Origin of the sequence: Synechococcus sp. M16.1 (assembly GCF_014279895.1) — a bacterium.
In the GTDB taxonomy this organism is placed as follows: Bacteria; Cyanobacteriota; Cyanobacteriia; order PCC-6307; family Cyanobiaceae; genus Parasynechococcus.
Genome location: NZ_CP047954.1, coordinates 492,449 through 599,478 on the forward strand (window position 1 = coordinate 492,449; position 107,030 = coordinate 599,478).

At 62.0% G+C, this 107,030-nt stretch carries 128 protein-coding genes and 3 tRNA genes (2 of these 131 running past the window's edge); 62 read left to right on the plus strand and 69 right to left on the minus strand.

The features are described from left to right. The 11 genes from serS to sppA form a co-directional block, all read right to left on the minus strand. Positions 1 to 541, minus strand: partial view of a serine--tRNA ligase gene (gene serS, locus SynM161_RS02680; protein ID WP_186541907.1) — the start only. The gene continues 737 nt to the left of window position 1, outside the view; only the first 541 of its 1,278 coding nucleotides appear in the window; it begins with the start codon at positions 539 to 541; its stop codon lies beyond the left edge, outside the window. Positions 542 to 583: 42 nt separating this feature from the next. Next, entirely contained in the window at positions 584 to 745 is a 162-nt protein-coding gene (locus SynM161_RS02685; RefSeq protein ID WP_006852120.1) for a hypothetical protein, read from the minus strand. Positions 746 to 823: 78 nt separating this feature from the next. Continuing rightward, complete coding sequence (locus SynM161_RS02690) at positions 824 to 2,314, minus strand: AAA family ATPase (protein ID WP_186541908.1); 1,491 nt, start codon at positions 2,312 to 2,314, stop codon at positions 824 to 826. After that, on the minus strand, positions 2,311 to 2,847 hold the full coding sequence (locus tag SynM161_RS02695) for a DUF177 domain-containing protein (protein ID WP_115010347.1): 537 nt from the start codon (positions 2,845 to 2,847) through the stop codon (positions 2,311 to 2,313). Before SynM161_RS02695 ends, SynM161_RS02690 begins: the two co-directional genes overlap by 4 nt. Beyond that, positions 2,844 to 3,974: a membrane protein insertase YidC gene (gene yidC, locus SynM161_RS02700; protein ID WP_186541909.1), complete on the minus strand. Its 1,131-nt coding sequence runs from the start codon at positions 3,972 to 3,974 to the stop codon at positions 2,844 to 2,846. The genes SynM161_RS02695 and yidC overlap by 4 nt, the downstream gene beginning before the upstream one ends. Positions 3,975 to 4,030: 56 nt before the next feature. Continuing rightward, positions 4,031 to 4,438, minus strand: coding sequence for a PH domain-containing protein (locus SynM161_RS02705; RefSeq protein ID WP_186541910.1), 408 nt, complete (start codon positions 4,436 to 4,438; stop codon positions 4,031 to 4,033). Next, entirely contained in the window at positions 4,435 to 4,821 is a 387-nt protein-coding gene (locus tag SynM161_RS02710) for a ribonuclease P protein component (protein WP_011363583.1), read from the minus strand. The genes SynM161_RS02705 and SynM161_RS02710 overlap by 4 nt, the downstream gene beginning before the upstream one ends. 61 nt (positions 4,822 to 4,882) lie before the next feature. Beyond that, positions 4,883 to 5,020 (minus strand): 50S ribosomal protein L34, encoded by a 138-nt coding sequence (gene rpmH / locus SynM161_RS02715; protein WP_011363584.1) that lies wholly within the window; start codon positions 5,018 to 5,020, stop codon positions 4,883 to 4,885. Positions 5,021 to 5,066: 46 nt separating this feature from the next. Continuing rightward, entirely contained in the window at positions 5,067 to 5,642 is a 576-nt protein-coding gene (locus SynM161_RS02720) for a DUF2808 domain-containing protein (protein WP_186541911.1), read from the minus strand. Positions 5,643 to 5,717: 75 nt separating this feature from the next. Then, complete coding sequence (gene aroH / locus SynM161_RS02725) at positions 5,718 to 6,101, minus strand: chorismate mutase (protein WP_186541912.1); 384 nt, start codon at positions 6,099 to 6,101, stop codon at positions 5,718 to 5,720. After that, positions 6,098 to 6,910, minus strand: coding sequence for a signal peptide peptidase SppA (sppA, locus tag SynM161_RS02730; RefSeq protein ID WP_186542416.1), 813 nt, complete (start codon positions 6,908 to 6,910; stop codon positions 6,098 to 6,100). The genes aroH and sppA overlap by 4 nt, the downstream gene beginning before the upstream one ends. Positions 6,911 to 6,963: 53 nt before the next feature. On the opposite strand from sppA, the gene SynM161_RS02735 reads away from it, so the two are divergent. Genes SynM161_RS02735 through SynM161_RS02745 form a run of 3 tightly spaced genes read left to right on the plus strand, consistent with a single transcriptional unit; the run spans position 6,964 to position 10,815 of the window. After that, complete coding sequence (locus SynM161_RS02735; protein WP_186541913.1) at positions 6,964 to 7,905, plus strand: DMT family transporter; 942 nt, start codon at positions 6,964 to 6,966, stop codon at positions 7,903 to 7,905. Further along, the gene (locus tag SynM161_RS02740; protein WP_186541914.1) at positions 7,902 to 9,011 is read left to right on the plus strand and encodes a glycosyltransferase; all 1,110 of its coding nucleotides are present in this window, start codon (positions 7,902 to 7,904) and stop codon (positions 9,009 to 9,011) included. Before SynM161_RS02735 ends, SynM161_RS02740 begins: the two co-directional genes overlap by 4 nt. Further along, complete coding sequence (locus SynM161_RS02745; RefSeq protein ID WP_186541915.1) at positions 8,986 to 10,815, plus strand: glycosyltransferase family 39 protein; 1,830 nt, start codon at positions 8,986 to 8,988, stop codon at positions 10,813 to 10,815. The genes SynM161_RS02740 and SynM161_RS02745 overlap by 26 nt, the downstream gene beginning before the upstream one ends. A gap of 11 nt (positions 10,816 to 10,826) precedes the next feature. Here SynM161_RS02745 and SynM161_RS02750 read toward each other — a convergent pair whose 3' ends face one another. Further along, positions 10,827 to 11,348, minus strand: a complete 522-nt coding sequence (locus SynM161_RS02750) for a DciA family protein (RefSeq protein WP_186541916.1) — start codon at positions 11,346 to 11,348, stop codon at positions 10,827 to 10,829. A 64-nt stretch (positions 11,349 to 11,412) separates the two neighbouring features. On the opposite strand from SynM161_RS02750, the gene SynM161_RS02755 reads away from it, so the two are divergent. The 5 genes from SynM161_RS02755 (at position 11,413) to SynM161_RS02775 (ending at position 15,443) form a co-directional block, all read left to right on the plus strand. Further along, positions 11,413 to 12,186 (plus strand): PspA/IM30 family protein, encoded by a 774-nt coding sequence (locus SynM161_RS02755; RefSeq protein WP_186514802.1) that lies wholly within the window; start codon positions 11,413 to 11,415, stop codon positions 12,184 to 12,186. A 56-nt stretch (positions 12,187 to 12,242) separates the two neighbouring features. Next, on the plus strand, positions 12,243 to 12,569 hold the full coding sequence (gene trxA, locus SynM161_RS02760) for a thioredoxin (protein ID WP_170950537.1): 327 nt from the start codon (positions 12,243 to 12,245) through the stop codon (positions 12,567 to 12,569). Beyond that, the gene (locus SynM161_RS02765; RefSeq protein WP_186541917.1) at positions 12,556 to 13,746 is read left to right on the plus strand and encodes an aminotransferase class I/II-fold pyridoxal phosphate-dependent enzyme; all 1,191 of its coding nucleotides are present in this window, start codon (positions 12,556 to 12,558) and stop codon (positions 13,744 to 13,746) included. Before trxA ends, SynM161_RS02765 begins: the two co-directional genes overlap by 14 nt. A 7-nt stretch (positions 13,747 to 13,753) precedes the next feature. After that, on the plus strand, positions 13,754 to 14,521 hold the full coding sequence (locus tag SynM161_RS02770) for a biotin--[acetyl-CoA-carboxylase] ligase (protein WP_186542421.1): 768 nt from the start codon (positions 13,754 to 13,756) through the stop codon (positions 14,519 to 14,521). Between the two features lie 73 nt (positions 14,522 to 14,594). Further along, positions 14,595 to 15,443: a M23 family metallopeptidase gene (locus SynM161_RS02775; RefSeq protein ID WP_186542423.1), complete on the plus strand. Its 849-nt coding sequence runs from the start codon at positions 14,595 to 14,597 to the stop codon at positions 15,441 to 15,443. 30 nt (positions 15,444 to 15,473) lie between these two features. On the opposite strand, the gene SynM161_RS02780 is transcribed toward SynM161_RS02775, so the two are convergent. From SynM161_RS02780 to SynM161_RS02790, 3 genes are read right to left on the minus strand one after another with little or no spacing between them, the layout of a single operon-like run. Beyond that, positions 15,474 to 15,680, minus strand: a complete 207-nt coding sequence (locus SynM161_RS02780) for a response regulator (protein WP_255441882.1) — start codon at positions 15,678 to 15,680, stop codon at positions 15,474 to 15,476. A gap of 19 nt (positions 15,681 to 15,699) precedes the next feature. Further along, positions 15,700 to 16,398, minus strand: coding sequence for an ABC transporter ATP-binding protein (locus SynM161_RS02785; protein ID WP_186541918.1), 699 nt, complete (start codon positions 16,396 to 16,398; stop codon positions 15,700 to 15,702). Beyond that, a complete protein-coding gene (locus SynM161_RS02790; protein WP_186542426.1) occupies positions 16,391 to 17,962 on the minus strand; it encodes an NAD(P)H-quinone oxidoreductase subunit N in 1,572 nt (523 codons plus the stop codon). Before SynM161_RS02790 ends, SynM161_RS02785 begins: the two co-directional genes overlap by 8 nt. Positions 17,963 to 18,073: 111 nt before the next feature. Here SynM161_RS02790 and topA point away from each other — a divergent pair, with 111 nt between their 5' ends. From topA to SynM161_RS02815, 5 genes are read left to right on the plus strand one after another with little or no spacing between them, the layout of a single operon-like run. Next, positions 18,074 to 20,773, plus strand: coding sequence for a type I DNA topoisomerase (gene topA, locus SynM161_RS02795; RefSeq protein ID WP_186541919.1), 2,700 nt, complete (start codon positions 18,074 to 18,076; stop codon positions 20,771 to 20,773). Beyond that, entirely contained in the window at positions 20,773 to 21,201 is a 429-nt protein-coding gene (locus SynM161_RS02800) for a hypothetical protein (RefSeq protein WP_186541920.1), read from the plus strand. The genes topA and SynM161_RS02800 overlap by 1 nt, the downstream gene beginning before the upstream one ends. Continuing rightward, positions 21,198 to 21,851 carry a DUF2232 domain-containing protein gene (locus SynM161_RS02805; RefSeq protein ID WP_186497192.1) on the plus strand — a complete coding sequence of 218 codons (654 nt, stop codon included), beginning with the start codon at positions 21,198 to 21,200 and terminating at the stop codon, positions 21,849 to 21,851. Before SynM161_RS02800 ends, SynM161_RS02805 begins: the two co-directional genes overlap by 4 nt. Next, on the plus strand, positions 21,823 to 23,022 hold the full coding sequence (locus SynM161_RS02810) for a nicotinate-nucleotide--dimethylbenzimidazole phosphoribosyltransferase (RefSeq protein WP_186541921.1): 1,200 nt from the start codon (positions 21,823 to 21,825) through the stop codon (positions 23,020 to 23,022). Before SynM161_RS02805 ends, SynM161_RS02810 begins: the two co-directional genes overlap by 29 nt. Further along, a complete protein-coding gene (locus SynM161_RS02815; protein ID WP_186541922.1) occupies positions 23,019 to 24,032 on the plus strand; it encodes an ABC transporter substrate-binding protein in 1,014 nt (337 codons plus the stop codon). The genes SynM161_RS02810 and SynM161_RS02815 overlap by 4 nt, the downstream gene beginning before the upstream one ends. Here SynM161_RS02815 and SynM161_RS02820 read toward each other — a convergent pair. Then, positions 24,006 to 25,127, minus strand: coding sequence for an aldo/keto reductase (locus SynM161_RS02820; protein WP_186541923.1), 1,122 nt, complete (start codon positions 25,125 to 25,127; stop codon positions 24,006 to 24,008). The two genes, SynM161_RS02815 and SynM161_RS02820, sit on opposite strands and share 27 nt — an antisense overlap. Next, entirely contained in the window at positions 25,124 to 25,672 is a 549-nt protein-coding gene (locus tag SynM161_RS02825) for a bifunctional nuclease family protein (RefSeq protein ID WP_114988245.1), read from the minus strand. The genes SynM161_RS02820 and SynM161_RS02825 overlap by 4 nt, the downstream gene beginning before the upstream one ends. Positions 25,673 to 25,721: 49 nt before the next feature. Here SynM161_RS02825 and SynM161_RS02830 point away from each other — a divergent pair, with 49 nt between their 5' ends. After that, positions 25,722 to 26,390 carry a riboflavin synthase gene (locus tag SynM161_RS02830; RefSeq protein WP_186542429.1) on the plus strand — a complete coding sequence of 223 codons (669 nt, stop codon included), beginning with the start codon at positions 25,722 to 25,724 and terminating at the stop codon, positions 26,388 to 26,390. Here the strand turns inward: SynM161_RS02830 and SynM161_RS02835 are convergent. From SynM161_RS02835 to SynM161_RS02850, 4 genes are read right to left on the minus strand one after another with little or no spacing between them, the layout of a single operon-like run. Beyond that, entirely contained in the window at positions 26,375 to 26,746 is a 372-nt protein-coding gene (locus SynM161_RS02835) for an AbrB-like transcriptional regulator (protein WP_011363609.1), read from the minus strand. The two genes, SynM161_RS02830 and SynM161_RS02835, sit on opposite strands and share 16 nt — an antisense overlap. 54 nt (positions 26,747 to 26,800) lie before the next feature. Beyond that, entirely contained in the window at positions 26,801 to 27,400 is a 600-nt protein-coding gene (locus tag SynM161_RS02840) for a cytochrome c oxidase subunit 3 (protein ID WP_186541924.1), read from the minus strand. Further along, on the minus strand, positions 27,397 to 29,064 hold the full coding sequence (ctaD, locus tag SynM161_RS02845) for a cytochrome c oxidase subunit I (RefSeq protein ID WP_186541925.1): 1,668 nt from the start codon (positions 29,062 to 29,064) through the stop codon (positions 27,397 to 27,399). The genes SynM161_RS02840 and ctaD overlap by 4 nt, the downstream gene beginning before the upstream one ends. Before the next feature lies 1 nt (position 29,065). After that, positions 29,066 to 29,896 carry a cytochrome c oxidase subunit II gene (locus tag SynM161_RS02850; RefSeq protein ID WP_115132175.1) on the minus strand — a complete coding sequence of 277 codons (831 nt, stop codon included), beginning with the start codon at positions 29,894 to 29,896 and terminating at the stop codon, positions 29,066 to 29,068. Between the two features lie 200 nt (positions 29,897 to 30,096). Here SynM161_RS02850 and SynM161_RS02855 point away from each other — a divergent pair, with 200 nt between their 5' ends. From SynM161_RS02855 to SynM161_RS02880, 6 genes are read left to right on the plus strand one after another with little or no spacing between them, the layout of a single operon-like run. After that, on the plus strand, positions 30,097 to 31,023 hold the full coding sequence (locus SynM161_RS02855; RefSeq protein ID WP_370593103.1) for a heme A synthase: 927 nt from the start codon (positions 30,097 to 30,099) through the stop codon (positions 31,021 to 31,023). Beyond that, entirely contained in the window at positions 31,016 to 31,999 is a 984-nt protein-coding gene (locus SynM161_RS02860) for a heme o synthase (protein ID WP_186509146.1), read from the plus strand. The genes SynM161_RS02855 and SynM161_RS02860 overlap by 8 nt, the downstream gene beginning before the upstream one ends. A gap of 50 nt (positions 32,000 to 32,049) precedes the next feature. After that, a complete protein-coding gene (locus SynM161_RS02865) occupies positions 32,050 to 33,063 on the plus strand; it encodes an ATP-binding cassette domain-containing protein (RefSeq protein WP_186541926.1) in 1,014 nt (337 codons plus the stop codon). Positions 33,064 to 33,072: 9 nt separating this feature from the next. Continuing rightward, positions 33,073 to 33,927, plus strand: coding sequence for an ABC transporter permease (locus SynM161_RS02870; protein ID WP_186541927.1), 855 nt, complete (start codon positions 33,073 to 33,075; stop codon positions 33,925 to 33,927). Between the two features lie 4 nt (positions 33,928 to 33,931). Further along, positions 33,932 to 34,501, plus strand: a complete 570-nt coding sequence (locus tag SynM161_RS02875; RefSeq protein ID WP_186541928.1) for a hypothetical protein — start codon at positions 33,932 to 33,934, stop codon at positions 34,499 to 34,501. Between the two features lie 5 nt (positions 34,502 to 34,506). Beyond that, entirely contained in the window at positions 34,507 to 35,196 is a 690-nt protein-coding gene (locus SynM161_RS02880; RefSeq protein WP_186541929.1) for an N-acetylmannosamine-6-phosphate 2-epimerase, read from the plus strand. On the opposite strand, the gene groL is transcribed toward SynM161_RS02880, so the two are convergent. Next, positions 35,197 to 36,876 (minus strand): chaperonin GroEL, encoded by a 1,680-nt coding sequence (gene groL, locus SynM161_RS02885; RefSeq protein WP_186497211.1) that lies wholly within the window; start codon positions 36,874 to 36,876, stop codon positions 35,197 to 35,199. Between the two features lie 131 nt (positions 36,877 to 37,007). Here groL and SynM161_RS02890 point away from each other — a divergent pair, with 131 nt between their 5' ends. Further along, on the plus strand, positions 37,008 to 37,184 hold the full coding sequence (locus SynM161_RS02890) for a hypothetical protein (protein WP_114988256.1): 177 nt from the start codon (positions 37,008 to 37,010) through the stop codon (positions 37,182 to 37,184). Positions 37,185 to 37,193: 9 nt separating this feature from the next. On the opposite strand, the gene fabG is transcribed toward SynM161_RS02890, so the two are convergent. The 3 genes from fabG to SynM161_RS02905 are packed head-to-tail and all read right to left on the minus strand — an operon-like array spanning position 37,194 to position 39,894. Further along, positions 37,194 to 37,946 carry a 3-oxoacyl-[acyl-carrier-protein] reductase gene (gene fabG / locus SynM161_RS02895; protein WP_186541930.1) on the minus strand — a complete coding sequence of 251 codons (753 nt, stop codon included), beginning with the start codon at positions 37,944 to 37,946 and terminating at the stop codon, positions 37,194 to 37,196. Positions 37,947 to 37,993: 47 nt separating this feature from the next. Beyond that, on the minus strand, positions 37,994 to 39,049 hold the full coding sequence (locus SynM161_RS02900; RefSeq protein ID WP_115132167.1) for a TrkA family potassium uptake protein: 1,056 nt from the start codon (positions 39,047 to 39,049) through the stop codon (positions 37,994 to 37,996). Between the two features lie 11 nt (positions 39,050 to 39,060). Next, positions 39,061 to 39,894, minus strand: a complete 834-nt coding sequence (locus tag SynM161_RS02905) for a glycosyltransferase family 9 protein (RefSeq protein ID WP_186541931.1) — start codon at positions 39,892 to 39,894, stop codon at positions 39,061 to 39,063. Between the two features lie 72 nt (positions 39,895 to 39,966). Here SynM161_RS02905 and ispD point away from each other — a divergent pair, with 72 nt between their 5' ends. Next, entirely contained in the window at positions 39,967 to 40,647 is a 681-nt protein-coding gene (gene ispD, locus SynM161_RS02910; RefSeq protein WP_186542433.1) for a 2-C-methyl-D-erythritol 4-phosphate cytidylyltransferase, read from the plus strand. Here the strand turns inward: ispD and SynM161_RS02915 are convergent. Beyond that, entirely contained in the window at positions 40,631 to 41,515 is an 885-nt protein-coding gene (locus SynM161_RS02915) for an LD-carboxypeptidase (RefSeq protein WP_186541932.1), read from the minus strand. The two genes, ispD and SynM161_RS02915, sit on opposite strands and share 17 nt — an antisense overlap. Then, on the minus strand, positions 41,515 to 42,408 hold the full coding sequence (locus tag SynM161_RS02920; RefSeq protein WP_255441883.1) for a 4-hydroxybenzoate polyprenyltransferase: 894 nt from the start codon (positions 42,406 to 42,408) through the stop codon (positions 41,515 to 41,517). Before SynM161_RS02920 ends, SynM161_RS02915 begins: the two co-directional genes overlap by 1 nt. Positions 42,409 to 42,495: 87 nt before the next feature. Here SynM161_RS02920 and SynM161_RS02925 point away from each other — a divergent pair, with 87 nt between their 5' ends. After that, positions 42,496 to 44,133, plus strand: coding sequence for a Ppx/GppA phosphatase family protein (locus SynM161_RS02925; RefSeq protein ID WP_186542435.1), 1,638 nt, complete (start codon positions 42,496 to 42,498; stop codon positions 44,131 to 44,133). Here SynM161_RS02925 and SynM161_RS02930 read toward each other — a convergent pair. The 6 genes from SynM161_RS02930 to petC form a co-directional block, all read right to left on the minus strand. Beyond that, the gene (locus SynM161_RS02930) at positions 44,117 to 44,893 is read right to left on the minus strand and encodes a RodZ family helix-turn-helix domain-containing protein (protein WP_186541934.1); all 777 of its coding nucleotides are present in this window, start codon (positions 44,891 to 44,893) and stop codon (positions 44,117 to 44,119) included. The two genes, SynM161_RS02925 and SynM161_RS02930, sit on opposite strands and share 17 nt — an antisense overlap. A gap of 90 nt (positions 44,894 to 44,983) precedes the next feature. Further along, positions 44,984 to 45,055: transfer RNA gene (locus SynM161_RS02935), tRNA-Val, on the minus strand. Positions 45,056 to 45,080: 25 nt separating this feature from the next. Continuing rightward, the gene (gene cobM / locus SynM161_RS02940; protein WP_186541935.1) at positions 45,081 to 45,842 is read right to left on the minus strand and encodes a precorrin-4 C(11)-methyltransferase; all 762 of its coding nucleotides are present in this window, start codon (positions 45,840 to 45,842) and stop codon (positions 45,081 to 45,083) included. Continuing rightward, complete coding sequence (gene lgt / locus SynM161_RS02945) at positions 45,839 to 46,717, minus strand: prolipoprotein diacylglyceryl transferase (protein WP_255441884.1); 879 nt, start codon at positions 46,715 to 46,717, stop codon at positions 45,839 to 45,841. The genes cobM and lgt overlap by 4 nt, the downstream gene beginning before the upstream one ends. Before the next feature lie 5 nt (positions 46,718 to 46,722). Continuing rightward, positions 46,723 to 47,658: a cytochrome f gene (petA, locus tag SynM161_RS02950; protein ID WP_186541936.1), complete on the minus strand. Its 936-nt coding sequence runs from the start codon at positions 47,656 to 47,658 to the stop codon at positions 46,723 to 46,725. A 39-nt stretch (positions 47,659 to 47,697) separates the two neighbouring features. After that, positions 47,698 to 48,234: a cytochrome b6-f complex iron-sulfur subunit gene (petC, locus tag SynM161_RS02955; RefSeq protein ID WP_006850760.1), complete on the minus strand. Its 537-nt coding sequence runs from the start codon at positions 48,232 to 48,234 to the stop codon at positions 47,698 to 47,700. Positions 48,235 to 48,281: 47 nt separating this feature from the next. Here petC and SynM161_RS02960 point away from each other — a divergent pair, with 47 nt between their 5' ends. After that, positions 48,282 to 48,698: a DUF3067 family protein gene (locus SynM161_RS02960; RefSeq protein WP_115081687.1), complete on the plus strand. Its 417-nt coding sequence runs from the start codon at positions 48,282 to 48,284 to the stop codon at positions 48,696 to 48,698. Here the strand turns inward: SynM161_RS02960 and tatC are convergent. Both tatC and SynM161_RS02970 read right to left on the minus strand, forming a co-directional pair. After that, positions 48,679 to 49,383, minus strand: a complete 705-nt coding sequence (tatC, locus tag SynM161_RS02965) for a twin-arginine translocase subunit TatC (protein WP_170950543.1) — start codon at positions 49,381 to 49,383, stop codon at positions 48,679 to 48,681. The genes SynM161_RS02960 and tatC overlap by 20 nt on opposite strands. A 125-nt stretch (positions 49,384 to 49,508) precedes the next feature. Then, positions 49,509 to 51,236: an NFACT family protein gene (locus SynM161_RS02970; RefSeq protein ID WP_255441887.1), complete on the minus strand. Its 1,728-nt coding sequence runs from the start codon at positions 51,234 to 51,236 to the stop codon at positions 49,509 to 49,511. A gap of 38 nt (positions 51,237 to 51,274) precedes the next feature. On the opposite strand from SynM161_RS02970, the gene gmk reads away from it, so the two are divergent. After that, entirely contained in the window at positions 51,275 to 51,832 is a 558-nt protein-coding gene (gene gmk / locus SynM161_RS02975; RefSeq protein ID WP_186541937.1) for a guanylate kinase, read from the plus strand. A 113-nt stretch (positions 51,833 to 51,945) separates the two neighbouring features. On the opposite strand, the gene psaJ is transcribed toward gmk, so the two are convergent. Both psaJ and SynM161_RS02985 read right to left on the minus strand, forming a co-directional pair. Next, entirely contained in the window at positions 51,946 to 52,062 is a 117-nt protein-coding gene (psaJ, locus tag SynM161_RS02980; protein ID WP_006850741.1) for a photosystem I reaction center subunit IX, read from the minus strand. A gap of 32 nt (positions 52,063 to 52,094) precedes the next feature. After that, positions 52,095 to 52,571, minus strand: a complete 477-nt coding sequence (locus tag SynM161_RS02985) for a Photosystem I reaction center subunit III (RefSeq protein WP_114988265.1) — start codon at positions 52,569 to 52,571, stop codon at positions 52,095 to 52,097. A gap of 77 nt (positions 52,572 to 52,648) precedes the next feature. Here SynM161_RS02985 and tsaD point away from each other — a divergent pair, with 77 nt between their 5' ends. The 6 genes from tsaD to SynM161_RS03015 all read left to right on the plus strand — a co-directional run bounded on the left by tsaD (position 52,649) and on the right by SynM161_RS03015 (position 57,374). Beyond that, positions 52,649 to 53,722, plus strand: coding sequence for a tRNA (adenosine(37)-N6)-threonylcarbamoyltransferase complex transferase subunit TsaD (tsaD, locus tag SynM161_RS02990; protein ID WP_186541938.1), 1,074 nt, complete (start codon positions 52,649 to 52,651; stop codon positions 53,720 to 53,722). Positions 53,723 to 53,764: 42 nt separating this feature from the next. Further along, complete coding sequence (locus SynM161_RS02995; RefSeq protein ID WP_115010387.1) at positions 53,765 to 53,941, plus strand: chlorophyll a/b-binding protein; 177 nt, start codon at positions 53,765 to 53,767, stop codon at positions 53,939 to 53,941. Positions 53,942 to 54,190: 249 nt separating this feature from the next. Further along, positions 54,191 to 55,303, plus strand: coding sequence for a non-hydrolyzing UDP-N-acetylglucosamine 2-epimerase (gene wecB, locus SynM161_RS03000; protein ID WP_186541939.1), 1,113 nt, complete (start codon positions 54,191 to 54,193; stop codon positions 55,301 to 55,303). Then, positions 55,272 to 55,874 carry a DUF1643 domain-containing protein gene (locus tag SynM161_RS03005; RefSeq protein WP_186541940.1) on the plus strand — a complete coding sequence of 201 codons (603 nt, stop codon included), beginning with the start codon at positions 55,272 to 55,274 and terminating at the stop codon, positions 55,872 to 55,874. The genes wecB and SynM161_RS03005 overlap by 32 nt, the downstream gene beginning before the upstream one ends. After that, positions 55,874 to 56,119 (plus strand): hypothetical protein, encoded by a 246-nt coding sequence (locus tag SynM161_RS03010; RefSeq protein ID WP_115010390.1) that lies wholly within the window; start codon positions 55,874 to 55,876, stop codon positions 56,117 to 56,119. The genes SynM161_RS03005 and SynM161_RS03010 overlap by 1 nt, the downstream gene beginning before the upstream one ends. Further along, positions 56,109 to 57,374, plus strand: a complete 1,266-nt coding sequence (locus SynM161_RS03015; RefSeq protein WP_115132152.1) for a sodium:proton antiporter — start codon at positions 56,109 to 56,111, stop codon at positions 57,372 to 57,374. The genes SynM161_RS03010 and SynM161_RS03015 overlap by 11 nt, the downstream gene beginning before the upstream one ends. Here the strand turns inward: SynM161_RS03015 and gltX are convergent. From gltX to SynM161_RS03045, 6 genes are all read right to left on the minus strand, one after another. Next, positions 57,318 to 58,754, minus strand: a complete 1,437-nt coding sequence (gltX, locus tag SynM161_RS03020) for a glutamate--tRNA ligase (protein ID WP_186541941.1) — start codon at positions 58,752 to 58,754, stop codon at positions 57,318 to 57,320. The genes SynM161_RS03015 and gltX overlap by 57 nt on opposite strands. 18 nt (positions 58,755 to 58,772) lie before the next feature. After that, positions 58,773 to 58,846 (minus strand) — tRNA-Asp (locus SynM161_RS03025). 217 nt (positions 58,847 to 59,063) lie between these two features. Beyond that, on the minus strand, positions 59,064 to 59,252 hold the full coding sequence (locus tag SynM161_RS03030) for a hyperconserved protein Hcp (RefSeq protein WP_006043540.1): 189 nt from the start codon (positions 59,250 to 59,252) through the stop codon (positions 59,064 to 59,066). A 37-nt stretch (positions 59,253 to 59,289) separates the two neighbouring features. After that, positions 59,290 to 59,362 (minus strand) — tRNA-Trp (locus SynM161_RS03035). Positions 59,363 to 59,422: 60 nt separating this feature from the next. Next, on the minus strand, positions 59,423 to 59,896 hold the full coding sequence (gene rplS, locus SynM161_RS03040) for a 50S ribosomal protein L19 (protein WP_186541942.1): 474 nt from the start codon (positions 59,894 to 59,896) through the stop codon (positions 59,423 to 59,425). Positions 59,897 to 59,921: 25 nt separating this feature from the next. Continuing rightward, entirely contained in the window at positions 59,922 to 60,209 is a 288-nt protein-coding gene (locus tag SynM161_RS03045; RefSeq protein WP_186542440.1) for a PepSY domain-containing protein, read from the minus strand. Positions 60,210 to 60,262: 53 nt separating this feature from the next. Between SynM161_RS03045 and map the strand changes: the two genes are divergently transcribed. Continuing rightward, entirely contained in the window at positions 60,263 to 61,108 is an 846-nt protein-coding gene (gene map / locus SynM161_RS03050; protein ID WP_006851506.1) for a type I methionyl aminopeptidase, read from the plus strand. On the opposite strand, the gene SynM161_RS03055 is transcribed toward map, so the two are convergent. Further along, complete coding sequence (locus SynM161_RS03055) at positions 61,089 to 61,826, minus strand: SDR family oxidoreductase (RefSeq protein ID WP_186541943.1); 738 nt, start codon at positions 61,824 to 61,826, stop codon at positions 61,089 to 61,091. The two genes, map and SynM161_RS03055, sit on opposite strands and share 20 nt — an antisense overlap. Before the next feature lie 36 nt (positions 61,827 to 61,862). Here SynM161_RS03055 and ebsA point away from each other — a divergent pair, with 36 nt between their 5' ends. From ebsA to SynM161_RS03070, 3 genes are read left to right on the plus strand one after another with little or no spacing between them, the layout of a single operon-like run. Then, the gene (gene ebsA / locus SynM161_RS03060) at positions 61,863 to 62,231 is read left to right on the plus strand and encodes a type IV pilus biogenesis protein EbsA (protein WP_186541944.1); all 369 of its coding nucleotides are present in this window, start codon (positions 61,863 to 61,865) and stop codon (positions 62,229 to 62,231) included. A gap of 26 nt (positions 62,232 to 62,257) precedes the next feature. Next, entirely contained in the window at positions 62,258 to 63,355 is a 1,098-nt protein-coding gene (locus tag SynM161_RS03065; RefSeq protein WP_114988302.1) for a phosphotransacetylase family protein, read from the plus strand. A gap of 16 nt (positions 63,356 to 63,371) precedes the next feature. Then, positions 63,372 to 63,908: a hypothetical protein gene (locus SynM161_RS03070; RefSeq protein ID WP_006851763.1), complete on the plus strand. Its 537-nt coding sequence runs from the start codon at positions 63,372 to 63,374 to the stop codon at positions 63,906 to 63,908. On the opposite strand, the gene SynM161_RS03075 is transcribed toward SynM161_RS03070, so the two are convergent. Next, complete coding sequence (locus SynM161_RS03075; protein ID WP_186541945.1) at positions 63,909 to 64,325, minus strand: MAPEG family protein; 417 nt, start codon at positions 64,323 to 64,325, stop codon at positions 63,909 to 63,911. It abuts the gene before it with no gap. Positions 64,326 to 64,424: 99 nt separating this feature from the next. Here SynM161_RS03075 and SynM161_RS03080 point away from each other — a divergent pair, with 99 nt between their 5' ends. Then, complete coding sequence (locus tag SynM161_RS03080; protein ID WP_006850457.1) at positions 64,425 to 64,922, plus strand: YajQ family cyclic di-GMP-binding protein; 498 nt, start codon at positions 64,425 to 64,427, stop codon at positions 64,920 to 64,922. A 108-nt stretch (positions 64,923 to 65,030) separates the two neighbouring features. Here SynM161_RS03080 and SynM161_RS03085 read toward each other — a convergent pair whose 3' ends face one another. Further along, on the minus strand, positions 65,031 to 65,285 hold the full coding sequence (locus tag SynM161_RS03085) for a hypothetical protein (RefSeq protein WP_115132144.1): 255 nt from the start codon (positions 65,283 to 65,285) through the stop codon (positions 65,031 to 65,033). Between the two features lie 35 nt (positions 65,286 to 65,320). Between SynM161_RS03085 and SynM161_RS03090 the strand changes: the two genes are divergently transcribed. Beyond that, complete coding sequence (locus SynM161_RS03090) at positions 65,321 to 65,713, plus strand: phosphoribosyltransferase (protein WP_115010404.1); 393 nt, start codon at positions 65,321 to 65,323, stop codon at positions 65,711 to 65,713. Continuing rightward, positions 65,713 to 66,183, plus strand: a complete 471-nt coding sequence (locus SynM161_RS03095; RefSeq protein ID WP_115132143.1) for a nucleoside 2-deoxyribosyltransferase — start codon at positions 65,713 to 65,715, stop codon at positions 66,181 to 66,183. The genes SynM161_RS03090 and SynM161_RS03095 overlap by 1 nt, the downstream gene beginning before the upstream one ends. Before the next feature lie 72 nt (positions 66,184 to 66,255). Here SynM161_RS03095 and SynM161_RS03100 read toward each other — a convergent pair whose 3' ends face one another. The 3 genes from SynM161_RS03100 to hemL are packed head-to-tail and all read right to left on the minus strand — an operon-like array spanning position 66,256 to position 68,423. After that, a complete protein-coding gene (locus SynM161_RS03100) occupies positions 66,256 to 66,675 on the minus strand; it encodes a cytidine deaminase (RefSeq protein WP_115010406.1) in 420 nt (139 codons plus the stop codon). Continuing rightward, positions 66,650 to 67,063, minus strand: coding sequence for a hypothetical protein (locus tag SynM161_RS03105; protein ID WP_186541946.1), 414 nt, complete (start codon positions 67,061 to 67,063; stop codon positions 66,650 to 66,652). Before SynM161_RS03105 ends, SynM161_RS03100 begins: the two co-directional genes overlap by 26 nt. Positions 67,064 to 67,121: 58 nt before the next feature. Further along, positions 67,122 to 68,423 carry a glutamate-1-semialdehyde 2,1-aminomutase gene (gene hemL, locus SynM161_RS03110; protein WP_071823045.1) on the minus strand — a complete coding sequence of 434 codons (1,302 nt, stop codon included), beginning with the start codon at positions 68,421 to 68,423 and terminating at the stop codon, positions 67,122 to 67,124. 136 nt (positions 68,424 to 68,559) lie between these two features. Here hemL and SynM161_RS03115 point away from each other — a divergent pair, with 136 nt between their 5' ends. Next, positions 68,560 to 70,011 (plus strand): FAD-linked oxidase C-terminal domain-containing protein, encoded by a 1,452-nt coding sequence (locus SynM161_RS03115; RefSeq protein ID WP_186541947.1) that lies wholly within the window; start codon positions 68,560 to 68,562, stop codon positions 70,009 to 70,011. Positions 70,012 to 70,017: 6 nt separating this feature from the next. On the opposite strand, the gene xth is transcribed toward SynM161_RS03115, so the two are convergent. After that, positions 70,018 to 70,881, minus strand: coding sequence for an exodeoxyribonuclease III (gene xth, locus SynM161_RS03120; protein WP_255441891.1), 864 nt, complete (start codon positions 70,879 to 70,881; stop codon positions 70,018 to 70,020). A 22-nt stretch (positions 70,882 to 70,903) separates the two neighbouring features. Between xth and SynM161_RS03125 the strand changes: the two genes are divergently transcribed. Beyond that, complete coding sequence (locus SynM161_RS03125; RefSeq protein WP_244275896.1) at positions 70,904 to 71,188, plus strand: hypothetical protein; 285 nt, start codon at positions 70,904 to 70,906, stop codon at positions 71,186 to 71,188. Here the strand turns inward: SynM161_RS03125 and SynM161_RS03130 are convergent. Next, positions 71,154 to 71,966: a hypothetical protein gene (locus SynM161_RS03130; RefSeq protein ID WP_255441892.1), complete on the minus strand. Its 813-nt coding sequence runs from the start codon at positions 71,964 to 71,966 to the stop codon at positions 71,154 to 71,156. The two genes, SynM161_RS03125 and SynM161_RS03130, sit on opposite strands and share 35 nt — an antisense overlap. A gap of 93 nt (positions 71,967 to 72,059) precedes the next feature. On the opposite strand from SynM161_RS03130, the gene SynM161_RS03135 reads away from it, so the two are divergent. Genes SynM161_RS03135 through SynM161_RS03155 form a run of 5 tightly spaced genes read left to right on the plus strand, consistent with a single transcriptional unit; the run spans position 72,060 to position 76,452 of the window. Next, the gene (locus SynM161_RS03135) at positions 72,060 to 72,680 is read left to right on the plus strand and encodes a hypothetical protein (RefSeq protein ID WP_186541948.1); all 621 of its coding nucleotides are present in this window, start codon (positions 72,060 to 72,062) and stop codon (positions 72,678 to 72,680) included. After that, complete coding sequence (locus SynM161_RS03140) at positions 72,680 to 73,327, plus strand: hypothetical protein (protein ID WP_115132139.1); 648 nt, start codon at positions 72,680 to 72,682, stop codon at positions 73,325 to 73,327. The genes SynM161_RS03135 and SynM161_RS03140 overlap by 1 nt, the downstream gene beginning before the upstream one ends. After that, entirely contained in the window at positions 73,324 to 74,532 is a 1,209-nt protein-coding gene (larC, locus tag SynM161_RS03145) for a nickel pincer cofactor biosynthesis protein LarC (protein WP_186541949.1), read from the plus strand. The genes SynM161_RS03140 and larC overlap by 4 nt, the downstream gene beginning before the upstream one ends. After that, positions 74,532 to 75,446 carry a lysylphosphatidylglycerol synthase domain-containing protein gene (locus SynM161_RS03150; RefSeq protein ID WP_186541950.1) on the plus strand — a complete coding sequence of 305 codons (915 nt, stop codon included), beginning with the start codon at positions 74,532 to 74,534 and terminating at the stop codon, positions 75,444 to 75,446. The genes larC and SynM161_RS03150 overlap by 1 nt, the downstream gene beginning before the upstream one ends. A gap of 13 nt (positions 75,447 to 75,459) precedes the next feature. Further along, positions 75,460 to 76,452 (plus strand): metallophosphoesterase, encoded by a 993-nt coding sequence (locus SynM161_RS03155; protein WP_370593104.1) that lies wholly within the window; start codon positions 75,460 to 75,462, stop codon positions 76,450 to 76,452. Here the strand turns inward: SynM161_RS03155 and SynM161_RS03160 are convergent. Next, a complete protein-coding gene (locus SynM161_RS03160; RefSeq protein ID WP_255441894.1) occupies positions 76,429 to 78,000 on the minus strand; it encodes an iron ABC transporter permease in 1,572 nt (523 codons plus the stop codon). The genes SynM161_RS03155 and SynM161_RS03160 overlap by 24 nt on opposite strands. Positions 78,001 to 78,186: 186 nt before the next feature. Here SynM161_RS03160 and SynM161_RS03165 point away from each other — a divergent pair, with 186 nt between their 5' ends. Further along, complete coding sequence (locus SynM161_RS03165) at positions 78,187 to 79,257, plus strand: ABC transporter ATP-binding protein (RefSeq protein WP_186542448.1); 1,071 nt, start codon at positions 78,187 to 78,189, stop codon at positions 79,255 to 79,257. 47 nt (positions 79,258 to 79,304) lie between these two features. Here SynM161_RS03165 and SynM161_RS03170 read toward each other — a convergent pair whose 3' ends face one another. The 4 genes from SynM161_RS03170 to SynM161_RS03185 are packed head-to-tail and all read right to left on the minus strand — an operon-like array spanning position 79,305 to position 81,644. Next, positions 79,305 to 79,487 carry a hypothetical protein gene (locus tag SynM161_RS03170; RefSeq protein ID WP_186541951.1) on the minus strand — a complete coding sequence of 61 codons (183 nt, stop codon included), beginning with the start codon at positions 79,485 to 79,487 and terminating at the stop codon, positions 79,305 to 79,307. Positions 79,488 to 79,504: 17 nt separating this feature from the next. Beyond that, entirely contained in the window at positions 79,505 to 80,620 is a 1,116-nt protein-coding gene (locus SynM161_RS03175; RefSeq protein WP_186541952.1) for a GTP-binding protein, read from the minus strand. 19 nt (positions 80,621 to 80,639) lie between these two features. Then, entirely contained in the window at positions 80,640 to 80,930 is a 291-nt protein-coding gene (locus SynM161_RS03180) for a 4a-hydroxytetrahydrobiopterin dehydratase (protein ID WP_115161708.1), read from the minus strand. Between the two features lie 42 nt (positions 80,931 to 80,972). Beyond that, positions 80,973 to 81,644, minus strand: a complete 672-nt coding sequence (locus tag SynM161_RS03185; RefSeq protein WP_370593105.1) for a secondary thiamine-phosphate synthase enzyme YjbQ — start codon at positions 81,642 to 81,644, stop codon at positions 80,973 to 80,975. Between SynM161_RS03185 and SynM161_RS03190 the strand changes: the two genes are divergently transcribed. The 4 genes from SynM161_RS03190 to SynM161_RS03205 all read left to right on the plus strand — a co-directional run bounded on the left by SynM161_RS03190 (position 81,643) and on the right by SynM161_RS03205 (position 85,161). Further along, positions 81,643 to 82,050: a thiol-disulfide oxidoreductase DCC family protein gene (locus tag SynM161_RS03190; protein WP_114987985.1), complete on the plus strand. Its 408-nt coding sequence runs from the start codon at positions 81,643 to 81,645 to the stop codon at positions 82,048 to 82,050. The genes SynM161_RS03185 and SynM161_RS03190 overlap by 2 nt on opposite strands. A 198-nt stretch (positions 82,051 to 82,248) precedes the next feature. Next, on the plus strand, positions 82,249 to 83,757 hold the full coding sequence (locus SynM161_RS03195; protein ID WP_186541953.1) for a carboxypeptidase M32: 1,509 nt from the start codon (positions 82,249 to 82,251) through the stop codon (positions 83,755 to 83,757). A 62-nt stretch (positions 83,758 to 83,819) separates the two neighbouring features. Further along, complete coding sequence (locus tag SynM161_RS03200; protein WP_114987983.1) at positions 83,820 to 84,407, plus strand: inorganic diphosphatase; 588 nt, start codon at positions 83,820 to 83,822, stop codon at positions 84,405 to 84,407. A 289-nt stretch (positions 84,408 to 84,696) separates the two neighbouring features. Continuing rightward, entirely contained in the window at positions 84,697 to 85,161 is a 465-nt protein-coding gene (locus SynM161_RS03205; protein WP_370593106.1) for a L,D-transpeptidase, read from the plus strand. On the opposite strand, the gene hemC is transcribed toward SynM161_RS03205, so the two are convergent. After that, positions 85,162 to 86,115, minus strand: coding sequence for a hydroxymethylbilane synthase (gene hemC, locus SynM161_RS03210; RefSeq protein ID WP_186541955.1), 954 nt, complete (start codon positions 86,113 to 86,115; stop codon positions 85,162 to 85,164). It lies immediately after the preceding gene. Between the two features lie 137 nt (positions 86,116 to 86,252). On the opposite strand from hemC, the gene SynM161_RS03215 reads away from it, so the two are divergent. Further along, a complete protein-coding gene (locus SynM161_RS03215; protein ID WP_186541956.1) occupies positions 86,253 to 86,720 on the plus strand; it encodes a hypothetical protein in 468 nt (155 codons plus the stop codon). A 192-nt stretch (positions 86,721 to 86,912) separates the two neighbouring features. Here the strand turns inward: SynM161_RS03215 and rpoD are convergent, their stop codons facing one another. Then, positions 86,913 to 88,304, minus strand: coding sequence for an RNA polymerase sigma factor RpoD (gene rpoD, locus SynM161_RS03220; RefSeq protein ID WP_186541957.1), 1,392 nt, complete (start codon positions 88,302 to 88,304; stop codon positions 86,913 to 86,915). Between the two features lie 305 nt (positions 88,305 to 88,609). On the opposite strand from rpoD, the gene priA reads away from it, so the two are divergent. Continuing rightward, positions 88,610 to 90,859: a primosomal protein N' gene (gene priA / locus SynM161_RS03225; protein ID WP_186541958.1), complete on the plus strand. Its 2,250-nt coding sequence runs from the start codon at positions 88,610 to 88,612 to the stop codon at positions 90,857 to 90,859. Here the strand turns inward: priA and SynM161_RS03230 are convergent, their stop codons facing one another. Genes SynM161_RS03230 through SynM161_RS03240 form a run of 3 tightly spaced genes read right to left on the minus strand, consistent with a single transcriptional unit; the run spans position 90,860 to position 93,348 of the window. Further along, positions 90,860 to 91,918 carry a DUF3153 domain-containing protein gene (locus SynM161_RS03230; protein ID WP_186541959.1) on the minus strand — a complete coding sequence of 353 codons (1,059 nt, stop codon included), beginning with the start codon at positions 91,916 to 91,918 and terminating at the stop codon, positions 90,860 to 90,862. A 2-nt stretch (positions 91,919 to 91,920) separates the two neighbouring features. Beyond that, positions 91,921 to 92,802: an acetylglutamate kinase gene (gene argB, locus SynM161_RS03235; protein ID WP_114987976.1), complete on the minus strand. Its 882-nt coding sequence runs from the start codon at positions 92,800 to 92,802 to the stop codon at positions 91,921 to 91,923. A gap of 3 nt (positions 92,803 to 92,805) precedes the next feature. Then, positions 92,806 to 93,348 (minus strand): DUF2854 domain-containing protein, encoded by a 543-nt coding sequence (locus SynM161_RS03240; RefSeq protein WP_115080768.1) that lies wholly within the window; start codon positions 93,346 to 93,348, stop codon positions 92,806 to 92,808. Between the two features lie 69 nt (positions 93,349 to 93,417). Here SynM161_RS03240 and SynM161_RS03245 point away from each other — a divergent pair, with 69 nt between their 5' ends. Continuing rightward, positions 93,418 to 93,606 (plus strand): hypothetical protein, encoded by a 189-nt coding sequence (locus SynM161_RS03245; RefSeq protein ID WP_186541960.1) that lies wholly within the window; start codon positions 93,418 to 93,420, stop codon positions 93,604 to 93,606. A gap of 29 nt (positions 93,607 to 93,635) precedes the next feature. On the opposite strand, the gene SynM161_RS03250 is transcribed toward SynM161_RS03245, so the two are convergent. Continuing rightward, the gene (locus SynM161_RS03250) at positions 93,636 to 94,094 is read right to left on the minus strand and encodes a single-stranded DNA-binding protein (RefSeq protein WP_025362150.1); all 459 of its coding nucleotides are present in this window, start codon (positions 94,092 to 94,094) and stop codon (positions 93,636 to 93,638) included. Between the two features lie 29 nt (positions 94,095 to 94,123). Between SynM161_RS03250 and SynM161_RS03255 the strand changes: the two genes are divergently transcribed. Then, on the plus strand, positions 94,124 to 94,915 hold the full coding sequence (locus SynM161_RS03255; protein WP_186542452.1) for a precorrin-6A/cobalt-precorrin-6A reductase: 792 nt from the start codon (positions 94,124 to 94,126) through the stop codon (positions 94,913 to 94,915). After that, positions 94,908 to 95,252, plus strand: coding sequence for a divalent-cation tolerance protein CutA (gene cutA / locus SynM161_RS03260; protein ID WP_115009490.1), 345 nt, complete (start codon positions 94,908 to 94,910; stop codon positions 95,250 to 95,252). The genes SynM161_RS03255 and cutA overlap by 8 nt, the downstream gene beginning before the upstream one ends. On the opposite strand, the gene SynM161_RS03265 is transcribed toward cutA, so the two are convergent. From SynM161_RS03265 to SynM161_RS03280, 4 genes are all read right to left on the minus strand, one after another. Further along, the gene (locus SynM161_RS03265) at positions 95,221 to 96,234 is read right to left on the minus strand and encodes an adenosine kinase (RefSeq protein ID WP_186541961.1); all 1,014 of its coding nucleotides are present in this window, start codon (positions 96,232 to 96,234) and stop codon (positions 95,221 to 95,223) included. The two genes, cutA and SynM161_RS03265, sit on opposite strands and share 32 nt — an antisense overlap. A 41-nt stretch (positions 96,235 to 96,275) precedes the next feature. Continuing rightward, on the minus strand, positions 96,276 to 97,595 hold the full coding sequence (locus SynM161_RS03270; RefSeq protein WP_170950485.1) for an adenylosuccinate synthase: 1,320 nt from the start codon (positions 97,593 to 97,595) through the stop codon (positions 96,276 to 96,278). A gap of 85 nt (positions 97,596 to 97,680) precedes the next feature. Then, positions 97,681 to 98,106, minus strand: coding sequence for a photosystem II protein Psb27 (gene psb27, locus SynM161_RS03275; protein ID WP_011363694.1), 426 nt, complete (start codon positions 98,104 to 98,106; stop codon positions 97,681 to 97,683). A 24-nt stretch (positions 98,107 to 98,130) separates the two neighbouring features. Next, complete coding sequence (locus tag SynM161_RS03280; RefSeq protein WP_186541962.1) at positions 98,131 to 99,912, minus strand: proline--tRNA ligase; 1,782 nt, start codon at positions 99,910 to 99,912, stop codon at positions 98,131 to 98,133. Between the two features lie 207 nt (positions 99,913 to 100,119). Between SynM161_RS03280 and SynM161_RS03285 the strand changes: the two genes are divergently transcribed. The 5 genes from SynM161_RS03285 (at position 100,120) to SynM161_RS03305 (ending at position 102,119) form a co-directional block, all read left to right on the plus strand. Beyond that, entirely contained in the window at positions 100,120 to 100,524 is a 405-nt protein-coding gene (locus SynM161_RS03285) for a resolvase (protein ID WP_255441899.1), read from the plus strand. Between the two features lie 88 nt (positions 100,525 to 100,612). Next, positions 100,613 to 100,873, plus strand: coding sequence for a hypothetical protein (locus SynM161_RS03290; RefSeq protein ID WP_170950943.1), 261 nt, complete (start codon positions 100,613 to 100,615; stop codon positions 100,871 to 100,873). Beyond that, a complete protein-coding gene (locus SynM161_RS03295; protein WP_115132120.1) occupies positions 100,815 to 101,324 on the plus strand; it encodes an inorganic diphosphatase in 510 nt (169 codons plus the stop codon). Before SynM161_RS03290 ends, SynM161_RS03295 begins: the two co-directional genes overlap by 59 nt. Positions 101,325 to 101,393: 69 nt before the next feature. Further along, positions 101,394 to 101,753, plus strand: a complete 360-nt coding sequence (locus SynM161_RS03300; RefSeq protein WP_114987966.1) for a 2Fe-2S iron-sulfur cluster-binding protein — start codon at positions 101,394 to 101,396, stop codon at positions 101,751 to 101,753. A 3-nt stretch (positions 101,754 to 101,756) separates the two neighbouring features. After that, on the plus strand, positions 101,757 to 102,119 hold the full coding sequence (locus SynM161_RS03305) for an arsenate reductase family protein (RefSeq protein WP_186541964.1): 363 nt from the start codon (positions 101,757 to 101,759) through the stop codon (positions 102,117 to 102,119). Here SynM161_RS03305 and SynM161_RS03310 read toward each other — a convergent pair. Further along, positions 102,082 to 103,587 carry a hypothetical protein gene (locus SynM161_RS03310; protein WP_186541965.1) on the minus strand — a complete coding sequence of 502 codons (1,506 nt, stop codon included), beginning with the start codon at positions 103,585 to 103,587 and terminating at the stop codon, positions 102,082 to 102,084. The genes SynM161_RS03305 and SynM161_RS03310 overlap by 38 nt on opposite strands. Before the next feature lie 78 nt (positions 103,588 to 103,665). On the opposite strand from SynM161_RS03310, the gene lepB reads away from it, so the two are divergent. After that, complete coding sequence (gene lepB / locus SynM161_RS03315) at positions 103,666 to 104,331, plus strand: signal peptidase I (protein WP_186542462.1); 666 nt, start codon at positions 103,666 to 103,668, stop codon at positions 104,329 to 104,331. Here the strand turns inward: lepB and SynM161_RS03320 are convergent. Both SynM161_RS03320 and SynM161_RS03325 read right to left on the minus strand, forming a co-directional pair. Next, positions 104,321 to 105,586 (minus strand): dihydroorotase, encoded by a 1,266-nt coding sequence (locus SynM161_RS03320; RefSeq protein WP_186541966.1) that lies wholly within the window; start codon positions 105,584 to 105,586, stop codon positions 104,321 to 104,323. The genes lepB and SynM161_RS03320 overlap by 11 nt on opposite strands. A gap of 4 nt (positions 105,587 to 105,590) precedes the next feature. Then, entirely contained in the window at positions 105,591 to 106,919 is a 1,329-nt protein-coding gene (locus SynM161_RS03325) for a histidine phosphatase family protein (RefSeq protein ID WP_186541967.1), read from the minus strand. A gap of 76 nt (positions 106,920 to 106,995) precedes the next feature. On the opposite strand from SynM161_RS03325, the gene SynM161_RS03330 reads away from it, so the two are divergent. Then, positions 106,996 to 107,030 carry the beginning of a CPBP family intramembrane glutamic endopeptidase gene (locus SynM161_RS03330; protein WP_186541968.1) on the plus strand. It continues 1,228 nt past the right edge of the window, so only the first 35 of its 1,263 coding nucleotides appear in the window; the start codon lies at positions 106,996 to 106,998; the stop codon falls past the right edge of the window.

Genomic DNA, 107,030 nt, shown 5'->3' on the forward strand with positions numbered 1-107,030 from the left:
TCAGGCCACGCTCCAGGCGTGCCCCCTGGCCCATCAACGTGACAAAACGGCTCTGCGCAATGCGGACGGAGCGTTCGGTGTCGAACAGCTGTAACCGCTCAGCGATCTGCCAGTGCTCGTCGAGGCTGTCATCAACCCGGGGGGTACCCCAGCGGCGCACTTCAACGTTGTCGTCTTCGCTGCGCCCATCAGGACAGGCCTCTGAGGGGAGGTTGGGGAACCCCAGCAGCTGCTGCTTGAGCTCACTGGAGAGCTGCTTTTCTTCTTCCTCCAGCACCGCCACCTTCTGCTTGATGGCATTGCCCTGTTGGCGGAGTTCGGCGACCTCGTCGCCTTTGGGATCAGCGCCCGACTTGATGCGTTGGCCGACTTCCTTTCCGATCCGGTTTCCTTCCGCCCGCAGGTTGCTGCGTTGTTGCTCCAGATCGCGCTGCTTCTGAGCAATCAACTGCAGTTTGGTGAGATCAACAGCCTTACCTCGACGCCCCAGTTGCTGGGCGATCGTTTCGGGGTTGTCACGCACAAGGCGCTGATCGAGCACGGTTTCAGGGGCGTCAGCGCCGGCAGCCTATGGCAGTCCGTTTCAGAGCACCTGGCCGACCATCACCGCCGCGATGCCCGAGAACAGGGTGATGCCAAGGGCGGTGAGGGGGCTTTGCCCCTGGGCGACGGCCATGGTCGTGATCACACCGGCACCAAGGCAGGCCACGCAGAGCTGAGTGGCGATGTCGTTGCGGCTCTCCACGTTGGTCCTGCTGTTGTTGGGACCGTAGAAAGCGCGCCGGCCAGCGCCTTCCTCAAGGCGGGCGTTCGTTACGCCGCGTCAGGCTTCGTTACCTGCAGCAACAGAGGCGGGGCGGGCACGGCCGCCGTCAGCCCACAGTTTCAGCCGCTCGAGTTGTTCGCTGGCGGTGCGGGAGAGGGGGATGAGCTGGGAGGCCGCTCCAATCAGATCAGGCTCCGTCAACTCACGGTTGTCGGCAAAGGCCAGGTGCATCGCTTCGATCACGGTCTGCTCCAGCTCGGCACCTGAGAAGCCCTCACTGCGGCTTACCACCGTCTCCAGGGGAAGCTTCAGCCCCGGTCGTCTCCGTTCCAGATGCAGCTCAAGAATGCTGCGGCGCTCAGCGCTGCTGGGCAGATCGAGCATGAAGATCTCATCGAAACGTCCCTTTCGCAGCAGCTCCGGTGGCAGCTTCTCAACGCCGTTGGCGGTGGCCACCACGAACACCGGTGACTGTTTCTCCGCCATCCAGGTGAGCACGTTGGCCAGAACCCGCTGGGTTGTGCCGCCGTCACTGCGGCCATCCCCGCCGAAGCCCTTGTCGATCTCATCGATCCAGAGCACGCAGGGTGCCATGGCTTCAGCCCGTTGAATCATCTCGCGAGTGCGTGCCTCGCTGGCCCCCACCAGACCCGCGAACAGCCGCCCCACATCCAGCCGCAACAGGGGCATCGACCAACTGCAGGCGATGGCCTTGGCCGTGAGGGATTTGCCGGTGCCTTGAGGGCCCACGAGCAGGACGCCACGGGGCAGAGGCAGTCCGAAACGCCGTGCATCTTCCGAGAAGGCCCGGTGCCGCTGGTTCAGCCAGGTCTTGAGACCATCGAGGCCACCGATGGCTTCGGTTCCCGCATCGCTGCGACAGAACTCCAGTACCTCACTGCGGGCAATCGTTTGACGTTTTTCGTCCAGAACGTCCTGCAGATCCTCAGATCCCAACTGGCCGCGGCGGGCCAGGGCCCGGGCAGCCACCTGGCGAACACGCATCTCGCTGAGCCCGCTGCAGGCCTGAGCCAATTCATCCAGGACAGGAGCTGGCAGGGGGGTGCCGCTGCTGGTGCCGATGCTGCTGATCAGCCGGCGCAGGTCGTCGCTGTCGGGAAGGGGGAGATCGAGAAGCGTGAGGCTTTCTTCCAGATCGCCGGGGGGTGTCCATTGCCCGCAGCACAACACCAGGGTGTGCGGGGTGCTGCGCAGGGATGCTTCGAGATTGCGCAGCATCCGGGCAACGCCCGGGTCATCGCAGAAACGATGAAAATCCTTGGCGAGCAGAAGGGTTGGGCTGCCAGCATCCCGTTGCTGAAGCCACTGCAGCATGGCCATCGGTTGACGGCTCCCCTGGCCATCGGAATTCACCGGCCCGCTGATGCCATCGATGAAATTCCAGCAGACCAGCTGGCGTGCAAGCCGCTGAGCAGCCTCTCCCAGCAGGCTCTCCACCCGGGCTTCCTCATTGCTCCGCACCCAGATCAGGGGTGTGCGCGCCCGTACCAGAAGGTCGATCTGATGTCCCCAGGTGGCACTGCTCATGGCTGATCGATCTGCTGCTGAAGCTGCTGCAGGGCCTGCCAGCGGGGATCCACAGCCTTTGTCTTGGTGTCTGGGATCACGGGCTGCTGCTGGAGGCCTGGTGGGCCTGGGCAGTGGTCACCGCAATGATTGACAACCGGCAACAGCAGGTTGAGCTGTTCGAAGGCCCATTGCTGGGGGTCAAATTGACCGCGTGGATCGAGAACATCCACCAGCCCTTCCATCTCGGCCACCTCTCCGGAAAGCTCCAGCTCGTCGGCCGTCGGTTGCTCGTCTCCCAGCCAGATCAGCTCGGAAGGCGTGCAGCTGAGCTTCTGATTGAACTGATTCAGGCAGCGATCGCAGCAGAGCGTGACGATCGTGTTGAGTCTCCCCTCAACCGCCAAGACGTTGCCGCGGTGCTCTGCGGAAACATGGCCTCGCACTGGTGTGAGTGAGGGGAGCTCATCGAGCTCACCCTCAACCTCCCAGACTTTCGCGGTGCCGAGGGCCCGGAGCTCCTGGAGGGGAACAGGCTCCAGTGCCTCGATCACTTGCCCTTCGGTTCAAAGGGCAGGCGTGAGCCGCCTGAGGTGGCAGAGACCGTCACTGTTTTCTGGGCCAATTGCTGATCCAGAATTTTCTGCAGGTTGTCGGGCAGTGCCTCTTTGGTGAGGATGAAGGTCTGCAGGCCTTGGAAGATGTTGGCGATCAGCATGTAGAGCAGAACGCCGGCGGGGAGTGGGAAGAACAAGAACATCCCCGTGATCATCACCGGAGTGATTTTGTTGGCCGTGGCCTGCTGAGGGTTGGCAGGCATGCCCATGCCCGAAAGCAGTTGGGAGATGAACAGGGTGATGCCGAAGCCGGCAACGAGAATGGCGATGTCCCAGTTGATGGCACCGTCGGCATAGAAGCCAACCTGGCCCAGGGCTTTGATGAACAGGAAGCCGCTACGGGCTGCCAGGCCCGGAATCTTCGCTTCAACGGTGGCGTCACCGGAGGCGAGGGCCGTGATCGTGCCGTCCTCACTGACGCTGACGATGTCATCACCTTTGGTCACTGCCCAGGTGGGGGAGAAGCGTCCAGGGTTCTCAACATCCGTGAGCACGTCGCTGAAGGCGCGGCCGTCCTTCGTATGAAGGTTCACGGTGGCGCTGTCGCCAACGCCGATCTTGGTGCCCCGCGGCAGGCTGGCGATCACCGGCACGTGGTCGGTTTCGCCGATGAAGATGGAATGGCTGGCGCTGTTGAAGGGTTTGGGTTCAACGGCAGCGATCTGGTCGGCCGGCAACACCTTCATGTTCAAGGTGTAAGGGACATCGGCGAACGGTGATCCCCGCAGGGTTGCAAACAGTGCAAACAGGATCGGCATCTGCACCAGCAGCGGCAGGCATCCCGCCAGGGGGCTGCCGAATTCCTTCATCACATTGCCCAGCTCCTCCTGCTGTTTCTGAGGATTGTTGGCATACCGGCTTTTGATCTCAGCCTGACGTTTCTGAATCACCGGTTGGGCGATGCGCATGCGCCGAGCGCTGCGAATCGATCCTGCGCTCAGGGGGTAGAGCGCGATCCGTATCACGAGGGTGAGGGCGACGATGGCCAGGCCATAGCTCGGAACCAACCCATAGAAGAAGTCCAGGATTGGAATCAGCAGGTTGTCGGAGATGTATCCGATCACGTTGAAGAAACGGGGGGGCGGGACGTTGTGAGGCCAGTGTGCATGAACAGCTGCACTCAGGCGGCGAAACCTTCAGTGGTTTTCTCTTGGGCTTTGGCCGCACGGCTGCTGATGCGTTCGAGGATGTAGGCCTCAACTTCCCGGAATCGGGGCATCGAGCGCAGTTCGAGCCTGGCGCCGTCCTTGAGCACCAACACCATGTCTCCCCAGGCACCGAAGCCCCGGGGCACGGTGCGCACTTCGCTGATCTGTGAATACACAACCTGGGTTTTGTCTTTGCCCATCCAGCCCCCCGTCACCGAGATGCGGCGACTGGTGATGTGGAAGCGCAGCCAAAGGGCCCGAACAACGGCTCCGATGGTGAAGGGAAGGCCGATCAGGGTGAAGCCAAGCAGGATGTTGAAGATCAGATCCCCGCGGGCTGGTCCACCGTCGTAGTGGACATCTTCCTGAATGCTGGTCATGGATCCAGTCCGGCGCTTCTGAGAAGACTGTCGCATTCTTCGAGCAACTGTGTGGGTTCGGCTTCCGCGGCTTCCGGGCGAAGGCTGATCAGCAACCACCGGCCCGCCAGATCGTTTCGTTGTTCAAAACGTCGACGCAGGTGGTCATGCAGAAGCCGCCTGAGCCGGTTCCGCTTGACGGAACGCTTGCTCACTTTGTTGCTGATCACAAGGGCGCAGCGGCAGGTTCTTTCCTGGATGCCCCGCAACTCCCGGCGAAGCAAGTTGGAATCACCTGCAGCGACGCGCAGAACCATCAAGGTTCCGTGTTGGCGCTTGGAGGACCGGTGCAAACGGTTGAAGCATCGATGCCCGCGCAATCGCATGGAGGCGGGAAGGACCATCAACCAATTCTGTTTGGGGATGCCGAGGCTGGGGTGAATTCTCTGAATTCACCCCACACCATCAAGCGGCGAGGCGGGCGCGGCCGCGCTTGCGGCGCGTGCGGATCACACGACGGCCGGTGTGGGAGCGCATCCGTACACGGAAACCCGAGACGCGCTTCCTCTTGCGGTTTGTTCCCCCGAGGGTGCGCTTGGTCATGGACGTCTCCTGGCTACCGGCCGATCTGAATCTGGGATTTTATCAGTCAGTCCACATCGATCAGCCAGCTGCCGCGGTAGCCGGACATCGGCACATCGCCGGGGGCCTGCACCAGGGCGTTGAACTGATACATGCGCTCCCCCTGGGGGTTGAACAGCTTGATGTGAAGCGAGTAGTCCCCGTCTGAAGGCAGCGGCGTGTCGGGGAAGACCACGATTTCTGTTTGGTCTTTGTTGACCTCAATCACCGCCGGGATCTCTTCGAGACACTTGCTGCGGCTCATCATGCTGCCAACGCTGGTGCGGCAAATGCGCATGCGGTGGGGCTTGAGCTTGGAGTCGAAGTAGTCCGGAACGGTGACGGTGAGTTTGAGAATCGCGGTCTTGCGGTCCTTTTTGCGCAGGGTGAGGTACCACTCCGAGCGGTCGTTTTCGATGCTGGAGGTTTGGTAGTAGTACAGCTTCCGGTAGTCCCGGTCGTTGTCCCAGCGGAATTCCATCAGCCCCGGTGTGCCCTGGGCGTGGGCGATCTGCTCGGGAGTTCCGGTGAGTGCTGAGCCCATCAACAGAGCTGCAGCAGTGCCGGCTCCAGCAAGCAAGCGTCTGATGGGGGAACGGGCCATGGGAAGAATCTTGATGATGGGATTCTCCTGAGTCCAACCAGTGGGCGGTGATCTCAGGGGTCGGAGGCTGATCTGTCAGTTGTGACCAGATCTGTCTGGACGGAGCCGCTGCGCGTCGCCCTGATAAGGATGCACGGGTTGCTGGTCCTGCGGGATCCAGGCGTGGGCCAGAACACGGATGCAGCGGGGGAGGTCGCCTTGAACCGCCATTTGCTGGCAATCCAGCAAAGCCACCGTGTCCCAGCCGGGCCGCCGCCTGGCAATGGCCGCCGGGAAACAGGCGTCGAGATCGGCTGTGACCGAGAAGGTCACCGACACCAGCTGATCGGGGGTCAGACCATTGCGATCGACAAGGGCGTCCATCAGGGCGCTGACTGCCGCATGGATGGCCTCCGTGCTGTTCTCCGTGCAGGTGGTGGCCCCGCGCAGGCCTCTCAGAACAAGGGGTGAGCTGGTCATGGGCGGTACAGCCAAAGCACTTGACCGCTCCCCATCAATTCAATCGAGAGTCGCTGCTGCAGTTGATGCAGGAGCTGGGACCCAGGCAGTAAGCCACTGAGCTTGCGGCGTTGCTTGCCCAGGGTGACGGGGCGAATGTCGTCCGCGTCGAGATCGGCCAGTTGCGCCGCGAGGCGACGGGCATGGTCTTCGTCGCCGAGTTCATCCACCAAGCCCAGCGCCTGTGCCTGTTCTCCGCTGAACACCCGTCCATCGGCGAAGCGCTTCACCGTTTCCAGCTCAAGGTTTCGTCCCTGCGCCACAACACCAACGAACTGGCCATAGCTGCTGTCGATCAGCTCCTGAAGCAATGCACGTTCGGCATCGCTCAGCGGACGATCCGGGGAAAGGATGTCCTTGAACGGGCCGCTCTTCACCGTGTCGAAGCGAATCCCGATCTTTTCGAACACCCGCGAGAGGTCGTTGCCCCGCAGGATCACCCCGATGGAACCGGTGATCGTGCCGGGATTGGCGACGATTTTCTCCGCAGCCACACCGATGTAGACGCCGCCGGAGGCGGAGATGTTGCCGAAGCTGGCCACCACACGACAGCCCTGTTCCCGGAGCCGCAGCAGGGCTGCATAAATCTCCTGGCTGTCTCCAACCGTGCCGCCGGGGCTGTCAATGCGCAGCAGCAGTGCTGGAAATTCCCTTTGCTTCACCTCCCGCAGCGCTTTGAGCACCCGCTTCCGCGTGGCACCGGTGATGGGGCCATCAACAACGATGCGCGCCATCCGTCGTCGGGATTTTCGCCGCCAGGGCCAGATCATGTTGCGCATCTGCATCGCTCCAGATCTTAAAAAGAGCACCCCAGCGCCCATCCATGCCGTCGTTGCGACTCTGGTTTCTGATGGTGTTGCCCTTCGCGCTCTGGGGAACGGCGATGACCGCCATGGCGCCATTGCTCGCCAGCGCAGGGCCTTGGCTGGTTGCTGGCTTGCGCCTTGTGCCCGCCGGTTTGGCTCTTCTGCTCTGGGGCCAGTGCACCGGCCGAGGCCTGGCGATCGATTCCCGTGATCGGCCTTGGTTCCTCCTGTTCACCCTGGTGGATGCCACCTTGTTTCAAGGCCTGTTGGCGCGGGGGTTGGAGGGCACAGGCGCGGGTCTCGGTTCCGTCCTGATTGATTGCCAACCTCTGTTGGTGGCCCTGATGGCACGCGCGTTGTTCATGGAGTCGATCAATCCCATCGGCTGGATGGGGCTGGCCATCGGTTTGGCTGGAATCGTCTGCATCGGCCTACCGGCTGAGCTGTTGGGACATTGGTGGTTGTTGGCTGACCCGCCGGTGGTGCAGCAGTTGTTTCAGCCCGGTGAGGGCTGGATGTTGCTGGCGGCCGTCGCCATGGCAGCTGGGACGGTGTTGATTCGCTTTGCCTCACGCCACAGTGATCCGGTCAGCGTTACGGCCTGGCACATGGTGCTGGGGGGACTTCCCTTGCTCGGGGTTCATGCCCTGCAGCGCACGGATGCCGGCTTGGTCTGGACGGCAACGGACTGGGCGCGCATGGGGTACGCAAGTTTGCTCGGAAGCGCCCTGGCCTACGGATTGTTCTTCTGGTTCGCCAATCAGCGCGATCTCACCAGTTTCAGCAGCCTTGGATTTCTCACCCCTGTGTTTGCCTTGGCCACCGGTGGTTGGTTGCTTGGAGAGCGCCTTGATCTGCTCCAGTGGATCGGTGTTGTGATGGTGCTCGTGTCGGTGATCTTTGTGAGTCAACGTCGCCGGTTCTGGGAGCCGCTGTCGCTTGCGGACCCCTCCTCATGACGGAGTCGCCGCTTCACCTCGTCATCGTCAACACGCCCATCGGGGCCCTCGGTAGTGGCGAGGGTGGAGGTGTGGAGCTCACCCTCCGATCCTTGGTGCAGGGGTTGGTGCGGCGTGGCCACAGGGTCACGGTTGTGGCCGCCAAGGGCTCCACGCTCCCCGTCGACTGCAGAGGAGTTGAGTTGCTGGAGGTGGAGGGTGTGAACCAGCCCAGCTGGCAGCACGCCGCCGAGCATGCGCCGGTAGAAATTCCCCGTAATGGGCTTCTGCCGGCTCTCTGGGAGGCCGCGCTCGATGTGGGTCAGTCCGCCGACGCCGTGATCAACGGTGGCTACGACTGGCTGCCGCTGTGGCTGACGCAACGGGTCAGCGCCAGGCTCTTTCATCTCGTGAGCATGGGGGATGTGGCTGCGGTGATGCGCGATGTGATCGAAGCCGTCGCCGCCTGGGATTCCCGTCGCCTTGCTTTTCACACCCACCGCCAGGCCGCTGATTTCCGGCTGCCTTCTCCGCCCAGTGTTGTGGGCAACGGATTTGATCTCAGCAACTACACCTTCCAAGGGCAGACCAATGGCCCCCTTGGTTGGGCAGGCCGCATCGCTCCGGAAAAGGGGCTGGAGGATGCTGCTGCTGCCGCTGCCGCCCTGGGTGAACAGCTTCTGGTTTGGGGGCTGCGTGAAGACGACGCCTATGCCCGGCAGGTGGAGTCGAGTGTTCCTAAGGGCACGATCGACTGGCGTGGATTTCGATCGACCCGGGAGCTGCAGCAGGAGATGGGCCACTGCCGCGCTCTGATCAACACACCGAAATGGAATGAGGCCTACGGCAATGTTGTGGTTGAAGCCCTGGCCTGTGGTGTTCCGGTCGTCGCCTATGACCGTGGAGGACCGGGGGAGCTGATCTGTTCCGGTCGCACTGGCTGGTTGGTGCCGCCCGACGATGTTGCTGCCATCACGGAGGCTCTTCGGCGTGTCGACAGCATTGAGCGCTCCCTCTGCCGCAGCTGGGCTGAAGAGCACGCCTCTTGTGAGGTCTTCAGTCAGCGTGTTGAAGCTTGGGTTCGAACAGGACTGACGGCGGATGTCAGCATCAACCGCAGGAGCTGAAGGTCCCTTGTCGGTCAATGTTTCAGGACGCCAGCGACGCCAGGTTCTGGCACTTGTGCTGACCCTGGGACTCGTTATCACCTTTTGGCGGTTGGGATCCACCGGTGTGGTGGATGAAACTCCGCCGTTGTTTGCCGCAGCCGGACGGGCCATGGCTGACACCGGCGATTGGCTGACGCCTCGTGTGAACGGCTTGCCCCGTTACGACAAACCGCCCCTGGTGTACTGGCTGATGGGGTTTGGCTATGCCTGGCCCGGACGCGAGGTTTGGGATCCTCTCGGCAGTTGGGCGGCACGGCTTCCTTCCGCCCTGGCCACGCTCGGACTGATGCTTGGCCTCGCCGATACGGTGCTGCGCTGGCCGTTCTCCGGCGATGCCCGTCCGCGTTTGACGGCACTGATCGCACCGCTGGCCTTTGCCTTCTCGCCGCTGGTGCTCGTCTGGAGCCGCACCGCAGTGAGTGATGCCCTGTTGTGTGGCCTGTTGGGTCTCAGCCTGTTGTTGCAGTGGAGGCGTTTTGCCGCCCCCCAAGAGGTGGCCTGGTGGCCAGCCTGGGTGATTCTCGGATTCGCAGTGCTGGCCAAGGGGCCTGTTGCTGTGGTGCTGTCTGGTCTCGCTCTGCTGATGTTCGGCGCGTTGCGACGCGATCTTGTTCAACCCTGGCAGCGGCTGCGCCCGCTGCCAGGGTTGCTGCTCACCGCTCTGATCAGCCTTCCCTGGTATGCCCTGGAGTTGCTGGTGGAAGGACAGCCCTTCTGGGACAGCTTTTTCGGCTACCACAACCTTCAACGCTTCACCTCCGTGGTGAACGATCACCTGCAGCCCTGGTGGTTTTTCGGCCCGGTGATGCTCGTGGCTGCCCTGCCCTTCACGCCCTACCTGCTGATTGGCCTGGCACGGGTGCCCCGATCTCGAATCGCTCCGGAGCATTCGTTGCATCAATTCGCAGCGTGCTGGCTGTTGGCGGTGCTGCTGCTGTTCACCACCGCAGCCACCAAGCTCCCCAGTTATTGGTTGCCCGCCACCCCCGCGGCGGCCCTGTTGGTGGCCCAGGCCACGGTGGGCTCTTCGCGCTGGCAACGGATGGCCTGGGCAACTTGCCTGGCCTTGATCGCCGTCCTGGCTGCTGGGTTCTGGCGGGGATCGCTCTGGGTTCCCTTGATCGAGGATCCGGAGATGCCGACGCTGTCGGTGGATTTGCTTGCCAGCGGTTTGTTGAAGTGGGCTGCGGTCTGGTTCAGCGCTGCAGCCGTGCTTGGAGCCGGTCTGTTGCTTCAGCGTCGTGCTGCTGCTCAAGCCTTGCTGGCCATGCAGGGCTGTCTGCTCGGATTTCATCTCACGGCTCTGGTTCCTATCGCCGAACTCGCCGATCGTCTGCGTCAGCAGCCCGTGCGTGACGCGGCCTCACTGATGTTGTCGCAGCAGCGCCGTGGAGAGCCCATGGTCATGGTTGGCGCCATGAAGCCTTCGCTGCACTTCTACACAGGCCAGGTGATCCTTTACGAAGGCCAATCCGATGGGGCGTTGGTCAACATTGCGGATCGCCTGGCCCATGAACAGCGACGCGGCTGGAGTGGATATCCCCTCGGGAGCCCCGGTGCCTCCAGAACCGTACTGGTGCTGATCGATCGCGGAACGGCAGAACGGGATCATTGGAGGAACCTGCAGCCTGAGCTGCTGGGACAGATCGGGATCTACGACGTTTGGCGTCTGGACCGCACTCGCCTTGAGCAACGGGCACAAACCCTGATGGCCGATGGCGTCGATGCCGACTGGGAGGAGCCGCGCCCGGAGCGGTATTGAGTTGTGGAGCCTTAGGAGGGCGACAAGGTCTGGCGATGGCAAAAACCGCAGTGCCCCCAGAGCTTGACTTCTCCGTTGGGTGCTGGTCGGCCGCAGTCCGGGCATGTCCCCATGCCGTGCACATCGGTGCGGCTCGGATGCTGGGCCCAAATGCTGGCTTCGCTCTCCAGCACTGGGGATTGGAGGGAGTGGTGTTGCTGAATGCGCAGATCACGCACCGCGTGGCCGGCTTGGTGCAGGGCGCTGATCAGTTGAGGCTTGTTGTAAAGGAGAGCCTGGCGCCATTGAGGATGGCTGGCTCCCACGGTCAGCACCCCGCGTTGCAGCGATAGGGGGCGGCAGTGCGGTGCTAGTTGCGCTCCCGCAACTCTCGGCCAGTCCTGCCAGAGCGCTGCCAGATGGTCGTCCTTGCGCCACTCCCTCTGAAGTGCGCCAAGACAGGTTTTCAAGGGTTCTGCCGGTGCTGGCGCAGCTGACTGCAGCAGCTCCAGGCCCGGAAGGCGACGCCGTTGGGATTCAGGTGCAACCGCCATGGGTTGATCCTAGGCAGAACTGCTGCAGGAACCTCGCTAATCTCAGCGCGTCTGAGGCCAAGTCATGGGTTTCTTTGATCGGCTGAGCAGGCTGGTTCGTGCCAACGCCAACGCTGCCGTCAGCAGCATGGAGGACCCGGCCAAGATCCTTGATCAATCCGTCGCTGACATGCAGGCGGATCTGGTCAAGTTGCGTCAGGCGGTTGCCCTGGCGATCGCGAGTCAGAAGCGACTGACCAGCCAGGCTGAGCAGGCTGCAGCTCAATCCAAGACCTGGTATGAGCGTGCTGAGCTGGCGTTGAAGAAGGGTGAGGAATCCCTGGCTCGGGAAGCATTGACCCGCCGCAAGACGTTCCAGGAGACAGCAACCTCGCTGACGGCCCAGGTCCAGGCCCAGGACGGCCAGGTGGAATCGCTCAAGAAGAGTCTGGTTGCCCTCGAAGGAAAGATCGCTGAAGCCAAGACCAAGAAGGACATGCTCAAGGCCAGGGCCCAGGCGGCCAAGGCCCAGCAGCAGTTGCAAAGTGCCGTTGGCAGCATCGGCACTGATTCCGCCATGGCGGCCTTCGAGCGGATGGAGGAAAAGGTGGAGGCCCTGGAGGCCACCGGCCAGGCTGCGGCTGAGCTGGCTGGATCTGATCTGGAGAGTCAGTTCGCGGCTTTGGAAAGCGGTGGCGGTGTTGATGATGATCTCGAGGCGTTGCGCGCTCAGCTGAAGGGAGGCCCGGAAGCCGTTGCTCTTCCCGCATCTGAGACCTCCGAGGCCGTGAAGCCCGTGCAGGTGGAAGAGGTGGATGCTGAACTCGAAGACTTGAAACGATCCATCGACAAGCTCTGATCAACCCAGGAAAGTCGTCCGGCTTTCCATAGGATCAGTTCAGTCATTTGAGTGCCTTGGCTGGAGCTGTTGCCGATTTCACCGACGCTGGTTTTGAACGTGAAGTTCTCAAGGCTTCCGGCACGGTCCTCGTCGATTTCTGGGCTGCCTGGTGCGGCCCCTGCCGACTGATCGCACCGTTGATGGATTGGGTGGCGAGCGACTACGGCGATCGCGTCAGCGTCGGCAAGCTCGAGGTGGATTCCAATCCTCAGACCCGTGACGCTTACCAGGTTCAGGGCATCCCCACACTCATCCTCTTCCGCAACGGTGAAGTGGTGGCGCGGCATGAAGGTGCCATCGCCAAACCGCAGCTGCAGTCCTTCCTGGATGCCAACCTCTAAGCGGCTTGCCTCACTGGGCAGCGCTGTTTTTGCCCGTGTTGATGCCGCCAAACAGGCTTATCGGCTCGAGGCGTCTTCTTCGGTCCGTCCGGATCTGGTGGATCTCTCCATCGGATCCTCTGATCTTCGGCCTCCCACGGCGTTGTTGGACTCCATGGCCTCAGCGGTCATGGAGTCCAGCAGCAGCTCCTATTGCCTTCAAGCCGGACTGAGGCCTTTTCATGCCGCCGTCGCGGACTGGTGTCGGTATCGCTTCGACGTTGCCGTGGATCCTGATCATGAGGTCCAGTTGTTGGTGGGATCCCAGGAAGGAACCGCCCATCTGCCACTGGCGGTGCTGGATCCCGGTGACGCCGCCTTGCATCTGGACCCCTGTTATCCGTCCCATACCGGTGGATTGCACCTGGCGGGAGCCCGGACCACGGCCCTTTCTCTTTCCCCTGAAAACGACTGGCGGCCGGACCTGACGACCATCAGCCCCCAGCTCTGGGATCAACTGAAGCTGTTCGTTTTGGGGTATCCCCACAACCCTTCAGCCCGGGTGGGGGATCAGGAGGATCTCAATCGCATCACGGCGATCGCAGCTCGGCATGACGTGGTGATCGCTCACGACAATCCCTATGTGGATCTCGCCCTGGATGGAGAGCCTCCCTCGCTGTTGCAGGCTTCGAACTGGCGGGAGTGCGGCATTGAATTCTTCTCCCTTTCGAAGGGCTGGTGCCTTGGGGGATTCCGACTTGGTTTTGCCGTTGGGGCTGCACCGCTGATTGCCGCCCTGCGTCGCGTCAAGGCCGTCATCGATTTCAACCAGAGCCTGGCTCTGCAGCAGGGTGCGATTCAGGCCTTGCAACGCTTCCCCGATTGGCCGCGGCAACTGCATCCGACTTATCGCGAACGACGGGATCGTGTGGTCGAGACCCTCAGGGCACGCGGTTGGTCGGTTCCCTGTCCAGAGATGGCGATGTACCTCTGGTTCCCCTTGCCTGATGCGGCCCATCGTCGGGGCTGGAGTGATGAAGATGCCGCGAGGGAACTGCTTCAGCGCAGTGGTGTCGCTTTGACCCCTGGGTCTGGGTTTGGTGGCGGCGGTCGCCAGTGGCTGCGCATGGCGCTTGTGCGGCCATTGAATGAGTTGGTGGACGCTGCATCGCGTCTCGCGGATGCGATGGATGACTGATCAACGCATGCCGCAACATCGATTCCCACACTTCGGTGGTGGCCGGTTGATGGCGACGTATCGTCGCCTCGCTGGTGCCTCAGCACGCCACTGGTTCATCCGTCATGTGCCTGTGTGCAGCAGCACGGAGGAGCTGCTGGGGGCCTGGTTGCGCGATCAGCCTTCATTGATGGGACCTCGTGCCGTCATTGCCACCCACCAGCGCCGGGGAGTTGGCCAATGGGGGCGTGCCTGGGTTTCTCCGCCAGGTGGTGTCTGGATCAGTGCTGCTTTGCCTTGGCGGAGCCAAGGGTCCGGTCAGGCCGGCTTGCTTGGCTTGGCGCTGGCCCTTTCGGTGGTGCACCGGCTTGAGCAGCAGGGCCTTTCGGTTCAGATCAAATGGCCCAACGACCTGTTCGTGAACGGCCGCAAATTGGCGGGCCTTCTGCCAGGGGTGGTGCAGCGGGGCTCCCAGCTGCGTTTGCTACGCATCGGCCTGGGCCTAAATGTGCGGAATGCAGTTCCTGGCCATGCCATTGCCCTGAGAAGGCTTGAAGGGCAACAGGCTGCGGATCCGATCCGATGGACGGCGGAGGTTTTGCTGGCCTTCGATCATTGTCACGACGAAGGAGGCGATGGGGCCTGGTGCCTCGATGGCGTTGAGGCCAGGCTCTGGTCTGATCAGCTCGTCCATCCTCAAGACGGTCAGATCTGGCGGATTGCTGGCCTTGAACGCGATGGAGGGCTGCGGTTGCGTCAGGGTTCAAGGACTGAAACCTGGCGCCGCTGGCCTTGAGTTGGTGTCCCATCCATAGGATTCCTCGGCACAGCCGTCTTGTCCGTTGCTGGCTTGGTTCGCGCTGATCTGGATGTTGGTTCCAGCCGCGGCTGCGCAGGGTTTTGATCAGTCGCTCGATGGTCTGGTTCGCCAACGGGTGATCACGTCCCAGGAGCGCAAGCTGCTTCGGGGCGGTGGCGCGGCGGTTCCCATCGAACGAAGCCGTTTTGAGGAGGCCTGTCGCACTGGTGCTCTGTCCCGGCAGGACTGTGCTTCCGGGGTGGCCAGGCGTCCGCCGGGGGCACCGGCCTCAGCACGGGTTCGCTTGATCCCCTCCCGCCAACCGTTGCGTGTTCCTGTGTCAGCGCTTCTCGCCCCCGATGGCGGCACCTTTCGGCTGGAATCCGTCTTTGCGGTCACGCCCCGTCCGCTGCCAACTCCTGGCAATGGGGACAGTCAACTGCTCTTCCCGGTGGCTGGAGACGCTTTTAAAAGCAGTGGGTTTGGTTGGCGTCTGCATCCGATCCTGGGGAGCTGGCTGATGCATGCCGGGCGGGACTTTGCGGCACCGGAGGGCACACCGGTGGTGGCTGCTCTTTCGGGGCAGGTCTTAAGCAGTGGTCTTGTAGGTGGGTATGGCGTCGCCATCGAACTGGAACACGCCGAGCCATTGCGCCGCACGCTCTATGGCCATCTCTCGGAGATCTACGTGCGACCCGGTCAACCGGTGCGCCAGGGAGAGGTGATTGGCCGCGTCGGCAGCACAGGTCTCAGCACAGGGCCGCACCTGCATTTCGAGTTGCGCACACCATCGCGGGCCGGTTGGCAGGCCGTTGATCCAGGGGATCTGGATCTTTCCGCCGTGATGCGTGCCAATAACGATCCTGTTTCGCTCCTGTTCGGCCAGGTGTTGCGCAGCCTTGAACGTGATCAGCCCTAGCCCAGAGCGACGCCGAGCGAAACAGAGACGTCAGTTCGTCTGTTCCCTGCCTGGAAGCATCAAGTCCAGCAGAAGCAGATCGAAACGATCGGAGCCGGCTTCGTCGAGAAAGTCTTCTGCGGTCCCGAAGCAGATGCAGGCGTGCCCCTCATCGGTGATTTCAGCACTGATCAGCTGCTGAATGCGCGGATCATCTTCCACGACTGCAACACGAAGAGCCTTGGGGGTCTCCTCCATTAGCGCAGGGGCATTGCACTCATTGTGGGCATCCAGTGAGCGCCCGACCATCCTGGAATCGAGCAATGCGTTGTGCTCGGGCCGCCACATCGTCCTCATGGGTCACCATCACCAGGGTGATGCCCTGTTGGTGGAGTTCATCAAACAGTTCCAGCACCTCGGCGGTGGTGCTGGAGTCCAGAGCTCCTGTGGGTTCGTCCGCCAGCAACAGACTGGGGCGGTTGATGATGGCCCGGGCGATGGCCACCCGTTGTTGCTGCCCTCCGGAGAGCTGATTGGGCTTGTTCTCCAAACGTTGTGCCAGACCAACGCGGCGCAGGGCCGATTGGGCACGCTCGATCCGTTCCTCCCTGGGCACCCCCGCGTAGATCATCGGCAGCATCACGTTCTCCATGGCGCTGGCGTGGCCGAGCAGATGGAACTGCTGAAAGACAAACCCGAGCGAGCGGTTGCGAACGTCGGCTAAGGCATCGTCATCCAACAGTTCAACGGCCGTGCCATTGAGCCGGTAGGTGCCACTGGTGGGCCGGTCGAGGCAGCCAAGGATGTTCATCGCCGTGCTCTTGCCTGAGCCGCTGGCCCCCATCACCGCCAGGTAATCCCCCTCCTGAACGGTGAGATTCAGTTGGTCAAGAGCTTTGACTTCGAGATCACCAGATCCGTAGATCTTGCTGATCCCCCTGAGCTCAGCAACCGGCTGCTGCACAGCCTCAGCCAAGACCCTTCAGACTTGACAGGGCGATGGCTTGCTGAAGCAATGGCGTTCCTGCAACCGCTGTGTTGGCCCACTGGAAGAGTGGATTGGAGAGGATCCCACCAACGGCGGTGATCGCCACACATCCAATCAGGGCAACTCGAAGCGGCTGCATCCCCATCAACGACCAATTCACCTCGGGGTAGGCCTTGACCACATCGGAGGCCTCCTGAGGCTCTTTCACCACCATCATTTTGATGACGGAGATGTAGTAGTAGATCGACACCACGGAGGTGACCAGGCCAACCACCACCAGCAGGTATTCGTGGTTCGCCCAACCGGCAAAGAACAGATAGATCTTTCCGAAGAAACCCAGCATTGGCGGAATGCCACCCAGAGAAAGCAGGCAAAGACTGAGGCCGAGGGTGATCAGGGGATCCTTCTGGTAAAGCCCCGCGTAATCAGAAATTCGATCGCTTCCTGTGCGGATCGAGAAGAGGATGATGCAGGCGAAGGCCCCCAGGTTCATGAACAGGTAGGCCGCCATGTACAGAACCATGGCCGCGAAACCGTCCTCGGTGCCGCAGACCATGCCGATCATCACGAAGCCGGCCTGGCCGATCGAGCTGTAGGCCAGCATGCGCTTCATCGAGGTTTGGGCGAGGGCAACAACGTTGCCTAGGGTCATGCTCAACACCGCCAGAACGGTGAACAGCAATTTCCATTGATCATCGAAGGCACCGAAGCAACCCACCAGGATGCGAAGGGCCAGGGCGAATCCGGCGGCTTTGGAACCCACGGAAAGGAACGCCACCACAGGGGTTGGTGAGCCTTCGTAGACGTCAGGCGTCCACTGGTGGAAGGGAACGGCTGCGATCTTGAATGCAACGGTGGCCAAGACGAACACCAGGGCCAAAGCAGCCAGAGGTGTGGTGCTGGTTTGCAGAGCCAGGCCGATGGTGTCGAGGCTGGTGCTGCCGCTCAGGCCGTACAGCAGGGAAGAGCCGTACAGGAAAACAGCAGCGGCTGCCGATCCCACGAGCAGATATTTGAGTGCTGCTTCCGAGCTGCGGGCATCCCGCTTCATGTAGCCCGACAGCAGATAGCTGGCGACGGAGAGTGTCTCCAGCGAGATGAACACACTCACCAGATCCGTTGCCCCGCAAAGGAGCATGGCGCCGAGGGTTGCGGCGAGGAGGATGGCGGCGTACTCGCCAACGGGTGTGCCGCTCTTCTCCGCGTAACGCCAGCTGATCAGCAGCGACAGAAGCGTGGACAAGGCAATCACAGCCCGGAACGCCACCGCCAGGTTGTCGGCGAGGAAGGCTCCAAGGAACGAGGGCTCCAGCGGTGCGTTCCACTGCAGGGCCAGCAGCACCAGGGAGGTCCCCAGGCCCGCGTAACAAATCGGCGGCACCCAACGTGTGGCGACCTTTTCGCCGGCCAGGTCCACCAAGAGGGTGGCGATCATCGCCAGCAGAACTGCAGCTTCGGGCAGTACGGCGGAGGCATTGAGAGAGAGATTCAGCAGCTCACCAGGGGCAGCCGTGGCCTGGGTGGCGAGAAGGAAAGCACCCATGTCGGGCATGGCAGCCTGGAACCGTTGCGCTGGGGCGACTGTAGCGGCGCTTGACGCGCCGACGGTCATGCAGAGCGCTGCTCGGTGCGATAAAGAAGGGGAACGGTTTACCTGCCGCTAGTGGCGCACACCCTCGTCATCGTTGAGAGCCCCACGAAGGCCAAGACCATCCGTGGCTTCCTTCCCAAGGGATTCAAGGTCGAAGCCTCCATGGGGCATGTCCGCGACCTTCCCAACAACGCCAGCGAGATTCCGGCATCGGCCAAGGGGCAGAAATGGGCCAACCTCGGTGTGAACACCGACGCGGATTTCGAGCCGCTGTACGTGGTCCCGAAGGACAAGAAGAAGACGGTTCGCGAACTCAAGGACGCTCTCAAGGGTGCTGATCAGTTGCTCCTGGCGACGGACGAAGACCGGGAAGGCGAAAGCATCAGTTGGCACCTTCTCCAGCTGCTGGCGCCGAAGGTGCCGGTGAAGCGCATGGTGTTTCACGAGATCACCAAGGAGGCCATCGGCAAGGCCCTGGATCAGACCCGCGACCTGGACATGGAGCTGGTCCATGCCCAGGAAACCCGGCGGATTTTGGATCGCCTTGTGGGGTACACCCTGTCCCCTCTCCTCTGGAAAAAGGTGGCCTGGGGACTCTCCGCCGGGCGGGTGCAGTCCGTTGCGGTTCGGCTCCTGGTTCAACGGGAACGGGCCCGCCGAGCCTTCCGCAGCGGCAGTTACTGGGACCTCAAGGCCCAGCTTGATCAGTCGGGCAGTGCCTTTGAGGCCAAGCTGACCCATGTGGGTGGCCAGCGGATCGCCACCGGTAACGACTTCGACGAGAGCACAGGCGGGCTGAAGGCGGGCAGTGCCGTGCGGCTGCTCAGCGAGAGCGAGGCCAAGGCGTTGGCTGAATCCGTGCGAACCAGCGCCTGGACTGTGGATGCGGTGGAGGAGAAGCCCACCGTGCGCAAGCCGGTGCCTCCCTTCACCACCAGCACCCTTCAACAGGAGGCGAATCGCAAGCTGCGCCTTTCAGCCCGGGAAACCATGCGCTGTGCCCAGGGGCTCTACGAACGCGGTTTCATCACCTACATGCGGACCGACTCGGTTCATTTGTCCGATCAGGCGATCCACGCATCCCGCAACTGCGTGGAGAGCCTTTACGGCAAGGAGTATCTGAGCAAAGGGCCGCGGCAGTTCAGTACCAAAGCCCGCAATGCCCAGGAGGCCCATGAAGCGATTCGTCCATCCGGCGAAAGCTTCCGAACCCCTGGTGAGACCGGTCTGGATGGACGAGATCTGGCGGTGTATGAGCTGATCTGGAAGCGCACCGTGGCCAGCCAGATGGCTGAAGCCAGGCTCACGATGCTCTCGGTGGATCTCAGCTCAGGCGAGGCCAGTTTCCGGGCCAGCGGCAAGCGCATCGACTTCCCCGGTTTCTTCCGCGCCTACGTGGAAGGCAGTGATGATCCCGATGCGGCCCTTGAGGGTCAGGAAGTGTTGCTGCCGGCGTTGAGCGTTGGCGATGCACCGGAGCCGAAGACCGTTGAGCCCCTTGGCCATCAGACCCAGCCGCCGGCACGGTTCAGCGAGGCATCGCTGGTGAAGATGCTGGAAAAGGAGGGCATCGGCCGGCCGTCGACCTACGCCTCGATCATTGGAACGATCGTGGATCGCGGCTACGCCACGCTGTTGGGCAACGCCCTTACCCCCAGCTTCACCGCCTTTGCTGTGACGGCGCTGCTCGAGGAGCATTTCCCTGAACTGGTGGACACCAGCTTCACCGCTCGGATGGAGAACACCCTCGATGAGATCTCCCACGGCAAGGTGCAGTGGTTGCCTTACCTGGAGGGCTTCTACAAGGGTGATGAGGGCCTGGAAAACCAGGTCCAGCAACGGGAAGGGGACATTGACCCCGGTGCATCCCGCACCATCGATCTGGAGGGCTTGTCCTCCGTGGTTCGCATCGGCCGCTTCGGCGCCTACCTGGAGGCCAAACGGGTCAGCGACGACGGTGAGGAAGAGCTGATCAAGGCCACCTTGCCCCGGGAGATCACTCCGGCTGATCTGGATGAAGAGCAGGCCGAATTGATCCTCAAACAGAAGGCCGACGGCCCCGAAGCCATCGGTGAGGATCCGGAAACGGGGGATCTGGTCTACCTGCTCTTCGGTCAGTACGGCCCTTACGTGCAGCGGGGCCAGGTGAGTGATGAGAACCCCAAGCCCAAACGTGCCTCTCTGCCCAAGGGGCAGAAGCCAGAGGATCTCACCCTGGAGGATGCCCTCGGACTGCTCCGTTTGCCGCGTCTTCTCGGTGAACACCCCGATGGTGGGCGCATTCAGGCGGGGCTTGGCCGCTTTGGCCCTTACGTCGTCTGGGACAAGGGCAAGGGCGAGAAGGATTACCGATCGCTCAAGGGGGATGACGATGTTCTGGCGGTGGGGCTGAGCCGTGCCCTTGAGCTGCTGGCCATGCCCAAACGGGGTCGGGGTGGACGCACCGCCCTCAAGGACCTCGGTAAGCCGGAGGGCAGTGATGAAACGATTCAGGTCTATGACGGTCCTTACGGCCTGTATGTCAAACAGGGCAAGGTGAATGCCTCGCTGCCGGAAGGCAAGGGTGCTGACGATGTGACCATTGAAGAAGCGGTGGAACTGCTTGCCGCCAAGGCAACATCGAAAAAGGGTGGTCGTAAAACTGCTGCGAAAAAACCGGCGGCCAAGAAACCAGCCGCCAAGAAACCAGCGGCCAAGAAACCCCCCGCCACCACCAAGACTGGTCGGCTTAGGGCCAGTGCGGTGCGGGTGATCAAGCCGGCTGACAACTGATGGCCCGTCTGCTTTGGCTGCTGCCTGTGGGGCTCCTGCAGGCCTGTGCCGGCACACCGGTCGCTGAGCAGTTGGAACGCTCCTTCGCGGTGCCTGAAGCCAGGCCGGTCCAGGCATCTGCGCCCGTACCTGTTGTGAAGACCAGCCCAACAGTTGTCAGTCCATCGGTTGCCAGCCCTACTGCTGCGACCCTCTCCACGCCGGCGGCCGAGGCTGTTTCCCTGCCTGAGGCAACGGATGCTCCTGATCCTGTTCCGCAGCCAAAACCACGGACGGTGTCATCCCAACGTCTGCCCCAGGCGCCCTACCGGATCACCATCCGTTTGGCCGGAGCCGACCCTGCCGCTCCTGCTGAAGCCGTCACCCGCGCCCTGCGTGAGGCGGATGTTGGCTTTGCGGTGGAACGGATTGAGCGGGTTGAACCATGACCGACGCGACCCCCCGGTTGAGCCGCCAGCAGGCTCTGAGGCTGGTTGAGGGGGCATATCTCGCGGCCGCGACTGGGCTGATCTGGTTGGCTCTGTACTACTTGCCGGTGGGTGGTGCGCTGTTCCGTCTGGCCCTTCCCTTGCCCCTGATCCTGCTGCAGTTGCGTCGTGGCAACCGTTCCGGTGCAGAGGGTCTGCTGCTCTCTGTGCTGCTGCTCACCGCCTTGATGGGTCCTTTGCGTGGACCGCTGCTGCTGTTTCCCTATGGGCTTTTGTCGCTCTGGCTGGGCTGGAGCTGGTGCCGGGGGATCAGCTGGTGGCTGAGCTGGTCGGGGGGCGTTGTTCTTGGAACGGCAGGGTTTTTGGTGCGAGTTCTGGTGCTTTCGTTGCTCGTGGGAGAAAACCTCTGGGTCGTGATCACCCGGGCAGGTTCCGCTCTGCTCGAGCGCTTGATCGCGGTACTGCATCTGCCGATCACACCGGATCTCACCCAGGTGCAGTTGATGGCGTTGCTGTTGGTGGTGGTTCAGGAGGTCATCTATGTGCTGTCTCTTCATGCTTTGGCGTACTGGATCTTTCCCCGCCTGAAATCACCGATTCCGGAGCCCCCGAGGCTGCTGCATGGACTCATTGCCCTCGATCCCCTCTGAAGCCTCGGTGTTGCCTGAGGGCTGCCAGCAGCTGGGAGGTCTCGGTGCACGCAGGTTGGACGCAGCGGCACTTCGTCCCTGGACCTCCAACGATCAACCGCTGGATCTTTTGCTCGTTCTGGCGGCCACACAAACGGCCGAGCATGAAGGGATTTCCGCCGCTGGGTCCACCGTGGCTTCGCGGCGCTACACCGCCCTGGCTGATGCGGAGCTTCTGATTCACGGGCCGGCGCGGCAGCGCCGTTGGCCTCTGCCGCCTCTGCCCGCTGGCGTCTCCCCCGCCCTGCTCAGCCATGTCGCGGCGCGACGCTTGACGTTGAGGCCGCAGGTGGCGGCCCTCGGCTTGGCCCAGAAACCCGATTTCCCTCACCTGCACATCGAGCCCCTGGACCAAGGCCCCTCGGCGTGCCTGTCCAGTGGTGCGGCGATGCCATTGCCGCGGGTGCAGCATTTGTGGCGACAGGGAGAGCTGCTGGGGCGGCGGTTGCAACGCCCCTTGGTGGTGGCGGAGTGTGTTCCAGGGGGCACCACAACCGCTCAAGCGGTGTTGACGGCCCTCGGCGTGGAGGTTGCCCACCTGATCAGCGGTAGTGCTCTTCATCCGCCGCAGCAACTCAAGAAAGACCTCGTTGTCCGAGGGCTTCAGCGGGCTTCGCTTGGTGCGCATCCTTCGGCCGAGCGGATCCTGGCCGCTGTTGGTGACCCTTTTCAGGCCTTCACCGCAGGGGTGGTGGTGGGTGCGGTGTCTGCGGGACAACCGTTGCTGCTGGGGGGCGGTTGCCAGATGCTGGCTGTTCTGGCCTTGGCGATGCAGGCTTTGCCCGCCCGTCAGCGGGACCAGCTGGCGGCCCAGGTGCTGATCGGCACCACAGGTTGGCTCGCTGATGAGGCTGCGGATCTGGCAGGTCAGTCCCCCTTCGGCGGGTTGGTGGATGCCACTGCGAGCCACCTGGATACGGCCCTCTCCGTTCTGGCCTGCGGCGTGCGTTTTCACAGCAGCACCCATCAACCCTTAAGGGACTACGAACGGGGCTATGTGAAAGAAGGGGTGGGGGCCGGCGCTCTTTTGCTGCTCGCCCAGCTGCGTGGATGCTCTTGTGCCGATCTGGTGCTCGATTGTGAGCACGCCCTGGAGCAGCTGCTCAGTCGCCCCGTAACGTCAAGCCCATGAACGTCTGGAGAGAGCGGTTGGGTCCCCTGCGCCGGCGCCAAGTGCTCCAGATGATCGGGGCGACGGGAACCGTGCTGCTGGCGGGCTGTCGTCCGGCGACATCCGCGCCAACCCTGATGGCTCCGGCTGGGGTTTTGCCGAAACCGTGGGCTGATGCCTTGCCCAAGCCCTGGAGCCTGACGCTGGCTCCAGCCCAGCAGGACTGGAGGCCGGCGGATCAGGCGCGTGCCGATGTGTTGGTGATCGGTGATGGATGGCTTGATGCCCATCCAGCGGACACGCTCCAGCCCATTGCTTCTGAACCGCTCCTGAGCCAGTTGGATGGTCAGGCCAAGGCTCTGCTGGCCAGCCTCGGTGCTCTTCAGGATCGGGTGTTGCCGCTGGCCGTCAGCCCCTGGGTGATGCTTCTGCGGGATGACCCGGCCATGACCCAGGAGGGGTGGCCCCTGTTGCTGGATTCCGCCGTGGCAGGGCGTGTGGTGCTTCCCGCCAGCCCCCGCTTGGTCATGAGCCTGGCGGACCATTTGGGCGGAGGCCAGGCTTTGCCTGCGCTGCGTCGCCAGGCCCTCACCTATGACGACCGTCAAGCCACCAACTGGTTGCTCAAGGGTGAGGCCAAGGTGGTGGTTCTTCCCCTGAGCCGCTGCATCGCTCTGTTAGGGCGGGATCCCCGTCTTCGGGCGATCCTGCCTGCCTCCGGCGCCCCCTTGCACTGGACTGTTCTGCTCAGGCCGGAGGCCAGTCGTGAACCGGTTCCCCAGCGCTGGGTCGAGCAGGGATGGCGGGATCCCCTGCGTAGCCGCTTGGTGCAGCAGGGATGGCGTGCTCCGATTGCATCGCCAGGGCTGATGGTGGACCAGAACGCCCTATCGGCGCGTCTGCGGCCTCTGCTTTTTCCGTCCGCAGACACCTGGTCGCGCTGCTGGTCGCTGCCACCGCTGTTGCCCGAAGACCGGAGCGCCCTGGAAGAGCGCTGGCGTGATTCAGCTCCAGAGCCGCCGTCGCGGTGAAGCCTTCAAGCGTTGGTGGGTGTCCGCCAGTAGATCAGGAATGGGCAAGTGATGCGGGCAACGGGGAAGGCACTCCCCACAGCGTTCACATGCGGAGGCGTCGTGCTCTTCCCACCAGTGACCGGCACGGCCGATGAGGTTGTAGCGCTCCTGCGCAAATTCGGTGAGCCCATGGCCAATGGCCAGATTGCGCAGCCGTAAGAGTTCGGGGATCGGAACCTCGTTCGGACAGGGAAGGCAGGCCTGGCACTGCTTGCAATGCTCCTGGCCAAGCCGTTCCTGCTGCCGCCGCTCTGCCGTGACCAGAGCCTGTTGCTCGGCCTGGCTGAGGGGCCCATCCCCCTGCGCCAGGGTTGCGGCGAGTTGAAGATCCCCTGCAGCTGAGGCCCCAACGGTCAGGGTGCTGATGCCCTGTGCCAGCAGGAATCGGTAGGCCAGCTCGAGGGGGGCAAAGGGGGTGCAGTCCTCCACCAGTGTTGGGCTGGGGGCCTGGAGGCGACCGCCTTTATCGGCAGGGGAGATCGCCATCACTCCGAGGCCGTGCGCCAGGGCCCAACGGGCCAGGGGCAGACGCTGGGGATCCAGCCAATGCAGGTGCAGGCTGCAGAACCTGAAGCGCTGGCTGCGCAGCGCCCGATCGATCAGCGGGTTGCTGCCATGGCTGCTGAAGCCCACCTGGCTGACGCGTCCACTGTTAACGGCCCAGTCCAGAAGCCTGGACCCATCACCCACCAGGGCCCAGTCCAGGTGCTCCTCCCGGTTGATGCCATGGATGGCGAGGTTGTCGAGCTGTGGACAGCCCAGTCGCTCCAGAATCTGATCAAGGCGGCGTTGTCCTTCCTCGAAGCTCAGCCCTGGCAGCAGTTTGCTGGTGATCACCCAGTGGTCAGACCCTGTGCGGCTGTGCTGGCGAAGGGCCTCTCCCAGAAAACGTTCCGCAGGTCCGTAGGCCGGGGCGGTTTCCAGATGGTTGATCCCAGCTGCCGCTGCCGCGTCAAGCACCTCGGCCATCTGGGCCGCCGAGTTCAGGGCACGCATCGTGCCGAGGGTGAACAGGCTGACGGGGCGGCCGCTGCCGAAGGCGCGGGTGTTCACTCCTCCGAGGGCGTCTCGCTGTCTTGGTTGCGCAGATGGCGCACCAAGGCCGCAGGGCTGAGGTCGTCGACGAAACGGCTGAAGGCACTTTGATCTTCTGCATCCGCCTCCGCATCCACCGGTATCGAGGCTTCCGCCACCACCTCTTCCAGCATCCAGATGCCGCTGCCCGTGCGGATCGCCAGCGCAATGGCGTCGCTGGGTCGGGCATCCACTTCGATCAGTTCCAGCACTTCGTTTTCAGCCAACTCGGCTTCGTCCAGATCGGGTCGCAGCTTCAACACCGCATGAAAGGTGCTGTCTTCAATCGCGTGGACGATCACGCGTTCCAGTTCGAGCCCCCCAGCCACCAACAGTGCTGCCATCAGGTCATGGCTGAGGGGGCGTGGTGGTTCTCCCCCCTGCAGTCCGGCCATGATGTTGTGGGCTTGCGCCTGATCGATCCAGATCGGCACCTGACGGCGGCCACTGGGATCCCGCAGCAGCACCATGGGTGTGCGGCTGGCGGCATCGAGGGCAATTCCGGCGACGCTCATTTCGACCATGTCGGCGGCGCGGCTCTATCCGATTATGGCCAGAGAGCTGCTGCGGGCGATGTTCACGGGGCTGGTGCAGTCAGTGGGAAGGATCGAGCGCCGTGCCGGGGCGGTGGTGGTTTGGGGCTGCGCTCCTTTTGCCCCGTTGGCCCTTGGCGACAGCGTTGCTGTGGATGGCGTTTGCCTCACGGCAGCAGAGCTGATCGCGGATGGTTTCCGCGCCGATGTGAGTGAGGAAACCCTGCGCCGCACCACGTTGGGACGCAAAGCGGACCGTGGTGGTGCGGTGAACCTCGAGCCAGCGCTTCGACTGAGCGACCGCCTTGGAGGTCATCTGGTGAGCGGTCATGTGGATGCGACCGGAGAAGTCACCTGCGTGGAGACCCTCCCCCACTCCTGGGCCCTGTCGATCCGCTGGTCGGATCCCCGATTCGGCCGTTATGTCTGTGAGAAGGCCAGCATCGCGGTGGATGGGATCAGCCTCACGGTGGCTGACTGTTCAGCCGATGGAACGACATTCAGCCTCGCCGTCATCCCCCACACCTGGGAGGCGACGACCCTGAAAAACCTGGCTGTCGGGGACACCGTGAACCTGGAGGCCGATCAACTGGCCCGTTACGCCGAGCGGCTGCTGCATGCCGCCGCTGCCGATGACGGAAACACCGATGGCCAAAACAAGACCGAGAATCTGTCAGCCAGCTGGCTGGCGGCTCACGGCTGGTCCTGATCCATCTGCTGCAGAACGATCATTCCGGAGTCCCGCTGCAGCTCGATCTTGAACTCCTGGCCTGGTTCCAGGCCGAGCCGACGGGTGTAAGCGTGGCCGATCAGCAGGTTGCCGTTGCCATGCACACGGGTTCGGAATTCGGCCTGGCGACCTCGGCTTCCGCCTGAGGAACTGCTGCTGCTTTTCGGCAATTGCCATCCCTGGGCCGCCGCTTTGGCCTCCACCAGAGCCCGATAAAAACTCTTTTTCAGCAGTCGTCCGCTGGGGCCGACGTAGCCGCAGCCGCGGGCGATGTCATCTTCCGGCCGATTGCTGAGCGATCTGGCCTTGTCCAGCAGTTCCTTGCCGACCAGCATTTCAGGAATTAATTCAACTGAATTCTGGCCACGCTCGCCAATCAAGGCAAGGGATCAGAGCAGATAAAGGATCACGAAAAGAATCACCCAGATCCCATCAACAAAGTGCCAGTACAACTCCGCTGCTTCCAGAGGGAAGTGGTCGGCTGGAGTCACACGGCCCTGCGGCTGCCTCGCCTGCCACCAGACGATCAGGATCATCAGGGCGCCGAGGGTCACGTGGAGACCATGAAATCCCGTGGCGGCGAAGAAGGTGCTGGCGTAAAGGTTGTCGGTGAGACCGAAGGGGAGTGTGAAGTACTCCACCATCTGGCTCACCAGAAAGGCCAGGCCGAGGCCTGCGGTGATCAGCAGCCAGCGTCGACAGCGACCGTGGTCGTCCTGTCGGATCGCCTGGCCGGCCCGGTGGAAGGTGGCACTGCTCACCAGGAGCAGAACCGTGTTGAGGATGGGCAGGGGCAGCTCCAGTTCATAGATGGCTCCATCCGGTAGGGGATTGACCGCTTTGAAGGTGAGGTAGGCCGCAAAGAAGCCGGCGAAGGTCATGGCGTCCGCCACAAGAAATGTGGCCAGGCCGAACATGCGGTGATCGGGATGCTCGGAATGCTCCCCTTGGCTGTGGTTCTGATCCTTCGTGGGAACTGTGGTGGTCATTTGCCGCTGCTCCAGAGATCACGACCACTGGTTGCGGTCAGGTCCAGTTCGTCCGGCGGGACGCCGTAGCCGTAGGGCTCTTCCACCAGAGGGGCCTCACCAATCCAGTTTTCGACCGGTGGCGGAGAACTGGTCAGCCATTCGGGCGTGAGTGCTTTCCAGGGGTTGTCGCCTGCGACAGGACCGCTGAGGGCGCTGTGGATCACATTCCAGAGGAAAGGCAGGGTGCTGATGGCCATCAGCAGGGCTCCGACGGAGCTGATCTGATTGATCAGGGTGAATTGGGGGTCGTATTCAGCAACGCGTCGCGGCATCCCATTGAGGCCCAGCCAGTGCTGGGGGCCGAAGCACAGGTTGAAGCCGATGAACGTGAGGGCACAGTGCAGGCGGCCGAGATCTTCATTGAGCATCCGGCCGGTGAACTTGGGATACCAGTGGTAGACCGAGGCGAAGATCACGAACACCGATCCACCGAAGACGATGTAGTGGAAGTGCGCGACGACGAAGTAGGTGTCGTGCACATGAATGTCGAACGGCACCTGCGCCAGGGCGACCCCTGTGATGCCTCCGAGCACGAAGTTCACGATGAAACCGCAGGAAAACAGCATGGCGCTGTTGAGGCTGATGCGGCCGCCCCAAAGTGTTGCCAACCAGTTGAAGAATTTGATGCCGGTGGGAACGGCGATGAATGCGGTTGCAATGGTGAAGAACAGGCGCATCCAGGGAGGTGTGCCGCTGGTGAACATGTGGTGCGCCCACACAATCAGGCCCAACACAACGATGGCCATGATCGAATAGACCATCGTCACGTAGCCGAACAGCGGCTTGCGGGCATGAACCGGCAGGATTTCGCTCACCAGGCCGAAGGCCGGCAAGACCATGATGTATACGGCTGGGTGCGAATAGAACCAGAACAGATGCTGGTAAACCACCACGTTTCCCCCAAGGGTGGGGTTGAAGAAGCCTGTATGGGCAACGATGTCGAAACTCAGCAACACCAACGTTCCCGCCAGAACCGGTGTTGAGAGAACCACAAGAATGCTGGTGCCCAGCATCGCCCAGCAATACATGGGGAGCTGCATTAGTTTCAAACCGGGGCGACGCAGTTTGAGAATGGTGGCGATGAAGTTGATGCCTCCGAAGATCGAACTTCCGCCCAGGAGCAGCACGCTCAAGATCCAGATGATTTGGCCAGTTGCTGGTGTGGTGATGCTCAGAGGTGGATAGGCCGTCCAGCCCGATTGCGCAGCCCCCGTGAGGAAATAGCTGGTGATCAGCATCAAACCGGCTGGAGGGATCAGCCAGAACGCCACGGCATTCAGGCGCGGGAAGGCCATGTCCCTTGCACCCACATAAAAGGGGATCAAATAGTTTCCAAAAGCACCATTCACCACGGGGACAATCCAGAGAAAGATCATCACCGTGCCGTGGAGCGTCAGCACCTGGTTGTAGACATCACGTGCCATGAAGTCGGACACGGGACTGGTGAGTTCCGTGCGAATGGCGCCGGCTAGGGCGCCGCCAATCAGATAAAAAACAAAGCCGCAGACGAGGTACTGCAGCCCGATCACCTTGTGATCAACGCTGAAGCTGAAATACCGCAACCAGCCGCTGGGTTGAAGCTGTGGAGGGCTGGACGTTTCCGGGGGCAAACTGATGGTCATCTCAGGCGTTCGCGATGGTGAGCGTTTCGTCTTCAGGTGCGGCTTTGGCGTTGTCCCTGTACCAGCTGTCCCAGTCCTCCGGGCTTTCCACCACAACGGTGGAGCGCATTCCACCGTGGTAGGGCCCACAGAGTTCGGCGCACACGATTGGATAACGGCCGGTGCGTGTGGGTGTGAAACTCAGCTGGGTTGGTTGGCCGGGAATGACGTCCTGCTTCAAGCGAAATTCAGGCACCCAGAAGGCATGAATCACATCTTTGGCTTCCATCCGCAGAGTGATCGGTCGATCGGCTGGCACATGAAGTTCACCTGACGTGATGTCTCCCTCTGGGTAATGAAAGAGGAAGGCAAATTGCATTGCTGTCACTTCAACGGGTAAAGCATTTGTTGCGGCTGCTGATTCAATCGAGCCTGAACTAATGCCTCCCCAGATCTGTTCGTCGTGGGCTCCGCCCATGTGGTCATGGGCGAGAGGCACCATGCCACCCATCCGGTCGTAAATGTCGTAGCTGTAGAGACCAACAAACAGCACCACAACAGCAGGAACAGCTGTCCAGAAAATTTCAAGTGGCAGGTTTCCTTCGATGGCAAGGCCGTCGCCGAGTTGGCCGCTGCGTCGCCGAAAGCGAATCAGGCTGAACACGAGAAGACCAACGATTCCGATAAACAGAATGCTGCCAATCGTGAATAGAACCTTAAAAAGCTCGTCGTAAATCGGCGCGTTGGCGCTCGCATCGATGGGGAGAAGGTTGATGTTCTGGCCGATCCATAGGCCGCCCAGAGCAAGGACCATCCCGATCACCAACGTGAGAATGGCGGATGGGATCTGCACCTGATCAATCCCAGGTTTTCAACAGCGTATGGGTCTGGCTGCGGTTCTCCATGAAGTGATTGTTAAGGCCTTATTTCTGTCAGGAAAAGGGGATGATTTTTCCTCATTTGTGTTGCAGACGTCCACACAGCGTGACGTCATCTTCTGCATCGCTACGGTCCAAGCAATCCCTTTTGGGTGCATCGGATGGAGCTTGTTCGATGATGCTTTCCTCAATGTCGACATTGCGTCGACGTCTTGGGTTGTTGTCGGCTCATCTAGTGGTTGCCGTGATCGCTTTGGTGGTGATCGGTGGAGCAACCCGGGTGATGGAAGCCGGCTTGGCCTGCCCGGACTGGCCCCTGTGCTTCGGCTCGTTTTTGCCGGGTCGCCAGATGAATGTTCAGGTGTTCCTTGAGTGGTTTCACCGCCTTGATGCCTTCGTCATCGGCATGGCCCTCGTGGTGATGGCTGTGGCGACGACGCTTCAGCGGCGCCAACTGCCGCGATGGCTGCCCTGGCTGGCCATCGGTCTGATGGTTTTGGTGGCGATGCAGGGCGGTTTGGGTGCGCTGACGGTGACCCAGTTGCTGCCCTCCGCTGTGGTGACAGCCCACCTGGCTCTCGCGCTCACCCTCGTGGCGCTCCTGAGTGGGCTGACCCAACGCTTGCTTCATCCCGCTGGTGCCGTCGCTCCGCTCTGGTGGCGCATCGGGGCATCGCTTGGCCTGTTGTCGGTCTTTGTGCAGTGCCTGCTCGGTGGTCGCATGGCCACCGCATGGGCAGGGCAGCGATGCCTTGCTGGAGGAGAGGCCTGCCAGCTGGTGCTTTCCCATCGCCTGACAGCGATGCCGGTGGTCGTTGTTGTGCTCGGCTTCGCCGGGGCAGCCGTGCTGGCGGGTGGTTGGGCTCGTCAGCAGTGGCCCTGGCTTGGTGGGGCCGTGCTTTTGGTGCTGGTTCAGGTGGCCCTAGGCGTTTTCACCCTTCGTCTTGGTTTGTCGCAACCGGCAGTGACGGTTGCTCATCAACTCGTGGCTGCACTGCTGATCGCTCTGCTGGCGGCGCTTCTGGTTCGCTCTCCGAACCTCCCCTCCCCGTCCCGTTCCGTCGTCCTCGACGACACCTCGTTGGAGGCCTGTCATGGCTGAAATCACTGCAACCGTTCGTCCGACCCGTGAGGAGGTCGTTCCCTCCCGCAAGCGGGTGAAACTTCCGGCCTGGCTGGAAGTCGCCAAGCCCCGCCTGATCCCTTTGCTGCTGGCCACCACCCTGGGTGGAATGGCTCTCAGTGAAGGCTGGCCGCTCTCATCGCCTCGGCTCGTCTGCACCCTGGGGGGAGGGGCGCTTGCCTCCGCTGCTGCAGGGGTTCTGAACTGCTTGTGGGAGCAGGATCTCGATGGCCGGATGGCCCGCACCAGCGGTCGCGCACTCCCCTCCGGTCGGCTGTCGCCCACCAGTGCATTCATCGGCGCCATCGCCTGCACCCTCGCGGCGGCGATGCTTCTCGTAAGCGGTGTGAACTGTCTCGCTGCTGGGTTGTCCCTGCTCGGCCTCTGCAGTTACGTGCTGCTCTACACAGCCTTGCTCAAGCCGCGGACGTCCCAGAACATCGTCATCGGTGGGGTCGCCGGGGCCATTCCGCCCCTGGTTGGGGCGGCGGCCGCCACGGGCCATGTTGGCCTCGGGGGCTGGTGGCTGTTCGCTTTGGTGATGGTCTGGACACCAGCCCATTTCTGGGCTTTGGCCCTGCTGTTGCGCGAGGACTATCGCGCTGTCGGGATCCCGATGCTGCCCGTGGTGAAGGGTCCTGTGGTGACGGCGCGGGCGATCAAGACCTACGGCTGGATCACCGTTCTGCTCAGCGGTTTGGGCGTGTTTGCTTTGCCTTCAGGTGGCGCCTTCTACGGCGTGATGCTGCTGCCCTACAACGGTCGATTGCTGCAGCTCGTTGATCGGCTGTCCCTGGATCCCGACAGTCTTGTGAATGCCAAGGCCCTGTTCCGTTGGTCGATCCTCTATCTGTTTGGCCTGTGCCTGCTTCTCATTCTCAGCCGGACGGATCTGGCCTCAGGCTTCGCTCACCAGGTGATGCAACTTCTCTCCCTGCCAACGGCGGTGCAATGAGCACTCTCTAGATTCCCTGAATTGGCCGAGCAAGTCCCTGACGGTGCCTGATGGCGTTGATTGAACTGCGCAAGATCTCCAAGGCCTACGGCTCGGTACCGGCTCTGCGTGAGCTTGATCTCACCGTTCCTGAAGGATGCCTGTACGGGCTGCTTGGCCCGAACGGTGCCGGCAAAACAACGGCCATGCGCATTCTGGCCACTCTGCTCGCCCCCGACAGCGGCTCAGTGGTTGTTGGGGGGGTTGACGGTTTGGTGCAGCCACGAGAAGTGCGCCAGCTCATGGGCTATGTGGCCCAGGAGGTGGCCATCGACAAGATCCTGAGCGGCCGGGAACTGCTGCAATTGCAAGGTGATCTTTACCACCTGCCACGGAACGATCGCGACAGCCGCATCGCCGATCTGATTGACCGCCTCGCGATGGGCGACTGGATAGACCGCCGCTGCGGCACCTATTCCGGCGGCATGCGCCGGCGTCTTGATCTGGCCGCCGGTCTGCTGCACCGCCCCCGGTTGCTCGTGCTCGATGAGCCCACCGTGGGACTGGATATCGAGAGCCGCAGTGCCATCTGGCAGCTGCTGCGTCAGCTGGTTGATGAAGGCACCACTGTTCTGCTGAGCAGTCATTACCTCGAAGAAGTGGAGGCTCTGGCGGATCAGTTGGCGATCATCGACGCCGGCTGTGTGATTGCCGAAGGCAGCCCTGATCAGCTCAAACAACGGCTTGGGGGTGATCGCGTGACTCTGCGAATCCGAGAGTTCAGTAATGCCGATGAGGCGACCCAGGTGCGTGCCCTGCTCGAACCCTTGGATGGGGTGCGTCAGGTGGTGGTGAACCGCTCCCAGGGCTTTTCCCTCAACCTGGTGATTGAGGGAGGGGCCGTGATCGATCAGCTGCGTCAGACCCTCGAAGCTGCAGGTTTGCCTGTGTTTGCCCTGGCCCAGAGTCGTCCCAGCCTGGATGATGTCTACCTTCAGGCCACAGGACGCACCCTGATGGACGCTGAACTGGCCATCGCAGGCCAGCGCGACGTCAAACAGGAAAAGCGTCAATCCATGCGTTGAGTGCCAACGATGACTTCCACACCAGCATCTGTTGCTCTCCAGCAGCAGCAATCCGGAGCCCTCGCCGAGCTCAGCCAGGAAACGTTGGCCCTCACACGGCGCTTGTTTCTTCAGTTGATGCGTCGCCCTTCAACCTTGATCGCAGGGGTTCTGCAACCCCTGATCTGGTTGATTCTCTTCGGTGCACTGTTCGCCAATGCCCCTGAGGGGCTGTTGCCAGGAGGCATGAGCTACGGCCGTTTTCTTGGTGCTGGAGTGATTGTCTTCACAGCCTTCAGCGGTGCTTTGAATGCCGGCCTGCCGGTGATGTTTGATCGCGAATTCGGTTTCCTCAATCGGCTGCTGGTGGCACCGCTGCGAAGCCGCAGTTCCATCGTGCTGGCGTCGGTGATCTACATCACGGCGCTGAGCCTTTTGCAGAGTCTGGCGATCATGGGCACGGCAGCAGTGCTCGGTTACGGATGGCCCGGCATCAGCGGCCTCGCCCTGGTGCTGGTGACGTTGCTGCTTCTGGTTTTTGCTGTGACGGCCCTCAGCCTTGGACTGGCCTTCGCTTTGCCGGGGCACATCGAGTTGATCGCTGTGATCTTTGTGGCCAACTTGCCATTGCTGTTTGCCAGCACGGCCTTGGCCCCGTTGTCATTCATGCCCACCTGGCTGGGCTGGCTTGCGGCCTTGAATCCCCTTACCTTCGCGATAGAACCCATTCGAGCGGCTTACCAGGGTCCTTTGGACCTTTCGGCTGTTCTGCTGGAGGCCCCCTATGGGGATGTCACCGGCACCAGTTGCCTGCTGATCCTTCTGTTCCTCACCATCGGGCTGTTTCTTGCGATTCGCCCTCTGCTCAACCGCAAACTTTCCTGAATCCGTGCTCTCTTCTCCGTTCCAGCAGCCATCACCTCGACAGAACGCTCTGGCCCAACAGATCGAGGAGGCCCGAAACTCAGGTGATCAGGCCTTGCTCGCGGGTCTGATCAGTCAGTGGGTTCACCGTTACGGCTTTGACGGAGCAGCTGAGCTTGATCTGAGTTTGCCGGAACCTTCAGCTTCGAAGCATGGGTTCAGTTCCGCGCCGATGCCTGTCGCGGAGGAGGAGATTGCTCCTGAAGACGAGATCTCTCCTGAAGACGACGTTTTGGTTGAGAACGAGGTGGATGGTCAGGACGAAGTGGTTGCTGAGGATGAGGTGGTCGTTGAAGAAGAGGAGCAGATTGCGGCTGAAGACGACGTGTTGATTGAGAACGAGGTGGATGGTCAGGACGAAGTGGTTGCTAAGGATGAGGTGGTCGTTGAAGAGGACGAGAGTGCAGCTGAAGCAAAGCCGCTTCAACGCAGCTTTGCTTCGGCATCTGTGCCTGCCCCGCCGATCAGCACGCCCCTTTCGCTGCGGCGTTGGCTTCCCCGCCGGGAGGATGACGCTTTCCCCAAGGCGTCCTGAACAGCATGATTCCCAACCCTGAATCCCTGGATCAGGGCCTGATCGTTTCGGTGCAGGCCCCCCAGGGTTCGCCGATGCGCGATCCCGATGTGATCGCAGCCATGGCGGATGCAGCCCTGCGCAATGGTGCTGTGGGTGTGCGGTTGGAAAGCCCTGAACACATCGGTGCTGTGCGTCGGCGCTGTCCGGATGCCTTGATCATCGGCCTCTGGAAATGCACGTTCCCGGACAGCTCGGTCTACATCACCCCGGGCTGGAAAGAAATTCAGGCGGTGTGGTCTGCGGGGGCCGATGTGATCGCTATTGATGCCACAGCCAGACCGCGTCCTGCAGGGCAGGACCTGGCCGCATTGATCCAGCGCAGCCGTGATGAGCTGAGGGCCCCGCTGATGGCTGATGTGGATTCGCTTGAGAATGGTTTGCGGGCAGCCGAACTGGGCTGTGACTGGGTTGGAACCACGCTCTACGGCTACACGGAAAACACGGCACAGCAGCGCCCCCCTGCGTTTGATCTGCTCCCCCAACTTCGCGCTGAGCTTGCCGGCTCGGTTCGTCTGATCTGTGAGGGGGGAATTGCCTCTCCAGGGGATGCACGGTTGGCGTTGCAGGCCGGAGCCGACACCGTTGTGGTGGGGACGGCGATCACCGGAGTGGACCTCCAGGTGATCGCCTATCGCCAGGGAATGATCAGCTGATCACATCATCCCGGGCATACCCATGCCGCCCATTCCGGGCATGCCCATGCCACCCATTCCGCCCATGCCACCCATGGGGTCTCCGTCTCCGGCGGGAGCTGGTGCAGGGGGTTCCGGCTTGTCGGCAATCACAACCTCGGTGGTGATCAGGAGAGAAGCGATCGAAATCGAATCCTGCACGGCCAAGCGCACCACCTTGGCGGCATCAACGATGCCAGCAGCCATCAGGTCCTCGTAGGCGCCACTGAGGGCATTGAATCCCTGGCCGCTGCTGCGCATGCCCGCGATCACAACATCACCGTTCTGACCGGCATTGGTGGCGATCTGATGAATCGGCGCCGTCAGTGCCCGCTGCACGATCTCAACGCCGGTGCGCTGGTCGCCGTTCAGGGATGAAGCCAGGGCGTCCAGGCTGTCGGAGAGTTGCAGCAACGTGCTGCCGCCTCCGGCAACGATGCCCTCCTCGACGGCGGCACGGGTGGCATTCAGGGCATCCTCGATCCGCAGTTTGCGGTTCTTCAGTTCCGTTTCCGTCGGTGCACCGACCTTGATCACAGCCACGCCGCCGGCCAGCTTGGCGATCCGCTCCTGGAGCTTTTCGCGGTCGTAGTCGGATTCGGTGGCCTCCAGTTCACGTCGGATCGCGCCGACGCGCTCGCTCACCGCCTGGCGATGGTCGTCGGTGGCGACGATCGTGGTGCTCTCCTTGCTAATGGTGACGCGGCGCGCCTTGCCGAGATCCTCGAGGGTCACTTTGTCGAGGGTCATCGCCTTGTCTTCGCTGATCAGCGTCCCGCCCGTGAGGATGGCGATATCGGCGAGGGCTGCCTTGCGGCGTTCGCCAAAGGAGGGTGCCCGAACAGCGGCCACCTGCAGAACCCCACGGCTCTTGTTCATCACCAGGGTGGCGAGGGCTTCGCCTTCCACTTCCTCAGACAGGATGAGCAGGGGGGAGCCGCTCTTCTGAACGGTTTCCAGAACGGGGACCAGATCCGTGATCGTGCTGATCTTGCGATCAGTCAGCAGGATCAGGGGGTTTTCAAATTCACAGACCTGACGGTCGGCATCCGTCACGAAGTAGGGGGAGCTGTAGCCCCGGTCGAAGGCCATGCCCTCGGTGATTTCCAGTTCCGTTGCCAGAGACTTCGATTCCTCAACCGTGATCACCCCATCGGTGCTCACCTTGTCCATCGCCTCAGCGATCATCCGACCGACTTCGTCGTCACCGCCGGAGCTCACCGTGGCCACCTGACGAATGGCATCGCCGGCCACGGCCTGGCTCCGCTCGCCCAGTCCAGCCACGACCTGTGCAGCGGCCTTCTCCATGCCTCGGCGGAGTTCCACAGGGCTTGCGCCAGCAGCGGTGTTGCGCAGACCTTCCCGCACCATGGCCTGAGCCAGAACGGTTGCGGTCGTGGTGCCGTCACCGGCCTTGTCCTTGGTCTTCGAGGACACCTGCTGCATCAGCTTGGCGCCAAGGTTTTCGAACGGGTCGTCCAGTTCGATTTCACGGGCGATTGAGTCGCCGTCGTTGACGATGTCGGGTGCGCCGAATTTCTTCTCGAGCACAACGTTGCGACCGCGGGGGCCGATCGTGACGCGCACCGCATCGGCGAGTGCATCAACACCCCGCTCAAGGGCGCTGCGGGATTCGTCAGAGAAGGAAAGGAGTTTGGCCATAGTCGCGGGCACGCCGTTGGTCACTGTCCCACAGCGATGTGGCCCTCGTGGAGAGGTGTTGTGGTGGGGAAAGCCGAATGGTTGGGGGCTGCCCGGATGCCGCTGTCAAATGAACTGATTAGGGTCCGGTCATGGCTGAATCCGGAGCGCTGTTTTTTGTTCTGATGGCGGGGCTGGCCGGTTCGATGGCCCTGGTTTACGTGCCCTTGCGCATCTTTCTCACCGCTACAGCCCGCAGTCGACGGTTACGCCTGCTCCAGCGCATCCGCCGCCTGCGGGATGAGTTAGCCCAACCCCTTGATTCCTGATCCTGAGGGTCAGGCCATCACCATTCCGCCATCCACCTGCAGCACCTGGCCTGTGATGTAGGCCGCGGCCGGGTCGGCGGCAAGGAAGCGCACGGCACCGGCCACCTGCTCCTGGGTGCCAAAGGTTCCCAGGGGGATGTCTTTGAGGATGGCCTCCGCATCGAGGCCCTTGGTCATGTCTGTGGCAATGAAACCCGGAGCCACAGCGTTCACGGTGATGCCACGACTGGCGAGCTCTTTGGCGGTGCTGCGGGTGAGACCGATGACGCCCGCTTTGGCGGCGGCGTAGTTGGCCTGTCCTGCGTTGCCCATCAGCCCAACAACGGAGGTGATGTTGATGATCCGACCGCTCTTCTGTTTGAGCATCGGGCGTGCCACGGCTCGCGTGCAGAGGAACACTCCACTGAGGTTGAGGTCGATCACCGATTGCCAATCGTCGGTTTTCATCCGCATCAGCAGGCCGTCCCGCGTGATGCCGGCGTTGTTCACCAACACATCCAAACGGCCGCTGCGCTCCAGCACCGTCTTGATCAGGCCATCCACCTCAGCCTCAACCGACACGTTGGCTTGCAGGGCATAGGCCTTGCCCCCTGCTGTGGTGATGGCAGCGACAACTTCGTCGGCGGCGGCGGCGGAACTGGAGTAGTTCACAACCACCTCTGCACCGGCTTCGCCCAGGGCCAGGGCGATGGCCCGGCCGATGCCGCGACCTCCTCCCGTCACCAGGGCGGTCTGTCCGGCAAGAGAAGCGCTGGGAGACATGGAGGCACCGTTGATCGGTGGATCGTACGGAGCCGTCGTCATCCAGCTCAACCCGGCATGGTTTCAATCGTGTCGACGGCCTCCCCAAGCAACGATTGAAAGGTGGCGAGCTGGGTTTTGCTTCCCAGCACGATCAGGAGTTGCCCCGGTGCCATCTGGGTGTCGCCGCCTGGATTGGCGATCAGCTTTCCGTTCTCCCGGATCGCCAGCACCATGGCCCCGCTGCGACGGCCCAGCTCCAGCTCCGCCAGGCTCCGCCCGCGGATCTCCATCAGGTGCCTAGGGTCGTGACTCAGCTGGAATTCCTCGATTTCATAGTCGGAGCCCGCCAACAGCTCCATGAAGTTGAGGGCCAGCGGTCGCAGCGCCGAAGCGGCCATCACCCGACCACCAGCCACATAGGGACTGACCACCACAGTGGCGCCCGCCAGCCGCAGCTTTGAGGCGGCTTCATCGCTGTTGGCGCGGGCAATCAAGCGGCAATCCGGTCGTAGGTCCTTGGCGCTGAGGATCACGTACAGATTGGAGGCATCGCTGGGTAGGGCTGCCACGAGGCTGCAGCAGCGTTCAAGACCTGCGTCCAGCAGGGTTTCATCGAGGGTTGCATCGGCTTGAAGCACCCAGAGGCCATTCTCGTCTGCCACGGCCTTTCGTTCTGGATCGGTTTCGATCACCACGAGGGGCACCGCGTCCCGTTGCAGTTGGGCTGCAATCTCCTGTCCGATCCGGCCGTAGCCGCAAAGAATCACGTGGTCGTGAAGGCCTTCCAGCATGCGGAGAAAGCGGAACTCCCGCAGTCTGCGGAAATATCCCGACTCCTTCAGCCCTAGAACGCGTTGGATGGCCAGTTGCACAACCACCAAGCCACCCACCACGATCAAGACGGTGACCAGGCGGCCTGGAGGTGAAAGCGGGGCGACTTCTCCAAAACCGATGGTGCTGATGGTGATCAGCACCATCCAGAGGCAATCGCCCCAGTCCCATCCCTCCGTGATCCGATAACCGAGGGCACCCGCGAAGATCACAGCACTGAGGGCACTGATAGGCCCCCGCCATGGAGCCGTGATCAGCTTCAGCTGTCCCCTGGCTCGGCGCCGCCTCATCGGACGTCTCCTCAGAAACCGAGGGCCGTCAGCACATCACTGCTCTGCAGCGTGGCGAGCTCCTGCGGGCGGCTGAGGCAGCGGATCTCCTGGCGCTCGGGAAGGTCTGCGGCCTCGGCTCCGAGGGCAACCAGGGGGGTGCCGCAATAGATCGCCAGGCGCTGGGACACCGGGCAGCTGCTGAGCGCTACATCGGCATTGGCCACCAAGGCCGCCCGTTTGGGCAGGCTGAGCTCGGCTGGCAGCACCATGCTGCGCAGCGCCGGTAGGCGGCTTTTGATCGTCTCAGGCAGCTGGTGCCATTCCGCTGCAGGCCAGTCATTCCCCTGGCCGGATGGCGACAGCAACAGCAGGGGGCCGTCACCGCTGGGCAGTGCTTCACGGGCTTCCTCAAGAGCCTCTGCCGCCAGGGGCAGGCGGAACTGATCGGCCTTGAGATCAAGGCCCAGGGCTTGAAGAAAGGGGTTGAGACGCTGCGCCGTCCAGCCAGGACCGACGCTGACCTGGTCGGTGCAGGCAAATCCCTCAACCGCCAACCGTTTGGGGATATGGCTCATCGACAGCATCAGGTTCACCTGCTGCCCTTCAGCGAAGTTGATGCAGATCTGAAAGTCGGGTTCGCGCACACAACCGAGCAGGTTGGCCCAGTCCGCAAGGGTGGGGTTGGCCTCGAAGCTGAATGGCAACAGCTTGTCCAGGCACGGCAAAAGCTTCCATGGAGCTGCCTGCTGGGGGTCACAGGCCACCTGCAGGCTGGCGTTGAGCTTCTGGCAGATGTCGGCCAGAGCCGGTAGACGGTCCAGCTGGTCTTCGAGCGAACCCGGGCTCAGGGCAAGAACTCGCATGCAGCGCCGCCATCCATGGTGCGAGCTGATTGTATGGAGGTCGTTTACGCCTGTCTGGGGCAGGAGTCGATTGTGCATCTGTTGATTGCTGCGGCGGGAAGCGGTCGGCGCATGGGTGCGGATCGCAACAAGCTGCTGCTGCCGTTGGCCGGACGCCCCGTCATTGCCTGGACCCTGGAGGCGGCCCTGCGTTCCGAGCGGATCGAATGGATCGGGATCGTCGGCCAGGAGGTCGATCGAGAGGCCATCCTTGCGGTGCTGGATGCACCCAGCAAGCCGGTGCACTGGATCCAGGGCGGCAGCACGCGGCAGGAGTCGGTGCTTTGTGGTCTGGCGGGGTTGCCGGAGCAGGCTCGGCACGTCTTGATTCATGACGGCGCCCGCTGTTTGGCTGAACCGGAGTTGTTTGATCGCTGTGCAGCTGTGGTGGAGGCCGGCACGGCGCTGATTGCTGCAACGCCGGTGAGCGACACGATCAAGCGCGTGGGATCTGATGGTGTGATTCGCGATACGCCGGATCGATCGGAGCTTTGGGCTGCGCAGACGCCGCAGGGCTTTGCCGTTGATCAGCTGCGTCGCGGCCACGCTGAGGCGGTGGCCCAGGGCTGGACGGTCACCGACGATGCGTCGTTGTACGAGCGTCTGGGGTGGCCTGTGCAGGTCTTGGATGCCGGCCCCGCCAACATCAAGGTCACCACACCGTTTGACCTCACCGTGGCGGAGGCCGTGCTCGCCCTCAGGTCAGCAGGCTGAGCCGGCCGTTTTCGCCGTCCAGGCGTGCTATCGCCCCCATGGGCAGGGCTGCGTTTCCGGATCGGTGACCAATGGGCAGGTCCATCACTCTGGGAATGCCGAGATCGGCCGTGCGTTCCTCAAGAACCTGCTCAAGGTTGAAGCTTTCGGAGGCGTCTCTGGTTTCATCGGCGCACCCTTCGAAATTGCCAAATGCCAGACCCGCCAGGCCCTGCAAGCTGCCATTCAGCCTCCACTGAGTCAGCATCCGATCAATGCGGTAGGGCGATTCACCCACGTCCTCCAGCACCAGAACGGCTCCCTTGAGGGGGGGCACAAAACGGCTTCCCAACAGGTGGGTGGCCACGGTCAGATTGGCCACGAGCAGGGGACCGCTTCCCACCCCGCCGCCGCCACCCCGACCTTGCAGGTCAGGAACGGTGTTGCCGAAGAGCAGGTTGCGCAAGCGGTCACGGCTCCATTGCGGTTCCTCCGCAAGTGTTGTGAGCAAGGGGCCATGGATGCCCCCCGCAAACCCTGCTGCCTGGCGGGCCCAGAGCAGAGCTGTCACGTCGGAAAAGCCCAACAGCCAGCCGCTCTGCCAGCGGATGGGCTGCTCCAGCAGCCGAGCAGCCCCCCATCCACCGCGGGCACAGGCGAGCAGCGCTGCCGGTTCTGCCGGATGCAGATCGGCATGGCGCGTGTCATCGCGCCCTGCGAAGTAGCCCCAACGTCGGCTGGCCAAGGTCTGGGGTTGAACATCGAGGCCCCAGCTCTGCAGGACCGCAATGCCCTCCTGCAGCTTGATGTCGTCCTGCAGGGCTGAACTGGCGGCCACACAGGCCACACGGTCTCCAGTTCGGAGCGGAGGAGCCGGGGTGATGCGCATCAGGCTCCCCATCCCCTGGCCAGAACCAGGCCCAGCCAGAGCAGCGTCCCTGCCTGCACCTGCTGGGCAAAGTGCTTCCCATAGGTGCCCATGGAGGCATCTTGTTTCTTCAAGGGGTTGCAGCTGAGCTGCATGAAGACGGCGGCAAGCAACCAGAGAGGCCAGAACGGTGCTGGGATCTGAGCCGACCATGCCGCTATGGCAAGGGTGATGGCTGTCACGAGGTAGCAGCCCCGAACCACAGGAACCACGCGGGATCCGAGGCTCAGGGCGCTGCTGCGCAGGCCGAGGCTGGCATCGTCACGTCGGTCGGCCATGGCATAGACCGTGTCGAAGCCGAAGGTCCAGACCACGGTTGCCAGCCAACTGCACACCAGGGCAGGACTCCCGCTCAAGGAGGCCGTTGCTGCGGCCCAGGGGATCAGCACCGCGAAGCCCCAGCACAGCGCCAAGACCGCCTGGGGGAAGGCGAACCACCGCTTTGCCGATGGATAGCCGAGGATCGGCAGCACGGCCGTGCAGGCCAAGGCGAGACAGAGCCCGAGGCTGGCGGCCGGCAGACTCAGCACAACAGCCAGGCTGAGGCCCAGCAAGATCAGCAGCAGAGCGAAGGCTGGCCCTCGCTGCAGCGCACCTCTGGCCAGAGGCCGATGTTGTGTGCGTTCCACCTGGCCGTCGAAGCGCTGGTCCCAGAGGTCATTGGCGATGCAGCCTGCTCCGCTCACCGCAAGGCCGCCCAGCAGGATCTGCAGGATCAGCACAACACTGGGGGGAGCGCTTGGATTCAGCCAGAGGGCCCAGCCTGCTGGGATCAGCAGAATCAGCCGGCCGGTGGGTTTGTTCCAGCGGAGCAGTTCGATCCAGGGCTGAAGACGGGCAGAGCTGCTGATCACAATCAACGGGATTTGAAGAACCCTAGTCAGGGCCCGATGGCCTCGGCCATCAGTGTCAGAGTGGATTTCATTGCCGCTCTGACGTTGATGCTGGATGCCAAGGCCCCAGCCCAGCCAACGGAACAGAACAACGGCGCGTCGCAGGCAGTGAACGCTGATCAGCGTCGGATCGCCGCCATCGATATCGGGACCAATTCCTTTCATCTTCTGGTGGCAGCCGTTGATCCGAAGCTGCGCACGTTTCGGATCATCCAGGCCGAAAAGGCCACCACGCGTCTGGGGGAGCGTGATCCCGAGACCGGTGAGCTGACCGAGGCGGCGATGCAACGGGGGCTGGAAACCCTTCGCCAGTTCAGAGATCTCGCCGCCAGTCACCGGGTTGAGCAGATCGTCACAGCGGCGACGAGTGCCGTTCGAGAAGCACCCAATGGTCGCGATTTCCTCGAGATCATTCTCGACGATCTGGGGATGGAGGTGGATTTGGTCAGCGGCCCCGAGGAGGCCCGGCTGATCTATCTGGGCGTCCTCTCAGGAATGCCGTTTGGAGACCGTCCGCATCTTCTGCTCGACATCGGCGGTGGCTCCACGGAACTGATCCTTGCCGATGGTCGTGATGCCCGCGCCCTGACCAGCACCCGTGTGGGGGCTGTGCGACTCCAGCGGGACTTTGTTCGGGATGATCCGATGCCCCCTCAACGGCGTTCGTTCCTGAAGGCCTTCATTCAGGGGTCGCTTGAACCTGCGGTCGACAAAGTGCGTCGCAGGATCAAACCCGGTGAAACCCCTGTTTTGGTGGCCACCAGCGGCACGGCGATGGCGATTGGCTCCCTTGCGGCGAGTGAAGAGGAGCGCCCCCCCCGCAAATTGCATGGCTACCGGGTCACCCGGCAGCGCCTGGACAACGTGGTTGATCGTTTGATCACGATGACCCCTGCGCAGCGACGGGAGTTGGCTCCCATCAATGATCGTCGGGCCGAAATCATCGTTCCCGGTGCGCTGATCCTGCAAACCACCATGAAGATGCTGGGTGTGGAGGACTTCGTGCTCAGTGAACGGGCGCTCAGAGAAGGTTTGATCGTTGATTGGATGCTTCGCCAGGGTCTTCTGGAAGACCGCTTCAGCTTCCAGAGCAGCATTCGGCAACGCACCGTGATTCATCAGGTGCAGCGCTTTGCGGTGAACCAGAGCAGGGCTGAACGGGTTGCCAGCCATGCCCTAAGCCTCTACGACGCCACGCGAGGCGTGATGCATGACGACAGTGGCGAAGGGCGTGAACTGCTTTGGGCTGCCGCCATGCTCCATACCTGTGGCCAGCACATCAACATCAGCGCATACCACAAGCACACCTGGTACTTGATTCGTCATGGTGAGCTGCTGGGCTATTCCGAGGCGGAGCACCTGATGGTGGCGGCCATTGCCCGCTATCACCGCCGCAGCCTGCCGAAGAAACGCCATGAGTCCTGGCAGCTTGTGGCCACCCGAGACAACCGTCGTTGTGTTCATCAGATGGCCCTGCTGCTGCGCTTGGCCGCGGCTCTGGATCGCAGGCCTGAGCCGGTGATCTCAGCACTCCGCATCCATGCGGTGAAGGGAAGTCTGGATCTGGAGATCGTCCCTGAGCGGGTCAATCAGAACGTCAGCCTTGAACAGTGGAGCTTGGAAGGCTGCGCTGAGGTGGTGAAGGAGGCGGTTGGCGTGAATCTGCGCGTCAGGGTGCAGGGCTGAGCGGGATCCAGCGGATGTCATCCACAGCGCCAAGGGTGCGTGTCTCGGCGTCGGGAGAACTGAGCTGCACCAGATCAGGCCGGCCGGCGTAGATCTCCACCAGGTCGGGATTGTCAATCCTGCGCTCACCGTTCAGCAGCCCTTCGAATTCCACAATTCCCTCCCGCCGTAGGGCGATCCAGCTGGGTTCGCTGCTGCTGATCGTGAGGCCCAGGTCGGCCGTTGGTGGCGCTGGAACGATGAGGGCATCGCGCTCATCTGCAACCTTGGTCACCTCCAGATCGGTTTCGCTTGGCTCAAGGGTTGGATTGGCAGGCTTCAACCCCTGGGCGAAGCGCGTCAACTCGGAGGCGTTGCTCCACACAACAAAGCCAAGGCCAGCAAGCCCGGCGAGGGCCACGAGGGGAAGTGGATTGAATGTTCTCTGGTTCTGAGGAGCGATGCCTCGTGGTGTTGCCCCGGGAGTCGCCCGTTTGGGCGGTCTGGTGGTGAGGGGGCCGAGGGTTTGAACCATGGCGTCAGCATCCAAACCCAGATGCGAACTGATCCGGCGCACCATGGCCTTGATGAACACGGGTTCAGGCAGTTCGGCTTGATCGCCCCGTTCCAGTGCAGCCAATTGCTCCTCGCCCATGTGCAACTGGCTGGCGAGCTGGTTCTGGCTCAGGCCCGCAGCAGCCCGTGCCTCGGCCAACTGTCGCCCTGCTTCAACCAGGCCCGTGGCTTTGCCCTGGTCGTCCGCAAGACTCCGCTCGTTCATCAATGGGGCATTCGGCCTCGTTCAAAAATGAACTTAGGTCGATTCAATAGTGCAGTCAGCAACTAAGGGATTAAATCCCACCAAAAAATATGGGCGATACTGGATTCGAACCAGTGACCCCTTCCGTGTGAAGGAAGTGCGCTACCACTGTGCTAATCGCCCGCACAAATCGATCTTAAACCACCGCCTATTGGGGTTTCGGACGGAACAGGTGGTCGTGGTCAGGCGAGTAAAGCCGTGAGCGCTGGGTACCACCGGCAAGCGCAGGACTCACCACATAAAGCGTTGTGCGAATCAGATTGCGTTCCCGACTCACCGCAGCCATCTCCCTGAGAGGGACCACGGTGAGCATCTGATCAGGCCAGCTCACCCGATGTCCGATGGCCACGGGCGTGTCGGCGGGGTAGTGCTCCAGAAGGGTGGTTTGCACCTCTTCAACGTGTCGTGCACTCAAATAGATGCAAAGGCTGGCGCGCAGGGCGGCCAGCCGATCCAGCTGTTCCCGTTCCGGCACGCCGGTGCGACCCCCAGCGCGACTGAGAACAATGGTTTGCACCACGCCTGGAAGGGTGAGTTCGCTGGCGAGTCCGGCGGCTGCCGCTTGGTAGGCGCTGATCCCGGGAATCACTTCCACAGGGATGTCGGCGTCGCTCAGGGCGCAGATCTGCTCGTTGATGGCGCTGTAGAGCGCCGTGTCTCCATCGTGAAGCCGCACCACCCGTTTGCCCTGGCGCTGCCGGTCGATGAGCAGCGGGATCAGCTCTTCGAGCGTGGTCGTGCTGGTGCGGATGCGTTCGCAATCCGCCGGCGCCAGATCGGCGATGGCTGGGCAGACCAGGGAATCCGTCCAGATCAGCACGTCGGCTTTGTTCAGACGGTCAGCCGCGCGAAGGGTGAGCAGGTCTGGAGCACCGGGGCCTGCGCCGACGAAACTGACAACGTGACTCAACTGCGTTGGCCTGATGGATCAGGAAGGGGTCGCTTCCGTTGATATAGCCACCAAAGGCCCAGTACGCCGAGCGCGACCAGGGTGCAACTCATCAATTGGGCGATGCGGATTCCCCCGTCGCAAGCCGGTGGAAGCGAACCGATGCAGAGAGGATCAATGCGCAGACCTTCGATCCAGACACGGCCAAGGCTGTAGCCCACCAAGTACACACAACTCATGGCGCCCGATGGGAGCATCCCAGGAGCTTTGAGTCCGCGGCGAAAGAGCAGCATCAACAGTCCGAAGAGCAGCAGGTTCCAGATCGATTCGTAGAGGAACGTCGGGTGGAAAAATTCCGACGTGCTGTACATCACAGGGCGGCTCTGCGCCGGGATGAACAGCTTCCACGGCAGGTCAGTTGGAACCCCGAAGGCCTCGGAATTGAAGAAATTCCCCCAGCGACCGATGGCCTGTCCCAAGGCCACGGAGGGAACCAACACATCCAGCACATCCCAGAAGGGTTGCTGGCGCCAGCGGCAGAACAGGATCAGCGTGATTGTTCCCGCCAGCAAAGCACCGTGGATGGCGATCCCTCCTTCCCAGATGGCCAGGGCCTTGAGCGGGTTGGAGGCGTAGTTGTGCCACTCGAAGGCCACGTAGTAAATCCGTGCTCCGATCACGGCAAACAGCACGAGCACGGGCAGGAGATCGCTGACCAGGCCGTTCTCCAGCTGTCGAAGCTTGGCCAGTCGGCTGGAGAGGTTCAGTCCAATCAAGACGGCTGTTGCAATCAGCAGCCCGTACCAACGCAGGGGAAGGAACCAGTTTTGGGTGTGAGGCAAAAATTCCCCTGGCGACTGGAAGGTCGCCAGGGGAAACAGGGCTTCAACAGCCATAGCGATCAGAAGTTGCCTTCAGCGGCCTGAACCTTTTCGATCTGCTTCTTCTTCAGCACCAGCATGATCTGAGCCAGAGCCACCGCCGCGAAGAAGGCGAGCAGGCCGTAGATCCGAACGGGGTTCTGCAGAACAATCTCTGCGTCCACCTGGCCGAAGCCGCCCACATTGGGGTCGTTGGTCAGGGCAGCACCGGCTTCGATGCTGTCACCAACGCTGACCAGAACTTCAGGACCAACAGGAATGGTCTCGCTCACGCTGCTGCCGTCAGCAGAATTGATGTTGACCACGCTGGAGCCGTTGTCGCCGGGTTCGATGGAGGCAATGGTGCCGCTGGCAGGAGCCGTGTAGACGGTGTTGTTGCTCTTCTCACCGGTGGGATACACCTGGCCACGGCCGCGGTTGCCACCCACGTGGATTTGGTACTTGCCGAAGTGGATGTTGCTGTCGGTGGCGGGATCAGGAGACAGCACAGGGAAGACGATCTCTTGGTGCTCATCACCAGGAATCGGTCCCACCAGCAGGATGTTGGGCTGGTCGTCGCTGTACTGGGTGAAATAGACACCTTCTGTTTCTTCCTTGATCTCGTCGGTCCAGCGGTCCTGAGGAGCCAGGGTGAAGCCATCAGGAAGCATCACAACGGCGCCCACCTGCAGGCCCACATCGCTGCCGTCCGCACCGATTTCCTGCAGGCCCTTTTCGTAAGGAACCTTGACGCTGGCGGTGAAGACGCTGTCGGGGAGGACCGATTGGGGCACTTCAGCCTGGGTCAGCTTTTTGGCCAGGTGGCAGTTGGCGCAAACAATCTTGCCGGTAGCTTCCCTGGGGCTGTCGTAGTTCTGTTGAGCCCAGAAGGGATATGCCCAGCTGGCAGCCGGAGCGATCAGCAGAGCCAGTCCGATGACCAGCGATCCAAGGAAAAGCGAGAGGTGACGACGCATGGGACGGTGAGGGGGATGCAGGCGTAGGGAAGGGAAAAATCAGGCCCACCAGGGCTTATCACCAGTTCGGAAGTCGGTCTCGGTCCACTGGCTCACGAACACGTTGTCGTTCTCCACGCTGACGTTCGCCAGGGCCAGGGAGAGAGGGGCAGGGCCACGAACCACTTTGCCGGTGGCGTCGTACTGACTGCCGTGACAGGGGCACATGAACTTGTTGGCGCCGCTGTTCCAGGGAACAACGCAACCGAGGTGGGTGCAGATGGCGTTGATGCCGTAGCTGCCGATGGCGTCTTCGCCTTCAACGATCAAATAGGTGGGATCGCCTTTGAGGCCCTGCACCAGGCTGCGATCGCCCTCGGGGTGGCTGGAGAGCCAGCCGCTGGCTGTGATCGGGTTGCCCAGCTCATCCTTGGCGCTGGTGCCACCGCCACTGCCAGCGGCCTTGGGGGGGATGAAGTAATTCGCCACCGGGTAGAGGGCTCCCAGGGCCACACCGGTGACGGAGCCGAACGTCAGCAGATTCATGAACTGCCGACGACCCATTCCGGGCACATCGCTCGAGGAGAGTTGGGTCATGGCGGACGTTCATCCAGCTCGGATTGGCGACCATTATGGATGCTTAAGTGCCTGTCAAGCTTTGCAACGACAGGCGTCTACCTGCCCCTGCCGCCCCTGCTTCTGTGCTTGATATCGCCAACGCCGTGCCCGAGCCGCCGCTCAGTGTTGACGAGGTGATGGCCTGTCTACGCCAGCGCTGGCGGGCGACTTACGACCTTCAGCTGGTGGTTCGACGCCGTCGTTTGTACCTCCAGGTGATGTGGGCCTATCTCGAGCAACAGTCGTTCCCGATGGACCTTGAGGCCTATCGGCAGCATCTCGGTGAGGTGCTGGATGTTGTGAATCGTCTTGGTTTGGCGGGTGAGGTGCGCCAATGGCTCGGTTCCACCCGTGACAAACCCCGTCTTGGTAAGGCGTTGAGTCTTCCGCTGGAGGCGACAGGGCCGGAGGCGGAAACGCTGATCAAGGAGTTTCTGGTCTGAAGGATTCGGTCAGGGCCACCAGGCCGACGCCGATCAGGAACAGTGCCGTGATCGCTCCAGCCAGCAGCAGCATCGTGATCGGATCGGTGGATGGCGTAAGTACAGCTCCAGCCAGGGCTGAACCCAGCACAACCCAGCGCCAGGCCCCAAGCATCGGCCGCCAGCGCACCAGCCCCAGGGCCCCGAGGAGCAGTTGCAGAACAGGGAGCTGAAACGCCAGCCCGGTGGCCAGCATCAGCAGCAGAACAAAATCCAGATAACGCTCGATCGACCAGAGCGGCTCCACCACATCGGCGCCGTAGCTCACCAGAAAACGAAGGGCGGCGGGCACCAGGGCCCACCAGGCAAAGGCCAGGCCCGCCATGAACAGAACAGCGGAGCCGGCGACGGCAGGGGCAATCAGGCGTCGTTCGCGGATCGTCAGGCCCGGCAGCACAAAGGCCAGGATCTGAAACAGCACATAGGGCAGGGCCAGGGTGAGGCCGGCGTAGCCGGCTACCTTCAGCGAGACGAATAAAAACTCTCCCGGTGCCAGTTGAAGGAAATGAATTCCGCTGGCTGGCGCTTCCAGCAGGCGCACCAGAGGTTTAACCCCCAGCAGGCAGGTCAGCGCTGCAACAACAACGGCCAGCAAGCTGCGCAGAACCCGTTGACGCAGTTCCTCAAGGTGATCCACCAGAGGCATCTCCACCTCATTGGGCAGATCTGCATCGCCAGGTGCCCTCCCAATGCGAATGGGCGGTGGTGGCTGCAGAGCTGGGGGACCTTCGGGGCGCTCAGACACGGACGCAGGACGGGCGGCGCAACAGGTCAGCCCGAATGTGGGCTCAGGCTAGGGGCAAGCAGCCGCTCTTCCGCGCCCTGGGGATCCCCCCAGCGGATTTCAGCTTGTCCATGGCGCACGGTGCCCGGGCCGGCACCGGGAATGCGCTGCAGCTGATCGGTGGGCACCATCACCACCGCCACCCGCGTGTTGCCCCGCGCGCGGCTGAAATAGGCCGCCAGATCCGTTGCCATCGCCAGGTCGGATTCCTCGGCCAGCCCATTGGAGCTCTTCAACACCACGTGACTGCCTGGGCATTCCTGGGCGTGAAACCAGAGGTCACCACTGCGGGCCTGGCGCAGCGAGATCCAGTCGTTCTGGCGGTGATTCCGCCCCACCTGCACCTTGAGACCTCCGGGAGTGTTCAGTTCCAGCGGCTTGGGCTGGTCCCGTTGACGCTGCTGTCGCGTGCTGCGACGGCGTTCCTTGGGCTGTAACAGCTCATCAAGTTCCTCCCGCAGATCATTCAGGGCGGCGAGGCGCGCCGGGCCGTCCTGCCAGGTGGCACCCAGTTGATCTTCGATGAAGGTTTCGCTCGCGTTGATCAGCTCAAGCCGTTGCTGATGGTGCTCCAGCCGCTGCTCAAGGATCGGGCGCGATCTCCGCAGTTTTTTGGCCCTGCGATAGAGCGACTGGGCTTCATCGACCTGGTCGCGGCTTGGGTTTCCGAGGCAGAGGAGAGCGTCCGCCTGGCGTTGAAGAGCCTCGTGCCCGTCGGTGGCCTTCAGGCGCTGGTGTTGGTCCTGCTGGGCTGCCTGTTCTTTGCTGCGCCAACGCTCTAGGCGTTGACGCAGGTCTTGGCTGACCCGTGCCAGGGCCCGTTGCTCTTGGGATTGCTGGTGCAAGGATCCCAGGGTGAGCGCCAGAGCGGGCTGAGGATGCACTTCACCCTGGGGAGACCCCCAGACCCGGTAACGACCGTCGTTCTCCACCACCAGGGCGAACTGCTCACGCTCGAGCTGGTCCAACCAGAGGGACCAGCGTTCAAACAGGTGGCACCAGTGGCGTGCATCCAGGCTGTCCACCGGGGTGTTCAGATGGTCGCCGGCGAGCTGTAGAGCAAGGGCTGGGCTGATCCCCTGATAGGTCTGCTGCAGGGCCTTCCGCAGGGCGATCGGAACGAGAGAGAGCCGCTCCTTCCAGCGTTCAAAGCCCTCCGTTGGATCCGGTGCCAACCCCTGCAGCATCGGGGGTGGGCTGTAGGAATCACCGGTGGATAGAGGGCGCACGCGGGACTGATGGTCCCGGACCTGTCGCCCCAGGGCAATGATCCGGCGCTGCTCATCCAGCAGCAGCAGGTTGCTGTGCCGTCCCATCAGCTCCAGCACGAGCACCCGCTGGATCGGCTCCCCAGGGCGTTGGGCAAACCGGAATTCCACCACCCGTTCAAAACCACTCTGGTGGAGCTCCACCAGAGCCAGCTGGCGGAGGCTGTGTTGCAACTGTTGGGCGAAGGTGCTGCCGCTGCCGCTGCGCGGGGGAGGGTTGACCTCTACCAGCCGAGGGGCCTCCGCTTGCCAGCTCAGTTCCAGCCACACCATCCCCTTGAGGCTGCGGCATCCCAGTTGAATCGTTGCCGGGTCCGGTTGTTGGGCCTTCTCGAAGCGGCTGGGCACCAGCTTTGGGCGCAGATCCCAGAGCACCGCGCGCAGCGTGGTGAGATCCATTGGCTGCAGGCTGGTGGAGGCGATCACCTGGAGCACCGGGTGGGGCATTGGGGCTTCCTACTCTGCTGACCCACGCAGACGCCGCGATGTCCACCAGTGGAAAGCTCACCTTGATCACCGGCCCCAGTGGAGTCGGCAAGGGAACGCTGGTGAATCAGCTGCTGGAACGGCACCCCCAGATCTGGCTGTCGGTGTCGGCCACCACCCGTTCTCCGCGCCAGGGGGAGCAGAACGGCATCAACTACTTCTTCCACAGCCGTGCGGGGTTTGAGGCCTTGGTGGAGCAGGGAGGTTTTCTCGAATGGGCTGAATTCGCGGGGAATTGCTACGGCACCCCCCGAGGTCCTGTGGAAGAACAGATGGCGGTGGGGCGCCCCGTGCTTCTGGAGATTGAGTTGGAAGGTGCCCGCCAGGTGCGTCGCAGTTTTCCGGACGGTTTTCAGATTTTTCTGGCTCCCCCCAGCTTTGAAGAATTGGAGCGCCGGATCCGTGGGCGCGGAACCGATGCGGAGGATGCCATTCAGCGCCGCTTGACTCGCGCTCGCGAGGAACTCGAGGCCCAACAGGAATTCGATGCTGTCGTGATCAATGACGATCTCGAATCAGCGTTGAAGCAGGTGGAGACGCTGATGGGTCTGGGATAAAGCAGAGCTGCTTTTTGTAACGCTGATCGTCGCAACCCTGACTTTCGCAACGGGGGCAGGCACAAAAAAAGGGAACCCGAAGGTTCCCTTGCCTCTTGAAAATCAACCCAGATTCACATCGGGTGGAAGAGAAGATCGGGGAAGAAGCGGTTCCACTCGATCAGGATTCCTGCGGTGGCGGTGAACCAAATGGCTGCAACCACTGGAGCTGCGGTCAGAAACTTGTTCATTGTTGAGGGAGCAATGGTTGAAGTCGTTTGAATCAGCGTGGTGAAACAGTCACCTTGCTGTCGTCTTCGAGCAGCTTGCCGCTGGTGAATTCACCGAAGGCAGCCAGGGGCCAGGTGGCAGCAGCCAGAAGGCTCTTGATGGCGATGCTGCGATCGATGAAGATTTCGTACTGGGCAGCATTCTTGCCGCGAGTTGCTTTCAGGTACTCACGACCGGCCCAGCCGATGCAGCCGGCGACGTACAGGAACATGATCCCGGGATACACAAAATCACCGGCGTGGCTCCAGCGGCCATCGACGATCAGGTGGGGAAGGCCATCCTCACCACAGGAGGCCTGGCTGTACATCTCGAAGCGAGCTTTGGCCTGAGGCGTGGTGGCAGCGGCAGCACGCTGCTGGAAGCGGGCGCTTTCTGAGCAGGGGGTGAGGCCAGCCACATCCGCCTTGGCGACGGGGGCGAAGCCGAACACCAGGAGTGCTGAAAGCACGACGGCGAAGAGACGACGCATCGGAACAATTCCTCTGAACGGAGCCCCGAAAGGGCAAGATGTCACAAGTCGGACAGTAGGGGAGGCGCATCGCTTCGATGCATGCAGTGCTTGCCCTCGAAACAAGTTGTGACGAGTCCGCTGCAGCGGTCCTGCGCCGTCACGCGGATGGGCGAATCGAGGTTCTGGCGTCGCGGATTGCATCTCAGGTTGAGGAGCATGCCCGTTGGGGTGGTGTTGTGCCCGAAATCGCTTCGCGTCGCCACGTTGAGGCCCTGCCGGGGCTGGTGGAGACCGTGGTTGACGAGGCGGGTGTCCCTCTGGGGCAGCTGGATGCCATCGCGGCCACGATCACCCCAGGTCTGGCCGGGGCTCTGATGGTGGCCTCGGTGACGGGTCGCACCCTTGCTGCGCTGCATCAGCGCCCCTTTCTCGGCGTTCATCACCTGGAGGGCCATCTGGCCTCGGTGATGCTTGGAGATGCCCCACCGCAGGCTCCTTATCTGGTGTTGCTTGTGAGCGGGGGCCACACGGAGCTGATCCTGGTGGCTAACGACGGCGGGATGACGCGGCTCGGCCGAAGCCATGACGATGCCGCTGGAGAGGCTTTCGACAAGGTGGCCCGCCTGCTTGGTCTGGGATACCCCGGAGGTCCTGCCATCCAGGCGGTAGGCGAAACGGGTGATGCAACGCGCTTTCGCCTGCCCAAAGGGCGGATTTCATTGCCGGGCGGCGGTTTTCACCCCTACGACTTTTCCTTCAGTGGTCTGAAGACCGCCATGCTCCGCACTGTGGAAACTTTGCGGCAAAACCCTGATCCGCTGCCTCTTGCCGACCTGGCCGCCAGTTTCGAACAGGTGGTGGCCGATGTTCTGGTGCAGCGCAGTCTTCGCTGTGCTGAAGACCATGGTGTTCAGCAACTGGTGATGGTTGGAGGCGTCGCAGCGAACCGTCGCTTGCGCCAGAGCATGCTCGAACAGGGGAAGCAGCGGGGCATAGCGGTCTCCATCGCTCCCCTGGCCTTCTGCACCGACAACGCCGCCATGATCGGAGCTGCGGCCTTGCTGCGTCTGGGCCAGAACGCGGCTTGCACGTCTCTTGAATCCGGCGTAGCCGCCCGCTGGCCCTTGGATCAGGCCAATGCGCTTTACACACCAGACCCACCCTTTTAGGAAAGCCTTTTAGGCTTGAAGGCACTGTTCGGTCTCTGCGTCGTGGACCAACCGGAAACCAGATCAGATGCACCGGAGCCCGTTGAGGCTGATGAGCTGAACGCTTGGAAGCGTGGCTTCACTCCACAAGCCGAAATCTGGAACGGCCGTCTGGCGATGATCGGTCTCTCCGCAGGCATTGCCGTCGTTCTTTTGGTGCGTGTGTTCAGCGGTGGCTGATCAGCTTCGGCCCCGCAGGGCCTGAGCCATCTGCAGCGGATCGGGGCGCCGGGTTGTGAACCTCCAGAAGTCCTTCTGAGCTACGGGAGGCGGTTGGGCGCAGCGGGAAGCTAGGGGGGAAAACCGGCTGAGCCACGTTGATGGCGAGGGATCTGTTTTCAGGATCGTCTCGATGCCGGAACTGGCAAGGATTTCTCACTGTTCTCTCCGGGTTAACGCCCGTAAACTCCAGCGGTCCGTCTGGATGGAATGGCTGAACAGCCCCGCGTCACGATCGTTCTGGGAACGCGTCCGGAGGCGATCAAGCTGGCTCCGGTCATCCGGACGTTCCAAGCCTGTGATGCATTGCAGACCCGTGTCGTCCTGACCGGTCAGCACCGCGAAATGGTGGCCCAGGTGATGGATCTGTTCCATCTCCAGGCGGATCAGGATCTCAATCTGATGGCACCCCGTCAGACCCTGACCCATGTCACCTGTGCTGCGCTGCAGGGGCTGCGGGAAGACTTTCAGGCCTACCCCCCGCAGTTGGTTCTGGTGCAGGGCGACACCACCACGGCGTTTGCCGCTGGTTTGGCTGCGTTTTACGAGCAGATCCCGGTTGGTCATGTGGAGGCCGGCCTGCGCACTGACAATCTTTTGGATCCCTTCCCGGAAGAAGCCAACCGTCGGCTCCTTTCTCAGATCGCAACCCTTCATTTCGCGCCGACGCTCAAGGCTGAATCCAACCTGAAAGCATCCGGGGTGGTCGGGGAGATCTCCGTGACCGGCAACACCGTGATCGATGCCTTGTTGTTGATGGCGGAATCGGCGCCGGATGTTCAGTTCGATGGCCTCAACTGGGATCAACAGAGGGTGATCCTCGCCACGGTGCATCGCCGTGAAAACTGGGGTGAGCGGCTGCACGACATCGCTGCAGGAATGCTGCAGGTGCTTGAGCGCTACCGCGATACGGCGCTGCTGCTGCCGATGCACCGCAACCCGACGGTGCGTGAACCGCTGCAGGCCCTGCTTGGAAGCCATCCCCGAGTCGTTCTGACCGAACCTCTGGACTACGACCGTCTCGTTGCAGCGATGAAAGGTTGCTGCCTGTTGCTCACCGATTCCGGTGGTCTCCAGGAGGAGGCCCCTGCGCTCGGCAAACCCGTGCTGGTTCTGCGGCGAACCACAGAGCGGCCGGAGGCCGTTGATGCGGGCACCGCCCGGCTGGTGGGCACCGATCCCGATGTGATCCTGGAGGAGACCTCGCGGCTGCTTGGGGATGCCACGGCCTATCAAGAGATGTCCCGCGCCGTTAACCCCTTCGGCGATGGTCACGCCAGCGAACGCATCCTTGAACGCTGTCGGCGACAGCTCGGGGTCTGAAGCGTCCCTCAGCAGCGATGGCTGTTACCGCTGGTGGCTGCGGCGCTGCCTGGGTGCCGGCGAAGGGTGCCTCCTTTTCGTGGGTCTGAATCCCTCGAGAGCTGATGGCCAGCGTGATGATCCGACCCTGCGCCGTTTGATCGGCTTCGCCAGGCAATGGGGATATCGGGAGTTGCTGGTGCTGAATCTGTTCGCCCGGATGTCGCCGTCTCCGGCGGCGCTGCTGCGGGTGAAGGACCCCATCGGTGAGCAGAACGACGCGATCTTGAACAGCTGGTTCAACCACTGGTCCCGAACATCTGGGGTTGATCTCTGGTGTGGATGGGGGGCGAATGGGGCGCGATGGGACCGGGCTCAGCTGGTTCTTGGAACCATTCAGCGTTTGCTGCCGCACCGCCGACGCTCCGTTCCCGACTCGCCGCATCCTCTGATGCTCGGGCAGACGGCCTCGGGGCAACCGCGCCATCCGCTTTATGCCCCGCGTAACGCCTGTCTTCGCCCTCTTCTCTGGGCAGACCCGGAACCGATCCGTCATCCTGTGGGGACCGTGATGGATGTCTTTCCGCGCTGATGTCCCGTACGCCCCGCCGCTACGCAGTCCATCTCCACCTTGTGGGAGGGCAAACCGAACGGGTGTTTTTTCCGAAACTCGAGACCTTCCAGGAGTGGTACCAAGGGGTGGTCAATGCCGAGAACCAGGGCGGTTTCGTCAACGTTCCCCTCAGTGATCTGGAGGGCGAGTATCTGGTCGTACGCCCCCAAGCGGTGATCGGCGTGCGCGTGGAACCTCAGTTCTCCTCTGTCGATGACGCCTGAGCGTCTGGGCCTCCTCTGGGGCGTCACGGTTTCCTCGGGTGCTGCAGCCCGTTTTCTGGCGGCCAAGTCGGAATTTCCTGGGGTGGTGTTGCTGCTCCTGTCGGGGCTGCTGATCGGTCGCTCTGGTCTGGGTTGGGTGGAACCCCTTGATCTCGGCTCCGGGCTTGGAACCGTGGTGGGTCTTCTTGTCAGCCTGGTGCTGTTCGATGGCGGCCTGAATCTGCGTCTGCCTGGAGACACGATCAAGGCCACGGTGCAGCGCATCGCAGCCCTGCGTCTGTTGATCTCCCTGGGAGGCGGTCTGTTGGCGGCCCATTGGCTTGCGGGCCTCAGCTGGTCGCTTGCGGCTGTGTTCAGTGCCATCGTGCTGGCCACGGGGCCAACGGTGGTCACACCCCTGGTGCGTCAAATTCGGCTCGCACCTCCTCTGGGCGAAGTCCTGGAGGCTGAGGGACTGGTGCTTGAGCCCATCGGCGCCGTTTTAGCCCTGCTGCTGTTGGAGCTTGTCCTTGGCAACCTGCATGGCTGGCGGGAGGTGATGCTTGGCCTGCTGTATCGATTGGGCGGTGGTGTGCTGATTGGCGCGAGCGTCGGCTGGCTGCTGTCAGAACTGCTGCGACGGCTCAAACCCGATCAGTTGAAGGGGCTCCCGCTTCAGCTCAGTCTGGGTTTGCTGTTTCTGATGTATGGCGTCAGTGAGTGGCTTCTGCCGGAATCCGCCCTGCCTGCATCGGTGGCGGCGGGCATCGTTGTGGGTCGACGTCCAGGCCCCCACACCGCTGAATTGGATGGTTTGATTCAGGAACTGGCGCAGTTGGCGATCACGATGCTGTTTCCGCTGCTGGCTGCTGACGTCTCCTGGGCTGAACTCAGTCCGCTGGGTTGGGGCGGCATCCTCTGTGTGCTGTCGTTGATGCTCGTGGTGCGTCCGATCGGCGTAGGTCTGGCCACCATCGGGTTGCCCTACAAGCTTGAACAACGGCTGTTCCTGGGTTGGCTCGCTCCGCGAGGCATCGTCACCGCAGCGGTGGCCTCTCTCTTCGCGATTCGCTTGGAGCAGGCCGGCATCCTGGGGGCAGGACGCCTTCAGGGGTTGGTGTTCCTCACCATCCTGATGACCGTTGGTCTTCAGGGCCTCACGGCTCAGCCGTTGGCTCAGGCTCTTGGCCTGGTCAAAGCCGAGGATGACCAGCCTGCCTCAGCCGAGGCAGCGGCGCAGACGCGGCAGGTCCTCACCGATTCGGGCCAGCAATGACCAGGTGGTGATCAGATCGGGGCCTTGAAGACGCCCCAGCAGAGCGGCGCGCAGTGACTTCATCACAACCCCTTTTTTCACACCGGCTGCTTTGGCGGCATCCCCCAGCCAAGCCTTGGCTTGATCAACGTCGCTGCCGTCCCAAGGGTTGTTCTCGAGCCGCTGAAGCAGGTCCGCAATGGCTGCCTTGGCTCCTTCGATCGCGAGTTGCTCGAGGGCATCGTCCTGGAGCTCCGGACGATCAAAGAACGGTTCCGCCTGATCGACGCCATCTTTGAGCAAGGTGAGGGATGGCCCCAGCAAGGCGCAGAGGTCCAGGCACCAGCTCTTGTCGCTGGGAGGGGTCCAACCGCGTTCGGTCCACAGCGGCGTCAGTTCCTCTAGAAGATGGTCCGCCGTCCAGCCATGCAGAACCTGGGCATTCAGCCAGTTGAGCTTGTCCCAGTCGAAACGCGCCCCGGCTTTGTTGACGCGGTCGAAACCAAAAACGGCTGCGGCCTCACGCAAGCTGAACCGTTCCTCCATGCCCTCCGGTACGGACCACCCCAACAAGGTCATGTAGTTGGCGATGGCGTCAGGGGTGTAGCCCATGGCGCGGAAGTCGTTGATGGAGGTCACCCCATCCCGTTTTGAGAGCTTGCGTCCCTCGGCATTGAGGATGAGAGGAGCGTGGGCAAAGGTCGGCAAGGGCAGGCCCAGCGCTTCGTAGAGGAGCAGTTGCTTGGCGGTGTTGGCAATGTGATCTTCACCGCGGATCACATGGGTGATGTCCATCGCGGCGTCATCCACCACAACAACAAGGTTGTAGAGGGGGTCGCCGATTTGATCCGCCGGGGCGCGACGGGCAATCACCATGTCTCCGCCAAGGTCTGAGCCTCGCCAGCTCATGGCGCCACGCACCAGATCATTCCAGCGAATTTCGGCAGCGTCATCGATGCGAAAACGAATCACCGCTTCACGGCCTTCTGCCTGAAACGCCTGCTCCTGCTCGGGGGTCAGAGACCTGTGGCGGTTGTCGTAGCGCGGGGCTTGATTGGCCGCTTTCTGCGCATCGCGCATGGCCGTGAGTTCCGTTTCGCTGGCGTAGCAGCGGTAGGCCAGTCCCCGATCGAGCAGGGTCTGTATGGCATCACGGTGCTGCCCCACCCGTTCGCTCTGGATGACGGGTTCCTCGTCCCAATCGATCCCGAGCCACTGCAAGCCTTCGAGAATGTTCTGGGTGTACTCGGGCTTGGACCGCTCCTTGTCGGTGTCTTCAATGCGCAGCACGAAAGCGCCTTGCTCGTGCTTGGCGTAGAGCCAATTGAAAACAGCGGTTCGCGCCGTTCCAATATGGAGCGTGCCCGTCGGGCTGGGGGCCAATCGAACGCGCACCATCATGGGTCTTGGTGGTGAGAACGGGACCGACGGGATTCGAACCCGCAACTTCCGCCGTGACAGGGCGGTGCTCTAACCGGTTGAACTACGGTCCCAGATCTGATTCAGAACTCGCGAGACGCGCTCCGAAGAATCTGATCTGTGTCGCTTGCGCGACCTGATCAGTATCAACTGTCGCCCTGCCCTCCGTCAACAACTGAGCCATGGATCAGCCTGGTTTTGTCATGCGGGCGCCACCACAAAAAAAATCCCGACGACAGAGTCGCCGGGACATGAGGGAATACATCGGCTCAACACCGAATAACCAAAAATTCAGGGACGGAATCCTGCAGGTTCGATGAGCCGAACCTGATTGCCGCGGGCTGTGAATTCACGCCCTTGATCACTCTGAACGACCACACGGCCGCCGGACTTGACGCGTATCACTCGGGCACGGACCCAGCCGAGGGCGGCTGACTCCAACACCTTCACAACATCACCAGGTTGAAGATCCAACTCCATGCTCAGAACCGGGAAACTGCACGAGGGGAACATCGGACGCGCCGTGGAGGACTCGAACCCCCGACATCAGGTTTTGGAGACCTGCGTTCTACCAACTGAACTAACGGCGCAAGGCGATGTACCCCTCAGCCAACGTTGAAATTGGCAACTGATTGAACGAGGTCGAAACCTCAGCGATCGAAGCGCTGCTTCACGCGGGTGGCCTTGCCCACCCGTTCCCGCAGATAGAAAAGCTTCGCCCTGCGCACTTTACCGCGCCGTTCCACCTTGATGGAAGCCACTTGGGGGCTGTGCAGCATGAACACCCGCTCAACGCCGATGCCCTGGAAAATCCGGCGCACGGTGATGGTCTGGTTAAGGCCACCATGGCGCTTGGAAATCACCACGCCTTCGTAGGGCTGAACACGCTCCTTGTTGCCCTCGCTGATGCGAACACCAACGCGCACGGTGTCGCCCACATAGATCTCAGGGAGATCGTCCTTCTGCTGAGCCGACTCAAAGGAGCGAATCAGAGCTTCAGTGCTCAGTTTCTTGGCAGGGGCGCCGGAAGCATTGCTGGCCTTCGCCGCTGCTTCAGGTGCTGTTTCCACAGCCGTTTCGGTGTTGTCGTCGGTCACCGCTGTGTCCTTCGAATCGGCTGCCATCCCAGCTCCGCGTTGAATCGCCAAACTATGAGTGTACCTTTCGACGCCATCGCTCCATCAGGAGCCCTATGCCTGTGATCAGCATCCACAGCAGGCCGATGGCGTTGAGAAGAACGACGACCGGTTCCAGGGTGGAACCAAGCCATTCCCCCTCGTGCACGACCATTAGCCAGTGAACCTGGTCCCGGCTGGCTCCGAACCAGTCCCGTGCCAGGCGGTAACTGACACCGGAGAACACCGTCACCAGCAATGGCGCCAGAACGAAGGGTGCAACGCTTCGATGCAGTTCCCGCAAGCGCACGAGCAGCGACATGACCGGCATCAATTCGGTTGCTGTTGATAGCGTGACGGATATTGGGCTGAGCCATGAATCTCTTTGCTGATCTTCTGGCATCCACCCAGGCAGCGCAGGGGCAAGTGACGGCGACGGGCCCGCGCATTCAGAAGCGTCGCGGCGTTGAGATCAAATCAGCCCGTGAAGTGAAGATCATGCGCCAGGCCAGCCACATCGTCGCCACCGTGCTGCGGGAGGTGATGGGAATGGTGGAGCCAGGTCAGACGACAGGAGATATTGATGCCTATGCGGAAAAACGCATTCGAGAGATGGGGGCGACCCCAAGTTTCAAGGGCTATCACGGTTTTCCGGCGAGCATCTGCGCCAGCATCAACAACGAAGTGGTGCATGGCATCCCCAGTCCGAAGCGTGTGATCCGCCAGGGCGATCTGCTGAAGGTGGATACCGGCGCCTATTTCGAGGGCTACCACGGCGACAGCTGCATCACGATCTGCGTGGGAGATGCACCCCAGGAAGCACAGACCTTGAGCCGTGTTGCCAAGGAAGCCTTGATGGCTGGTCTGAGCCAGGTCAAAGCAGGCAACACCCTGTTGGATATCGCTGGAGCTGTTGAAGACCACGTCAAGGCCAACGGGTTCAGTGTCGTGGAGGATTACACCGGCCACGGTGTCGGCAGGAACCTGCACGAAGAACCTTCCGTGTTCAATTTCCGCACCGACGAGCTCCCCAACGTCACCCTGCGTCCTGGCATGACCCTGGCGATTGAGCCCATCCTCAATGCCGGCAGCAAGGCCTGCCGCACCTTGCGGGATCAGTGGACTGTCGTCACTCGCGACGGTTCTCTCTCGGCGCAGTGGGAGCACACCGTTCTGGTGACCAGTGATGGATGCGAGATCCTTACCGATCGGGGCGACTGAGGATCCGGCTGTAGATCCGCCGTCCAAGCTCGGTCAAAGGCATCAAGACATACGTCAGTGGGTTTGGTGTCACGATCACCAGGCGAAATCCCCAGCTCGCCTGGCGAAGTACTTGGCTTGCGACGAAATCGGCGCCCATCACCCCAATCGGATTGAGCGATGAGCGAAAGGGCCCGAGCACCAGCTTGCGCAGGATCAGGGCTTCTCGTCCGGTGGCATCAAGCACCGCACCGCGGATGCTCACAAGTTGCCCCAGCATTCGCTTGGTGAGTTCATACACGGGACTGACGGCAGGCTGAATTTCAGCCTCTGAGGTGTTGATCCACACCTCCCTCGGATCAGCCTGCGGCGATGCTCTGCTGATGGCCTCAAATCGCTGCATCAGCCTCCAGCTGCTCAAGGTGTTGATCTCCAGCGCCTGATTGATCACTTCAGGGCTTTGGCCGCCTTGAGGATTGATCCCGTGGTTCAGCACCAGAACATCGAGCTCCTCCAGATCGGCGTCCAGGCTGGCTTCGTCTCCGCAGCTCCAGCTCACCCAACGGTGTGGGCCGTCCGCTTGCTCTGGAGGTATGGATCCGTGGGTGAAACCGACGACGTGGGCGCCTGCGGAACGGAAGCAACGGGCCAGAGCTGCGCCGAGGGCTCCACGAGCGCCTGTGATGCCGATCCGTTTGCCGAGAAAGGGGGACTGGGCCATGGGGCCAGCTTGGGGCATCCTTGAAACGAGCGGAGCACGAATCAAGCACCAGCTGTGTCAGATGCCGCCCAACTGGTTCTGTTCGCTCCCTACTGCGGTGGCGTCAGTCGCGAGCAGGATCTATCCGCAGCCCTGCAGATCCTGGGGCGTGGCGCACTGCAGGGGCGGCGTCCGGTGGCCGGAAGCGATGGACACCCCTACGAAATCCGCTGGAATGGGGTCGCTGCACCGATGGAGAGGCTGGACTGTCAGCTTCGTTTTCCCGGTCATCCCGAGGGAGATGTTGATTTCGCTGTTACCACCCATCAGCTGGTGGTCTGGTTGATGGATTGTTCCCATCTGCAGCCATCAGAGCCCGATTTGCCCAATGGGTTCTGGCAGTGGTTGTTGATCGAGCGTGGAGATGCTCCTGAACAAGCCTAGATTCAGTGGCGTCAGGCATCACCTCCATGGGAACGACACTGTTGATCGGATCGTGTGAGCCGTTCAGTGGGAAGTCGGCCCTTGTTCTTGGGATTGCTCAGCAGCTCGCCCGTGCCGGACAGCAGATCAGGTTCGGAAAGCCCCTGGCCACAAGCCTGGACTGGGACCCGAACCAGGGGCCGTTGCCTCAACCACTCATCGACGACGACGTTCGATTTGTTGGTGAAACGCTGAATCTGCCGCCTGAGCGTTTGATTCCGTCGATGCATCTGCTGTCGCCGACAACAGCTGCCCAGAGGCTTGGCCAAGGCGAGTTGGACGCTGGCCAAGGTTTTGCGGAGCTGCGCCAGTGCATTCAGTCTGACGATGGACTCACACTCTTGGAATGTGCGGGAAGCCTCCAGGAGGGTTTGCTGTACGGCCTCAGCCTTCCGCAGCTGGCCACAGGTCTCGATGCCAAGGTCGTTCTGGTGCACCTCTGGCAGGACAGCCGCAGTGTGGATGCGCTGCTCGCGGCCAAGCAGACCCTGGGTGACCGTCTGGTTGGAGTGGTGCTGAACGCCGTCACTCCAGAAGAGGTCGACAGCTTGGAGCGACAGGTGGTTCCTGCCTTGCAGGGCCTGGGCTTGCAGGTGTTTGGCGTTATGCCCCGTTCTCCTTTGCTGCGCAGCGTCACGGTCGGCGAGTTGGTGCGGCGCCTCAATGCCCGGGTGATCTGTTGCCAGGAACGGCAGGAACTGCTGGTGGAAACCCTGAGCATTGGCGCGATGAATGTGAATTCCGCCATGGAGTTCTTCCGCAAACGACGCAACATGGCTGTTGTGACGGGAGCTGATCGCACCGACATCCAGCTGGCCGCCCTTGAGGCTTCAACCCAATGTTTGATTCTCACGGGGGCTGGGGAACCTCTCCCTCAATTGATCAATCGCGCCGAAGAATTGGATGTGCCCTTGCTCAAGGTGGAGCACGACACCCTGGCCACGGTGGGGGTGATTGAGCAGGCCTTCGGCCATGTGCGCCTGCATGAAGCCGTGAAGGCCACCTACGCCTTCCGTCTCGTGGAGGAGCATTGCAAGCTTGATCAGCTCTTCAATGCATTGAATCTGACGGTTCAGCACGCTTGATGGTTGCTAACTTCCGATGAAATCAGGCGGCAAGTTTTCCTTGGGTCAGTCACTGGATCTGCCGGCTCTTGATCGGGTTGACACGCTTGCGCAGGAACTCGCTCTGCTGCAGGACAAAAGCCAACGAAGGATCGCCATTCTCGGTAGCCGCCATGTGCCCGTTGTGGCGGTTCACCTGATCGAATTGGTGGCTCGCTCATTGGTGCAGGAAGGCCATTCTCTGATCACATCCGGATCTCAGGGGGTGAATGCAGCAGTGATTCGCGGATGTCTTGAAGTGGATCCCTCCAAGCTCACCGTGCTTTTGCCCCAGAGCCTCGATCGGCAGGTTCCTGAAATCCGCGATCTCCTGGATCGGGTGTTGCACCTTGTGGACAAGCCCGAGCAGGACGACCTGCCCTTGCCGATGGCCAGCAGTTTGTGCAATCAAGAGATCATCAACCGCTGTGATCAGTTGATCTGTCTCGCATTTCACGACAGTGAAACCCTGCTGGCGAGTGCACGAACTGCTGAGGACATGGGGAAGGTGGTGAGCCTTCTGTATTTCGACTGATCAGCCGGCGGCGCTGATCACGGCCCGCAGTCCCTCCACGTAGCAGATGCCAACGGCAGTCACCCCCGTAGCCCAGCAGAGTCCCCTCAGGGGTGGGATGTTGCCGACATAGGCAAACAGATAAACAAATCGGATGCCTGGCCAGATCCACGCTGCTGCGATGGCCGTGGGGCTGCTGACTCCGCTAATCAGACACAACAGCATGGCCGGTGCCCCCAGGGTCAGTGCTTCCCAGCTGTTCTCCTGTGCCCACACGGCGCGCTGCCCGAAGGCGGGCAGCCGTTCAAACATCGCCCGAGGCGCCTGAAGATCCGCCATGGTGAAGTCGGCTTTGGCCCGTCCGGCACCGGTGAGCACGATGCTCACCATCACGACGGCTCCCATCAGACAAAGGGCCCAAGCAAACGCAGGAGTCATGACATCCAATCAATCCCCGGGACCCTAACGGGCTCAGGTGGGCCACACCCAGCTGGAGATCGATGGGTTTCTAAACTGGAGGATCGACAGGTTTGCGACATGGCCAGCACTTATTCCTTCGATGTGGTCTCTGACTTTGATCGTCAGGAGCTGGTGAACACCCTTGATCAGGTTCGTCGTGATGTTGGCAACCGTTATGACCTCAAGGATTCCGGCACCGAGATCGATCTTGAGGAAACGGAGCTGGTGATCACCACGGCCAGTGATATGACGCTTCAGGCGGTGGAGGATGTGCTGCGAACCAAAGCGACCAAACGCAACCTCTCCCTCAAGATTTTCGATTTTCAAACACCTGAAACCGTCGGAGGCAACCGGGTGAAGCAGGTGGTGAAGCTGCGTAAGGGCCTCAGTCAGGAGATTGCGAAGAAGTTGAGCAAGATGGTGCGCGATGAGCTCAAAAAGGTGACGGTGGCGATCCAGGGTGAAAGTGTGCGGATCACCGGTAAGAGCAAAGATGATCTGCAAGCCGCGATTCAGCTCGTCAAGAGTAAGGAGGATGATCTTGATGTTCCTCTGCAGTTTGAGAACTATCGCTGATTAAAAGAAAGACTGGTCGGTGATCAACAACGAGTTTTGAAATTGCTTCGGCATGATTTTCAGTCTCGTCGCTCATGGTTGGCACGTTTTTTCGCTGAGAGCTGACGTTTAATTGCTCAGGTCCCGGGCCCGTCGGGCATCGATGATCTTTGCCAGTTCCAGCACATAGCCTGCGGTGCACCAGCGTCCATGACTGCGAGATCGGTTTTCAGGGTCCGAACGGATTTCAGCGGTCTCGGCCATCACGAGATCCAGCTCTCCCTGCGGCAGGTCATAGAGCTCCTGTAATTCCAGTTCCCGGCTGAGCAGATGGCTGCGAAACCATTTGCGGTTTTGTTCCTGGGGCGGGATGTCTCGGCTCAAGGGGCATCACAGCGTGGATGTGTCATTCTCCGGCTATGCAGGTACTGAGCTGGGCCCAATTCGATCAGGCGGTGCAGCAGTTGGCTTCACGCTTTGCCGGTTCTGCGGTGACCGGCGTTTATGGGGTCCCCCGTGGGGGCCTGTGCCTTGCCGTAGCGCTCAGCCATGCCATCGATCGCCCCTTGCTCTCAGCACCTGAGCCATCAGCCCTGATTGTGGATGATGTCTATGAAACCGGACGCACCTTGCAGGCGTTGAAAGGTCAGGTGCCGCAGGCATCCTTTGCTGTTTGGGTCAGCAAGGTGCGTCCTGATTGGTGGGTGGCAGCCGAGGTTGCCGCGTCGTCGGAATGGCTGGTGTTTCCTTGGGAGAACCTTGAACAGGCCCGTGCCGATGAGCAGGCGTACCGCGCCTCCCGGGGCCTGTGATGCACAACAGCGCGCGCACGATTTATCTGGCGTCTCCTTATGGCTTCTCGGAGCAATGGAAGCGGCTGTTGTTGCCGGAATTCATCGGGGCATTGGAAGCCCTGGGATTGGAGGTCTGGGAGCCCTTTGCTCGCAATGGTCAGGTGAATCTGGCGGAACCGGGATGGGCCTATCGCGTCGCGCAGCGGGATCTGCAGGATGTGCGTGATGCCGATGCGCTGTTCGCCATCGTGAATGGAACGCCTCCCGATGAGGGGGTCATGGTGGAACTTGGTGCCGCCATTGCCCTGGGTAAACCCACCTTCCTGTTTCGGGATGATTTCCGCAGGTGCACCGATTCCGAGCAATATCCGCTCAACCTGATGGTGTTTGCCGGTCTCCCTGAGCGGGAGTGGCAGAAGTACGTCTACAGCGATGTGTCTGACATCACTGATCCCGACAAAGCCTTGGCCTGTTGGGCGCGATCCTGATGTTCGGTTGAATCGTGGTCTTTTGATGCTGCGCGCTCTTGGATGAGCGCTTCAGGGCTGTGATGGTGTTGATCAGTTGATGTTTGCTTGCCTCAGTTCAAAGGGAGCAGGAAGAAGTTGTTCGAGTTGCCTTGTGCCCACACCATCGATGCTCACCTTGGCCTTGCTTGGCAGCAGTTCCTGCATCACCTGACGGCAGGCGCCGCATGGCATCCGGGACCCTGGGGCTGCATCGCTCTGGGCATCGATGCAGCTCACGGCCAGTTCAATCGGTTGTTTGCCTTGGCTGATCGCCGTGAAAAGGGCGACCCGCTCTGCGCAGATGCTCAGGCCATAACTAGCATTTTCCACATTGCAGCCGTCGATCACACTGCCGTCATCACACCGCACTGCGGCCCCCACGTGGAAGTTCGAGTAGGGGCAATGGGCACGTTCGGCGGCCCGACGCGCTCGCGCCAGTAAACACTCAGCGTTGTTCTCGGCAGGAGCCATGGGCCGTTTCCAAAAGGCTGCTCAGGGTTTTCGTCCCAGCTGATTGGGTCAGCCGGGACTGCTGGCTGAGTTCGAATCCCTTTTGATCATCAATGACCAGATCTCCGCTCACAGCGACACGACTCTCCTGGGCAGGACCGCTGGAGGCGCCGGAGTCATTGAATGTGAGCGCTCCTAACGAGGCTTCGTAGGACCAGTGATAGGTCATGCGAGAGCCCGCGATCTGTTCCACACCGGAACTGTTGAAGCGCTCCACCAGGGGGGTGAGTCTGCTGTCGATCACCGTCCGAGGTTCAATCGCAGGGTTCTCAGCCCGCTCAACCCGAAATTGCTGCTGCTTGAGCTGTCGGATGCCTGCAATCGGGCGGCCAGACCACCTGGCCTCCACGGTCTGAATGGTGCAGACCAGTGGAGGTGGAGGTGGTGCTGAGGCCAGCACGGAATGATCAGGCCACAGCCGCGAAGCTTTCGCGGAAGGCGTTAATCGTCGCTTCGATGTCGGCGTCGGAGTGAGCCAGGGACGTGAAACCGGCTTCGAAGGCTGACGGTGCGAGGTAGATGCCCCGCTCGAGCATGGCGCGATGCAGTTTGCCGAAGCGTTCGGAATCCGTGCTCTTGGCTTCTTCGAAGTTGCGCACGGGTCCCTCGCAGAGGAAGAAGCCGAACATGGCGCTGACGCTGGCCGCTGTGATCGGCATGCCAGCGGATTGGGCGGCGTCCTTGATGCCCGCCACAAGCTTCTGGGTTGTGGCCGTCAGCTTCTCGTAGGTGCCGGGCTGCTTGAGCAGTTCCAGGGTCTTGATGCCGGCGGTCATCGCCAGGGGGTTTCCACTGAGGGTTCCGGCCTGATACATGGGTCCAGCCGGGGCCACCATTCCCATGATGTCGGCGCGGCCGCCGTAGGCGCCCACAGGAAGGCCGCCACCGATCACCTTGCCCATGGTCGTGAGATCTGGGGTGACGCCGAAATGTGCCTGGGCACCGCCGTAGCTGATCCGGAAGCCGGTCATCACCTCGTCAAAAACCAGCAGAGCGCCGTGCTCTTTGGTGAGTTCCCGCAAACCTTCAAGGAAGCCGGGTTCCGGTTGAATGAAGCCGGCGTTGCCGACGATCGGCTCGAGGATCACGCCCGCGATGGCGTCGGGGTTCTCGGCGAACAGGGCCTTAACGGCTTCGAGGTCGTTGTAAGGCGCCGTGAGGGTGTTGGCCGTGGTGCTGCGCGGGACACCGGGGGAGTCGGGCAGGCCGAGTGTGGCCACACCGGAACCGGCTTTCACCAGGAACATGTCCGCATGGCCGTGGTAGCAGCCCTCGAACTTGATCACCTTGTCGCGGCCGGTGTAGGCACGGATCAGGCGCAACACAGCCATGCAGGCCTCGGTGCCGCTGTTGACGAAACGCACCATCTCAACGCTGGGTACAGCGTCGATCACCATTTCGGCCAGGGTGTTTTCCAGGGCACAAGGTGCTCCGAAGCTGGTGCCCTTCTCGATCGCTTCCTGCAGTGCTGCGATCACCTCGGGGTGGGCGTGGCCGCAGATGGCCGGTCCCCAGCTGCCGATGTAGTCGATGTACTTATTGCCATCCACGTCCCAGGCATAGGGACCCTTCACCCGATCGAACACGATCGGCTGACCGCCAACCGACTTGAACGCCCGCACAGGGGAGCTGACACCTCCGGGCATCAGGGCCTGTGCTGCGCCGAAGATGGCCTGGGAGTGGCTGGTGTTCAACGCGGGAGCTGTCACTGGAACCGACGCCAAAGGGCTGATGCAAACCGTGCAACATCCTGACTCAGGAACGACCGGTTCCGTTTGCTGTGTTTCTTAATTGCCCACTTCGAACGCATTTTGATGCGTAGTCTTTGATCAGATCGAGATCGATGTGGCCCACGACTGGTCAGTGCTGGAGAGGGATCTGCGCCGATGTCTGCCCCCTCGGGCCATCGTGGCGAAGCGTCAGGAACTGCTTAGTTACGACTGTGACGGACTGACGCTTGAGCGCCACTGTCCGCCCCTGGCGGTGCTGCCGGAGACCACCGAACAGGTCGCTGCGGTGTTGCAGTGCTGCCATCAACACGGTGTGCCGTTTGTGGCTCGCGGAAGCGGCACCGGCCTCTCGGGGGGAGCGTTGGTGGATCAGCAGGCGCTTCTGGTGGTGACCAGTCGCATGCGTCGGGTGCTCGACCTTGATCTGGCCAATCAGCGCGTCACGGTGCAGCCCGGGGTCATCAACAGCTGGGTGACGCGCGCCGTTGCAGGAGACGGGTTCTATTACGCCCCGGATCCCTCCAGCCAGGTGGTTTGCAGCATCGGCGGCAATGTGGCGGAAAATTCGGGCGGGGTGCACTGCCTCAAATACGGCGTGACCAGCAATCACGTTCTGGGGCTTGAGGTGGTCCTGCCCGACGGAACCATCACGCAGTTGGGCAACGGGCTGGCCGAATCCTGTGAACTTGATCTGCGCGGTGCGTTCATCGGCAGCGAAGGAACGCTGGGCATCGCGACGGCCATCACCCTTCGCCTGCTTCGGGCTCCGGAGTGCGTGAACGTGCTGTTGGCGGATTTCGCCACGATGGAAGCGGCAGGGGAAGCGGTGCGATCGGTCACCGCGAGCGGCCTTCTGCCGGCGGGGATGGAAATCATGGACAACGTCACCATCAACGCCGTCAATGATTTCTTCGGCTACGACGAGTACCCCCGTGATGCAGCGGCCGTTCTGCTGATTGAGCTTGATGGGCAGGACGCTGAGGTTCAGGCCTCTTCTGAGCGGGCCGAGGTGCTTTGTCGCGCGGCAGGAGCCCGTGGGCTGCGCCGGGCCCAAGACCCCACGGAATGCGCGGTGCTCTGGAAAGGCCGCAAATCTGCGTTTTCAGCGGTGGGAAAAATCACGCCGACCTATTACGTGCAAGACGGTGTCGTTCCCCGCAGCAGCCTTCCGTCGGTGCTTGCGGCGATTGAACGGCTCAGCCAGGAGCACGGCCTACCGGTGGCCAATGTTTTCCATGCCGGCGATGGAAACCTTCATCCACTGATCCTGTATTCACTGGACCAGCCCAATGTGGAGCGGAGTGTGAAGGAGCTCGGTGCCGCCATCCTGCGGGTGTGTCTTGATGCCGGTGGCAGCATCAGTGGAGAGCACGGCGTCGGCGCCGACAAGCGCTGCTACCTCGACTGGATGTTCAGCTCGGACGACCTGGAAACGATGGGGCTGTTGCGGTCTGCCTTTGATCCAGACAACCGTGCGAATCCCGGCAAGGTGCTGCCCACGCCGCGCACCTGCGGTGAATCGGCCAAAAGAATGGTGACGCTCCCCGCCGGCGTCGAGGTCTACTGAACAGGGTCAGAAGAACGGTTCATCCCCGTCGTCGTCGGTTGGAGGCCAGTCCAGGTCGACGCTGACAGGGGCGTGGTCGCTGGGTTGTTGGTTGCCGCGCATGCCTTTGTGGATGACGCAGCTGCGGGCGAGTCCCAGCAGCTCGTCACATAGATAGATGTGGTCGATGCGCCAACCGCGGTCCCGATCCCAGGCACCGCTCCGGTAATCCCACCAGCTCCAGTGACCGGAATCCGGTTCGAACACGCGGAACACGTCCTGAAGCCGTTCACCGAGTGCGTCACGAAGGGCCTGGCGTTCGGCATCGCTCGCCATGATTCCGCCGGTCTGGCGGTCGGGGTCAGGAAGATCGCGTGCTTCGAGGCCGATGTTGAAGTCGCCGACCATGCAGAGCGGCTCGCCGCGTTGCTCCTGAGCATCGAGATAACGCTTCAGGCAGCCGAGCCAGGCCAATTTGTAGGGGTATTTCTCCGACTTCAGGCTTGATCCATTCGGGACATAAAGGTTGAGCACGCGAACGCCATTCAGCAGTGCGCTGATCACGCGCTTCTGTGCGCCGAGCTCGTTCGCTTCCGCATCATCCGGGAGCTCCCCAACAAAACCGCAGCGCACATCCTCCAAGGGCTCGCGGCTGATCAGGGCGACGCCGTTGTAGGCCTTCTGGCCATGGATGTGCACCTGCCAACCAGCAGATTTGAAGGCTTCCAGCGGGAACAGGGGGTCATCCACCTTGGTTTCCTGAAGACAGAGCAGATCCGGTTGCTCGCTCTCCAGCCAGCTGAGCACCTGATCCAATCGCGTGCGGACCGAGTTCACGTTCCAGGTGGCGATCTGCACGGCTGATCCAGTGGCGTCAAAGACCCTTAGCATCAGCCAACTCTGGATTCCGCTGATGTCTCGCCGTCTTGCGGCTGTCGCTCAGGCTCTGCTGTCTTCCTTGGTGGTGACGACGCTTCCGATGGGTGCAGGGGCCCAGGTTGAAGCTCCCTTTCAGAACCGCGAGGAACGCGAGATCTACGGCGACACCAACGGCAGCGGCTCAATTCTGGATGCCGCCAACCCCATGGATTTGTTGAACCAGATCCGACGGGCGACGGCCATGGACGACGCCACGCCTCCCTCCGATGCCATTGATGCTGCCCTCAAGGCCTATCAGAACCCTCCAGCGACGCCGTAGCGTTGGAGGGTTCTGATCCGATGCTGCGGGCTGCGCTCAATCCCAGCTGTGCTGCCACAACATCGATCAAAGGATCGATCCTTCCGTTGGCGTTCCGCCTTTCTCGGGCTTGCTTGAGCAGGGTTTGAACCGCCTCCGAATTGCCTTGCTCTTGCCGCAATAGGGCCAAGGCCAGCAGGGGCCTTGCATCTGTCTTGTTCTCCGTGGCCAGCTGGCCGTACAACCCCATCGCGGTCTGATCTGATCCGCTTTGTCGCAGCAGATCTGCCAAAAGCAAACCGATCTCCAAACGCTGGCCAGGCTCCAGGCCCTTGAACCGGGCCGTGAGCTCTGCTGTTACCTGATGCTGACGTCCCTGCTCTTGGTCCAGGAGCACCAGCAGCTGCAGAACCTGCAGATCATTCGGATGCAGCCGCAGCAGATGTTTGAGGCTGCGTCGGGCGGCCTCGGACTGGCCATTGCGACGTTGCAGATCGGCTTTGAACAGGGTGAGTTCGCGCGGCGTCGAGCGGCCAGACAGCCACGGTTGCAGCACCACTTCGGCCTCTTGCAGGCGCTCCAGTGTCACCAAGCGTTCCAGCAGTAGGCCCCGTTCTGCTTCGCTGAGTACCTCCTGGTTCTGGAGCTGTTGCATCAGCAGCTCAACCTGCAGATCTTCAGCCTGGCGAGTGCTGCGCGCTCGCGTTTCCGGGGCCATCGATGCCGTGGCGACCCAACCGACCAGTGCAGCCCCCACCATGGACGCCAGCAGCAACAGAATCCGGCGCGGGCTGGGCATCCGATCTCGAATCAGCCACTTCAGTCTGAGGAGATTGCAGTGGGCTGGCTACAGTCTTCACAAGGGCTTTTGACTCCGCCCGGTTCAGCATCAATGCGCGCCCATCCGATTCCCCCGGTCACAGAGCCGTTGCAGTACCGGGCCATCGGTCTTGTGCGCGGCACTTACGCCCCAACCGACCCCGAGCAACTCACCCGTGGCACCTTGACCGATGCCCAGGGGGTCCCCCTGGAAACCGTCGTGCTCGGTCGGGTGCTCACTCTGATGCGGCGGCATCTGCCCCTGGATCAACCCCACCTCTGGGTCGTGTATCCCAGAAGCTGTGAAAGTGATCATCTGCATCTGCAGATCGCTGGGGTCTGGGAACCCAGCACCCTGGCTCCAGACCAAGCCGATGCCTCCGACACCCTGCCGGAAGGGGACGACTTCTTTTCCGTTCGAGGCGAGTTGATCTTCACCAAGCCTGAAACCGGCGAAATGGTGGTGAAGGTGCGGCAGCAGGCCCGTGCCGACGGCCACCGTCCGCTTCCCTTCAAGCTCCAGATCAAGGGAGAGCTTCCCCTCGAAAACCTGCGTCACTTCGTCAGCCTTGACCTGCGCCGCCAGGGCCAGGAACTGCACCTCGAAAATCACGACGTGATTGCTCCGATGCCGACGCGTGGCGGCAAATCCAAGGGAGGTCGTGGACGTGCCACCTCCCGCGCTCGCAGCTGATGGCCGAGGGGGGGCAGGGCTCCACGGGGGCACTTCGGGCCGGCATTGCCGTTGCCGGCATCACTGCCCTCGGCGCTTTTGGTCCTGCCCTGGGTCTGTCTGCTGCCTGGATCGTGGTGGCGGTTGGGGGTGCCCTGGTCACCCTCAGCGTTGATGCCGCCACCTGGGAAGGCATGGGCGGACACATCCTTGCCGAAGCTTTGCCCGGTGGGCAGGAGCGTCTGCGTCGGATTGCGGTGCATGAGGCGGGCCATGTTCTGATCGCGGAAGCGGAGCAACTTCCGGTTCAGCAGGTGCTGGTGGGAACCCTGGCCTGTGTGCGTGCAGGACTGCGCAGCAGCGGCGCCACGGAGTTCGCCGTGCCGGACAGCGTCCGCATGCCGCTGGAGGATCTACGCCGTTGGAGCCGGGTGCTTCAGGCCGGCATCGCTGCTGAGACCGTGGTTTTTGGCAAGGCCCGTGGTGGGGCCGATGACCGCGCTTTGCTGGGACGGCTTTGGGGCCTTTCGGGCCATGACGTGGCCACCGCCCAGCGGGAGCAGCGCCGCGCCCGGAGGGAGATTGAGCAGCAGTTGCGTCAGCAGCGGGAGGTGCTTGATCAGCAGGCCGTTGTTCTGTTGGAGGCGGCTCCGCGTCTAGGGCGATGAGCGCGCTTTGGATTGATGCACCAACAGGGTTGGCAGGGGACATGCTCCTGGCCGCACTGTTGGATCTGGGTGTGGACCAGGCCGTGGTGGAGTCGCCTCTGGCGGCCCTCGGTTTGACGGGGCGCTATCGCCTCACCCAGCAGGAGGCGCGCAGTGCTGGTCTCCGAGGCATCCGCGTTGATGTGGAGGGTCTTGAGGATCAGCCGCCCCACCGCCATTGGTCGGGGATCCGTGATCAGATCAATGCAGCTGCTCTAGCGCCATCGCTGAAGCAACGGGTGCTCGCCGTGTTCACCCGTCTGGCGGAAGCCGAAGCCACCGTGCATGGAACTCCGGTGGAGGCCGTTCACTTCCATGAGGTTGGAGCCATCGATGCCCTCGTGGATGTGGTGGGTGTCTGTGCGGCGATTGACGACCTCAATCCAGCCAGGATCGTCTGTTCTCCGTTGCCTGCGGGGAGCGGAACGGTGGCAACCGCCCATGGCCTGTTGCCCGTGCCCGTGCCCGCCGTGCTTGAACTGGCACGACGTCACCGCATTCCTCTGCTTCAGGGCGGAGATCTGCCCACAGGTGAGTTGGTGACGCCCACGGGCCTCGCCCTGGTGTCGGTTCTGGCGGATCAGTTTGTCGCTCCTGAACGTTTGGTGGCTGACAAGGTTGGTGTTGGCCTCGGCCACCGCCAACTGGATCGCCCCAACCTGGTGCGCCTTGTGCTGCACACCCCAGCCGTTACGGCGGAGGAAGGTCCCCGTTGGGAGTCGTTGGTGGTGCAGGAAGCCTGGATCGATGACGCCACTCCAGAGGAGATTGCGGTGTTGATGAATCGCTTGCGTGATGCGGGAGCGATTGATGTGGCGGTGCAGCCGTTGCTGATGAAAAAGGGCCGCAGTGGTCAGTTGCTCACGTCGCTGGTGCGGGATGGGGATGCCGACCAGCTCCGCAGCCTCTGGCTCAGTGCTGGCAGCAGCATCGGCCTGCGGGAGCGGCGCCAGGGACGCTGGGTGTTGCCGAGGCGGCAGGGTGTGCTCGAAACGCCCTGGGGTCCCGTCGCTGCCAAACAGGTGCGTCGCCCCGATGGCCGTTGCACCGTCAAAGCCGAGGCGGATGCCCTTGAGGCTCTTCAGGCCAGCACTGGGTGTTCCTTTGATGAGCTGCGGGCTGCTGTTGCAGTAGCGCCGTTCGTCAGCACGGACGATTGGGCCTGATGGGCAAGGTTCTCCGGCAACCCAAGCTCTGGATCACGCTGGCCAGCCTGATCTTCATCGCTGTGGCTTTGGCCCAGCAGGCGGGCCAACTTCGCCAGCTGAGCTTGGTGGCCAACGGTTGGTGGTGGCTGGTGCTGGGGCTGGGTCTCACCTGGCTCAGCATCCTGATCAATGGTTTGGCCTGGCGCGACCTTCTGATCTGGTTGAGACATCCTCCCCAGGGTGTTGCGGTGGTGCCGCTGTTTGTGCGGAGCAACCTTCTCAAGTACCTGCCGGGAGGGATCTGGCATCTGGTGGAGCGGGTCCGCGTGCTGCGTCCGGCGATTGGCGGCGGCCCTGCCCTGGCTGGGGTGATCCTTGATCCACTCCTGATCGTGGCGGCGTCCGTTCTTGTTGTGGTTGCTGGTGGATGGCAGCAGGGCCTTGCCCTGCTGGCTCCATGGCCCGCGCTGTTGATGATGTCCCGCTGGCGCGAGCCCCTTCTGCGTCGACTGGAGCGTTCCAAGGCAGTGCAATTGCAGTCGCTTGGCAGTGGGGCACTGGAAAGTGAGGGAAGCGGCCGCGGCGGCTATCCCTGGCGGCCCCTCAGCCTTCAGCTGCTGTTTGTGCTCTGCCGCTTTGCCGGGTTCTGGTGCAGCGTGCAGGCCTTCGGTATTCAAAGTCCGGCACCGTTCACCTGGCTTGCGGCCTTTGGTCTGGCCTATGCCGTTGGGCTGGTGGTGCCTGGTGCCCCCGGGGGGCTCGGGGTTTTTGAGGCCACCCTGCTGCTGCGTTTGGGTGCTGCCGTGCCAGAGGCGCAGTTGCTCGCGGTGGTTCTCAGCTACCGACTCCTCTCCACCTTGGCCGATGTTGTTGCCAGCGGGGCCCTGGTGGCCGATCGGATGCTGGGCCAACGTTTGAAACGCCACCGCTGACCCCCGTGCTGTTGTGTTGCTGAGTCGTCGCCGGATGCTGCAGTTGGTGCTTGGCACCGGTCTTACGGCAGCGGCCCTGCCCTTGAGCGCCGCAAGGGGAGCTGTTCAACGGGTTGGGCTGATCAGCGATCTCAACAGCAGCTATGGCTCCACCCGCTACATCCCTGCCGTGGATCAAGGGCTGGATCAGCTCATTGGCCTGCAGCCGGATCTGGTGGTGTGTGCTGGCGACATGGTCGCGGGTCAGATGCGAGGCCTCACTGGTCAGCAGCTGGATGCCATGTGGCGGGGCTTTGAGACGTCGGTTCTGCAGCGGCTTCAGGCGGCGAACATTCCACTGCTGCCAGCGATCGGGAACCATGACGGTTCACCGGGTTTCCCCATGGATCGTGCTGCTGTGGGTCGGTTCTGGACCCCGATCCGTTCACGAATGGGATTGGTGTTTGTGGATGCCTCGCAGTTCCCGTTTCGCTACTCGGTGCTGCAGGACGGGATCTTCTGGCTGGTCTGGGATGCCAGCTCAGCCCGTGTTCCTGAGGATCAGCTGATCTGGGCACAACAGCAGTTGGCCAGCACCGAGGCACAAAAAGCTCGTGCTCGGTTTGTGGTGGGTCATCTCCCCCTGGCTGGGGTTGGTCTGGGCAAGGATCGCCCCGGTGAGGTGTTGGAGCGGGGAGGTTCACTTCAGGCCTTGATGGATGCCGCCGGCGTGCAGGCCTACATCAGTGGTCATCACCACACCTGGTTCTCCAGCCGTCGTGGACAGCTCGATCTGATCCAGCTCGGCGCCTTGGGCAGCGGCCCCCGGCGCCTGTTGCGTGGTGAAGCGCCAGCACAGCAGAGCTTCACCTTGTTGGAGATCGATGGGGGCAGGGGCACCCTGCGGGAGACCACCTACGCGGTGTCCACGGGACGGCCGATCTCCTGGTCAACACTCCCGCTCCATCTCAACACCCGTGCTGGCTTGCTCCAGCGCAACGCATCAGAGCGTTTGCTGCGGGGGTGACGAGCCCTCTCGTCTGGAGGCGTGATCCAGGGTTGGCACCAAGGCCATGGCGGCGACCAGCCCCAGAACGAGGATCATCAGGGCCGGCAACATCGCTTCGGCCAGCCGTTCATCGCCGGCGTACTGGAACACGCGCACCGAGAGCGTGTCGAAGTCAAAAGGCCGCAGGGCAAAGGTGAGGGGAAGCTCTTTCACCGTGTCCACGAACACCAGCAGCAGTCCGACGGTGATCGGTCCGCGCAAGAGAGGCAGATGCACCCGTTGGAGCACGCGCTGCCAAGGTGATCCCATCCCCGTCGCCGCCTCATCGAGGCTCGGGCTGATCCGTTCCAGGGCTGCATCCAGGCCTCCTTTCGCCACCGCCAGAAATCGATCGCTGTAGCCCCACAGCAGCAGGAGCAAGGGGGCGACCTGCCAGGGGGCGCCCGTGAGCAAAAGGGCCAGAGCCAGGACGGTGCCGGGGATGGCGTAGCCCGTTCCGGCCAGGAAGGTGAGGCTTTTCAGCCATGGGGCGCTGGACCAGCGTTTGGCGATGGCCAGCACCAGCGCTGCCGTTACCGCCAAAACAGCAGCGACCAGAGCCAGCAAAAGACTGCGGCCGCTCAGACTGATCAGATCGTCGTTCCAGCTGGTTTGGAGCTGGTCCAAGTTGCTGGCGGCCCACAGCAGTGGGGTGCCCAGGCTCACGATCGGAGGGATCACGGCGAGCAGTTGCGCCACCCCAGCGCGGAATCCATGCAGGTGCCAAGCGGTTGCATCCCCGCCGGCCACGCCATCGCTCCAGCGCCGACTGCGCCTGCGCAGGCTGCGTTCACACACCACCAACGTCAACACGATCACCAGCGTGATTAAGGCCAAGCTGATGGCGCCTGCAGGATCGCCGTTGGACTGCCAGGTTTCCAGGATGCCCGCGGAGAGACTCGGGATGCCGAGCAGCTGCACGGCACCCAGCTCATTGACCACTTCCATGCCCATGAGAGCGACGCCGGCTCCGATCGCGGGCAGTGCAATGGGCAAGGCCACACGCCGGAAGGCTGACCAGGGACCAACCCCCAGGCTCCGGCATGCCTCCAGCTGACGCTGACCGCTGACGGAGAAACTTTCCGTGCTCAGCAGGAACACATAGGGGTAGGTCGTCAGGGCCATCACAGCAATGCCCCACCCCATTCCGTGAATGGTCCAGCTGTGGCGACTGCCCAGATCAACGAGGATCGCCGAGAGGAGATAGGCCGGCGTTGCCAGGGGAATCAGCTGGGCGATGCGCAGCCATGCCCGACCGGGAAAACGGCAGTTGCACAGCAGCCAACCGTTCGCAGTGCCAAGCAAGGTGCCCAGCGTTGCTGTTCCGAGCAGCAGCTGGATGGTGCCAACGATCTGGCGCATGCCATCGGGGCCAAGATCGCTGAAGCCGCTGTGCAAAGACGTCAGGGCCTCCCTCACCAGCGTCAACACCGGCCAGATCGCAACCAGGCCAGTGATGGAGGCGATCAGGATCAGGGCCAGCCGGGTTGGGCTTGGAACAACACTCCGGTTGGGCAGCAACTTCACTTCAGCGATGGGCCGGACACCGTTGTCGCGACGTGGTGTTGCGACATTGCCATGGAACGAGTCTGGCGATGAACGATGGGGATTGATCGAGGGCGTGCAAACCGCACACCGGCTTCGATCATTTGTCACACTCATAAGCTCGGTCGGTTCCCAAGCTTCATCTGATCTGTGGAACAGCTGCTCCCGATGGAGCCAACGGTTGCTTTAAACGGGGTCTGGCACAGCTACGGCGATGCCTCTGACGGCTGGACCCTGAAGGGGGTGGATCTTCAGGTGGCGCCAGGGGAGCTGCTGGGCCTGCTGGGCCCCTCCGGCTGTGGCAAGACCACCCTGCTCCGCTTGATTGCCGGCTTCGAACGCCCCCGGCGCGGCACGGTGCAGCTGGATCAGCGCATGGTGGCTGGAGATGGGATCTGGATGGAACCGGAACGTCGGGGTGTTGGCATGGTGTTCCAGGATTACGCCCTCTTCCCTCACCTGAACGATTGGCAGAACGCCAGTTTCGGTTTGCCCCGGCGGAATCCCAACCGTGAGCGCGTGGCCTGGTTGTTTGCGTTGCTGGGGCTGAAGGGGCTCGAGCAGCGCTACCCGCACCAGCTCTCCGGTGGCCAGCGGCAGCGGCTGGCGTTAGCACGCGCTCTGGCCCCAGCGCCCAGGGTAGTTCTGCTTGATGAGCCTTTTTCAAGCCTGGATGTGGAGGTGAGGCTCCGCCTGCGCAGTGAGCTCTCCTCCGTACTGGACGCCTGCGGTGCGAGCGGCGTGATCGTCACCCATGACCCCGGAGAAGCTCTGGCGATCTGCGATCGCGTTGCCGTCATGCGGGACGGCGTGCTGCATCAATGTGCATCGCCCCCCGAGATCGTGAGGTCACCGGCGACGCCTTTTGTTGGATCCTTTGTGCTTCAACGCAATTTGATTCCAGTGCAGGCCCATGGCCAAGGCCAGTTGTCTTGTCTCCTGGGAGATCTGGATGCGTCGGCCCCATGGGTCCAGGCGGACCGCGAAGCCTCCGGTGACTGTTGTGTGCTCGTGGATCCGCACGACATCACTGTCGTCGCCGATGCCGAAGGAGAGGCCAGCGTCCTGGGCCGTGAATTTCTGGGGGATGCATGGGAGTATCGAATCCGTGTCGCGGATGTGCTGGTGCGGGCCCACTGTCCGATCGAACAGGAGCATCCTCCCCACACCCGTTGTCGCCTCAGCTTCAGGGATGGGGCCAGAGTCACGCTGCTTCCGCTTGGCCAGGCGTTGGCATAAAAAATCCTCCGCCGCAGCGGAGGATTGGGGAAAGAGAATTGATGGTTTCAGCGTTGGTGATGACGCACCGGGATGGGCACGAGCACCGGCTGGCGTAAGCCGCCACCGCCGTTGTCATCATCGGAATCAGCCAGAAGCCACAGCAGCAGGCTGGCAAGAACAAAAACCGTTCCAAGCAGCAGTGGTTCGACCATTGAGGTTTCTCCCATGGCACGCACAATAAACACCATTCCTGGGTTCTGCTGAATCAGCTGAAACCTTTTCCTGCATCCGGTGCCACACAGGCCTTGAGTTGCTTCCGCAGTTTGTTGTGGTCGATGTTGCGGCCGATCAGCACCAATTGATTTTTGCGATCACCGGTCCAGTCGGTGTCGTCGATGGAAAAGCGTTTGCCTGCCAGATGGAACACATGGCGGCGTTCGCTTTCGTTGAACCAGAGGATTCCCTTGGCCCGGAACACCTCCTGGGGCATCTGGTTGTCGAGGAAGTTCTGGAACTTGCGCAATGCGAAGGGCCCATCACTCTGGAACGACAGGGAGGTGAAGCCCTCGATGTCCTGATGGTCACCGTGCTCATGGCTGTGGTGATGATGTCCGTGGTCATGACCGTCCCCATGGCTGTGGCCGTGACCGTGGTCATGCCCATGGCTGTGATCTTGTCCATGGTCATGGCTGCAGTGGCCATGGTCGTGGTCGCAGTCGCTGTGATCCAGGCTCGGATCGTCGGCGGGAGAACTCACCTTGTCGGATTCGAACAGTCCGACACTGAGCAACAGGGCAAGAGGCACCTCCCCTTTCACCGACCGCAAGATCCGCGCATCGTTCTTGACGGCTCTGAGTTGCTGTTCGACGGTCTCAAGCCGCTCCTCGGAGACGAGGTCGCACTTGTTCAGCAGCAGGATGTCGCCATAAATCACCTGGGCCCGGCCAACTTCCGTGTCCAGAACGACGTCGTCGAAGTTTTCTGCATCGATCAAGGTGATGATCGAATCCAGGCGGGTTTGGTCCCGCAGCTCACTGCCAAGGAAGGTCATGGCCACCGGCAGGGGATCGGCCAGACCGGTGGTTTCGACGACGATGTAATCGAGCGGTTCTGGGCGTTCAATCACCCGTTCCACCGCCTCCATCAGCTCGCCGTTGATCGAGCAGCAGATGCAACCGTTGCTCAGCTCCACCATGTCTTCACCGGTGGTGACGACCAGATCGTTGTCGATCCCGATTTCACCGAACTCATTCACCAGCACCGCGGTCTTCACCCCCTGCTGATTGCTCAGGATGTGATTCAGCAGGGTGGTTTTCCCAGCTCCGAGGAAGCCGCTGAGGATGGTGACCGGGACGCCGGGACTGGCTGGTGCGGTGGTCATGCGCAAGGACCCACTCGACTCATGCTGGCAGCAGAGCGTCAATGGCGCTGGCCAGCTCCACATCCAGGCTGCTGAGGCCGCCGAGATCATGGGTGGTCAGGTCGATTGAAACGCGGTTGTAGACGTTGCTCCAGTTCGGATGGTGATTTTTGGATTCGGCCAGCAAGGCCACCTGTGCCATGAATCCAAAGGCCTCCACGAAGCTGTTGAACTGCAGATCGCGGTGCAGCCTGTCTCCGTTCACAACCCAATTGGGCAGGGTTGTGCTGAGTGCCGACTTCTGGGCGGCATCGAGAGGTTCAACTGGCATGGAAGCCCTGAATCACCTCTCCATCGTGGCTGGAGCCGGTTATCAGTCGCTCAGGTCATGCAATCGATCAATCATCAGATCGGTGTCGGTATCGATGCCGTCGTCGGTTTCCCAGGCGTTGGGGTTGTGGCGGGCCTGAATGGCTTGATTGATCCGTTCGCCATTGCGCAGGCTCAGCAGGGTTTGCGGCGTGGCTGAAGTGGTCTGCGTGGTGCTTTCAGGGGTGGGGCGGCTGGAGGATTCACCGAATAAGTGGCAGGCGATCGTTCTGGTGTGTGCAGCGCTGCGGTGCTCCCAGAGGTAAACGGCTTGCCAGGTGCCCAGCAGCAGTTGCCCCCTGCTGACGCTCAGGTTCAGGGTTTGGCTGGTGAGCGCGGTTCGGATGTGGGCCGGCATGTCATCAGCTCCTTCGTCGTCATGGAGATAACGGCGGTGTTCTGGGACGGCATCGGCCATCCATGCATCCAGGTCCTGCAGCACCCGTGGATCGGCGTTCTCGTTGATGGTGAGGCTGGCGCTGGTGTGCAGGCAGGTGAGATGCAGAGCGCCCTGGTCCAGACCCGTGCTGCGGATCCAGGTGTTCAACCGCCCGTCCAGTCGGGTGAATCCTCTTCCCGGGGTTGCCACTGTCATCTGATGCAGGATCTGCTGCACGCCCACCGCTCTCCAGCGTTCTTTCCTTACTTTGCGTGCTGCAGCACCGTCTGAGTCCATGGCCAGCCCATCTGCCCCCGATTTGACCCTGCTGTTTGACGGAGGTTGTCCGTTGTGTGTGCGCGAAGTTCGCTTTCTGCAGCAGCGTGACCGTCAGGCCCGGCTGGCTTTTGTCGACATTGATGCCTCTGATTACGACGCAGCGGCCCATGCCGGCATCAGTTACCGGGTGGCCATGGGCCGCATTCATGCCATCACAGGCTCCGGGGAGGTGCTGCGGGATGTGGCCGTCTTCCGTGAGGCGTATCGCCTGATTGGTCTGGGGTGGCTTTACGCACCGACCCGCTGGCCTTTGATCGGCAGCGTGGTCGATTGGGTCTATGGGATTTGGGCCGCCCGGCGGCTTCAGATCACCGGGCGTGCCGACCTTGAGACCCTGTGCCAAGGCCGCTGTGAGCTGAACTGACCCGTTCCTATCGAACGGTCTGCGGTTGTCGGTAGATCAGCTTGAGCGGCCAGAGAGCCATGGGCAGGGCGATCCCCAGGGCCAGCTGCAGCATCAATCGGCGCATGGGTCCAGAACGTCTGAACCGCTTCACCATGGCCTGCATCGCTGCTTCGATGCCACTCCAGGTGTCGTTAGGGTGATGGAAAAGGGGGCGAGATGGCTTCTGCCGCAACGGCTTGGGGGCAGCTGGGCGCCCATCTGAGAGAGACGCAGCTGCTCGGCTCGATTCAGAGCACCCTGTATTGGGACCAGAACACCCGCATGCCTTCTGCCGGGGCGTCCTGGCGAGGTGAGCAGCTCACGCTGCTGGCGACCCAGCTTCATGCTCGTCAGAGCTCTGCGGCCTATGCGGAACTGCTGGCCGCAGCGCGTCAGCATTGGAATTCCGCTGAGCGATGCCCTGAGCAGGGCCGCAATCTGGATCTGCTGGAACAGGACCTGCAGCGGCAGCAGTCCCTCGATCCAGCCCTCGTCGCCGCCTTGGCCAAGGCCAAGGCCGAGGGTTACAACCGGTGGCAGCAGGCTCGATCGGCCTCTGATTTCAGCCTCTTCGCACCGGCGCTTCAGACCCTGATTGATTTGCGTCAGGAGCAGGCCAAACAGCTGGATGAGCCGCGCTCCTGTTGGGAGACCCTGGCGCAACCCTTCGAACCGGATCTGCGTCTGGAGCGTCTCGAGGCCTTGTTTGCTCCGTTACGACAACGGTTGCCGCAATTGGTTGCTCAGGCATCCACCCGGCCACGTCCACGATCAGCGGACTGGGATCTCGAGGAGTCCAGCCAGCAAGATCTCTGTGATGAGCTGCTCGGTGCCTGGGGCCGCAATCCCGCCATCACCTGCATGGCACGTTCGCCTCACCCCTTCTCGATCACGTTGGGACCGGCGGATTACCGCATCACCACGCGTGTGGTGCCTGGCCAGCCCTTGTCGTGCTTCCTGGCTACGGCCCATGAGTGGGGCCACTCCCTCTATGAACAGGGGTTGCCGGACCAGAGCCACCAATGGTTCGCCTGGCCTCTGGGACAGGCCACCTCGATGGCGGTGCATGAAAGTCAGTCGCTGTTCTGGGAGAACCGTGTTGCCCGGAGCCGTCCGTTCGCAGAGCAGTGGTGGAAGCGTTTTGCGCAGGTGGGGGCTCCCTTCAGCGGAACCCAGGACATGTGGCAGGCGATGAATCCGATGGCGCCTGGTTTGAACCGGGTGGAGGCTGATGAACTCAGCTATGGCTTGCACATCCTGATCCGCACGGATCTTGAGATTGCTCTGCTGGAGCAGGGTTTGGCGGTGAACGATCTCCCAGACGAATGGAACCGGCGCTATCAGGAACTCCTGGGGGTGCGGCCGATGAACGATGCCGAGGGATGCCTTCAAGATGTGCACTGGAGTGAAGGCCTGTTTGGCTATTTCCCCTCGTATCTGTTGGGGCACTTGATCAGTGCACAGTTGAGCGAAGCGATGGCGGAGGCCATCGGGTCTCCGGAGGAGCATGTGGAGCGCGGCGATGTCACGCCCTTGCTGGCTTGGCTGCGTGAGCACGTTCACCCGCTCGGACGCAGTGTGAATGCCGATCAACTGGTGGAAAGGGTCACCGGTCGGCCCCTGAGCACCGATGCCTTCCTCGACTATCTGGAGAACAAGCTTGATCGGCTGCAACCGGCCCCCTAGCCGCGTGCAACTCGACGGGCTGAGGCGGCCCGTAGGATGCGCCGCGCTGTCCATCGCCGTTTATGGCCAACCTCGATCAGGCACCCAGCCGCAGCATGCCCAACCTGCTGCACGTGCTGCCGGCCTTCGCTGATGAAGCCGAACTTCGTCTCAACACGATCGTGGAGCTCAACTCCAACACGATCAACAAGTACGAGCTGATCACCGAAACCGGCCATCTCAAGCTGGACCGCGTTGGTTACTCCTCGCTGGCTTACCCCTTCGCCTACGGATGCATTCCCCGCACCTGGGATGAAGATGGCGATCCCCTCGACATCGAAATCGTTGGTGTCACCGAGCCCCTGATTCCCGGTTCGATTGTGGAAGCCCGCATCATCGGCGTGATGACCTTCGACGACGGTGGTGAAGTCGACGACAAGGTGATCGCTGTGCTTGCCGATGACAAGCGCATGGATCACATCAAGAGCTGGGAAGATCTCGGTGAGCACTGGAAGAAAGAGACCACCTACTACTGGGAGCACTACAAGGATCTGAAGAAGCCTGGCACCTGCTCGGTGAACGGTTTCTTCGGCACTGAAAAGGCCGTTGAGATCATCAAGAGCTGCGAGGCTCGCTACATGGCTGAGATTGATCCCAAGTTGGTCGACTGAACGCGTCGGCGATCGACTGCTGATCAGGCGGGGGACACTCCCCCGCCTTTTTCATGGCTCAGCGTCCGGCTCAACAGCATCGAAGATCCTTCGATTGGGATGTACACCTCTCGTGAGACAACAGAGCTGAAGGAGGACGAAGTCGGGTCTTTGGTCTCGACCATGAGACCAAAGAGATTCTCAAGAGTTCAGCTCCAAGGCTGCTGCTGCTGTTTTTCTCGCAGCAATGAATACGTTGAGACCAGTGGGTCTTGCGCATCTCATGAAGTGGTCATTGATGCCGGCGCTGTTGGCTGGGTCTGTTGCTCCATGCCTTGCTGCTGAACCTGTTGAGCTGGCCTTGCGGCAACCCGCTCATGCGTCGCGCATCGTGCTTGACCTCAGCAAGCGACAGATCACACTCATGCGGGGCGAGCAGCAGCTTGGGGCCTGGCCTTTGGCGATCGGAGATCCCAAAACCCCCACCCCAAAAGGGGAATTCGCCATCCTCAACAAGAAGGTCAATCCGATCTATGTGACCCATAAGTCGGGTCAGCGGCGGGAGCTGGGCGGACCCAGCAGTCCGATTGGTGATCGCTACATGGCTTTTCACCGCAATGGCCGCGGCGAGTTTGGGATCCATGGAACGGCGTGGCCGCACTGGGTTCAGATTCGCGCGGCCGTCAGCCTGGGCTGCGTTCGCATGCTCAACAGCCACATCCGGCAGCTGTTTGATGCTGTGGATGTGGGAACGCGTCTGGAAATTCGCAGTTGATCAGGCTTCCGGGCGGACGGTGTCGAAGATCTCTTTGAGGATCTCGCCAGCACCCTGACCTTTGAGGGTGTTGGCCAGAGCGATGCCGATGGCTTCGGCGTCGCTTGCTGCGCCACTGGCCTGGTCGCGGATCAGACGTTTGCCATCAAGGCTGGCCACCATCCCGGTGAGGATCAGTTGATCACCTTCGAAGCGGGTGTTCACGCCGATGGGCACCTGGCAGCCACCTTCCAGTTCCCGCAGGAAAGCGCGTTCGGCCAGGCAGCGCTGGGAGGTGGGGGTGTGCTCCAGCACTTTGATCGCCTCAAGCACTTCGGGCTTGCCCTCCACGCATTCAATCCCCAGGGCGCCCTGACCAACGGCGTGCAGAGAGATCTCGCCGGGGATCAGCTGGTGGATCCGATCGCCGAAGCCAAGCCGGCCCAGGCCTGCCGCAGCCAGGATCAGACAGTCGTAATCGCCGCTGTCCAATTTTTCCAGGCGGGTGATCACGTTCCCCCGGACGTCCTTGAAGATCAGGTGGGGGTAGTGGTGACGCAGCTGAGCCAGACGGCGCAGGGAACTCGTGCCCACCACAGAGCCTTCGGGAAGGGTGTCGAGTTTGTAGGCCTGGTTCTTGGTGTTCACCACCAGGGCATCGGCCGGGTCTTCCCGTTCGGTGATGCAGCCGAGCATCAGCCCCTCAGGAAGGTTGGTGGGCAGGTCTTTCAGCGAGTGGACGGCGATGTCCGCACGGTCCACCAGCATCTGTGCTTCCAGTTCCTTGGTGAACAGGCCTTTGTCGCCGATCTTCGCCAGGGCGACGTCCAGGATCTTGTCGCCCTGGGTGGCCATGGCTTCCACCGTGATCTTCAGGCCGGGATGGGCCTTCTCCAGTTCCGCTTTCACCCAGTTGGTTTGCACCATGGCCAGCTGGCTGCGTCGTGAGGCGATGCGCAGTTCGGTGAGGGCCATGGAAAGGGCGAATCAGCCGCCCAGCCTACGCTTTTGGCCTTGGATTCTTTGGTTCGCCTTCACGAGGTTGTGAAGCTTCGAAAGGGAAGATCTCTTTATGAAGAACGCTTAACATTTGCGGGCGTTGCAGCACAGTCATGCCCGGACCCGTCGTCAATGGCGTTCGTCAGGCCGGAGCAATTGGCTCTGTTGCCCCCGACTCGCAAGAGCAGGAGGCCATGCTCCCCTTGGTGGCTGAGGGTTCCATCCGTCTGATCCTGTTGTGCAGTGGCGATGTGCTGATGGCGCGGCTGCGCCACACCACCGATCGCGATGGAGATCACGCGTATCAACTGCTGCGGCCCCGTCTGGTGCGTTCAGCCGCAGATGCCTCACACGATGCTCAGCCCAGTTGGCTGCTTCAGCCTTACCTGGAGGGGCTGACGTCGCAGCACAATCTGGTGCTGTTCAAGGGGGCGGTTGCTTCCGTGCTTGAACCGGATGCTCGCCTGCTCCAGGCCTATGCACTTGAAACTCGCCAGGAGTGTCCCTTGGAGGAAACTCCGGTGGAGCGCCTGAAGCGTGCTTTTCAGGAATTCACGGAGACCTTCGATGCAAACACGTGAACCTGTCGCACGGTCTCTTTCTATTTACCAAAGGAAAACCCCAGTCATGGACTGGGGTTTGATCTCTTCCGTGTGAGGAGGGCGTCTCAATTCCCTCAAGCACTCTTATAGGAGCCCTCTGCTCCATTCAGCTAGGGGGAATGTACTTATGTATTACTCCCGTGACCGTTTGGTCACGGGCCCAGTGCTGGCTTACTTGATGTATTCCTTGAGCACCCCGTTGCGGTTGGGGTGGCGCAATTTGCGCAGGGCCTTGGCTTCGATCTGACGGATCCGTTCACGGGTCACATCAAAAATCTGACCAATTTCCTCGAGGGTCTTCATCCGCCCGTCGTCCAGGCCATAGCGCAGGCGCAGCACATCGCGCTCGCGGGGGCTGAGGGTGGCCAACACACCTTCCAGGTCTTCACGAAGCAGGTTCTTGGCAACGTCCTGCTCGGGATTTTCGATGTCGGCTTCGATGAAATCACCCAGGCGGGAATCCTCTTCCTTGCCGATGGGGGTCTCCAGTGAGATCGGCAGCTGGGCGCTCTTGGCGATGAAGCGCAGTTTTTCGATGGTCATTTCCATCGATTCCGCGATTTCCTCTTCCGTTGGCTTGCGGCCGAATTCCTGGGAGAGAACCTTGGTGGTCTTCTTGATCCTGGAGATCGTTTCGTAGAGGTGCACCGGCAGGCGGATGGTGCGGCTCTGGTCGGCGATGGCGCGTGTGATGGCCTGGCGAATCCACCAGGTGGCGTAGGTGGAGAACTTGTAGCCCTTTTCGTGGTCGAATTTCTCGGCTGCACGAATCAGGCCAAGGCTTCCTTCCTGAATCAGGTCTTGGAAGCTCAGGCCCCGATTCATGTACTTCTTGGCAATCGAGACCACAAGGCGCAAGTTGGATTGCACCATCTTTTCCTTGGCCCGTCGGCCCAGCATCAAGCGCCGGCGGAAGCGGATGAGCGGCATTTCCACCAAGGCCGCCCACTCTTTGTTGTCGGGTTCCCGGCCGTTGTCGCTTTCAAATTGAGCGGCCAGTTCCTCGAGATAGAGAAGATCGGCAATTTTGCGGGCCAGTTCGATCTCTTCGTCGGGACGCAGCAGGCGGATCCGACCAATTTCCTGGAGATAAACCCGGATGGAGTCTTCGGTGTAGACGCCTTTGGGGCCGATCTTGATGCTGGCCAGGGCTTTGGCCTTGGCTTCCTTCTCAGCAGCTGCGGTTTTGGCTTTCTCCTCGGCGGTTGGCTTCGCTGCCGCTGCTTTGGCTGTTGATACCTTGGCTGTTGAAGATTTAGTCGTGGTCTTCTTGGCGGTGGCTGCCTTCTTAGTTGTGGTTGCCTTTTTCGTTGTGGTTTTGGCCTTGGTGGTTTTCGCTGCAGCCTTTTTGGTGGTTCCCGAGGCCTTGGCTTGATCTGCAGCGGCGAGCAGTTCGTCGGCTGCGGCGTTCAGGTCCTTGGCGCTCGCCTTGGTGGTTCGTCGGCGTGCAGGGGTTTTCTTGGCCTCTTTGTCGGAACTCTTGGCGACTTCCTTCACCTTGCCGTCAGCATTGGCCAGAAGAACGATGTCCGGCTTGGCAGCTTTGGTGGCAGCAGGGGTCATGGTGTTAGTCGAAGTCGGATAGAGGGGAGATGCAACAGCGGCAACATCGCGCCAACGGCAATGGCCGGAACCTGGAACTTCCGTTCAAACGAAAGAGAACGACACAGCTGACGCTGAGACGGAGTTCATGGGCTGATGGTGGTGTCCGCGAGTCGACGAAACGCTTGGACTGATTGTGTCTGTGCTGTCCGGGGTGGTCTCAGACCGGTCAAAGTGGCAAGGAACAAGACCTTGACTTCAGACTCTGTGTCTTCCCTCTGGATCGAGCGCAGGGTTGGCAGAAAATGTCCAACCTGTCCACGTTAATGAAGTCTTCCGAAGTTTGCAAGGTCCTGTCGCATTCGCGGCGATGCGTTGAGGTCTGGCTGGAGGCTGGGCGGGAAGGACGCTCCTTCAGTTACGCCGCAGATCCCAGCATGGGATTGATGCCGGGAGATCTGGTGCGGGTGCGCCTCCGGGGTCGAGCCATGCATGGATTGGTGGTGGCGGAGCGGGAGTGGGCTGAGCAGGATCCTCAGGAGCTGCAACCGGTGGAATCGCTCCTGCAGCGAGCTGCTGTCGATTCGGATTGGTACAGCTGGCTGGAGCGGGTGGCGGACCGTTGCCATCTCAGTGTCTTCCGCACCTTGAAGGCGGCTTTGCCGTCGGGCTGGATTGGTCAGGCCGGCCAGCGTTCCCTGGCCGGCGGGCGTCAGATGTGGTGGATTCAGGCCCGGGTCCCCCCTGATGCAGCGAACCCACCCACCCCTCGCCAGCGGGAGCTTCTGGCTTGGTTGGAGGGCCAGGGCGATGGTGCTTGGCAACGGGACCTGCTGGCCAGTGGGTTTGGCGCGCAATTGCTGCCGCCGCTGATCCAGCAGGGCTACCTGGTGCGTGAGCAGCGTCGTTGTGAGGACAAGGGCTCATCAGCTGGTTCTGGCCCCCAGGAGCTTCCCCAGGCCTTGACGGCTGAGCAGCAGGACGTGGTGAAGGCCTACCAACAGCTGTCTCCGGGGAGAGGGCTGCTGCTCTGGGGAATCACCGGCTCCGGCAAGACCGAGGTGTACCTCCAGCTGGCTGCCCAGGAGCTGGAGCGGGGCCGGCACGTGCTGCTGCTCACCCCCGAGATCGGATTGATTCCCCAACTCGTTGACCGTTGCCGCAAACGCTTCGGCTCGCGCGTTGTGGAGTACCACAGCGGTTGTGGTGACGCCGAACGGGTTCGAACCTGGCGCCGCTGTCTTGCTGCCGAACAGCCGTTGGTGGTGGTGGGAACCCGCTCCGCGGTGTTCGTGCCGTTGAAGCCGCTGGGGCTGGTCGTTCTGGATGAGGAGCACGACAGCTCTTACAAGCAAGACGCACCCATGCCTTGCTATCACGCCCGGGACCTGGCTTTGGACCGGGTTGTGATGCAACAGGCACGGCTTGTGCTGGGCAGCGCCACGCCGTCGCTCGAGAGCTGGATTCAATCGGGCTCGGATGGTGCCTTGACCTTGGTGCGCCTGACCCAGCGGATTTCCCGGCAGTCCCTACCGCCTGTGCATGTGATCGACATGCGCCATGAGTTGGCCGAAGGACACAAGCGTCTGGTCAGTCGCGCCTTGATGGATCGTCTTGCGGCGCTGCCGGAGCAGGGCGAACAGGCCGTGGTTTTGGTGCCTCGTCGGGGATATAGCCCCTTTTTGAGCTGTCGCAGTTGCGGCGAGGTGGTGATGTGCCCCCACTGCGATGTGGCGCTCACCGTTCACCGCAGCAAGGCCGGGCGTCAGTGGCTGCGTTGCCACTGGTGTGACCATCGTGAAGACCTGGAGAACCGTTGCAGTCACTGTGGTTCCACGGCCTTCAAGCCGTTTGGGGCCGGGACGCAGAAGGTTTTGGAACTGCTCTCTCAGGAGCTCGAAGGCCTTCGTTTGCTCCGCTTTGACCGCGATTCCACCGGGGGGCGGGATGGCCATCGACGCCTGTTGGACCGTTTCGCTGCTGGAGAAGCCGACGTCTTGATCGGTACGCAGATGCTGGCCAAGGGCATGGATCTGCCGCGGGTCACCCTGGCGGCGGTGCTCGCGGCGGATGGGCTTCTGCACCGCCCCGATCTCCGCGCAGCAGAGCAGGCCCTGCAGTTGCTGTTGCAGTTGGCGGGCCGTGCCGGGCGAGGTGAGCGACCGGGGCATGTGTTGGTGCAGACCTACACCCCAGAGCACCCGGTGATTCAACACCTGGTGGATGGTCGCTATGAAGCGTTCCTCTCCCAGGAGGTGGCCCTCCGCAAGGAAGCGGGTCTGGTGCCCTTCAGTCGCGCTTGTCTGCTGCGACTGTCTGGAGATTCCCCCAGCAAAACAGCAACGGCGGCAGCGGTGCTGGCGGAGCGGATCCGGCCGATTTGTCAGCTCCAGAATTGGTGGTTGTTGGGTCCTGCTCCGGCACCTGTGGCCCGGGTTGCTGGCCGAAGCCGATGGCAGCTGTTGCTGCACGGTCCGGCGGGCTCCCCGCTTCCGCTGCCTCCGGGACAGGCCCTCTGGGATGGCTTGCCCAAGGGTGTGGCGCTCACTGTGGATCCCGACCCGCAGCAGCTTTGATCAGGAGGGCAGTTCAGGGAAGCCAAAGCCCAGCTTCCGACGCACCACCTGCAGCACCATGCTGCTGATCAGCAGCATCAGGATCACCACTCCCCCCAGGCCAAGCGGATTCCAGCGCCAGCCCTGCCAGCTGACTTCGGTGGTGGTGCCGGTAACAGCCGTGCGCTCTACCTGCCCGTGGTTCAGGCTCAGATGAACGTCGAGCCCGGGGATCTCGGGCAGATCGCTGAGGTCCACCATCAGCTGCACGTGCTGCTGCACCCCCAGCAGCCAGTTGCGTTCTTCGAGCTTGAGCGTCGGTGGCGGGAGTGAGACTCCAGCCGCGCGACCAGCCACGGCAACCACGGCCGCCATCTGTTGCGCCAGCTCGTGCGACGAGGCAACACGACTGCTGATCTGTTGGCGTCCTGGGCCTGTTTGTTCGATCTTCAGCCCGGGCACTTCCTGTTGCAGGTCTCGCTCGAATTGCTCCTGCCAGGGCAGCGGGCGTTGCTGGGTGCTCCGCACGTCCCAGGTAAGGGCCAGTCGATCCGGGCCGCGAAGGTCGAGATCAGCCTCGATTCGGACGCAACCACTCAGCAACAGCGTGATCCCCAGCAGAACCGCCATCACCAGCACGGCGAAACCCGCCGCCGGTGAACGCGTCGGCCCCGTCGGTGGTGGTGGCGGGGGTTCGGGACGCCGCGACCGCCGCCGCCGCATGGTCGAGGTCTGCCCGCTGCCGGAGCCATTCAGCTCCAGTTGCGGCATGCGCATCGACCAGCGTTCCGGACGATCCAGGCTTGGGGCTTCAAGAACCCCGAGCAGTTGTTTGGCCTGCTGGCGCAACTTGGGATCGCGGCAGCGACTCAGCAGCCTGCAGGTGGCGATGGCTTTCTCGTCCTGCCCCTGGCCCATCCAGGCGGTGATCATCAGGAGCCGAAGGCCCGGCCCCTCCGGGCTGTTGAGCGGGTGTTGCTCCGCCAGGGGCAGAAGCAGCTCCAGGCCCTGGCCGTAGTCCCCGCGCTCCAGGGCTGCCTCCGCTTCAGAGAGGTCCAGTGCTGCGTCCTGCTCGCTCACCCCTAGCCGCGTCCCACCACCATGGTGCCGATGCCGGCGTCGGTGAAGACTTCGAGCAGGAGGGCATGGGGAACCCGGCCATCAATGATGTGGGCGGCTGACACGCCCTGAGCCAGGGCGCGGATGCAACATTCCGTTTTGGGCGTCATGCCACCTGCGACCACGCCGTCCTCGATCAGCTGTCGCGCCTCTGAGAGACGCAGTTTGCGGATCAGCGAGTCGGGGTCATCGCGATCTTCAAGGATGCCGGGGGTGTCGGTCAGCAGGATCAGTTTTTCGGCTTCCAGGGCCGCCGCCAGCTCTCCCGCCACCGTGTCGGCATTGATGTTGTGGGCTCGCCCGTCATCGGGGGTTGCGGCAACGCTGGAAATGACGGGTACATAACCCTTCTCCAGCAGCGGTTCGAGCACATCGGGATTGACGCGGGCAACATCCCCCACCAGCCCATGGCTGCCATTCCCCCAGGGGCGTGCCTCCACAAGACTTCCGTCACTTCCGCTCAGACCAACAGCACGGGTGCCGAGCTGATTGAGGCCATTCACGATCTGCTTGTTGACGCGGCCCACCAGCACCATCTCCACCACGTCCATGGTGTCGGCGTCGGTGACGCGCAGTCCGTCGCGGAATTCTGCGGGAATTTCCAGACGCTGAAGCCACTGGTTGATTTCGGGCCCGCCGCCGTGAACCACCACGGGTTGGACGCCGACGCAGGCCAGCAGAGCCAGGTCGCGGAAGACGGCAGCCCGCAGCTCGGCATGGGCCATGGCGGCCCCGCCGTACTTGATCACGATGCGCCGACCGGCGAAGCGCTGGATGTAGGGGAGGGCTTCGCTGAGCACCGACACCCTGAGGGCGTCATCGTTGTTCTGGGTGGATTGGGCCATGGCTTAGGCCTCACCTGCCGGAAGCAGAACAACGTCCAGCCGTTGTTCATCCAGTTCCTTGAGTTCCGCTCGCATCCCTTTAGCGAAGAAACGCCCCAGCCGCTCCTGTCGCTCTTTCCAGCGTTCGAGGGGAACGGCTCCCAGCAGGAAACGCATCCGCAAGCCATAGCCGCTGTCGGAATGCAGCTCTTCGATCTCCTCCAACTGCGGGGGGGTGTCTTCATCCCAGAGTTTGAGCGCTTCCAGCGACGACTCCAGGTGGGCCTTCTGGCCGTAGCGCCAGCGCGTCACATCGCCGAGCAATTTGCCCAGTTCTGGGGCTGCAGCTTCGCGTTCCTTTTGAAACGTCTTGACCGGTGTCACCCGGATGGCGGGTGGGAGCTCCGACGATTTCAGGGCCAGCCCCCCCAACAAGATCGGGATTCCGTAGAAAATCGTGGGCAGGCTGAGGTTGGCGCTTCCGGTGGCGTAAGCGGTGGCACCGACCACGGTCAGCACGCCTCCGGCGATGGTGACGAGGCTGCCGGGGGAGAAGAAATCCTTCATGAAGGCCTTGGCTTGATCGTCATTTTGACCTCTAGGCCATCAGGATGGAGATCCATTGCCTCGAGCCAGATGCCAGATCCATCGTCGACCGGCATCGATGATCTGCTCCAGCAGCTCGACCGTGATCGCAGCTGGTTGCTGCAGCAGATCGATGGGGGCCGCTGGCCCGAGCTGCGGCTGGATCTTGCTGCCCTTGAACGGGAGCTCGGGCAACTGATCACCCGAGCTTCAGAGCTGCAGGACGAAGCGGGCTGTTAAGCGGCGACGCCCCGCGATTGTCCTCTGATTCAGAAGGGGATGTCGTCGGTGTCGGGCACCAGGGGCGCCGCATTCCAGCTGGCCGGTTCGGGCTCTTTTGCCACCTTGGTCGGTGCAGCAGCGGGGGCCTGGCGGCTGGGGGCCGGGGCTGAGGGGTTGCCCGAAGGAGCTGCACCCGTGGCTGCCGCGCCGATCGGATGAAGCCGAGCCAAGGTGAATTCAGCCCGTTTTTCCTTCATGCCATCGCCCCGGGGCATGGTGTTCATCCGCAGCCGGCCTTCGATCAGCAGCCGCTGCCCGGTCTGCACACGGTTCTGCAGCTCCTGGGCCAGGTTGCCCCAGCCCACCACTTTCAATTCACCTGGCGGATCACCCTCCCGAAGGGGGTCAAAGCGCACGGCCATCTCCGCAATGGGAGTCTGGTTGTCCTGGGTGTATCGAACCGTCGGTGCGTCGATCACCTCCACTTCGAGCACGCAATGGTTCATGGCTTGAGCTGGTGTCGGCGCACATCCTGATGCAAGGCCCCGCGAATGACCAGCGTCGTGTCCTGCTGCTGGCTGGAACCGGTGATGGGCCGCGCTTGGTGAAGGAGCTCTCCCGCCGCCATTGGCGTGTGAGCGTGAGCGTGGTGACGGCAACTGCAGCCAAGGCCTACGCGGGATTGCCTGTGGAGCGCATCTCAATTGGTGCCCTGCAGGGCGTTGGCGGAATCAAGGCAGCTCTGCATCAGGCCGGTCCTTTCCGTTGGGTGGTGGATGCCACGCATCCCTTTGCAGCTCGAATCAGCCATGACCTGGTCACGGCCTGTGCGGATCTCGGCCAACCGCTGCTGCGTTATGAGCGTCGCCTTGAACCGCTGGGGGCGGCCTCTCTCCTGGTTGATGTCGATGCATTGGCGGCCCAACCGCTCCAGGGCCAACGCCTGCTGCTGGCCATTGGAGGCCGTCATCTTCCGGCCTTGACTGCTGCTGTGCGCCGCGCTGGAGCCATCCCCTATGGCCGTGCGCTTCCATCCCCCGATGGAGTGCGCGCAGCCTTGCGGGCAGGTTTGCCCCCGGATCACCTGGCCGTGGTGCGCCCTCTGCAAGGGGAGGTGCCGGGGGCGATCGAGCGGTCTCTTTGCCGTCGCTGGGACATTCGGGTGGTGCTCTGCCGTCAGTCCGGTGGTGTGACGGAACAGCTCTGGCATCAACTCACCACAGATCTGGGGCTGAGCTTGCTGCTGTTGCGGCGTCCCTGCCCCCCCGACGGAATGGAATGCGTCGAGGATGTCAGCAGCCTGATGGATCGGCTTGAGCGTGATTGAAGCGAGTGGGCTCGTGCTGGCCCTCACCACGGAAGCGAATGCTGAGCGCGCCCAACAGCTGGCAGAGGCCTTGCTGGAGCGCCATCTCGTGGCCTGTGTGTCCATCCACCCCGTTCAGTCGTTCTATCGCTGGGAGGGAGCGTTGCAGGCGTCCCATGAGGTCCAGCTGCTGATGAAGACCTCAGCTCAGCATGTGGCCGCTCTGCGCTCGGCCGTCTCCGAGTTGCACAGCTACGACACCCCCGAGTGGTTGTGCTGGCCGGTGACGGCATCACCGGCCTATGGGGCCTGGGCCATTGCTGAGCTCAGTTCAGATGCGTCTCCGCCAGCTGCTTGAGGGAGACCTGGGAGCGAGCCCCCAGTTGGGTCACAATCTGGCCGGCGCAGAGGGCTCCGAGCTCACCACAGCGCTCCAGTGACTCGCCCTGGGTGAAGCCATGCAGAAATCCCCCGGCATAGAGGTCTCCTGCTCCCGTGGTGTCCACCAGGTCTCCCAGGCCGAAGATGCCTATATCCCAGCGCTGGTCTCCACTCAGCACAACGGACCCCTGGGCGCCACGGGTGATCGCAATCACTGAGCAGCAGCCGCGCACCCGCTCGAGGGCCTGGTCGAAATCGTCGGTCTCGTAGAGCGACTGAATTTCAACGTCATTGGCGAACAGCACGTCGACGTGGCCATTCACCAGCTCGAGAAAACTCGCTCTGTGCCGATCCACACAGAAGCCGTCTGAGAGAGAAAGAGCCACCTTGCCGCCTGCTTCACGGCAGGCTTCGGCGGCGGCGATGAAGGCCCGTTTGGCGGCTGGACTGTCCCAGAGGTAGCCCTCCAGGTAAAGCACCTTGGCCTGTTTGACCATGGAGAGGTCGAGATCCTCGGGCTCCAGTTGGGTGGACGCCCCCAGGAAGGTGCACATGGTGCGCTCGGCATCAGGCGTGACGTAAATCAGGCAGCGCGCTGTTGTGGCTCCACTGGTGGCTGCTGGGGTCTCAAAGCGTGCCCCAACGGCCCGGATGTCATGGCTGAAAATGCTGCCGAGCTGGTCGTCCCTGACGCGGCCGATGAAACCGGCGCGTCCGCCGAGCTGCGCGATGCCCACCATCGTGTTGGCGACCGATCCACCTGAGGTCTCGAGGCCCGTTGCACTGGCCTTGTAGAGAGCTTGGGCCTGTTGTTCATCGATCAGCGCCATGCCCCCTTTCTGGAGGCCGTGTTCAGCGATGAAACCGTCGTCCGTCTGCACCAGAACATCAACGATGGCGTTGCCGATGCCAACGACATCGAGACTGCAATCGCTGGGGAAACGGGTCTCTGATGACATCGGGGCGTGGAAAGCAGCCCCGAAGTATGAACGTCAGCGGCTCAGGCGCTCAACAGGGCTCGCTTGGGGCCATGGATCGGATCTTCGACAACGATGGTCTGATCACGGCTGGCCCCCAGGGAGACAATGGCGATCGGCACTTCCATCAGATCAGCGAGGAAGCGCAGGTAATCCATGGCTGGCTTGGGGAGATCCTCAAGGCTGCGGCATTCCTCGGTGGAGCACTGCCAGCCAGGCAGTGTTTCGAAGATGGGTTTGCACTGGGCGAAGTCATCGGCACTGCTGGGGAAGTGCTCGATTCGCTCGCCGTTGAGTTCATAGGCCACGCAGACCTGAATTTCGTCCAGTTCGTCCAGCACATCCAGCTTGGTCACAGCCAGACAGTCCAAGCCGTTGACCTGCACGGCGTAGCGACCGATCACGCCATCAAACCAGCCACAGCGCCTCTGGCGGCCCGTGGTGGTACCGAATTCGCCACCCCGTTCCGTGAGCTGGTCATTCAGGCTTCCGCTCAGCTCAGTGGGGAAGGGGCCTTCACCCACGCGGGTGGTGTAGGCCTTGGCAACGCCGATGACGCGATCAATCAGGGTTGGGCCCACGCCTGCACCGATGCAGGCCCCGCCGGAAACGGGGTTGGAGGACGTGACGTAGGGGTAGGTGCCGTGGTCCAGGTCCAGCAGCGTGCCCTGAGCACCTTCGAACAGGATGTTTTTGCGATCTCGCGCTGCCTGATGAATCGTCTGGGTGCACTCCACCACGTGGGGGGCCAGGCGCTTGCCGTATCCCAGATATTCCTGGATGACGTCTTCGGCGTTCAGGGGTTCAACGCCGTAAATGGTCTGAAGAAGTTCATTCTTCTCCTGCAGTGGGCCTTCAAGGCGATCCCTCAGCCGCTGTTCGTCCAGCAGGTCGATCACACGGATGCCACTGCGCTGCGACTTATCGGCGTAGGTGGGGCCGATTCCACGGCCTGTGGTTCCGATCCGTCGTGCTCCCCGCTGCTTCTCCATGGCCTGGTCGAGCAGGCGGTGGTAGGGCATCGTCACGTGGGCTGTGGATGCCAGGCGAAGCCCTGAAATATCAATGTCGTTGGCGATGAGCATGTCCAGCTCACCGAGCATCACCTTGGGATCCACCACCGTGCCGGATCCGATCAGACAGATCGTGTCGGGATAGAGGATTCCAGAGGGAATCAGATGCAGCTTGAGCACACGATCGTCAACAACGATCGTGTGGCCTGCATTCACACCACCCTGATAGCGAACCACCACATCGGCGGAGCGGCTCAGGAGATCGGTGATCTTTCCTTTTCCCTCGTCACCCCACTGCGCTCCGATGACGACAACGTTGGCCAAGAACACGGCGGCCCGAAGCCGCAGATCTGCACAATCCGCGAGTATCTCAGATCTCGGGTGGCCTCGTCAAAACCGAGCTGGTTTCGGGGGCTCAGCTGCCCCGGACCACTGATTTCTCAGCCTTGTTGAGTTCCTTGGCGATGCGGTCATGCAGCGCTTCCGGCAGGGGGCGATTGGCGTAGGAGGCGTAATGACCAGCCAGCGAATTCAGCGCGGTCTGCATCGTGGTGAAGGAGCTGAGTCCGTTCACACGGGGCTGGGGCCGATAACGGGACATGTAGTCGTTGATCAGGGCCCGGGCGTCGGCCTCAGCTTCGGCGTGGGTGGGATCGTCCTGAGGCAGGTCGATCACCGTCAGCAGAGTGCGGGAGACAGCCACGGTGTCTTCCACGTAGTCGCCGCTCAGACGAGCTTCAGCGTCCCCACTGCAGGCCGTCAGGAGGAGGCACAACCCGAGGCCAAGGGCTACGGCGGCCCGGCTGAGGGGGCGAAGCAGGCGTGTCAGTGCGGAGAGCATGAAACCCTTCAGTGTCATTCGACTTTAGGGGTGGACTGCCTTGATCAGGCAGGTCACAGCCTCAGCGTGGGGAAGCTTTTGCACCTCGCGGCTGCTGCGGCAAACCAGTTCAACGGTGCCTTCGCTGGCGTCCCGTCCCACCACGATCCGCCAAGGGATGCCGATCAGATCCGCGTCTTTGAACTTGACGCCGGCGCGTTCTTTGCGGTCGTCGATCAGCACATCCACCCCAGCGTTCTGAAGCTCCGAGTACAGCGCTTCCCCCAGCTGGGCCTGGGTCTCGTCCTGGATGTTGGCAACAACCACGATCGCCTCGAAGGGGGCGATGGCCGTCGGCCAGCAGATGCCGCTGTCATCGTGATGCTGCTCGACGGCAGCCTGCGCCAATCGCGAAACGCCGATGCCGTAGCAACCCATCCAGAACGGTTCGGTCTTGCCGTTCTCGTTGGTGAAACGGCTCTCCATGGCCTCGGAATATTTCCGGCCCAACTGAAAAATGTGGCCGACTTCGATGCCTCTTTTTTCCGTCAGGCGTGATTCCGGGTTGTGTTGGCAGACGTCACCGGCCCGTGCATTACGCAGATCCAGGCTGGTTGGCTTCTGCCCGATGGCGGTCCAGCTGGTGTTGAAACGGTGCAGATCGGGCGTGTTGGCACCACAGATGAAGCTGCCGAGTTCGCTCGCGGTTTCATCCGCCAGACGCAGGAATGTTGGCTCCCAGGTCTTGGCTCCCTTCAGAACGTCATCGGAGAGGTCGGGCCCGATCGATCCAAAGGGGAGAGGATCAATCTGCTGACGGTTGTTGTCCTCTGGTGTGATCGGGCGGCAATCGAGAACACCCTTGTTGATAGTTCGGCTGACCGCGTTCACGACCTTGGTGGGATTGAGCTCCTGGTCACCACGGAGGCTCACCAACAGCGGTTGGAGGGTCTCATCGTCCAGGGTCGCCACCAACAGCAGCACCTTCACCACCTGGCTCGGATCCCAGCCTTTCGCGTCGCAGAGGCTTTCGATGCTGCCCAAGCCAGGGGTTGGAATCGATTCCTCCGGGCCGTCGGGAAGAGGAGATGCGGTGGATGGGATCGAAACAGCCTTCTCTTGGTTGGCGGCGTATTGGCCGTCATCGCTGATCAGGATCAGGTCTTCCCCGGCATCCGCCGTCACCATGAATTCCTGGGAGGCGGCACCGCCGATCGCTCCGCTATCGGCATCGACGGGGACGGCATTCAGGCCACAACGTTCAAAGATGCGGCGATAGGCCTGATCCATCACGCCATAGGTCTCGCGAAGATCTGCTTCGCTGGCATGGAAGGAATACGCGTCCTTCATGATGAATTCTCGGCCTCGCATCAGGCCAAAGCGGGGACGGATCTCGTCGCGAAATTTGGTCTGGATTTGATAGAGGTTCACCGGGAGCTGCCGGTATGACCTCAGCAGCTCACCTGCCAGGCTGGTGATCACCTCTTCATGGGTCGGACCAAGCCCCAGTTCTCTGCCCTGGCGGTCTTCGAGGTGGAACATGATCCCCTCGCCAGCGGTGTAGCCCTGCCAACGCCCGCTCTTCTGCCAGAGCTCAGCAGGGTGCAGCTGCGGCAGCAGGGTTTCCTGGGCGCCGGCGCGGTTCATCTCCTCGCGCACCACGGCAGTGATCTTTTGCAGCACCCTCCACATCAAGGGGAGGTAGGCGTAGATCCCTGATCCCACACGACGGATATACCCGGCCCTGAGAAGCAACTGATGCGAGGTGATCTCCGCTTCGGCGGGAACATCCCGAAGCGTCACCAGCAGCAGGCGGGAGACGCGCATCAATCGCAACAAAATGGGATTTGGAAGTTATCACCGCTTCGGAGGCATGCCGATCGCGGAAGTGTCTGTTTTGCTGGAATTCCCCTGGGCGCCCTGAGTCTCGACTGCTACCGTCCAACTCAATCCAGCCTGTCCTAGGCCCGTCTCATGTTTCCTCGGTCCGTTGAATCTGTGGCGACAAGCGTTCAACAAGCGACCGAACTTTCCATGGATCCGGCCAATGCGTCAGCTCAAGCCGAGGCCCTGGTGGGGATCGACGACGTTCAGAAATCCCTGAACCGCTCCCGCGCTTCGGTGTATCGCTACACCAACACAGACCCACGCAACCTCAACCCTCCGTTCAACCCCCGCAAGCTGAACCCGGAGTACCGCAGCGATCAAAAAGATCCGCTGATGTTCCACCCCAATGAGGTGGCGCGCTTCGCCAAAGATGTTCTCCGCATCAAAGAAGTCACTGTTGAGGTGCTGAACTCTCCATCAACGGCGACGCAGCAAATCCTGGGATCGATCCTTGAGGAGCTTCGGCTGATCCGTACCCATCTCGAGGCGAGTGGGGCATCCCCTTCTGATCTGAGCGCACGACTCGACCAGCAGGACCGGCCCGCTGCTTAATGATCGGTGCGTCCTGCTTTTTGCAGTGACAGAATGGGTTCAACAACGTTGTGATCGAAAGAGGGAGCTTTCTCAAGCCCCCCGTTTTATGGCCTCAGATGTTCCCCACCCGTCTCACGACGACGCCATCGCGTCTTCGGAGGCGGATGAGCCGTTCAGTCGTCGCGCCTCGTTGACGGCCATCAAAGGACTGCTGATTGCTGTTGTCAGTTTCAGTGCTCCCCTTGTGGCTGTGATCACAGATCGAACCTTCCCTTCTCCGCGACTGATCCCCACCGCTTCTGATCGGCATGGATCTCCATCAGCTCCCCCCGTCACCTTCGCCAGGCTTGGTGAATCTCATCGTTGAGATTCCGGCAGGAAGCAGAAACAAATACGAGTACTCCGCCGAAGCCGGCGTGATGGTTCTGGATCGGGTTATGCACTCCTCGGTGCGTTACCCCTTTGATTACGGCTTCATCCCCAACACGCTGGCGGAGGATGGATCTCCCCTCGACGCCATGGTGATCATGGCTGAACCCACGTTCGCTGGTTGCCTGATCAAGGCTCGCCCCATCGGCGTGTTGGACCTCCACGACAAGGATGTTTATGATGGGAAAATTCTCTGTGTCCCGGACGCAGACCCCCGTCAGGACGAGATCCGCAGCATTCGTCAGATCGCTGCCTCCCAGCTGGAGGATGTCGCGGAATTCTTCAGGACCTACCGCACGTTGCAGGGCAGCGTCGTATCGATTGATGGATGGCGCGACCTCGATGCGGTTCAGCCATTGCTTGATTCCTGCATCAATGCAGCCGATTGATCTCAGGCAAGAGCCCCTTGATCAGGCCGGATGCTTGTAAGTTGGTTCGCACTGAGATTTGCGGAACCCGTGCCCACCATCCGATTCGAGCAGGAAGGCCAGCAGGTTGGCTGCATCGAGGGCGCAAATCTGCGTAAGGCTGCACTTGATGCAGGCGTTAATCCCTACAAGAGCCTCAACAACCTCAACAACTGCAGTGGCGTTGGTCAGTGCGGCACCTGCGTGATGGAGGTGGTTGAAGGGCAAGCGAACCTGTCCCCCCGCAGCGATGTTGAAGAGGTCTATCTGGCCGATCGTCCTGCCAACTTCCGCCTGAGCTGCCGCACCACGGTGTTTGGTGATGTCACCGTTCGCACCCGCCCCGCTGAAGGTGTGGGCCGCGGCTCCAACAGCCTCGTTGGTGCGATCAAATCCCTGTTCGGCCGCTGAGCCTTGGCCGGAACCCTTCAGGTTTACAGCTACAACCGCTGCAGCACCTGTCGAAAGGCATTGGCCTGGCTCACTGAGCGAGGCATTGCCCATGAGGTGCACGACATCACCTTGACTCCACCGTCGAAGGAGATGTTGGTGGCCGCTCACCAATCCCTCGGTGACAGGAAACTGCTGTTCAACACCAGCGGCCAGAGCTATCGCGCCATGGGTGCGGCAGCAGTGAAGGCTCTGTCGGATGAAGAGGCTCTCGAGGCTTTGGCTGCTGATGGAAAGTTGATCAAACGACCGTTCGTGGAGGTGAATTCCTCCACATACCTCACCGGCTTCAAGCCTGATCTTTGGGAGTCGGTCTTCCAGGGTTGAAGTTCAAGCCATCCAATTCGCTGATCAGGGCGTCCACATCGCCTTGGTCGCGGATCTGACGGAAGCTTGAGCGTTTGATCTCTTCCAGGAGGGCGACCAGCAGATCCTGGCTGCGGCTCAAGACAGGCCCCTGTTCCAGGGTGTGGGCTAGCTCCTCCCAGAGACGATCCAAGGCCTCGGATCCAAGCGATTCCAGAACAGGGTCCCGCTGACCGATGCGGTTTCCGGCTCCCTTGGACAGGTCGAGCACGGAGGTCACCATGCTTTCTGCCAGCTGGCGGCTGAATTCCGATTCGGCGTTTTGCAGTCCAGGCAGTCGCCGCAGGGCATCCGGCACCACGTTCCGGTCCAAGCTCTGCTGCACCAGATGGCTGATCACGGCTTGCAGTTGCGGTCGCATGGCCGGGCCAATGCGGGTGAGCAGAAGGGGAAGCCACAACCGCAGCAGCTCGATCACCTCCCGCTCATCGTTCAGATCACTGCTCTGGTAGCTGCAGAGTCCGCGAACCCTTTCCGGCAGCTGTGGTGATCGGATCAGTTGCTGCAGAGCATCGACCACCCTGACGGCGATCACTTCAAACAGCTCCACAGCCAACAGGGCCACCACGCCGCGGCTGATCACGGCCCGCAGCGGTTCGAGTTGCAGGAGGCCCGCTCCGCAAAGCCGTTCTGTGACCGGAACCACCCGGAGCCAGCGCGCAAACGGCAGCAGCAGGGGCAGGTCGATCCAGCGGCGTAACAGGGCATCGCGCCAGCGGATCGCTGGATAGCGCTGTTTCAGGCGCCAGGCACGCAGAAGAATGTCGAGCAGAAACAGCAGTTGAAATGGCGTGTCGATGCGCCAGCTCAAATCGCTGGGGCGTCCGTTTTCATCGATGCTTCGCCAGTAGTTGCTCTCCACCAGCGGCAGGATTTGCTGGCTCCAGAACTGACGCTCCTGGCTCCAGGGGGAGCGTTCCAGATGCTCGGGGCTCAGGAGAAGGTTGGCGGAGTCACGGGCTGATTCCAGGCCGGTGCGGGCGCGCAGTCGGTTCTTGAATTTTTCAAGCGCGCCGGCTTGGCCTGAACTGATGAACGGGTTGCTGTCCATCAGCGCTGTGGTGAGCACCACCTGCTGCTGCAGCAGATCGGTGCTTTCCGCCGTGCGCGGGCCGTTCTGCTGCAGGGCCCGATCCAGGGCGGTGTAGGCCTTGAGGTAAGCCTCGGTGTCGCGATGGGGTTCGATGCCCTTGAGGGGATCCAGCCACGGGGTGATGTCCGGCAGCCAGGGCAGGGGAACCACCAGGGGAAGCGATGGCACCGGATAAAGATTGCGCTGCAGCCAGAAGTTGCGCAGGGGGATGTAGGTGAGGTCGATGGCGACCCAGGTGAGATTGACTGCGGCGATGACAGCAATGGCTTGGTCCCACCGGCGCCAGCTGAACAGGCCGTGTTGGGGCTTGAGGGCTTGCCAGCGTGGACGGATCATGGGGCCTGCAGGCTCCCCCTATCGTGGGTCGAAAGATTGAGCCTGCCCACATTGAACGCGGAGAGAGAACCTTCCGATGTGAAGGGCAGAGTGAGCGCGATCTGGGAGTTTTGGGCCCCTTTTCTGTTCACGGTTTCGCTGTATCTCCTGTTCCGGCAGTTCGCCTTTGAAGCCCGCTACATCCCTTCAGGGTCGATGCTGCCAGGGCTTCAGGTTGGCGACAAGTTGATCGTCGAGAAGCTGTCCTACCGCTCCCGACCTCCTCAGCGGGGGGAGATCGTTGTGTTCAATTCCCCCAGTGCCTTTGATCCCGTTTGGAAATTGGAGGGGGGGCAACCCAATCCACTGAAGTGCGGCTTCGTTACCTTCCCGGGCATCAGCTGGGTTGTGGATCGTGTGCTGTTGCAGCGTTATCCCGAATGTGAGGCCTGGATCAAGCGGGTGGTGGGTGTTCCTGGTGATGTCGTGGAGGTGAACAGCCGTGGTGCCGTGAGCATCAACGGCAGGGCCTTCAACGAGCCCTACGTCACCAACTTCTGCTCCGATCGCGACGGAATGATTGGCTGCAAGGGCCTCTATGCCGTGGTCCCCGAAGGCAACGTTGTTGTTCTGGGCGACAACCGCCGCAACAGCCAGGACGCCCGTCGTTGGCCAGGCGGCCCATTTTTGCCAGACGATCAGATCATTGGCCGTGCCGTCTTCCGCTTCTGGCCCCCTTCGCGCATCGGTTCGCTCAGCAATTGAGGCCACAGGCCACAACGCGTCCTTGAAGCTCGCGGCCCAGCCAGGGAATGTTGGCGGCACGCGGTGCGCCGGGGGTGTTGCTGCTGATGGTCCAGCGTTGATCGGGATCGAACAGCAGCCAGCGCCGGCTGCCCTGCTCAAGCTGTTCAGGGGGCTGGTCGATCAGAGCCGAAGGCCCAAAGCTGAGGGCCTGCCAAAGATCTTCCGTGGTCCAGCGGCCCGGCCGCACCAGGGCATTCCACAGCGCAGCAAGCACCACATGGTGGCCGCTGAGGCCTGCGGGGCGCTGGTCGCCCGGCAACAGCATGTCCTCCGCATCCAGAGGAACAGCATGCACAGCCACGGCAGTGATCGTTCGCTGCTGAACGGCCTCGATCAACTGCTCGCGATCGTCCGGGCCACCGAGGGAGGGGCAGACGCGCCAGCCCGGATCGCTGCTGGCCAGCATGCTGCGGTCGGTGAGGAGATGCCACCAGCTCACGCTGCTCAGGGGCGGGAACTCGCAGCCTGAAAGCTGCTGCACCGCTGCTGCTGTGGACAGGTTCATCAGCCGCAGCTGTCGTTCCGGATGGCGTTGATGCAGCAGCAGCAACTGGCTGAGGGGAACGGTCTCACTGGTGATTGGATCCGCTGGCCACCCGGCCCGCAGCGTCTCCACGCCTTCCCGCACAAGCCCCTCCCCCTGCAGCGCGGGATCCCGGGGTGCCACGAGCACTGGGCATCCCCCCATTTCTTCGAGCAGCAGTCCCCGTTCCAGCAACGGGGTTGGAACCACGGCGTCATCATCCGCCAGTCCGATGGCACCGTGTTCGAGAAGATCGCCGTGGGGGGCGAGTTCATCCGCCTTGCCGCCGCGGCTGAAGCCTCCCCAAAGGTGCAGACGAACCGTTGCTGTTTGATCCTGCTCGAGGCTGAATCCCTGGAGCCGCTCCGGACAATCGCGCCAGCTGCTGCTGCGGGGAAGCAGGCCAATCTGGCCATAGCCTCCTGCGGCGGCACAGTGGCGCAGGCTTACGGCCGTTTCTTGATCGCCACTGAAGGGGGTTTCGAGGATGGAATGCGGATCCACCAGGCAGGGGGCGACCAGTTGATCCGGTGCTGGGCTGGCCTTGATGCCCAGGCCCAGGGCCTGCTGCCGGGCTTCGTCGTCAAAGCCGACGAGCACCCCCTGGTGGATCAGGACTGCACCGAGCTGCACTGAATGTCCGGGGCCACGCAGGACGCGCACCGGATCCAGCAGCAAGGTGTCGTTCATGACGTCAGAGAGCGCCTGCTGCCGTGCGGTCAATCACGCTTCCGAAGTGGGAGGTGAGGTTGAGGCAGGTCACCACTGCAGGCTGGCCTGGATCGGCGGCGATGTCGACCACCGTGACACCACCGTTGCCTTGTTTGACGGCCCAGATGTCGGCCGGGGTTAGCCCCAACAGGTCGCAGAGGATCGTTTTGTTGACGGCGTCGTGAGCTACCACCAGCACCGTTTCCTCAGGCTTCAGCTCGGCAGCGATCTCTCCCCAGCTCCGGACGGAACGGGCCCACACGTCCTGAATGGTTTCCCCTTCAGGCATCTGCACGGTTTCCGGAGCCCGTTTCCAGGTGTCCAGCAGCTCCGACCAGTCCTCTCGGATTTCGGATTCGAGCTTGCCTTCCCAGACTCCGTGTCCGATCTCCACCAGTCCGTCGATCTGGGTCAGGGGCACATCGGGATGGGCCTCGAGAATGATCTGGGCCGTTTCGGTTGGACGCGACAGCGTGCTGCTCCAGGCCCGATCGATGGGTATGTCTTTGAGGAAATCGCGGGCGGCCGCGGCTTGACGGCGACCGTTCTCATTCAGCGGAATATCGATCTGCCCTTGGAAGCGCCCGGCTTTGTTCCAGTCGGTTTCGCCGTGTCGCACCAAAATCAGCCTGGCGTTTTTGCCCTTCTCCGGCAGCGGTTGCAGGTGTGTGGTGCTGTTCAGGCATTCGATCTGCACCTGGGGTCCGTTGTCTCCTGGCCGGATGTTGAAGACCGAAAGGGAGGTGTTGTCGACGCGGAGACGCCGGAAGCCGTGGTCGGGTTCCCCGAGCAGCACCAGCATCAGGCAGCGCAGGATGGCGTTGTGGGCCACCACCAGCACCGTGTCGTTGCCGTTGGCGGGATGGCGCTCCAACAGCGTGCTAATGAAGCCCCGCGCCTGTTCCATCAGCTCAGGCAGTGGCTTGTAGCTCGAACCATCACGGCGCTGGAGCTCCAGCTCCATGGGCCGCTGCTTCCAGATCTTGTAGGCCTCCGTTGAGCCTTGCATCAGCTCGTCGATGGTCTGGCCGGACCAGGGCTCAAGATCCACTTCCAGCAGTCCGTCATCAAAGACGGGATCTGGGGCCTGGCCGCCTTGGGTCTCCAGCAGGCTCGCCGTCGTCGCAGCCGCCCGCTGCAGGGGGGAGCTGTAGACGGCCTGGATGCTCACGTCCTGAAGCGAGCGGCCCAGGGCCCGGGCCTGCTCATGCCCTTCCTCGCTGAGGTTCGAGAGATCATCGCGGCCCTGGATCCGCCGTTCCTTGTTGAAACTGCTGAGACCGTGGCGGACCAGAAGAAGACGAAGGGGCACGGTTCAGCGTCAGGGCGCGGCCATCGTATGGAAGCGGCCTTTCGGGGGGACAATCGTGGGCAGTTGAAGACCGCTGGTGCCCAGTTCCCCACAACCGGTTTCCCCGCGCTG

Bases quoted from the DNA above. Each gene is read 5' to 3' on its own strand.
- SynM161_RS02690 (WP_186541908.1), bottom strand. From the start codon at position 2,314: ATGAGCAGTGCCACCTGGGGACATCAGATCGACCTTCTGGTACGGGCG.
- SynM161_RS02705 (WP_186541910.1), bottom strand. From the start codon at position 4,438: ATGACCAGCATTCAGGAAGATGTCCACTACGACGGTGGACCAGCCCGC.
- SynM161_RS02710 (WP_011363583.1), bottom strand. From the start codon at position 4,821: ATGGTCCTTCCCGCCTCCATGCGATTGCGCGGGCATCGATGCTTCAAC.
- rpmH (WP_011363584.1), bottom strand. From the start codon at position 5,020: ATGACCAAGCGCACCCTCGGGGGAACAAACCGCAAGAGGAAGCGCGTC.
- SynM161_RS02720 (WP_186541911.1), bottom strand. From the start codon at position 5,642: ATGGCCCGTTCCCCCATCAGACGCTTGCTTGCTGGAGCCGGCACTGCT.
- aroH (WP_186541912.1), bottom strand. From the start codon at position 6,101: ATGACCAGCTCACCCCTTGTTCTGAGAGGCCTGCGCGGGGCCACCACC.
- sppA (WP_186542416.1), bottom strand. From the start codon at position 6,910: ATGATCTGGCCCTGGCGGCGAAAATCCCGACGACGGATGGCGCGCATC.
- SynM161_RS02735 (WP_186541913.1), top strand. From the start codon at position 6,964: ATGCCGTCGTTGCGACTCTGGTTTCTGATGGTGTTGCCCTTCGCGCTC.
- SynM161_RS02740 (WP_186541914.1), top strand. From the start codon at position 7,902: ATGACGGAGTCGCCGCTTCACCTCGTCATCGTCAACACGCCCATCGGG.
- SynM161_RS02745 (WP_186541915.1), top strand. From the start codon at position 8,986: ATGTCAGCATCAACCGCAGGAGCTGAAGGTCCCTTGTCGGTCAATGTT.
- SynM161_RS02750 (WP_186541916.1), bottom strand. From the start codon at position 11,348: ATGGCGGTTGCACCTGAATCCCAACGGCGTCGCCTTCCGGGCCTGGAG.
- SynM161_RS02755 (WP_186514802.1), top strand. From the start codon at position 11,413: ATGGGTTTCTTTGATCGGCTGAGCAGGCTGGTTCGTGCCAACGCCAAC.
- SynM161_RS02765 (WP_186541917.1), top strand. From the start codon at position 12,556: ATGCCAACCTCTAAGCGGCTTGCCTCACTGGGCAGCGCTGTTTTTGCC.
- SynM161_RS02770 (WP_186542421.1), top strand. From the start codon at position 13,754: ATGCCGCAACATCGATTCCCACACTTCGGTGGTGGCCGGTTGATGGCG.
- SynM161_RS02775 (WP_186542423.1), top strand. From the start codon at position 14,595: ATGTTGGTTCCAGCCGCGGCTGCGCAGGGTTTTGATCAGTCGCTCGAT.
- SynM161_RS02780 (WP_255441882.1), bottom strand. From the start codon at position 15,680: ATGGAGGAGACCCCCAAGGCTCTTCGTGTTGCAGTCGTGGAAGATGAT.
- SynM161_RS02790 (WP_186542426.1), bottom strand. From the start codon at position 17,962: ATGCCCGACATGGGTGCTTTCCTTCTCGCCACCCAGGCCACGGCTGCC.
- SynM161_RS02800 (WP_186541920.1), top strand. From the start codon at position 20,773: ATGGCCCGTCTGCTTTGGCTGCTGCCTGTGGGGCTCCTGCAGGCCTGT.
- SynM161_RS02805 (WP_186497192.1), top strand. From the start codon at position 21,198: ATGACCGACGCGACCCCCCGGTTGAGCCGCCAGCAGGCTCTGAGGCTG.
- SynM161_RS02810 (WP_186541921.1), top strand. From the start codon at position 21,823: ATGGACTCATTGCCCTCGATCCCCTCTGAAGCCTCGGTGTTGCCTGAG.
- SynM161_RS02815 (WP_186541922.1), top strand. From the start codon at position 23,019: ATGAACGTCTGGAGAGAGCGGTTGGGTCCCCTGCGCCGGCGCCAAGTG.
- SynM161_RS02825 (WP_114988245.1), bottom strand. From the start codon at position 25,672: ATGGTCGAAATGAGCGTCGCCGGAATTGCCCTCGATGCCGCCAGCCGC.
- SynM161_RS02830 (WP_186542429.1), top strand. From the start codon at position 25,722: ATGTTCACGGGGCTGGTGCAGTCAGTGGGAAGGATCGAGCGCCGTGCC.
- SynM161_RS02835 (WP_011363609.1), bottom strand. From the start codon at position 26,746: ATGCTGGTCGGCAAGGAACTGCTGGACAAGGCCAGATCGCTCAGCAAT.
- SynM161_RS02840 (WP_186541924.1), bottom strand. From the start codon at position 27,400: ATGACCACCACAGTTCCCACGAAGGATCAGAACCACAGCCAAGGGGAG.
- ctaD (WP_186541925.1), bottom strand. From the start codon at position 29,064: ATGACCATCAGTTTGCCCCCGGAAACGTCCAGCCCTCCACAGCTTCAA.
- SynM161_RS02855 (WP_370593103.1), top strand. From the start codon at position 30,097: ATGATGCTTTCCTCAATGTCGACATTGCGTCGACGTCTTGGGTTGTTG.
- SynM161_RS02860 (WP_186509146.1), top strand. From the start codon at position 31,016: ATGGCTGAAATCACTGCAACCGTTCGTCCGACCCGTGAGGAGGTCGTT.
- SynM161_RS02865 (WP_186541926.1), top strand. From the start codon at position 32,050: ATGGCGTTGATTGAACTGCGCAAGATCTCCAAGGCCTACGGCTCGGTA.
- SynM161_RS02870 (WP_186541927.1), top strand. From the start codon at position 33,073: ATGACTTCCACACCAGCATCTGTTGCTCTCCAGCAGCAGCAATCCGGA.
- SynM161_RS02880 (WP_186541929.1), top strand. From the start codon at position 34,507: ATGATTCCCAACCCTGAATCCCTGGATCAGGGCCTGATCGTTTCGGTG.
- groL (WP_186497211.1), bottom strand. From the start codon at position 36,876: ATGGCCAAACTCCTTTCCTTCTCTGACGAATCCCGCAGCGCCCTTGAG.
- SynM161_RS02890 (WP_114988256.1), top strand. From the start codon at position 37,008: ATGGCTGAATCCGGAGCGCTGTTTTTTGTTCTGATGGCGGGGCTGGCC.
- fabG (WP_186541930.1), bottom strand. From the start codon at position 37,946: ATGTCTCCCAGCGCTTCTCTTGCCGGACAGACCGCCCTGGTGACGGGA.
- SynM161_RS02900 (WP_115132167.1), bottom strand. From the start codon at position 39,049: ATGAGGCGGCGCCGAGCCAGGGGACAGCTGAAGCTGATCACGGCTCCA.
- SynM161_RS02905 (WP_186541931.1), bottom strand. From the start codon at position 39,894: ATGCGAGTTCTTGCCCTGAGCCCGGGTTCGCTCGAAGACCAGCTGGAC.
- SynM161_RS02915 (WP_186541932.1), bottom strand. From the start codon at position 41,515: ATGCGCATCACCCCGGCTCCTCCGCTCCGAACTGGAGACCGTGTGGCC.
- SynM161_RS02925 (WP_186542435.1), top strand. From the start codon at position 42,496: ATGCTGGATGCCAAGGCCCCAGCCCAGCCAACGGAACAGAACAACGGC.
- SynM161_RS02930 (WP_186541934.1), bottom strand. From the start codon at position 44,893: ATGAACGAGCGGAGTCTTGCGGACGACCAGGGCAAAGCCACGGGCCTG.
- lgt (WP_255441884.1), bottom strand. From the start codon at position 46,717: ATGGCTGTTGAAGCCCTGTTTCCCCTGGCGACCTTCCAGTCGCCAGGG.
- petA (WP_186541936.1), bottom strand. From the start codon at position 47,658: ATGCGTCGTCACCTCTCGCTTTTCCTTGGATCGCTGGTCATCGGACTG.
- petC (WP_006850760.1), bottom strand. From the start codon at position 48,234: ATGACCCAACTCTCCTCGAGCGATGTGCCCGGAATGGGTCGTCGGCAG.
- tatC (WP_170950543.1), bottom strand. From the start codon at position 49,383: ATGCCTCTGGTGGATCACCTTGAGGAACTGCGTCAACGGGTTCTGCGC.
- SynM161_RS02970 (WP_255441887.1), bottom strand. From the start codon at position 51,236: ATGCCCCACCCGGTGCTCCAGGTGATCGCCTCCACCAGCCTGCAGCCA.
- gmk (WP_186541937.1), top strand. From the start codon at position 51,275: ATGTCCACCAGTGGAAAGCTCACCTTGATCACCGGCCCCAGTGGAGTC.
- psaJ (WP_006850741.1), bottom strand. From the start codon at position 52,062: ATGAACAAGTTTCTGACCGCAGCTCCAGTGGTTGCAGCCATTTGGTTC.
- SynM161_RS02985 (WP_114988265.1), bottom strand. From the start codon at position 52,571: ATGCGTCGTCTCTTCGCCGTCGTGCTTTCAGCACTCCTGGTGTTCGGC.
- tsaD (WP_186541938.1), top strand. From the start codon at position 52,649: ATGCATGCAGTGCTTGCCCTCGAAACAAGTTGTGACGAGTCCGCTGCA.
- wecB (WP_186541939.1), top strand. From the start codon at position 54,191: ATGGCTGAACAGCCCCGCGTCACGATCGTTCTGGGAACGCGTCCGGAG.
- SynM161_RS03010 (WP_115010390.1), top strand. From the start codon at position 55,874: ATGTCCCGTACGCCCCGCCGCTACGCAGTCCATCTCCACCTTGTGGGA.
- SynM161_RS03015 (WP_115132152.1), top strand. From the start codon at position 56,109: ATGACGCCTGAGCGTCTGGGCCTCCTCTGGGGCGTCACGGTTTCCTCG.
- gltX (WP_186541941.1), bottom strand. From the start codon at position 58,754: ATGATGGTGCGCGTTCGATTGGCCCCCAGCCCGACGGGCACGCTCCAT.
- SynM161_RS03030 (WP_006043540.1), bottom strand. From the start codon at position 59,252: ATGGAGTTGGATCTTCAACCTGGTGATGTTGTGAAGGTGTTGGAGTCA.
- rplS (WP_186541942.1), bottom strand. From the start codon at position 59,896: ATGGCAGCCGATTCGAAGGACACAGCGGTGACCGACGACAACACCGAA.
- SynM161_RS03045 (WP_186542440.1), bottom strand. From the start codon at position 60,209: ATGTCGCTGCTCGTGCGCTTGCGGGAACTGCATCGAAGCGTTGCACCC.
- map (WP_006851506.1), top strand. From the start codon at position 60,263: ATGAATCTCTTTGCTGATCTTCTGGCATCCACCCAGGCAGCGCAGGGG.
- SynM161_RS03055 (WP_186541943.1), bottom strand. From the start codon at position 61,826: ATGCCCCAAGCTGGCCCCATGGCCCAGTCCCCCTTTCTCGGCAAACGG.
- SynM161_RS03065 (WP_114988302.1), top strand. From the start codon at position 62,258: ATGGGAACGACACTGTTGATCGGATCGTGTGAGCCGTTCAGTGGGAAG.
- SynM161_RS03070 (WP_006851763.1), top strand. From the start codon at position 63,372: ATGAAATCAGGCGGCAAGTTTTCCTTGGGTCAGTCACTGGATCTGCCG.
- SynM161_RS03075 (WP_186541945.1), bottom strand. From the start codon at position 64,325: ATGACTCCTGCGTTTGCTTGGGCCCTTTGTCTGATGGGAGCCGTCGTG.
- SynM161_RS03080 (WP_006850457.1), top strand. From the start codon at position 64,425: ATGGCCAGCACTTATTCCTTCGATGTGGTCTCTGACTTTGATCGTCAG.
- SynM161_RS03090 (WP_115010404.1), top strand. From the start codon at position 65,321: ATGCAGGTACTGAGCTGGGCCCAATTCGATCAGGCGGTGCAGCAGTTG.
- SynM161_RS03095 (WP_115132143.1), top strand. From the start codon at position 65,713: ATGCACAACAGCGCGCGCACGATTTATCTGGCGTCTCCTTATGGCTTC.
- SynM161_RS03100 (WP_115010406.1), bottom strand. From the start codon at position 66,675: ATGGCTCCTGCCGAGAACAACGCTGAGTGTTTACTGGCGCGAGCGCGT.
- xth (WP_255441891.1), bottom strand. From the start codon at position 70,881: ATGCTAAGGGTCTTTGACGCCACTGGATCAGCCGTGCAGATCGCCACC.
- SynM161_RS03125 (WP_244275896.1), top strand. From the start codon at position 70,904: ATGTCTCGCCGTCTTGCGGCTGTCGCTCAGGCTCTGCTGTCTTCCTTG.
- SynM161_RS03130 (WP_255441892.1), bottom strand. From the start codon at position 71,966: ATGCCCAGCCCGCGCCGGATTCTGTTGCTGCTGGCGTCCATGGTGGGG.
- SynM161_RS03135 (WP_186541948.1), top strand. From the start codon at position 72,060: ATGCGCGCCCATCCGATTCCCCCGGTCACAGAGCCGTTGCAGTACCGG.
- SynM161_RS03140 (WP_115132139.1), top strand. From the start codon at position 72,680: ATGGCCGAGGGGGGGCAGGGCTCCACGGGGGCACTTCGGGCCGGCATT.
- larC (WP_186541949.1), top strand. From the start codon at position 73,324: ATGAGCGCGCTTTGGATTGATGCACCAACAGGGTTGGCAGGGGACATG.
- SynM161_RS03150 (WP_186541950.1), top strand. From the start codon at position 74,532: ATGGGCAAGGTTCTCCGGCAACCCAAGCTCTGGATCACGCTGGCCAGC.
- SynM161_RS03165 (WP_186542448.1), top strand. From the start codon at position 78,187: ATGGAGCCAACGGTTGCTTTAAACGGGGTCTGGCACAGCTACGGCGAT.
- SynM161_RS03170 (WP_186541951.1), bottom strand. From the start codon at position 79,487: ATGGTGTTTATTGTGCGTGCCATGGGAGAAACCTCAATGGTCGAACCA.
- SynM161_RS03175 (WP_186541952.1), bottom strand. From the start codon at position 80,620: ATGACCACCGCACCAGCCAGTCCCGGCGTCCCGGTCACCATCCTCAGC.
- SynM161_RS03180 (WP_115161708.1), bottom strand. From the start codon at position 80,930: ATGCCAGTTGAACCTCTCGATGCCGCCCAGAAGTCGGCACTCAGCACA.
- SynM161_RS03190 (WP_114987985.1), top strand. From the start codon at position 81,643: ATGGCCAGCCCATCTGCCCCCGATTTGACCCTGCTGTTTGACGGAGGT.
- SynM161_RS03185 (WP_370593105.1), bottom strand. From the start codon at position 81,644: ATGGACTCAGACGGTGCTGCAGCACGCAAAGTAAGGAAAGAACGCTGG.
- SynM161_RS03195 (WP_186541953.1), top strand. From the start codon at position 82,249: ATGGCTTCTGCCGCAACGGCTTGGGGGCAGCTGGGCGCCCATCTGAGA.
- SynM161_RS03200 (WP_114987983.1), top strand. From the start codon at position 83,820: ATGGCCAACCTCGATCAGGCACCCAGCCGCAGCATGCCCAACCTGCTG.
- hemC (WP_186541955.1), bottom strand. From the start codon at position 86,115: ATGGCCCTCACCGAACTGCGCATCGCCTCACGACGCAGCCAGCTGGCC.
- SynM161_RS03215 (WP_186541956.1), top strand. From the start codon at position 86,253: ATGCCCGGACCCGTCGTCAATGGCGTTCGTCAGGCCGGAGCAATTGGC.
- rpoD (WP_186541957.1), bottom strand. From the start codon at position 88,304: ATGACCCCTGCTGCCACCAAAGCTGCCAAGCCGGACATCGTTCTTCTG.
- priA (WP_186541958.1), top strand. From the start codon at position 88,610: ATGAAGTCTTCCGAAGTTTGCAAGGTCCTGTCGCATTCGCGGCGATGC.
- argB (WP_114987976.1), bottom strand. From the start codon at position 92,802: ATGGCCCAATCCACCCAGAACAACGATGACGCCCTCAGGGTGTCGGTG.
- SynM161_RS03240 (WP_115080768.1), bottom strand. From the start codon at position 93,348: ATGAAGGATTTCTTCTCCCCCGGCAGCCTCGTCACCATCGCCGGAGGC.
- SynM161_RS03245 (WP_186541960.1), top strand. From the start codon at position 93,418: ATGCCAGATCCATCGTCGACCGGCATCGATGATCTGCTCCAGCAGCTC.
- SynM161_RS03250 (WP_025362150.1), bottom strand. From the start codon at position 94,094: ATGAACCATTGCGTGCTCGAAGTGGAGGTGATCGACGCACCGACGGTT.
- SynM161_RS03255 (WP_186542452.1), top strand. From the start codon at position 94,124: ATGCAAGGCCCCGCGAATGACCAGCGTCGTGTCCTGCTGCTGGCTGGA.
- SynM161_RS03265 (WP_186541961.1), bottom strand. From the start codon at position 96,234: ATGTCATCAGAGACCCGTTTCCCCAGCGATTGCAGTCTCGATGTCGTT.
- psb27 (WP_011363694.1), bottom strand. From the start codon at position 98,106: ATGCTCTCCGCACTGACACGCCTGCTTCGCCCCCTCAGCCGGGCCGCC.
- SynM161_RS03280 (WP_186541962.1), bottom strand. From the start codon at position 99,912: ATGCGCGTCTCCCGCCTGCTGCTGGTGACGCTTCGGGATGTTCCCGCC.
- SynM161_RS03285 (WP_255441899.1), top strand. From the start codon at position 100,120: ATGGATCCGGCCAATGCGTCAGCTCAAGCCGAGGCCCTGGTGGGGATC.
- SynM161_RS03290 (WP_170950943.1), top strand. From the start codon at position 100,613: ATGGCCTCAGATGTTCCCCACCCGTCTCACGACGACGCCATCGCGTCT.
- SynM161_RS03295 (WP_115132120.1), top strand. From the start codon at position 100,815: ATGGATCTCCATCAGCTCCCCCCGTCACCTTCGCCAGGCTTGGTGAAT.
- SynM161_RS03310 (WP_186541965.1), bottom strand. From the start codon at position 103,587: ATGATCCGTCCACGCTGGCAAGCCCTCAAGCCCCAACACGGCCTGTTC.
- SynM161_RS03320 (WP_186541966.1), bottom strand. From the start codon at position 105,586: ATGAACGACACCTTGCTGCTGGATCCGGTGCGCGTCCTGCGTGGCCCC.